The organism is Rhodococcus erythropolis NBRC 15567 (genome assembly GCF_001552595.1).
Taxonomy (GTDB): Bacteria; Actinomycetota; Actinomycetes; order Mycobacteriales; family Mycobacteriaceae; genus Rhodococcus_F; species Rhodococcus_F erythropolis.
The window spans coordinates 1-112474 of record NZ_BCRM01000009.1; the positions used below are offsets into that span (position 1 = coordinate 1).

Genomic DNA, 112474 nt, shown 5'->3' on the forward strand with positions numbered 1-112474 from the left:
TTGCGGTGTTCCGAGCTCCCTCTACCGAAGCTGAACTACTTGTCGCAAGCGTCTTTTCGGAGATTCTCGGTGTCGAGGAAATCGGGGCGGACGATAGCTTCTTCGAGTTGGGTGGCAACTCATTGGTCGCAGCGAGGGTTGCAGCTCGGCTGAGCGCAGCAGTTTCCGTGGAGGTCCCACTGCGACTCATCTTCGCGACTTCGACGGTCAGCGAACTTGCAGAACGGATTGCGCTCGGAATTCGGGTGGGCTTCGATGCGAAAACCGATGATGCACTACGAACGCTTCTGCCGCTGAGAACGACAGGGAGCGATGTGCCGTTGTTCTGTGTTCATCCACTCGTTGGACTGGCGTGGCCTTTTGCACCGTTGGCGGCAGTTGTGGACCGTTCGATTCCGCTCTATGGGTTGCAGAGCCCAGTTCTGACTGATGAGGCATTCCAGGGACGATCCCTTGACGATTACGCAGATCGCTACGTGGACGAGATCACCCGGGTTCAGCAGTCAGGCCCGTACCGAATTCTCGGTTGGTCGCTCGGCGCGATCATCGCTCAAGCGGTTGCGGCGAAGATGGAGGAGCGAGGCGAGATCGTTGAGGCGTTGATCTTGCTGGACGGTTCGCCGGAGACACGCGACGAATCAGAGCATGCTGTCCAGGTGCGCGCTGAGTTGGCTGCAATAGGGATTGTCTTCGGCGAGAACGAAAGTCTCGATGAATTGTCGGTCGAGAGGTCAGCAGAGATCTTGGCGGCTGTCGACGGAGAGAGAATCGGACTCGATGCGTCTGCGATCAAACGGTTGCTCACAAGCATTGCGATTTCGGCGAAGCTGATCAACGCCCATCGGCCGCAGTCGTTCAGGGGGCCGATCACTTTCGTGAGTTCGTTGGATCGTTCGGGCGCAAAGCAAGCCGACAAGGTTTGGGGTCCGTACGCGCACGGAGGACTGACGGATGAATTGGTCGACGTTCACCACCTGGAAATGATGTCTCCTGAAGGCGTTCGCGCTATCGGGCTGATTATTGAGCGTGTGTTGCGCGGTGGCGCCGCTGATTGATCAGCCGGCGCATACGAGCCTGGTCGGGCGATGGCCAGGCTCGTATGTTTCGCTCTTCCCGACTGGCCGTGTAGGAGGTCATGTTCGCCCGTGACAGCACACGCTTGTCGATCGGAGGTTGTCGAGTGTGCGATTTCAACTTCTGCGGCGACCTTCGCGACGTCTGAGTCAGCTATGCGCAGGGGATCGGCGTGAATTCCGGATCGAGCGCGGATTTTACGAGGTCCAACGAATGCGCATCACGGACCAGACCCGCATGCGAGGCAGTGTTGCCTGGGCAGCCATCCTGGACCCAGATGTTGTTGACAACAGAATTGGGGCCTGCGGTAAGGAACGAAGCTTCCGGAGGGGTTGAAATCTGGTCGTGAGCGGTCGCGATCACGGTATACGTAACTCCCGGTTGGGTTTCCGAGCCCGCATTGAGCTCAGCCAACAGTGGTGTCCCTTGAAGTTGTTGAACACCAGCTGGTCCCCAGATCGCCTGAACCAAGAGGTCTCCGGGAAGTCCCATATCTGACAGTTGTTTAGCGTTCGCTTGCAAGCCGCCGAAGGTCGTGCCGTGGTTGGTAGCGCCGAGGGTGACCAGAGAATGGACGGCGTTTTTCGACGGATCTTCCGGAGTCGAACCACCGTCGAACTTCAGGTACTGGCGAGCGACGACTCCCCCTTGGGAGTGGCCTACGAGATCCACCTGGCTTGCACCCGTAGAACGGCGAACTGAATCAACGAAGGTTGCAAGCTCTTTCGCTGAAGTCGCAATGTCCCTGATACCCCATTGGAGAGCATTGGGATTGAAGATTTCCCGTGCGCCTCCATAATTGAGTGCAAATACGCAATAGCCGAGATCAGCAAGTTGCGGGGAAAGTTCAGCCCATGTATCAACCATGTTCGCGGTTGTTCCGTGGATGAGAACTACCGGACGAGGATGCTCGGCGCTCGGAACGCAATTCCAGTTGTTCGAACCGGCCGGCGATGGACCCATAGTGGCGAAACCGGGGCTGGGCTCATGATCATCCGCTAGGGCGCTGACGGAGGTGCCTGACAGCAGGAAGCAAGTTCCCAGTACGACCAGCATGATCCGAATGAACCGCACCGCTACATTCCTCCCATGATGCTAAACGGTGCCTCGCGCTGGAGTTGAAGCCAGCACGAGGCACTTGAATCAGACGCCCAGAGACTGTGCGATGAATGGCCAGGACTTGTGTAGATCGTCCTGCCAGTAGCCCCATGAATGGGTACCTGTTGGACGGAAATCCACTACTGCCGGAATATTCAGTTCGAAGAGCCGCTTCGCCATGTTGGAGGTACACAGATTGGTTGCAAGCTCGATCGGGCTGCCGACAACGATCTGGTCGAACATCGCAGCGCGACCGTCCTGGATGCGCGGATTTGCAGGGGTGTCATTGGGGAAACCGGGGAGCCCGCTGCCGGTGCTCATGTAAATCTGTGTGCCACGCAGCTTCTCAGCGTTCACAAGCGGGTCGTGTTCCCGCCAACCGGGGCCGTCGAACGGACCCCACATGTTCTGTACGTCGTCAACGCCGCCGATCCACTCCGTGGTGGTCTTGACGAACTGCTGGCCAAGCGGATCGCTGGTCTGGGCACATCCGCTGAATGCGGCAACGGAGTTGTAAAAGCCTGGGTACTCAATCGCCAGGTTGAGCACAGAAGTGCCCGACATCGAGATTGCGGCAATGGACTGTTCGCCATTGCTGCCAAGTTGCTTGTTCAGCAACGGAGGGAGCTCCTTACCCAGAAAAGTGCTCCACATGTTCTTACCAAGTTTCGGGTCTTCCTTCTCCCAGTCGGTGTAGTACGACAGGCGGCCACCAACTGGCGTCGCGACGTTGACGTTCTTGTCCTGGAAGAAGTCGACGACGTCGGTCTGGTACTCCCAAGTAGCCGAATCTTGTCCACCACCGGCGCCGTTGAGCAGGTACAGGATGGGACGGGGTGCGGAGTCATCGGCAGGAGTGATGACCTGAATTGGAACAACGCGGTCCATCGACGCCGCGTATACATTCACGATCTTTTGGCGATCGTTCACTTGCTCGACTGAGACGACGTAAGAACCACTCGTGACGGACTCCACCGAATCTCCGCCGCCCTGGTGAGCGACAGGTGACGCAGTTGCGATACCGGCCGGAACCAGAGCGCACACCATCGTCACCGCGGCGACACCGGTAGCGCGCCTCCACATGGACTGCCTTGTACGCGTCAAGTTAGATACCTCTCGTTGCGTGGCACGGGTACATCGATGCTCATCCCTGGTGCCACTTGTTTCTCGAATTGTGAAGTCGGTTTGCGGTCTGTATTCGTTACGACATCGCCGCGGCGCGTCGGTATCCCCGAATCGCTGGGTAGACGAAGACGAGAATCATGCCGAAGGACCAGAGCAGCGTCTTGACGAGGGGTTCCGCCACAGGACCCCCTAGCGACAGCCCTCTCATCGTGTCGATCGCGACGGACATCGGTTGCTCTGCCACCACCGGTTGAAGCCACTTCGGGTAGGCCATCACAGGGACGAAGCCGGAATTGAAGAACATCAACAGTGTGCACGAGATGGATACGATTTCGACGAGCGGCAAGTTGTCGGAAACCGTGGCCAGGGCCGTCACCATCATGGCAAAACCGACGCCGAAAATGACGGGCAACGCCAAGATCGCAAAGGCCGCGAGCGGGCCCTGATTGAATCGGAACCCCAACAGGTAGCCGACGCCGAGAATCACGATTGACGTGAGGAGAACTCGGACTGCTTCTGCGATCATGCGTCCGACGAGGCCAGAGGCGCGGTGCGCAGGCAACGTCCAGAATCGACTCAGTAGTCCGGACGCGCGTTCACCTTTGAGACCGACCGCACTTGCAATCGACCCGAACATTGCGCCGACGAGGATGATCAGTGGAACGGTCCCGAAAATACTCGACTGGCCGGTTGCTGCCGTAATCGAATTGCCCAATACGACCCGGAACATCAGCAGCATGAATGCTGGGTAAATGAGGGCCTGAATAGCGGTCGATGGATCGCGCAGCCAGGTGAGCAACAGGCGTTTGGCCTGAATTCCACTGTGAACGACCAGCGCCTTGAACGAGTTCTCGGGGAGCGCATTGTCTGGGTAAGGGAAGTTGAACCCCTCGACCGGGCGGACTACAGCCATGAATCGATCTGTCGGCTCGCTCATGACCGCCTCATACTTGCCCAGAACGCGAGTGGCGCGAACACGACGATCAAGCCGATAGTCCAGGCAACGACGGGAAAGAGGACGCTCCAGGTGACCCCGCCTTGCGCAAGATCACGCATGGCGAATGAAAACTGCGATACCGGTTGATTGCGTACAAACGGCCGAATCCATTCGGGAAAGCCAGTCTCGGGCGCAAAACCGCAGGACAACATCCCCAGAATCAACTGTGGCAATGTCAGCGCTTGACTGGTGGCCTGCGGGCTCTTCGACAGTGAGCCGATCGCATCACCGGCGAAGGACAAGCAGGTGCTGAACGCCAAGGCGACCGCGCAAAACAGGATGGCCTGTCCGATTCCTGCTGAGAATCGAAAACCGATCAAGTGGCCGAACGCCAATGCGGCAGCAAGCGAGACTGTTGATCTGACGAACCCACTGGATTGACGGGACAGCAGCGGAATCGGGCCGACGACGGGCATGGTTTTCATCCGGTTGCTGAATCCGGTGATTGATTCGGTTGACGACATCTGAGCAGCCGAGATCGATGTGAATGCCATGGCTTGCAGCACGATGATCGGCATCAAGAACTGCGCGTAGTTGATCCCTTGAAGTTGCATGACGAACTTCAGAGGAAGGTAGAACCCGATCGTGAAAATCAGCGGTGCGATGACTGCAACGAGCAGTTCATAGCGCTTCACCATCGATTTGACGGTGCGTGCCGTCAACACCCACCACTGATTGATCGCTGACGGATGTGGTCGGCGGTGCTTGCCAACGCTCAAGGCGTCAGGGACTGCAATCTTGCTGCGCGTGTCTCCACGGACAGCCACCTGATCGACCCCGAATTTGGTTGTTGTCGTCACTTTGTCCCACTTACATGCTGCTCGCCAGTGAGTGCGAGGAAGACATCATCGAGTGACGGGCGGCGAAGTGCGATGTCGGCAAGCGGTATCCGAGCATGATCGAGACGGCGCAGTGCTTCAGAGAGCGTTCCGGCGCCGACGGGCGCGGGGATAGCGATTCGGCCGCTCTCTTGTGCCAGGTCGAAGCGGAAGTCTCGGGGCACCAGATTTCCTAGAGCGTGGACCGCGTGGGCCAACTGCTTGAGGTCTGAAGGCACGATCTCGCAAAAGCTCGCGCCAGTCCGAGCCTTCAGTTGATCAGCAGTCCCCTCAGCGATCACCGCGCCTTTGTCGATGACGATGATGTTGTCGCTCAGGAGATCCGCTTCCTCGAGATACTGGGTGGTCAGGAGCACCGTGATGCCCTGCTCCTTCAAAGATTGAACCAGTGACCAGACACTCTGACGGCTTCGCGGATCGAGGCCGGTCGTCGGTTCATCGAGGAAAACCACCTCGGGGCGAACGACGAGCCCACAGGCGATGTCGATTCGTCGACGCATACCTCCCGAATAGTTCCGGACAACGCGAGATCCTGCCTCGACGAGGTCGAACTGCGAGAGTAAATCGGCGGCGCGTACCTTGGCCGACATCCTGTCGAGTCCCATCAAGCGGCCGAACAGTTCGATGTTCTCGCGGCCGGTGAGAGAATCGTCCAGGGCGGCGAACTGCCCGGTCATCATGATGGAGCGTCGAACCTCTGGAGCGTTGCGCACGACGTCGTAGCCGGCCACCATCGCGCGTCCACTGGTGGGACGAATGAGCGTGGAGAGGACCTTCACCGTCGTTGTCTTGCCTGCGCCGTTGGGACCTAAGATGCCGAGCACTGTCCCACGTGGGGCGGTGAAGTTGATCCCTCGCAGCGCGTGCACGTTCTTGAAGGACTTGTGTACGTCCTCCACTAGTACCGCTGCGTCCGTGGAAAAGGGCATCAACACTCCGCTGTCTGCATTGTCGGAACGGGCACGCGCTCCCGACGGGCGCACAGATGCCTTCTGTCTTCTATCCGTGATCTCCGCTCAGATGTTACCGGAGGGTCAAACCGACACTCGGGCAATCGGACGCGTGAGAGGGGGTATTTGGCTCCTGCCAGCAACTCTCACCTTCGATTTCACCTTGTGGCAAGAATCACAAATATTCTTTGTAACGTAAAGATCTCCTCTAATTGAACGAATGACCAAATGGATTTTCAACGCATCTGCGCAGGTGGGTATTCGGTTGCGCGGACCGGAGGTCTTTGATTTGACCGGTGACGAAAGTCCCCCGATTCCTTCCGGTTGGTCCTCTGGGCCCGCTGCTCAATGTCTTGTGGGGAGATTCGCGATACCGTTGGGAAATGGCGAACGCGACGTTGTCGGTGGTTGTTCCGGCTTTTAATGAATCTGAATACATCGAAACGTGCATCGAAGCGCTCATTGCTCAAGGTGAATATGTCGACGAAATCATCGTCGTTGACAATAATTCCTCGGACAACACTTCCGAGTTGATCAAGAAGTATCAAAGTAGTTGTCCCAAGGTTCGGCTTCTCAAAGAATCCCGACCCGGGGTGGTGCATGCGAGAAACAAAGGGTTTGACGCGGCTAGTGGAGAAATTATCGGACGTATCGACGCGGATACGATCGTGGGGGAAAACTGGGCCGTTGCGGTTCACGAATTCTTCGAGCGTCGCGACGATTTCTCGGGCGTAACTGGCCTGACTTACCTTTATGAATCTCCGATCGCCGGCCTTCAGCGCCGATGGACGAATTGGCGACTCGGTCGCGGGGCCCAGGGGGCGGTTCGGCCCGTTGTTGCAGTTCCAGGCAGTAACATGGCGATGCGTCGGTCGGCTTGGTTGGCCGTTAGGGATGCGGTCAGCGATCGAACCGACATTCACGAGGATATCGATCTATCCCTCTGCATGGCGCATGTTCGTTGCGCAGTGGGGCAGATCTCGAGCATGGCCGCAAAGGTTTCGGGTAGGCGTGGAGTTAGTTCGCCGCGCGTGTATGCACGATATAATCGAGCATCGAAGAAAACCCTCGAGCATCATGGTGTATCGAATTGGAAGTTAACATTCTTGATCGCAGCGGACAGTATTCTGCATGCAATCTTGTGGCCTCTTTATCGAATGTATGACAAGAATTCCGGACAACTCTCTTCTCGGGTCTTGGGTCGGAGGCAGCGGGCGCGGGATCTTCCCGTCTTTTCTTGATAAATCCGTCCGGTATTTATTCGAGAATGCTCGTGTTTAGCTGAATAATCGGGAGTGCCCGATAATTGCGGACAATTACTGGTTCGGGTTCGTTGCGAACTATTTCTTTTATTGCACGGGATTAACTGGCAGAATATTTTTCTGCTGCGATTGTTACTTCCGGTGCAACTTGTAGCTTTTGGAGCAGGGACGTTATTCCACTGTAGTCCTGCACGAACAGTTCGTTGCGCGGTTCCAATGCGACATCATCGAGCATCTTCCGTCCTCCAGGTATGGCTTCAATTTCCATGATTGCTCGCCACGCGCCGAAGTCGGTCCCGCTGAACGCACGCATCGCGTCCTCGAAACCTTCCAATAAATAGCTGCGATCTCCACGATCCAGGGAATCCCAGACCAACACGGCTAGTTCCCCGGCAATCGAGGCATGGCAGTACTCGTCGCGAGCGTGCAACCGAATCGTCGCGCGGTTGATCGACTGCACGCCCGGGTCATCCGAGATCAGGTCGAGGTATGCGGTGATCGACACCTCGGCGACGGTCATGAACGCCAACTGTGTCAGGGCGATCTTGCGAGACCCCTCGGCTGCGTCGAGGGCTTGCGCCCGCGTGTGGACCGTCAGGACGTCTGGCAGTGCCTTGGCCGGAAGCGCCCAGCCCCTGCCTCGACGGGTCGCTGAACTGGCATTGAAGTGCATGAGCGTGTGATATTGCTCGTCGACCATCGCCTGATTGACGGCCACTGCAGCCCAATCTCCGAGTCCGACGCCGAGTCGGTCTTCGGCGAGAACGTCGAAGCCGGGATTGACGACGTACTTCTCGATGTCCATGACGTTCTTGTTGAACGCGATCCATGCCCAGGCTTGCAGGCGTTGCTTCTGCTCGGGACTCAATGCCAGGTAGGTCGGATGCTCCGCGAATGGGAGAAGTGCTTCGGGGTAGTCGGACAACGACGAATCGAAGAGATCGTCCAGTTCCGGCTCCGCCTTCTTCACGGTTGCCCGGCGCGCCCAATTGCTCGCAAGCCGACTGACGATTGCACTCTCGACCGGATCCGAGGCGTCGTACTCGGGGAGGCTGGGCGGACTCACTCCAGGTCTCATCGTTCCCTACTCTCTGTGCCCTTCGGCAATGCGATCGAACAAGCTCTGGCACTCCGCGTTCAATTCGCCGGAGTGATCGTCGAGCGCTGCCTCGGCGGTTTTCATCAGCGTCGTGAAGTCGCCGAGCGTCTCGGCCGCCGTGTCCACCTGTGAGGTGGCATCGAACAGTGCTTTTCGTGTCGCACCTGCATACGGATTGCCCGCTTGTACGTCCCAGTACACCTCCGGTTCGCCGCCGGCTATCCGCGCCAGGAGCGCGAGCAAGGTCCGATGCGGGGGAGGGGCTACCGCGAGGAGTTCGTCCGCGGAAACTCCGAGTTCGGCCAGGGCAACGCCGAAAGCCAGCACCGACGCGTGTGTCAGAACCTGGGTAGCCGCGGCCAACCGGTCGTGACGATCGGCGTCCATCACCGCGACCGACGCTCCCCACGAGCGCACGACGTCGAGGAATCTGACGGACTGCGGACCGTCGACGTACGGCACTGCGATGACGGCCCGACCGCGTGGGCCGAGCGACGGACGGAACATGGGGTTGAGTCCGAGGAACTCCCCTTCTCGGCCGGCGTCGGCGATTGCCGCGTCCATCCGCGATTTGACCGACAGCGTGTCCACAACGAGAGCGCCGGATGTTCGAAGGCTCGGTAGTGCGGCTAGAGCGACCTGTTCGGGAACGGCGAGCACGATGACGCTCGAGGACTCCACGTGTGCGAGGACCCGGTCACTGGGTTTCGTTATGTCTCCGACGACTACATCTCCGTCAGGATCGCTGCCTGCTGGGTCGACGACGGTGACCGTCGACCCCCCGCCGCGAAGCAGTTCGACGAACATGGATCCGACGGCACCCAGCCCGCCGACAACCGTCGCTGTGCCTGATGCCGCCGTCATGGCTGGATCTACCCGCCGTACTCGAGGACCCGCGAGGACACCGCATCGAGTGCACGGAGCAGAGTGGACGCCTTGACCGTGGTCTCGTCGAATTCTTCTTCCGGGTCGGACAACGCTGTGATGGCACCGCCGATTCCGAAGGTCACGCCGCTCTCGGTGCAGACCAGCGACCGGATCACGATCGAGAGGTCCGCGGCGCCACCGAGGGCGAAGTACCCGATCGATCCCGAGTAGACCCCGCGTGGGCCGGATTCGAGGCGGTCGATGATCTCCATCGTCCGTACTTTCGGGGCGCCGGTCATCGATCCGCCGGGGAACGCGGCACGGACGCAGTCCACCGCGGACGACCCCGGACTCAGATGTCCACGCACCGTCGACACCATTTGGTGAACGGACGAGTACGACTCGATCGCGAACAGCCTCGGAACGTGGACACTTCCCGGAACGCAGACCTTGGTGAGGTCGTTGCGAGTGAGGTCCACGATCATCAGGTTCTCGGCGCGGTCCTTCTCGCTGTCGAGCAGGTCCTGCCGTAGGGCAGCGTCACGCGCTCGGGTGACGCCGCGCGGGCGGGTCCCTTTGATCGGCTTGGACTCGACGTTGCCGTCCGAGTCGACACGAAGGAACCGCTCAGGCGAGGCCGAGACCACCGAGATTCCGGTGAAGTCGAGAAGTGCGCTGTACGGCGTCGGATTGATCGAGCGCAGATACTCGAACGCCTGCTGTGCATCGATCGTCTCGTCGACGCTCGCCATGTTGGTCAGACACACCTCGTAGGACTCACCTGCCCGGATCTCCGAGAGGGCCGTTCCGATCAACGACAGGTACTGATCGCGATCATGCCGAAGGCGAGCCTGCGTCCAGACGGTGTCGCTGATCAGCGGAACCGGGGTGCGTTCCGGAAGGTCCGCGCCGATCCGCGCCAAGGTGTCGACGGTCGATTCGAGCCAATCGTCATAGCCGGCGTCCCGGACTTTCTCGCGCAACCTCAAAACGTGAGTGCGGCCGACGGTGTGATCGATGACGACGGCGCGATCGGCAAACACCAGAGCGGCATCAGGAGTGGGTGCCGGATGGACTGCCCTTCCTCCGGTCTGTGCTTTCAGTTCGTAGCCGAGGTAGCCCACGTAGCCGAGGTTGAAGTCGAGTTCCGGATGCGAGGGCACGAAGCGCGTCGCGAGTTGTGCGTCCAAGTAATCGAAGAACGGAACTCGAATGTGCTCGTCGGACAAGCCTTTTCGGCTGACAGTCAGTACCTCGGCTTGCACGTCGTACGTGATGAACTCGGCCAGCGGCCCCGACGAATCGCCGAGAATCGAAAAGCGCGCACTCGGCTCTGCGGTTGCCGCGCGGTCCAGCCAGAACGCGTTCGGGCCGTCGGCGAACAGTGCTGCATAGGCCGCAGACGGGTCCACTGCAAAATCGAGAGTCACGTCGTCGACGTCGTAGTTGATCGCCGGCCGCAGGTCGGGTGTTTGCGAAGTCGGTTCGGGTCGGATCACCGAATCCAGAGTGCGTCCGACGGACAGATCGCGGAAGTTCGCGAGCAAATCTATGCCGAACTCGGTACTGATGGACTCCGGATGGAACTGAACGCCCCACATCGGCTTGGTCCGGTGCCGGACACCCATGAGCAGTCCGTCGGACGTCCACGCGGTACGAACGAAGGCGTTCGGCAGATTCTCGACGGTCAACGAGTGGTAGCGAACAGCTCGGAACGGCGACGGAAGTCCGGCAAAGATGCCCGAGCCGTCGTGATCGATCAGCGAAATTCGGCCGTGCATCGGTACGGGCGCAACCACCACGTCCGCGCCGAACAACTCGCACAGGCCCTGGTGGCCGAGACAGACACCGAGAAGTGGGAGAGGCGCTTCTTCGATGAAACGGCGGCTGATTCCGAAATCACGGTCGCGATCCGGCCGGCCGGGACCTGGGGAGATGACCACGTTGTCGTATGACGCGAGATCGATGGAATCCCAATCCGCGTCGTTGCGGACCACGGTCGGCACAACCCCGTTGACCTCGGTCAACAGGGTGAACAGGTTGTAGGTGAACGAGTCGTAATTGTCCACCAGAAGGGTGCGGGAACTCATGTCGATGATCCTGATCTCGGTCCGACGGATTCCCGAACAGTGTCCTCCTCCTCAACAGGTGCGTTGATCACCAGGTCTTCGAGTCGACAGGTCTCGGCAATCATCAGCTCGTACAGGGCGTTGAAGAAGTCGGGGGAGAGGTCGTGTCTACGGGCGAATTCACGCGCCCGCTCCTGCACGAGGCGGACGCGGCCGGGTTGCATCATCGGAACCTCGCGGGAGCGCTTCCACTCGCCGATGCGTAGGCAGAGTTCCAGCCGCTGCCGCACCGTCTCGAGAAGTAGAGCGTCGATGGCGTCGAGGTCGCGCCGGAAGCTGTCCAATCCCTCGGCCTCGTCCGGATACGACGAGGTCTGCGTGCCTGCTTCGGAACTCGTTGTGGTCAAGAACTCTTCCACGAGGCCTCCCGGTGCTCGGCGTGACGCGAGGTCGACAATGTGGTGCCCGGAACGCAACCCACCTCCGGACACCGGCACCCCGACCGACCATCGCCGTTCGGGGAGGTGTTCCACGATCGTCATTCGCCGAAACCTGCGGTGGTGCCTAATTCTGCGAAACCTGTTTGGCGGGCGAATCAGGTTGCGATGCAGGCGGGTTCGTGAGTGCCTACTTGGGGGAGACCCAGGTGGTGATTTCGGCGTGGACTACTTCCTTGCCGCCACGGTCGAAGATCGAGATGGGAACGAGAAGTTCCGTGCCACTCTCGATCGCCGCGAAGTCCGGCAAAGTCTCGAGTCGGGCGACCGCCCGCAGGCCGGTCTCGGCCTTGGCGAGGTAGTCGACCTTCATGGACTTGGGGATCCAGCGGTGCGAGTTCGGAACCGTCGCTTCGCTCAGCATGCCCATTGCGACCTCCGCGAGATTGCATGCTGCGATCGCGTGAAAAGTGCCGAGATGGTTGTGGACGCCCCACCATTTGGGGGAGCGGACCTCGCACAGGCCCGGTTCCAACTTGGTCACCCGGGGGAGAACGGAGGCGAAGTAGGGCACGCGAATGGACATCGCCGCCGAGAAAACTGCATGTCCGAGGGCGTTGTCCGGCAATTTCTGCCATCCGCGATAGGTGGGGCTGGAAGTAGTCATCGGACTATCTTACTTCTGAGTAAGGTTGTTGTCGCGCAGCTCACTCGGAAAGGCTGGTTCGGGGGAGTTGAGGAATCGGGCCAGGTACGGCATACTGGTCGGGTTGCCTTGTCCGGGACGCGGTCGTTTGCGGCCGTGATCGGGTAAGGGTAAGACGTCACAGACGATCGATCGCAGATCCCGTCAGGGTAATCGGGTCAACGACTGTGACCATGCAAGACATGCAAGACGAGAAGTAATGCAGGACGGAAGCAGTACCTACTTTGTGTTCGACATCGAACACGTCCGGTACGCATCACGCGCCAGATGATCGAAAGATTGTCCGGCGCAGGATGAGTGAGAAGGCGACACGCCCGACCGCGTGTACCGGAGAACAATGACAAACGAACAGCGGCAGCAGATCCTGATCTGATCCGATGCTCGGTTTACCGCTAACACGGTCTTCCGAACTTTCGGACTTGGTCCCGATCGCTTCAGTGTTCGTCGTGTCATCGTCCAGGCAAGGACTGTGCAGACGAGGTAGCTCGAGCCTGACCAGGCGGGCTACGAAACGCGGCAAGAAAAGGACACTAAGCGTGGCGGGACAAAAGATCCGCATCAGGCTCAAGGCCTACGACCACGAGGCGATCGACGCGTCAGCGCGCAAGATCGTCGAGACGGTAACCCGTACGGGTGCCCGCGTCGTTGGACCTGTGCCGTTGCCGACCGAGAAGAACGTATATTGCGTCATCCGCTCGCCGCACAAGTACAAGGACTCGCGCGAGCACTTCGAGATGCGTACTCACAAGCGGCTGATCGACATTCTCGACCCGACGCCGAAGACGGTTGACGCGCTCATGCGCATCGACCTTCCGGCCAGTGTCGACGTGAACATTCAGTGACGGCGGAGACAAAAACAATGACTGATACCAAGATCAAGGGAATCCTGGGCACCAAGCTCGGCATGACCCAGGTCTTCGACGAGAACAACCGGGTTGTCCCGGTCACCGTCGTGAAGGCTGGGCCGAACGTCGTAACCCAGATCCGTACCGAAGAGCGTGACGGCTACAGCGCCGTTCAGCTCGCGTTCGGCGCCATCGACCCGCGCAAGGTGAACAAGCCGACTTCCGGCCAGTTCACCAAGGCTGGTGTGACCCCGCGTCGCCACGTAGTGGAGCTCCGCGTTGCGGACACCTCCGACTACGAGGTCGGCCAGGAACTCACCGCCGAGGTCTTCGAGGACGGCGCATACGTCGACGTCACCGGAACCAGCAAGGGCAAGGGCTTCGCCGGAACCATGAAGCGTCACGGCTTCAAGGGACAGGGCGCGTCGCACGGTACCCAGGCTGTTCACCGCCGCCCGGGCTCCATCGGTGGCTGTGCAACTCCCGGCCGCGTGTTCAAGGGCATGCGCATGTCCGGACGCATGGGTAGCGACCGCATCACGACGCAGAACCTCTCGGTCCACAAGGTGGATGCCGAGAACGGCCTGCTGCTGATCAAGGGTGCGATCCCCGGCCGCAAGGGCGGCCTCGTGATCGTCAAGAGTGCAGTGAAGGGTGGTGCACGGGCATGACCAGCACCGAGACCAAGTTGACCCTGGACGTCAAGGTCGCCGGCGGCAAGACCAACGGCACCGTCGATCTCCCCGCTGAGATCTTCGACGCTCCGGCCAACATCGCGCTTCTCCATCAGGTTGTCGTCGCGCAGCTCGCAGCTGCTCGTCAGGGAACCCACTCCACCAAGACCCGCGGCGACGTCCGCGGCGGTGGCAAGAAGCCGTACCGCCAGAAGGGCACCGGCCGCGCACGCCAGGGCTCGACTCGCGCACCGCAGTTCGTCGGCGGCGGAACCGTTCACGGCCCGCAGCCGCGTGACTACAGCCAGCGCACCCCCAAGAAGATGAAGGCAGCCGCTCTTCGCGGAGCCCTCTCTGACCGCGCACGCAACGAGCGCATCCACGTCATCACGGAACTGGTTGCAGGGCAGACGCCTTCGACCAAGGGCGCAATCGCGTTCCTCGGTGAGATTTCGGATCGCAAGAAGCTGCTGCTCGTCGTGGGTCGCCAGGATGTAGCCGCTTGGAAGAGCGTGCAGAACCTGGAAGGCGTGCATCCCATTGCACCCGACCAGCTCAACACCTACGACGTGCTCAATGCAGACGATGTCGTGTTCAGCGTCGAGGCACTCAACGCGTTCATCCACGGGCCCGCAGAGAGCGCTCAGAACAAGGAGGACGCCAAGTGAGCACCATCGCTGACCCCCGCGACATCCTGCTCGCTCCGGTCATCTCCGAGAAGTCCTACGGACTGATCGAGGAAGGCACCTACACCTTCCTGGTGCACCCGGACTCGAACAAGACGCAGATCAAGATTGCCGTCGAGAAGGTCTTCGGCGTCAAGGTGACCAGCGTCAACACCGCCAACCGTCAGGGCAAGCGTAAGCGGACCCGATTCGGTTACGGCAAGCGCAAGGACACCAAGCGCGCGCTCGTGACCCTGTCCGCTGACAGCAAGCCCATCGAGATCTTCGGAGGACCGGTCGCGTAAGCGCCGGGACTTGACGAGACATAGAGGACGAGAAGACTCATGGCAATCCGTAAGTACAAGCCGACAACACCGGGCCGTCGTGGCTCGAGCGTCTCGGACTTCGCCGAGATCACTCGGTCAACCCCCGAGAAGTCGCTGGTTCGCCCGCTGCACGGTCGCGGTGGACGTAACGCACACGGTCGTATCACCACCCGTCACAAGGGTGGCGGACACAAGCGTGCATACCGACTGATCGATTTCCGTCGCAACGACAAGGACGGCATCCCGGCAAAGGTCGCTCACATCGAGTACGACCCCAACCGCACAGCAAACATCGCACTCCTGCATTACGCAGACGGTGAGAAGCGCTACATCATCGCCCCCAAGGGCCTGGTGCAGGGTTCACCGGTCGAGTCCGGTGCAGGCGCCGACATCAAGCCGGGCAACAACCTGCCGCTGCGCAACATCCCGACTGGTACCACCATCCACGGTGTGGAACTGCGTCCCGGCGGCGGAGCCAAGATGGCTCGTTCCGCAGGCGCCAGCATCCAGCTCCTCGGTAAGGAAGGCAGCTACGCCACGCTGCGTATGCCTTCCGGTGAAATCCGTCGCGTCGACGTGCGCTGCCGCGCATCCGTCGGCGAGGTCGGCAACGCCGAGCAGTCGAACATCAACTGGGGCAAGGCCGGCCGTATGCGTTGGAAGGGCAAGCGCCCGACCGTTCGTGGTGTCGTGATGAACCCGGTCGACCACCCGCACGGTGGCGGCGAGGGCAAGACCTCAGGTGGACGCCACCCGGTCAGCCCGTGGGGTAAGCCTGAAGGCCGTACCCGCAAGAACAAGGCAAGCGACAAGATGATCGTCCGTCGCCGCCGCACCGGCAAGAACAAGCGCTAGGAGGGAGTGAAGGATGCCACGCAGCCTTAAGAAGGGCCCGTTCGTCGATGACCACCTCCTCGCGAAGGTGGATGTACAGAACGAAAAGGGAACCAAGCAGGTCATCAAGACCTGGTCCCGTCGTTCGACAATCATCCCGGACTTCATCGGCCACACGTTTGCAGTTCACGACGGCCGCAAGCACGTCCCCGTGTTCGTTTCCGACTCCATGGTCGGACACAAGCTCGGAGAGTTTGCACCGACCCGCACGTTCAAGGGTCACATCAAGGATGATCGGAAGGCGAAGAGGCGATGAGCAACACCGAAACCGCCAACCCGACTGCCAAGGCTGTAGCGAAGCACGTTCGCGTTACGCCGATGAAGGCACGTCGAGTTGTGGACCTGGTCCGCGGGCGCTCGGTTGAAGACGCCCTGAACATCCTGAAGTTCGCGCCGCAGGCAGCGAGCGAGCCGGTCGCCAAGGTGATCGCCTCCGCAGCAGCCAACGCCGAGAACAACCTCGACCTCGACCCCAGCACGCTTGTCGTTGCTACGGCGTTCGTGGACGAGGGCGCGACCCTCAAGCGGTTCCAGCCGCGTGCACAGGGACGTGCGTTCCGTATTCGCAAGCGCACCAGTCACATCACCGTGATCGTGGAGAGCCTGCCGAAGACCGGAACATCGACCCGTAATCGCCGGAAGGGAAGTGCTCAGTAGTGGGCCAGAAAATCAACCCGCACGGCTTCCGTCTCGGCATCACCACCGACTGGAAGTCTCGCTGGTACGCAGACAAGCAGTACGCGGAGTACGTCAAGGAAGACGTCGCGATCCGTAAGCTCCTCGCCACCGGCATGGAGCGCGCAGGAATCGCGAAGGTCGAAATCGAGCGCACCCGTGACCGTGTTCGCGTGGACATCCACACTGCACGTCCGGGCATCGTCATCGGCCGCCGCGGCGCCGAAGCCGATCGCATCCGCTCCGAGCTCGAGAAGCTGACCGGCAAGCAGGTTCAGCTGAACATCCTCGAGGTCAAGAACGCAGAAGCTGAAGCACAGCTCGTCGCACAGGGTGTGGCCGAGCAGCTCTCGAACCGCGTTGCCTTCCGTCGTGCAATGCGCAAGGCCATCCAGTCGGCCATGCGTCAGCCCAACGTCAAGGGAATCCGCGTTCAGTGCTCCGGTCGTCTCGGCGGCGCCGAGATGTCCCGGTCGGAGTTCTACCGCGAAGGCCGTGTGCCGCTGCACACGCTTCGTGCGGACATCGACTACGGCCTCTACGAGGCCAAGACCACCTTCGGTCGCATCGGCGTCAAGGTCTGGATCTACAAGGGCGACATCGTCGGTGGCAAGCGTGAGCTCGCCGCCAACACGGCCGCACCGGCCGGGGATCGCCCGCGTCGTGAGCGTCCGAGCCGTCCGCGTCGTTCCGGTGCCACCGGTACCACTGCGACCAGCACCGAGGCCGGCCGCGCAGCGACCGCAACCGCCGATGCTCCCGCAACTGAACAGAATCAGGAGGGCTGACGCATGTTGATCCCACGGCGGGTCAAGCACCGCAAGCAGCACCACCCGAGCCGTTCGGGTGCCGCCAAGGGCGGTACCCAGGTGACCTTCGGTGACTACGGCATCCAGGCTCTCGAGCCTGCCTACATCACCAACCGGCAGATCGAGTCCGCTCGTATCGCCATGACTCGGCACATCAAGCGTGGCGGCAAGATCTGGATCAACATCTTCCCGGATCGCCCCCTCACGAAGAAGCCGGCCGAAACCCGAATGGGTTCCGGTAAGGGTTCGCCCGAGTGGTGGATTGCCAACGTAAAGCCCGGACGCGTTCTGTTCGAGATGACATACCCCAACGAGGAGATTGCTCGTGAGGCCCTGCGCCGCGCGATGCACAAGCTCCCGTGCAAGTGCCGGATCGTGACCAGAGAGGAGCAGTTCTGATGGCTACTGGAACCCCAGCAGCAGAGCTCCGCGAGCTCAGTGAAGACGAGCTGGTCACCCGGCTCCGTGAGTCGAAGGAAGAGCTTTTCAACCTTCGTTTCCAGATGGCTACCGGCCAGATGGACAACAACCGACGACTGCGCACCGTTCGTCACGAGATCGCGCGCATCTACACCGTCCTGCGTGAGCGTGAGCTCGGACTCGCTGTGGGTCCGGATGCAGGTGACGCGGCATGAGTGAGGAAAAAGCAGTGAGCACAGAAGAGCGCGCGAGCCGTAAGGTCCGTGTCGGATACGTCGTGTCCGACAAGATGGAAAAGACGATCGTGGTCGAGCTCGAAGACCGCGTCAAGCACAAGCTCTACGGCAAGATCATCCGCCGTACGACCAAGGTGAAGGCGCACGACGAGAACGGCGTTGCCGGCGTCGGCGACCGCGTTCAGCTGATGGAAACCCGTCCGCTGTCCGCGACGAAGCACTGGCGTCTGGTCGAGGTCCTCGAAAAGGCCAAGTAAGCCTGATCGAATCCTCGAGCTGATCGAGTATCACCGAATGGCCCGCTTCCCCTTGGGGGAGTGGGCCATTCGGCTTTCCGGGGGCTTTCCGGGGGCTTTCCGGGCGAAGGGTTCGAGTTGCGTCGAGTACGGCTGATTTGGTATTCGGTGAACCCTTCCCTACAATAGAACGGTTGCCTGTGGCAGAGGTGTGTCTTCACGTGCGCAGCTCGAACGGTGCTTGCAGTGATCGTCTCCCGACGTCAGTCGGTGGGACTGCAGCTCAGACACGACGCAGGTGGCAACAATGACCGCGCGCACCGGGTCGGTAATCCGTTGCGCACGAAATTCCAGGTCTAGGGAGATCAAGTGATTCAGCAGGAGTCGCGAGTTCGCGTCGCTGATAACACGGGTGCCAAGGAAATCCTTTGCATCCGCGTTCTCGGCGGTTCGTCACGTCGCTACGCCGGGATCGGTGACGTCATCGTCGCCACCGTCAAGGACGCAATCCCCGGTGGAAACATCAAGAAGGGTGAGGTCGTCAAGGCCGTCATCGTTCGCACGACCAAGGAGCGCCGTCGTCCGGACGGTTCCTACATCAAGTTCGACGAGAACGCTGCAGTGCTCATCAAGGCTGACAGTGATCCCCGTGGAACCCGCATCTTCGGACCCGTCGGCCGTGAGCTGCGCGAGAAGAAGTTCATGAAGATCGTTTCGCTTGCCCCGGAGGTGCTGTGATGAAGGTGCACAAGGGTGACACCGTTCTGGTCATCGCCGGCAAGGACAAGGGCGCGAAGGGCAAGGTCATTCAGGCCTACCCCGCGACCGACAAGGTCCTCGTCGAAGGCGTGAACCGAATCAAGAAGCACACCGCGGTTTCCGCGAACGAGCGCGGAGCATCCTCCGGCGGCATCGTCACGCAGGAAGCCCCGATCCACGTTTCCAACGTTGCAGTCGTCGACTCGGACGGAAACCCCACCCGCGTGGGCTACCGCACCGACGAAGAGTCCGGCAAGCGCGTTCGGATTTCCCGGAAGAACGGGAAGGACATCTGACATGACCTCCACCGAAAACAAGGTCCAGCCGCGCCTCAAGGCACGCTACCGCGCTGAGATCAAGGACGCGCTCAACAGCGAGTTCGACTACTCGAACGTCATGCAGATCCCCGGCGTCGTCAAGGTTGTCGTCAACATGGGCGTCGGCGACGCTGCCCGTGACGCCAAGCTGATCAACGGCGCTGTCCATGACCTGTCGCTGATCACGGGCCAGAAGCCCGAGATCCGCAAGGCACGTAAGTCCATCGCGCAGTTCAAGCTCCGCGAAGGTATGCCCATCGGCGCACGCGTCACCCTCCGTGGCGACCGCATGTGGGAGTTCCTGGACCGCCTCGTGTCTGTCGCTCTGCCCCGTATCCGCGACTTCCGCGGTCTCTCGGGCAACCAGTTCGACGGCAACGGCAACTACACGTTCGGCCTCAACGAGCAGTCGATGTTCCACGAGATCGACGTGGACAAGATCGATCGCCCCCGCGGTATGGACATCACCGTCGTGACCACCGCAACCAACAACGAAGAAGGCCGTGCACTGCTCAAGCACCTCGGCTTCCCGTTCAAGGAGAACTGAGCGCATGGCTAAGAAGGCATTGGTCAACAAGGCCAACAAGAAGCCCAAGTTCGCGGTTCGCGCCTACACCCGCTGCCAGCGGTGCGGTCGCCCGCACTCGGTGTTCCGCAAGTTCGGCTTGTGCCGTATCTGCGTTCGCGAGATGGCTCACGCCGGCGAGCTTCCCGGAGTTCGCAAGAGCTCTTGGTGATCTGAGGCCCTCGGGCTTCGTCACACCACGCATGTGAATGGACGTGGGTTCCTTTGGAACCCACGTCCATTCGTGGTTTCCATCGAGTTGTGTATCGCGCCGATCCTGAAAAGAACTGTCGCGCTGCGACTCTGGTTGAAAGCGATCATCGTTCGTCGATGTCGTTCTTCGGTGCCGAACGAGCAGTTCAGATTTCGGGGTGCGTCGATACCTTCTCGATCAGCGACCTTCGGGTGGCGGTGGGGGAGCCGACGTGGCATCCCGGTGGACACCTGCGCCAAAGTTCCCTACACTAGAGCGGTTGCCGTGGCTGACGCATGCGTTCAGCTCGGTGCGGTAACTTACGCCGTCTGACACAAGTCGGACGGCCCAGCCGAATTGCTGGAGGCCCACGATCGGATTCGTCCGGTGTTGCATGGGAACCACAGCGAGAAAGGTGTCGAGGTCGACCTATGACCATGACTGACCCCATCGCAGACTTCTTGACGCGTCTGCGCAACGCCAACACGGCGTACCACGATGAGGTGAAGCTTCCCCACTCGAAGATCAAGGCGAACATCGCCGAGATCCTCAAGCGCGAGGGCTACATCTCCGATTTCCGTACCGAAGACGCAGAGGTCGGCAAGACCCTCATCGTCGATCTGAAGTACGGTCCCAGCCGCGAGCGTAGCCTCGCCGGCGTGCGTCGCGTTTCCAAGCCCGGTCTCCGGGTTTACGCGAAGTCCACCAACCTGCCCAAGGTCCTCGGAGGCCTCGGCGTGGCCATCATCTCCACGTCGTCCGGTCTGCTCACCGATCGCCAGGCGGCCAATCAAGGAGTAGGCGGGGAAGTCCTCGCCTACGTCTGGTAAGGGAGGCCACCACAATGTCGCGTATTGGAAAGATTCCGGTCACCGTCCCCGCGGGCGTTGACGTCACGATCAGCGGCCAGGATGTCACCGTCAAGGGTCCCAAGGGCACCCTCGCGCTGACCATCTCCGAGCCCATCGCAATCGAAAAGGCAGAGGACGGCTCGCTGAGCGTCACGCGCCCCGACGACGAGCGTCGTAGCCGCGCGCTGCACGGTCTGTCGCGGACCCTGGTTGCGAACATCATCACCGGTGTCACCGAGGGTTACACGAAGAAGATGGAGATCCACGGTGTTGGTTACCGTGTGGCACTGAAGGGCAAGGACCTCGAGTTCGCGCTCGGCTTCAGCCACCCGGTGCCGATCGAGGCTCCTGAAGGCATCACCTTCGTCGTCGAGTCGCCCACCCGGTTCTCGGTGTCCGGCATCGACAAGCAGAAGGTCGGGCAGATCTCGGCCAACATCCGTCGTCTCCGTCGTCCGGACCCGTACAAGGGTAAGGGCGTGCGTTACGAGGGTGAGCAGATCCGCCGCAAGGTCGGAAAGACGGGTAAGTGATATGAGCCAGACTGCAAACCAGAAAGCCAAGCGGATTCCGCTGGGCAAGGATGCGTCCACCAAGCGTCGTCTCTCGAAGACGCGTCGTCACTTCCGTCTCCGCAAGAAGGTCTCCGGCACGCCCGAGCGTCCCCGCTTGGTCGTCAACCGGTCCTCGCGCCACATCCACGTCCAGCTCGTGGACGACCTGGCCGGCCACACCCTGGCCTCCGCGTCGACCATCGAAGCAGACGTGCGCGTGGCAGAAGGCGACAAGAAGGCTGCGAGCGCGAAGGTCGGTCAGCTGATCGCCGAGCGCGCCAAGGCTGCCGGCGTGGAAGCAGTTGTCTTCGACCACGGCGGACACGGCTACCACGGTCGCATCGCGGCCCTGGCAGACGCGGCTCGCGAAGGCGGGTTGAAGTTCTGATGACCAACATTTTCAACGGAAGGACAGCCTGATGCCGGGACGTCAAAGGCGTGACGGCGGAAGCGGACCCGCCGGACAGAATGGCCCCAACAGCGGTGACAACAGCAACGCTCGTGGGGACAACCGTGGTGGCGGCCGTGACCGTCGCGACGGTGGCCGTGGCGGAAACGCTGCGGAGAAGTCACAGTTCATCGAGCGCGTTGTCACGATCAACCGCGTTTCCAAGGTCGTCAAGGGTGGTCGTCGCTTCAGCTTCACCGCTCTGGTGATCGTCGGAGACGGCAACGGACTGGTCGGCGTCGGCTACGGAAAGGCCAAGGAAGTTCCCGCGGCCATCCAGAAGGGTGTCGAGGAGGCTCGCAAGAGCTTCTTCCGCGTCCCGATGATCGCCAACACCATCACTCACCCCGTTCAGGGTGAGGCTGCTGCCGGCATCGTCATGCTTCGCCCGGCAAGCCCCGGTACCGGTGTTATCGCCGGTGGCGCTGTGCGCGCCGTGCTGGAGTGCGCTGGTATCGCGGACATCCTGTCGAAGTCGCTCGGTAGCGACAACGCCATCAACGTCGTGCATGCGACCGTTGCTGCGCTCAAGGGTCTGCAGCGTCCCGAGGAAGTTGCGGCTCGCCGCGGCCTCACCCTCGAAGAGGTTGCACCCGCCGGCATGCTTCGCGCTCGCGCACAGGCTGCTGGGAGTGTGAAGTAATGGCAGATCTCAAGGTCACTCAGATCAAGAGCATCATCGGGACCAAGCAGAACCAGAAGGATTCTCTGCGCACGCTCGGTCTCAAGGGCATCCGTCAGACCGTTGTTCGTGAGGACAACGCACAGAACCGCGGTCTGATCAACGTGGTGCGCCACCTCGTAACAGTTGAGGAGGTCTAACCATGACCATCAAACTGCACCACCTGCGCCCCGCTCCGGGATCCAAGTCCAACAAGATTCGTGTTGGACGCGGTGAGGGCGGCAAGCGTGGTAAGACCGCAGGTCGCGGTACCAAGGGCACCAAGGCACGTAACACCGTGCGCGTGGGCTTCGAGGGTGGACAGATGCCGCTTCACATGCGTCTGCCCAAGCTCAAGGGCTTCACGAACCCGTTCCGCACCGAGTACCAGGTCGTCAATGTCGGCGACATCGCCCGTCTGTTCCCCGAAGGTGGAGCAATCACGGTCGAGGATCTCGTTGCCAAGGGCGCAGTCCGCAAGAACCAGCTCGTCAAGGTTCTGGGCGACGGCGAACTGACAGTTGCCGTTCAGGTGACCGTCGACAAGTTCACCGGTTCCGCCAAGGAAAAGATTGCTGCTGCCGGTGGTTCCGCCACCGAGCTGTGAGTAATCACGCGTAGCTAGTCCGATGGCCGCAGCGCAGCGTTTGCTGCGCTGCGGCCATCGGCGTCTACCAGGTCTTGTCACAGATTGGTCGTGCATGCCTCGGATGGGCCAGTATTCTGGTCACCGAGTGGCAAATGTATCTTCGGCTTACCCGGTTTTCGTGGTCTGCCCGCTTAGTTCCCAAATGCTCACTGTTAGAGTTCAAAAGTTCGACAGGTCAAACGATCTGTCTCCCTACCGTCGTGCCAGGAGGATCTTTGCTTTCCGCCTTCGTCTCGGCCCTCAGGACCCCAGACCTGAGGCGGAAGATCCTCTTCACCCTCGGCTTGGTGGCTCTGTATCGGGTCGGCGCTCTCATTCCGTCCCCAGGTGTCGACTACGGCCGCGTGCGTCAGTGCATCGATATCGCCAACTCCGGTGACTCAGCAGGTATCTACTCGCTGATCAACCTGTTCTCCGGTGGCGCTCTGCTGCAGATGTCGATCTTTGCGATCGGCATCATGCCGTACATCACGGCAAGCATCATCGTGCAGCTGCTGACCGTGGTGATCCCGAAGTTCGAGGAACTTCGAAAAGAAGGCCAGTCCGGTCAGGCCAAGATGACGCAGTACACGCGTTACCTGTCCATCGCTCTGGCAATCCTGCAGTCGACCGGCATCGTCGCTCTTGCGGCACGCGGACAGTTGCTCCAGGGCTGTGACGACATCATCGCCGACAAGTCGATCTTCGGTCTTGCCATCATCGTGCTGGTCATGACTGCCGGTGCTGCCATGGTGATGTGGTTCGGCGAGGTCATCACCGAACGCGGCGTCGGCAACGGTATGTCGCTCCTCATCTTCGCCGGTATCGCATCGCGTATCCCGAGCGAGGGCAAGTCGATTCTCGACAGCCGCGGTCCACTGGTCTTCGCCTTCGTCTGCCTCGCAGCGCTGTTGATCATCGCCGGTGTCGTCTTCGTCGAGCAGGGTCAGCGCCGGATCCCGGTTCAGTACGCAAAGCGGATGGTCGGACGCAAGATGTACGGCGGATCCTCGACGTACCTGCCTCTGAAGGTGAACCAGGCCGGCGTCATCCCGGTGATCTTCGCGTCTTCACTGCTGTACCTCCCGAACTTGATCGCACAGCTGACTTCGGCCAGTACAGCGGTCGACCCGAGTTGGTGGCAGCGCCTCATCAACACCTACCTGGTGAACCCGGCCAACCCGGTGTACATCGCGATCTACTTCGGCCTGATCGTCTTCTTCACGTACTTCTACGTCGCCATCACCTTCAATCCCGAAGAGCGCGCCGACGAGATGAAGAAGTTCGGCGGCTTCATCCCCGGTATCCGACCAGGTCAGCCGACCGCGGACTACCTCAACTACGTGCTGAGTCGCATCACCCTTCCGGGTGCGATTTACCTCGGCACCATTGCTGTTCTGCCCAACCTGTTCCTCGACATCGGGAATGGCGGCGGCGCGCAGAACCTGCCGTTCGGTGGCACCGCGGTGCTGATCATGGTCAGCGTCGGCCTGGACACCGTGAAGCAGATCGAGAGTCAGCTAATGCAGCGTAACTATGAAGGGTTCCTCAAGTGAGACTTGTCCTCCTTGGTCCTCCCGGTGCCGGCAAGGGCACCCAGGCCGCTATCTTGTCCGAGAAGTTCGGCGTTCCCCATATCTCCACGGGTGATCTCTTCCGCGCGAACATCGGTCAGGCCACCGCTCTCGGTGTGGAAGCAAAGAAGTACATCGACGCCGGCGAACTCGTACCGAGTTCGATCACCAACGACATGGTGAAGGCTCGCGTCGCAGAACCGGACGCAGCAAACGGTTTCCTTCTCGACGGATTTCCGCGCTCGGTCGAACAGGCTCAGGCACTCGAGGGAATCTTGAAGGATCTCGACACCAAGCTCGACGGTGTCCTCTCTTTTGTTGTCGACGAGGACATCGTGGTCGAGCGCATGCTCGCCCGCGGTCGTGCAGACGACACCGAGGACGTCATTCGCAACCGACTCCGGGTCTACCGCGACGAGACGTCACCGCTGTTCGATTACTACAAGGACAGCATCGTCTCCGTCGACGCGATCGGCGAGGTCGAAGAGGTCAACGCACGCGCACTGGCAGCGTTGGGTAAGTAATGGTCTTCGGGCGTAAACGCAAGGTTGTTCCGTTCCGCTCCGCGGGCGAACTCGACGCGATGGCTGCCGCCGGTGCGATCGTGGGTTCGGCCCTGGTGGCGGTGCGCGCTGCGGCAAAGCCCGGTGTCAGCACTTTGGAATTGAACGCGGTCGCAGAATCGGTCATTCGTGACGCCGGCGCCGTGCCCTCGTTCCTCGGGTACCACGGCTTCACCGGTTCGATCTGCTCTTCGGTCAACGATCGCGTCGTTCACGGGATCCCCTCAGCTCAGGACATCCTGGCTGAAGGCGACCTCGTTTCCATCGACTGTGGCGCGATCCTCGACGGTTGGCACGGTGACTCTGCCTGGACGTTCGGTGTCGGTGAGATCAGCGTCGCCGATCAGGAACTCAGCGAAGCTACTCGGCTTTCGATGGAAGCCGGGATCGCGGCGATGATCGCCGGTAACCGTCTGACGGATGTTTCGCACGCGATCGAGGTCGGTACTCATGCCGCCGAGAAGTTGCACGGTCGTTCCTACGGCATCGTCGACGGATACGGTGGACACGGAATCGGTCGGGAAATGCACATGGATCCGTTCCTCGCCAATGAAGGTGCCCCGGGTAAGGGTCCTGAACTGGTTGTCGGATCGTGCCTCGCGATCGAGCCGATGCTCACGCTCGGCACCACCGACACGGTGATTCTCGACGATGACTGGACCGTTGTGACGACCGACGGGTCCCGGGCGGCGCACTGGGAACACACTGTCGCTGTGACCGAGGAAGGTCCGCGGATTCTGACACTCCGGCCGGAGTAGTTGACGCCGTCGCTGACAAGTGTTGGCAGCGAGCATGATTCACGTTCGAGAAGTCCCAGCCTCATGTCGAGGCTGGGACTTTTTCGATGGGGGAGCGGTGTGCGTCGTCACCCTGACCGGAGGCGCATTTGGCCTGGTCGTTTACATCGCGTAACATGGCTAGGCGGTGCGCTATGCGCGTCGATAGTTCGTGTGCCTACGCCCGGATCGCTCCGGGATCGGGCCCCCGAAGTGCCGACGATCTTTCCATTGCGTGCCAATGTAACGGAAGCCGATGCACGAAGCATGCCAAACCAAACGGATCGCGGAGGATATGGCTAAGAAAGACGGGGCCATCGAGGTCGAAGGACGAGTAGTCGAGCCGCTGCCCAATGCGATGTTCCGCATTGAGCTCGAGAATGGCCACAAGGTCCTCGCCCACATCAGCGGAAAGATGCGTCAGCACTACATTCGCATCCTCCCGGAAGATCGCGTTGTCGTGGAGCTCTCGCCCTACGATTTGTCGCGCGGACGCATCGTTTACCGCTACAAGTAACGAACTTCCCGGACCTGACCTGGGTCAGGGAGAAGTATGTCTGCCGCGGTTCATCGCGGCGGGCTGCGACAAAACAGGAGATCAGAAGACGTGAAGGTTCAGCCGAGCGTCAAGAAGATCTGCGAGAAGTGCAAAGTGATTCGCCGTAACGGTCGAGTCATGGTGATCTGCGAGAACCTGCGTCACAAGCAGCGTCAGGGCTAGATCTAGCTTTTCGAAGATCTGCTTGGCAACAAGCAAAGAAGACCTCCCAGTACCAGCCATTGTCGACGAGACCCCACGCGATCGTTCACCGATCGCCAAGGTCGGACAATGGTTCACCCCCGGCACGGAGGCCGGGGCCCCACTGAGTTAGTTGATGAGATCATCTGCGCCTTCGGGCGTCGGTACTCGGCAAGAGGCACAGGGGAAGGGCTGGGAGCAGACCTCCGCACACCGATAAGGAAATGCCACCATGGCACGTCTCTCTGGTGTTGATCTTCCTCGCGAAAAGCGTATGGAGATCGCACTGACATACATCTACGGCATCGGCCGTACCCGCTCCAAGGAAATCCTTGACGCCACCGGCGTCAGCCCGGATCTCCGGAGCAAGGACCTCTCGGACGAGGACCTGGCAAAGCTCCGCGAGTACATCGAGGAGTCGCTCAAGGTCGAGGGTGACCTTCGCCGCGAGGTTCAGGCCGACATCCGTCGCAAGATCGAGATCGGCTGCTACCAGGGCCTGCGCCACCGTCGTGGTCTGCCCGTGCGTGGTCAGCGCACCAAGACCAACGCCCGTACCCGTAAGGGTCCGAAGCGCACCATTGCCGGCAAGAAGAAGGCGAAGTAATGCCCCCGAAGTCACGTAGCACCGGTCCGAAGAAGACCCAGAAGACGCGTCGCAGGGATAAGAAGAACATCCCGCACGGCGCCGCTCACATCAAGAGCACCTTCAACAACACCATCGTGTCCATCACGGACCCCGCCGGAAATGTCATTTCCTGGGCGTCTTCGGGACACGTCGGCTTCAAGGGATCGCGTAAGTCGACTCCCTTCGCCGCTCAGCTTGCTGCTGAGAGCGCTGCCCGTAAGGCGCAGGAGCACGGTGTCAAGAAGGTTGACGTCTTCGTCAAGGGACCGGGATCCGGTCGCGAGACCGCAATCCGTTCCCTCCAGGCTGCTGGCCTCGAGGTCGGCACCATTTCCGATGTAACCCCCCAGCCGCACAACGGCTGCCGTCCGCCCAAGCGGCGTCGGGTATAGCGGGAAGGATAGGTAGAAGAAAATGGCACGTTATACCGGACCCATCACCCGCAAGTCGCGTCGTCTGCGCGTCGACCTCGTTGGAGGCGACCAGGCATTCGAGCGTCGCCCGTACCCGCCCGGACAGCACGGCCGCGCGCGTATCAAGGAGAGCGAGTACCTGCTCCAGCTGCAGGAGAAGCAGAAGGCTCGCTTCACCTACGGCGTCATGGAGAAGCAGTTCCGCCTGTACTACAAGGAGGCGAACAACCGCCCCGGCAAGACCGGCGAGAACCTGCTTCGCATCCTCGAGTCGCGTCTCGACAACGTCGTGTACCGCGCAGGCCTCGCTCGCACGCGCCGTCAGGCACGTCAGCTGGTCACGCACGGTCACCTTCTCGTGAACAACAAGAAGGTCGACATCCCGAGCTACCGCGTCTCGCAGTACGACATCATCGATGTCAAGGAGAAGTCGCTCTCCACGCTTCCGTTCCAGGTTGCGCGTGAGACCGTCGGCGATCGCCCGGTTCCCGGGTGGCTGCAGGTTGTCGGCTCGCGTCTGCGGATCCTGGTTCACCAGCTTCCCGAGCGCGCGCAGATCGACATCGCTCTGCAGGAACAGCTCATCGTCGAGTACTACTCGAAGTAAGGCGCTTCGCACCCCGTGAGTGGTTGAGGAGTCTCCGGACTCCTCAACCACTCACAGGGCCGCAGGCCCTTTCCCATCGTGGGCGTCAAATAGTGGACGTCCGTACAGGAGGAAATACCAATGCTCATTTCTCAGCGACCCACGCTGACCGAAGAGGTCATCGCTGATAACCGCTCGAAGTTCGTCATCGAGCCCCTGGAGCCAGGTTTCGGGTACACGCTCGGCAATTCGCTGCGCCGCACGCTGCTCTCGTCGATCCCCGGCGCTGCTGTCACCAGCATCCGTATCGACGGCGTTCTCCACGAGTTCACCACCGTCCCGGGAGTGAAGGAAGATGTCACCGACATCATCCTGAACCTCAAGGGCCTCGTCGTGAACTCCGAAGAGGACGAGCCGGTCACCATGTACGTCCGCAAGCAGGGCCCCGGCGCTGTTACTGCAGGCGACATCGTGCCCCCGGCAGGCGTCACCGTGAACAACCCTGATCTGCACATCGCCACCCTGAACGACAAGGGAAAGCTGGAGATCGAGCTCGTTGTCGAGCGCGGTCGTGGCTACGTCCCCGCCGTCCAGAACAAGGCGTCCGGCGCAGAGATCGGCCGTATCCCGGTCGACTCGATCTACTCGCCGGTGCTCAAGGTCACCTACAAGGTGGAGGCCACTCGCGTCGAACAGCGCACCGACTTCGATCGGCTCGTTCTCGACGTGGAAACGAAGAACTCCATCACCGCACGGGACGCGCTCGCTTCGGCGGGCAAGACCCTGGTTGAGCTCTTCGGCCTGGCCCGTGAGCTGAACGTCGAAGCAGAAGGAATCGAGATCGGACCCTCGCCCGCCGAGGCCGATCACATCGCTTCCTTCGGACTCCCCATCGAGGATCTGGACCTCACGGTCCGCTCCTACAACTGCCTCAAGCGCGAAGGTGTTCACACCGTCGGTGAGCTTGTCGGCCGTACCGAGTCCGATCTGCTCGACATCCGCAACTTCGGACAGAAGTCCATCGACGAGGTCAAGGTCAAGCTGCATTCGCTCGGCCTGTCCCTCAAGGACAGCCCCGCATCCTTCGATCCCACCACCGTTGCCGGCTACGACGCCGCCACCGGAACGTGGAGTGACACTGATGCCGGTTCCTTCGGCGATGCCGAAGGTACCGAGGACTACGCCGAGACCGAACAGCTGTAGCAGCTCAGGTCCTTTACTAGGAGATCATCATGCCCAAGCCCAAGAAGGGTGCCCGCTTCGGCGGGTCGGCTTCCCACCAGAAGGCGATTTTCGCCAATCTGGCTACCGCGCTCTTCGAGCACGGTCGCATCACCACCACCGAGTCCAAGGCCAAGGCACTGCGCCCCTACGCCGAGAAGCTCGTCACGCACGCGAAGGCCGGCACGCTGGCTCACCGTCGTGAGGTGCTGAAGGTCATCCGCAACAAGGATGTCGTTCACACCCTGTTCGCCGAGATCGGCCCGTTCTACGCGGACCGTAACGGTGGATACACCCGCATCATCAAGACGATCCCCCGCAAGGGCGACAACGCTCCGATGGCAATCATCGAGCTCGTCAAGGAAAAGACCGTCACCTCCGAGGCTGACCGCGCTCGTCGCGTCAAGTCCTCGCAGGAAGCTCCCGCCGCAGAGAACGTCGTCGAGGCCGTAGAGGCCGACGCGACCGAGGCTGAGGTCGAGAACGCTGACGCAGTCGTCGAGGCCATCGAGGACGAGACCGCAACTGCGGCCGACGCTCCCGAGGCCGAAGAGGCCAAGAAGGACTAGTCTCCCTTGGTTTCGGCACACGCTGAATCGAACGAGCCCGCCGCCCCCATCGGGGACGGCGGGCTCGTTCGATTGCGGCTGGACATCTCCTACGACGGCACCGACTTCTCGGGCTGGGCCCGTCAAACCGATCTGCGCACCGTGTGCGGTGAGATCGAAGGCAAGTTGGGAACGGTACTACGGCAACCGGTTCAGCTGACTGTTGCCGGTCGCACGGACGCCGGCGTTCACGCCACGGGGCAGGTAGCGCACGTCGACGTCCCGAGCGAGTTGCTCCCCGACGATCCGTCGCGACTCGTGCGCAGACTTGCACGCTTCCTGCCCAAGGACGTTCGGGTCAAACAGATCTCGGTGGTTCCGGGTGACTTCGATGCGCGCTTCTCGGCGATGCGACGCTACTACGAGTACCGGGTGACCAACGCGGCATTCGGAGTGGAACCCCTACGCGCACGCGATACGGTGTCGTACCCCAAACCACTCGATCTCGCAGCGATGCAAGAAGCGTCGAATCGGCTTCTGGGCCTGCACAACTTCGCGGCATTCTGCAAGCGTCGAGAAGGCGCTACGACGGTGCGGGAGCTGCAACGCTTCGACTGGGCGCAGGAGGGCACGGTGTTCACGGCGTACGTGAATGCCGATGCGTTCTGCTGGTCGATGGTCCGGAGTCTTGTCGGGGCAGTCCTCTCGGTCGGTGAGGGACGCCGCACCGCCGACTGGGTGGCAGGTTTGCTCGACGAAACGTCGCGGTCGAGTTCGATCCTCGTTGCGCCGGCGCACGGACTTTCGTTGGTTCGCGTGGACTACCCCGACTACTCGGAACTGGCTGCCCGCAACGCGATTACCCGTGAAACCCGCGAGATTCCGTCTTCGGGCGGGTGCTGCGGCGACTGACCGCCTCGATACAAAATGCCCTCCCACTCTGCGTGGGAGGGCATTTCATGTAGACGACTATCCCGCCAATTGGCGCGCGATGACCAGACGCTGAATCTGATTGGTGCCCTCGAAGATCTGCGTGATCTTGGCCTCGCGCATGTAGCGCTCGACGGGGAAGTCCTGGGTGTAGCCGTACCCGCCGAACACTTGAACGGCGTCGGTGGTGACCTTCATTGCTGCGTCGGTGGCAACGAGTTTGGCGACGCTGGCGTTGCGCGAGTACGGAACTCCGGCGTCGCGGCGGCGGGCTGCATCGAGGTAAGTGGCGCGAGCGGAGTCAACTGCGGCCGCCATGTCCGCGAGCACGAATCCGAGTCCCTGGTGATCGATGATCCGCTTGCCGAATGCCTTGCGCTCCTTCGCGTAGGCGACCGCGTCGTCGAGTGCGCCCTGAGCGATTCCGACGGCAACAGCAGCGATTCCGAGTCGGCCGGAGTCGAGCGCGCTGAAGGCGATCGGCAATCCCTGGCCGCGCTGACCGATCAACCGCTCGTCAGGGACGAAGGCGTCGTCGTAATTCGCGGATGCAGTGGGGACCGCGCGCAGTCCCATCTTCTCCTCGGGCTTGCCGAAGCTGAGGCCTTCGGTGTCCTTGTCCACCAGGAGGCAGGAGATGCCGCGAGAGCCGTCGTCACTGGTGCGGGCGAAGAGGTTGTAGAAGTCTGCCTTGCCGCCGTTGGTGATCCAGGCCTTCGAGCCGTTGATGCGGTAGCCACCGTCGGTGGCCGTCGCCTTGCACGACAATGCGGCGGCGTCGGATCCGGCCTGCGCTTCGGAAAGGCTGTATGCGCCGATGGTGTTGCCGCCCAGCATGTCCGGCAGCCAGCGGGCCTTCTGTTCGTCGGTGCCGAAGGTGAACAGTGGGAAGCACGAGAGGCTGTGCACGCTCACCGCCACTGCAACCGCTGCCCAGCGCGAGGCGATCTCTTCGAGGACTTGGAGGTACACCTCGTACGGCTGATCGCCGCCACCGAATTCCTCGGGATACGGAAGGCTCAGCAGGCCTGCCTGTCCGAGTGCGGGGAACACGCCTTCGGGATACTTCTCGGCCTTCTCGTATTCGTTGACCTTGGGCGCGAGTACCTTGTCCGCGACATCACGCGTCAGTTCGATGAGATCGCGAGCTTCTTGGCTGGGCATCAGGCGTTCGACGGGCACGGTCGGCTCCTAGCTAGGTAGTAGTACTGGGAACGATACTGCAGTACTGTCTTGCGTATGGCAAGGCTGGTTCACAAGACGACTGCGCGCAGGGCAGAGTTGTTCGATCAATTGGTCGAACTGTTCTTGAGCGAGGGTTTCGCCCACCTCACGCTCGACGAGATCTCAGCTCGTCTGCACTGCTCCAAGAGCACCTTGTACACCGTGGCGGCCGGCAAAGAGGATCTGGTGCGGGCTGTGACGGTGCACTTCTTCCGTGCGGCGACCGATGCGGTGGAGAGTGCCGTCGCTGCCGAGTCGACACCCACTCGTCGAGTTGCGGTGTATCTCGAAGCAGTCGGTGATCAACTGACCGCGGCGTCCCGTCAATTCATGGAAGACCTGGCTGAATCGGTGTCGGCGAGTCAGGTTTACGAGAAGAACACGTCGATCGCCGCGGATCGTGTGCGAGCGCTCATCGTCGAGGGAGTGGATTCGGGCGCATTCCGGCGGGTACACGCGTCATTTGTCGCTGATGCGGCCGCAGCGACAATGGTTCGGATCCAGCAACGCGCGGTCTATCGGGCTACCGGGTTGGACGATGCCAGCGCGTATCGGGAACTGGCCGCACTCATCACGGACGGGATCACTGCGTGACGAGTCGCTAGCATCGACGTTCATGGCACCTTTGAAGGTCGAAGTCATCGTAGGTTCGGTCCGCGAGGGGCGAATAGGACGAGCAGTGGCGGATTGGTTTGTCGAGCGCGCAACCGCGAACCCGTCGTGGAACGTATCGGTGATCGATCTCAGAGAGCTGTCGTTGCCCCAGGATTTCTCGGATTCACCTGCCACGGAGGTTTTCCGCCAGCGAATCGGACGAGCCGATGCTGTTGTTGCTGTGACCTCCGAATACAACCACGGGTACCCGGCTGCCCTCAAGACCGCATTCGATTCCGTGAAACACGAGTGGCGTGCCAAGCCGATCGGATTCGTGTCCTACGGCGGGATTTCAGGTGGTGTTCGGGCCGTCGAACAACTGAGGCAAGTAGTGGCGGAGCTGCACATGGTCTCGGTGCGTCAAAGCGTGACCATTCACCGGGTACGCAAGCAATTCGGACACGAGCCGTACGGCGTCGATTCGATTGCGATCGATGCCAGCGAGAAGATGATTCGTGAATTGCATTGGTGGGGGAGTGGATTGCGGATGCAGCGTGCGAGTGATCCCTATCCTGGCTGATCTTGGACATCCGCGATCACGCCATCTGGTGAGCGTCGCCGGCTCGAGGACGGCCGATGAACGAGGTCTCGGAAGCAATGGTTACCAGAGTCAGTTCGACGCGCGTGCGGCCGGTTTCGACTGTGATCTTGTCACCGAGTGCGAATGGCTGGACTATCGATATTTCAGGGTCGATCCGAGGCCATTGGCGTGGATGTCCGTACACGTAGATCGCGGTCACGCCGGCACGCGGCGGTAACCCCTCGACTCCGTCGAACACGACCGTGTTGAAAGCGCCCTCGAGCCCACCACCCTGCCCGGACACGCGGAGTCGGTCAGGCACTCCCATGGAGTCGGTGAGCGCGGTCCATGCTTCCGGTCGATCGGTGTGGATGAGTACCAGTGCGCCGGTCGCGATGGCTCGAAAGATCAATTGCTGAGCCAGATAGAGTTCGCCGGCGACAAGAACGGTGTTGACGCCCGACCCCGAAATTCTGGCCGCGACACCGTGCCCGTTTCGGTCCGAGCCGATGAGCTGGCCGCACCCGGCAAGAGGTAGAGCGAGTGAGTCGAGTGTGCCCCCGTCCATGCGAATGTGCGGCGTGATGCGGTCCAGCGCGGCCAATGCGGTTGGCAGGTTGGTCAGCAATCCGTCGCGCTGGCGCCCACGTAGCGAGACCAAACCGGCCAGCGGTGCGTTCTCAGGTGGATTGCGCGTGGTGAAGCGACATGTCGCACTGACCCTCGCCTCTCCGCGTTCGCCCGTGGGGCGCAACCGAATTGTCACGGACGTCCCGACCGTTGCCACTGCCCATACTCGGGTCAGGGTCGAGTTGGTGATGAAACGGGGTTCGATTCCGTATCCGACGTTGGACACACCAGGCAAGGGGGTACTTCGCCACGTTTCGGTGACCTCGTGGCTGGCGACTCCTCTTGTGACCTGGGCAGTGGACGACGCGATCTCCGGTGCGGTGAGGATCCGCGCCTTGCATCCCGCTGAATCGAGCACCCGGATGACACGATTGGCGGCAACAGCGATCGCGCGGCCCGCGCCCTGTTCGCCCCCGCCTCGGCGTTCGACTGCTGCACGACCCTCCAAAGCGTCGAAACGTAGTGCAAGCCAAACACTTCTGGTGGCGGTGGCTGGTAGTGGCCCGATGAGACGTTCGTAGACTTCGGTGGCCGGCGTTCCTGATGCGGCGCGGTATCCATGACTGACAATGTCGATGCCGGTGAGTGAGATGTCGTGCTGATACAGACAATTGACCAGGGCTGCCGTGGGCAGAAGGTGGGAAGCGTCGAATGAATGGCGCCCGATCCTGGTCAGGTAGTCGCGTGGGGGAGCGATCTCGACGACAGCGACGAGTGAAGATCCGTCCACTCGGAGCCCGATCGACTGTTCGGAGGGAGTGTGAAAACTGACGATCGTGCTGCCGTCGGCGTCCTTGCGGCGCAAATAGCGAAAGTACTTGACAATCCAGGACATTACCGACCAACCGCCCACATGGAGGAGCATTGATCCGGCAACCACACAACCGATTGCCAGCGCCCAGAGCCAATCCAGCCCACTGGCCATCGCGATTCCGCCTGCACTGATTCCGAGAATCTGTGCCGACACGAATTCGTGCGTCGAAATCCTGTGTGACGACGGCCAATGCTTCAACCGCGATCGGTCCACGGTTCCTCCCCGATACCTGACCTGCGAACTACCCGAAAATTTCCGCCCCAGCCAAACTGTACTGTGTCTTCGCAAGGGGATGTAAGGCACGGGGGGAATGATGGCTGCAACACCTACCACGCGCTGGCAGGTCAATGGGTACCGATTCTTGGTCAGGCGGATGGAACATGCGCTGGTCAGACGAGACGTGCGGATGCTTCACGATCCGATGCGGTCACAGTCCCGCGCCTTCACCGTCGGAATAGTCCTCGCTGCACTGGGATTGGCGGGTTGCGCGGTACTTGCTCTGTTTCGGCCACAGGACAAGATCGGCGATGCAGAAATCGTTGTTGCAAAGGAATCTGGCGCAATGTTCGTCGCCATGGAGGGTACTTTTCGCCCTGTGCTGAACTTGGCCTCCGCCCGACTGATTCTGGGTTCGCCAGTAAAACCGGCAATAGTCAAGGCGTCTGAGGTCGAGGCGAAACCGAGGGGCGCGCTCGTCGGCATTCCCGGCGCACCGTCCGCGCTGCCGGAATCAGCCGACCCGAGCAACGCCTTGTGGACGGTATGCGATTCCGTCGGATCCGACGGGAGAAAATCGTTGACGACTTCGGTCCTGGTCGGCTCGTCCAATGTCGGTGAAAACACGACATATCTGACGAGGGACCGTGCATTCCTGGTGAAGTCGGGTTCCGATCACTTTCTCGTATACGACGGGAAGCGAGCGGAAATCGATGTGGACAATCCGGCGATCATGCGGGCTTTGGGGCTGGAGGGAGCACAGGCGCGACCGATCAGTGCCGGATTTCTCAATTCGATCCCCGAAGTTCCGCGCATCGAGGCTCCGCGAATCCGCGAACTGGGATCAGCGCCCCGGTTCCCGCTACAGAACAAGACTGTCGGCTCCGTCGTTCAGGTTTCGGTGGGCGCGGACCTGCAGTACTACGTGGTGCTCGAGAACGGTATCCAGAAGGTCGGTGCGGCGCTCGCCCAACTGATCTACTTCTCGGATTCGCAGGGCGCCACCGGGATCGCGAGCGTCACCCCTGATGCCATCAGTCGTATTCCTTCGGTGAGGGAACTGACCGTCGACTCGTTGCCGCAGGTGGTTCCGGAGATCGTCGATGATCATGGCGCACCTGTCGGCTGTCTGGAATGGGCTCCCTCACCTGCAGTCGAGGGCGGCGAAAGTAGTTCTGCAACATTGAAACTCGTCGCTGGATTGCAGGTTCCGATCCCGGAGGGTGGCAAGTTGGTGTCGTTGGCGCAGGCGGACGGATCGGGCGACAATCTCGACAGCGTCCACGTCGAACAGGGCTTCGGTGGGTTTGTTCAAGCGACCGGAATCGAGACGAACAGCACCAGGCACGACGGAGTGTTCTACGTAGCGGATACCGGTGTGAAATACGGAGTGCCGGACGAAACCTCTGCTCGCGCGCTCGGATTGACGCGAACGCCTGATCGTGCGCCTTGGCAGATGCTCGATCTACTTGCATCAGGTCCGGCGCTCGAGAAGAGCAATGCACTGATAGCTCACGACGGAGTCGCCCCCGATTCAACGCCGGCCGCTCCGGTGAACTGAACACCGTTGACGATTCAGAGATCGACGTCCCGTCGTTCGGGAAGTCTCCGACGAATTTCTCGACGAATGGGCATCGACGCCAATAGCGTCAGTAGGGCTAGGGTGCCGACCGTTCCGGCTCCGACGAGTGCCGCGTCGCGAGATCGGTTGTCGGGGGTCGGCGGCGTGGGTAGGGGATCGATCGTTACCGACTGATGATTGACCTTGACGCGTTCCCCCGGTGCCAATTCGCCCGTTACCGCGGCGAGTGGATCGATGACGCCGTGACCGACGTAGGGATTCCAACCCTGCGCCGGAGCGTGGGCGGTGGCTTCGATACGTTGCATGACCTGAAGTGCAGTCAGTTCCGGGTGAACCGACCGGACCAGCGCGGCGGTTGCCGCGACATAGGGCGCAGCGAAACTGGTCCCGTTGAACGACTGTACGGCGCCGTCGGAGCCGTAGACTCCGTTGGTCAGACCAGGCGACGTCGGGTGAAGTGAGATGATTCCGGTGCCGGGCGCCGCAACGTCGACCCATGGACCGCCGAGGCTGAAGGAGCTGGCGGTGCCATTGGGGTCGACCGACCCGACGGTGAGGACATAGTCGTCGTACCAGGCAGGACTGGCAATCGTCGTAACCGAGTTCCATGGATCGGCTTGTGGATCGAGGGGATCCGGCGGTGGATTCTGGTTCTTGCAACCTCCGGATCCGACGTTCCCTGCAGCAGCGACGACTACGGCGTTCTTCGCGATCGTGGCGTATTCGATTGCAGCGCCCAGTCGTTGGTCGTTGATCCCGTCCCCGGCAGGCTTGCAAGCGACCTCGGAGATGTTGATAACGCTTGCACCCAAGTCAGCAGCGTGACGTACGGCCAGTGCCATGGTGTCGACGTTTCCGTAGCCAGACGAATTCTCGGCTACGGCAGGGTCTTCGCGTTGGCCGGCCACCGAGAAAGCTGCACTGGACTGCCTGATCGAGATGATCTGTGCGTCCGGCGCAGCTCCGGAAAATCCGGAACCGTCGACCTGCTCGGCGGCGATGAGACCGGCGACGACTGTTCCGTGTGAGTCACAATCGTCGGTGCCGTCGGAGGTCCCGACATAGTCACCGCCGCCTTCGAGGGCCGGTAGCCGGGGATGTCTGCTGACGCCGGTGTCGATGACAGCAATTCGCTGCCCTGCCCCTCGGGTGATCGACCACACCGAATCGAATCCCAGATCCTGTTGAGAACGTGGAATATCCGCGCCGTCACCACCCGCTACGGCGGGGACGCACAGGGTTCGTTGTTCGGTGGGTTGGGGAGGCGCGGGTGGACCGTCCTCCGGCAGCATTGCAGGATCGATGGGGGAAGGAACCGCACTCGATGCGCCACCCGCCCCGGCGAGGACTGTTAAGACAACGATCACGAGTGCGGCACAGATGTTCGTCGCGCGTCGAATCACCATCGAGATCCGATCGCTCAGAGACCGCGCATGAGCGCGAAGAGCCCACTGACCCAGCAGATCAGCGGAACGATTGCTGCAATCGCAGCGAGGTCCAACAGTTCGGCCGCGCGTCGCATCACGGGGCTGAATGTGTTCTGGGGGGCGAGGATTCCCAGAATCAGTGACAGGAGGAGAACAGTCATCGTGATGGCGAAGACGACCAATGCATGGTCGCGATGGGTCCATGCCATGCCGCCCAGGAGAACGAGAATCACCGAGATGCCTGCCGCGATGAGTGGGACCGCCTGATGTGCGCCCGCGTAGGTGCGCCCGCGAAACATCAGCACGACGGCCGTCGCGAATGCGAGAGCAAGGTTCGGCCAGACGATTCCCTGACCGGGCCAGGACCACGCGAGCGCGACTGCGGCAGTGAGCGCGACCACTGACGTGGCCACGATCAGTCCGGTCAGGTAGCTACGAGCCCGCCCTGCCCTTTCAGTCAACTCGGTCAGCCCGGGCAGTTCGGGCTCGGGCAGTCCGTCGCGATCGTCGTCGAGGGGATTACTCGGCGTCGGAACCGGGGGAAGCGGTAATCGCGCGAACAGCATCGACAGTCGAGCGGTGAACGTGAGAACGATCAATGCTGCGGCAATCACCGCGCTGCTGACGGTTGCGGTGCGCGCCTCGGGAAGCGTCGTCGCGACGGCGAAGGTGCCCACCGCAGCAAGGAGGACGACGAGAAGTGCGGTGAAGACGGCTAATCCGGCACCGCACAAACGGAGGCAGATCAGACTCACCGCGGCTGCGAATGCCGAACCGAGAAGGAGATGAGCAGAAAGAACAGTGCCGGGTACGCAGAGTGCGCCGGAGACGAACGCCAGTGGCACCGCTGTGCATCCGAGCGTGATGGAGCTTGCAGTGTCTCCGTACACCCGCGCTGCCACGACGGCGGCGACGGTGAGCACCAAAGACGTCACTCCACCGCAGACAGCGCCGATCAGACCTGCATCGCCGAGGACCAGGGCGAGGGCCGCGACGAGCGCAGCGACGAGGGCGGCGGACGAGCCGACAATGCGCGCGGTGATCGGAGTCCATCGTCGGTAGATGTCTGCATCCGTCGCCGCGACGGTGTACATGATGTCGTCGAAGAGTGGGGGCGGGGCAGCGGTGTCCGCGGCCTCGAGTACGAGCAATTCCCCATCGCGGATTCCATGCTCGTGCAGCGACAGCGTCGGTGCCAGCGGTGCCCTGCCGACTTTCGACAGAGTCCAGTCGACGGGCTCGAATTGTTCGGCGCTGTGGTCGAACTCGTTGAAATTGCTGTGGTTGACAATTGTGTCCACAATGCCCGGAATGACCACCGCGAGTGGAACACGAAGCGGCACCGCAAGATCCACCTGCGAATGGGCTGAAAGTACCGTCAACCTGCACAGTTCGGCAGAATGGGTCGCGCGTCGTCCGTTTGCGGTGTGCGCAGCGCTGGTTTCAGTGGTGCTGGTCAAGATCTGTCCCCTCCCATGACGCGATTCCCCTGTCACGTCACCCCAGTTCACCCGAACAATACGACATGAACTGTGCGCCTGTGTCGGCGACAGCGCAGACAACAGGTGGCACCGACCCGAGTGTCGGTGTTGTGATCTACTCTCTTGCAATTGCGTGACTACGCCTTGGGGGGCGGGCCGGCGGTAGTCGGACGAGGCGCGTGGCGGCAACAGCTGCAGCACCGATGGGGGTGGGTGAATTGAGCACTGTCAGATTTGCGCGTCGAGCGCGCCGTGAATCGCCGCGTACACCGGGCGGCGAGGTGACGCTTCAGGCCCCACCGGAGATTCCTCGCGTCACGCCGGGAAACCTACTGACCAAACTACTTCCGGTGATCATGGTGGTTGCCATGATCGGCATGGTGGCGCTGATGTTCTCTTCCGGCATGGCGCGCAATCGGATGTCTCTGCTGTTTCCGGTCATGATGATGGTGTCGATGCTCGGGATGCTCGCCGGGGGCGGTCGTAGCGGTGGGGCACGAGCGTCCGAAGCGAACGAGGACCGCAAGGACTACCTGCGGTACCTGGATCAGATGCGCAGCGATGTTGCTGCGACGTCTGGTGCGCAGCGTGCTGCTCTCGAGTGGAGCAATCCCGAGCCGTCGCAGCTTTGGACACTGGCCGGGACTGTGCGGATGTGGGAACGTCAGATCACCGACTCGGACTACTGCCACGTTCGGGTCGGTCTGGGTACACAGCGATTGGCCACCAGGCTTGTATCTCCGGAGACGGGGCCGGTCGAGGATCTCGAACCCGTCGCTGCTGTCTCACTTCGGCGATTCGTCCGTGCGCATTCGGTTGTAAAAGACCTGCCGACCGCCGTCTCGCTTCGCGGATTTGCTGCGATGTCCATTGAGGGGCAGAGGGATTCCGCTCGAGCGCTCGTCCGCTCGATGTTGATGCAGCTGTGCACTTTTCACGGTCCGGACACCGTCCAAGTTGCAGTGGTGTGCGGTCCCGATACCGAAGCCGAGTGGGAGTGGGTCAAGTGGCTCCCACACGTACAACACCCGGAGTCTCAGGACGGCGCCGGCACTTCACGCATGGTGTTCGGTTCGTATCTCGAGTTCGAAAGTTCCCTCGGGGAAACGCTTTCGATGCGTGCTCGATTTGCTCGCAACACTCCAGCGAGTGCGGGCGTTCCGCATCTCGTGTTGGTCGTGGACGGTGGCTTGCTCGAAGGTGACACCGGCCTGTTGTCCGAATCCGGGCTCGACTCGGTGACCGTCCTCGACCTGTGCGGGTTCTGCCCGCGGCTGGCGGCGGCACGCGGTTTGCGACTGGTCGTCGGTAGCGATCAGATCGGCGCGGTGAGCAGCGCAGGAGTCGAGAACTTTGCGACGCCTGACGCCGCGACGACGAGCCTGGCGCAGTCGTTCGGACGTCGCATCGCACCGTTCCGTGCGGCATCGCAGAACGGCGTGGACGCAACTGACGACGACCGATCCCTTCGGACCTGGAGCCAGATGTTGGGGATAGGAAATGTTGCGAGGTTCAATCCTGAGCATGGCTGGCTGCCACGTCAGGGGCGCGACCGACTCCGCGTGCCGATCGGTGTCGGACAAGATGGAAACCCTGTCGAACTGGATCTGAAGGAGTCGGCCGAGAACGGTATGGGTCCGCACGGGCTGTGTATCGGAGCCACCGGTTCTGGTAAGTCGGAGTTCCTGCGAACCTTGGTGCTCGGCCTGATCGCGACGCACTCACCCGACGCACTGAACCTCGTCCTGATCGACTTCAAAGGTGGTGCAACCTTTCTCGGCCTGGAGGAGGCGCCGCACGTTGCTGCGATCATCACCAACCTTGCCGAGGAATTGGCGATGGTCGATCGTATGAAGGACGCGCTCGCCGGCGAAATGAATCGTCGACAGGAACTGCTGCGTGCGGCAGGAAACTTCGCAAACGTGTCTGACTATGAGAAGGCGAGGCTGGCCGGCGCTGCACTCGATCCGTTGCCTGCACTCTTCGTGGTTGTCGACGAGTTTTCCGAACTGCTCAGTCAACAGCCGGAATTTGCCGAATTGTTCGTGGCCATCGGGCGATTGGGCAGGTCACTTCATATTCACCTGCTGCTGGCCAGTCAGCGGCTCGACGAAGGAAAGCTTCGGGGTCTCGACAGCCATCTTTCGTATCGTGTCGGTTTGAAAACGTTCTCGGCGAACGAGTCTCGTTCCGTTCTCGGCGTTCCCGATGCTTATCACCTGCCGGGCACACCCGGTGCGGGATACCTGAAGTCCGATTCTGCTGAGATCGTTCGCTTCCAAGGTGCATACGTGTCAGGCCCGTACGAGGGTGAGCGGATAGTGCCCACTCGATTCTCGGTAGATTCCCCCGTCGAACTCGCGCCGCTGCCGTTTACCGCGACGCCCGTGGTCGGGCCAGAGGCTGTTGTCGTTCCCGTCGAGCCCGATGTCATCGACATGGGTGAAATCGGTGACGATGCACGTACTCTCATGGGAGTCCTCGTCGACCGCATGCGCTCTCACGGCCCACGAGCGCACGAGGTGTGGTTACCGCCGCTCGAGGCATCCCCGACGCTTGACCAGTTGTTACCGCGGTGGGCGGCCGGTGATCAACCTCGCGGAAATCTGAGCGCACCCTTCGGCGTAGTCGACAGGCCGTTCGATCAGCGCCGCGATCTTCTCGTCGCCGATCTGAACGGATCAACGGGCAACCTCGCGATCGTCGGCGGCCCGCAGTCGGGAAAGTCGACGGCCTTGCGCACGTTGATCTTGTCTCTGAGCATGACGCACACGCCGGAACAGATTCAGTTCTACTGCCTCGACTTCGGCGGTGGAACGCTCCTCGGATTGAAAGATCTGCCGCACGTCGGATCGGTGGCAAACCGCTTGGATTCCGACCGTGTCCGCCGCACGGTTGCCGAGGTGCTCGGTGTGGTCGCGAAACGGGAGCGGCTGTTTCGTGACCTCGGCATCGACTCCATGGCCGATTTCCGAAGATTGCGAACAGCTGATCCCGCCGGGGAAGGCGTGGCGGCGGGACTCCGAGATGACCCGTACGGTGACGTCTTCCTCGTCGTCGATGGTTGGCCCAGCGTTCGTTCGGATTTCGAATCACTCGAGCCTCAGATCAGCATGCTCGCCGGTCAAGGTTTGTCCTTCGGTGTGCACGTGATCGTCACGACGTCGAGGTGGGCCGAGATCCGGCCGGCACTCAAGGATCAACTGGGTACTCGCATCGAACTTCGATTGGGTGATCCGGGAGATTCGGATGCGGGTCGCCAGAAAGCCAGCCTGGTGCCGGAAGGTCGACCGGGTCGTGGCATCACGCGCGACGGGCTTCACCTTCTCACCGGACTACCTCGAATCGGCGGTTCGCCAGGTAATGAGAATTCCGGTGGTTCTGTGGCGTCGACGGTCGAACATATTGCAGCCATGTCGAATTCGCGCCCGGCGCCCACCGTGCGGATGCTTCCGGATTCGTACTCGCGGGCAGAACTTCTCGAAGCTGTCGGAACCCGGTGGCCCTCACCGAGTGCGGCCGACGGTCGGTGCCTCACCGTGCCGATCGGGCTCGGTGAGACCGACCTCGCCCCGGTGTACATGGACTTCCGGGAACACCCGCACCTCTTGATATTCGGCGACACCGCGTGTGGCAAGACATCTCTTTTGCGCGGAATAGCGGAAGGGATCATCGCGTCGAACACACCGGCGCAGGCCAAGCTGATTATCGGTGACTATCGGCATTCCCTACTCGGAGTGGTCGAAGGGAATCACCTCGGCGGTTACTCGGCGTCGTCGACGACCTTCGGTGAGTTGATGGTCGACTTGGCTCGGATCGTCGCCGCCAGAATGCCGAACGCCGAAACAACACAGCAGCAATTGCGGGAAAGGTCGTGGTGGAGTGGGCCGGAGATTTATGTACTGATCGACGACTACGACCTTGTGGCCACACCGAGTGGTAATCCGGTGGCGCCGTTGCTCGAATACATTCCGCATTCCAAGGACATCGGTTTGCACCTGGTGATTGCCCGCCGTTCCGGTGGCGCGGCCAGAGCACTCTACGAGCCGGTCATTGCGAGACTTCGCGACATGGCACCGGCCGGATTGATCATGAGCGGAAGTCGCGACGAGGGAAATCTCGTCGGCACCGTCCGCGCGTCGGCATTGCCGGAAGGTCGTGGGGTCTACGTTTCTCGGTCGCAAACCCAACTTGTCCAAGTTCCGTGGATGCCACCGCTGTGACCGTTCCGTCCTTGGTGTCGGTCTCGCTACATTGGGGTGCATCCAATATCTGGGTCGTCTCGGGTCAACGCGAATTCTGTTGCAGTGCAGACCTCAGACGCGAACCTGCGTCGGGTCCCGGTACGACCGGTGAAAATGCGATCGATTACGTCGACGACGATTATGTCGACGTAGATGGTCGGATTGTCCCCACCGTCTTGGAGCTGGCCAGGCTGATCTCCAATGCGATGGACGGGTGTGGAATCGTCGATGCAGACATCCTCTATCTCAGTCATCCCTCGGACTGGGGTGCCCCACGTAGGCGGCGATTGCTCGATGCCGCACGGCGAGTGGCGCACGACGTCGTCCTCGTTCCGACGTCGGTCGCGGCGGCGAGGTCGGCTCGTACTGCCTGGCGATCGCGGTGTGTCGTCCTCGAACTGCGTGGCGGAATGGTGGTCGCTTCTGTTGTCAGTGAGGTCGACGGTGAACTCCGACTCGACGGGGCACAAAGTTCGGCGATCGCAGACGTTGCGGGGTTGTTTTCCGGAATCGGGGACTTGTCGGTTCGGGACGCTGTGGTGTTGGTCGGGCCGCGCTCCCATGCCGTTGCGGCTTCGCTCGAACGTGGGTCGACGAATGCCCACGGCCATGCGAGCATTCGAATTCTGGACGAGAGTCGGGTGGCGTCGTCTCTGGTGGATCCTCGGACGCTCGTTCGCCAGACAACTGCGCGGGACAGTTCCGGTCGAATCGTCGACAATTCAGCTTTTGGCGCCGGGTGGGTAGGCGATCCGGATGGCGCGATGTCGATTCCTTCCGTGGACTCGACTGCCACCTCGCCCCGTCGAGTCGGCGGGTGGCACGGAGGCCGTCGACGGTTCGCGGCGGCGCTTGCGGTGCTCGCCGTCGTCGCTGCTGTCGCGGCAACGGTCGTGGTGTCGACTCGCGACCGAGGCGATTCTCGGTTGGCGGACTCGGTCGCAGCTGCGGCGGAAGACAAAGTCGAGATCGTGGAGGCGTCGAAAGAGCAGGAAAAGCCTGCGCCGAAGACTTCGATTCCGTCGATCGAGTCCGGTGTCACGCCGGAACTCACGCGTGTGGAGGTGGGGAGCGTTGCAGCAGAGCTGCCTTCCGATTGGAAGCTTCTGTCACGAGGGACATCGAGCGGGCGCACCGATTTGATACCCAGTTCCGGCGCTGATCGCAAGATCGTGGTCATCGAGAAACGTCTTGCGGAAGGTGCTGGATTCGATTCCGTCGAAGCCGCTTTGCGTCAGCAGTTTTCGGCGTTCGAGGACCCATTGCGGTTCGGAGAGTTTTCTGTGATCGACGATGCCGCAGGAAAACAGGCAGTGGTGTACGTCGAGTTTCCGGACGATTTCTCCGAGGTGCGTTGGCGCGTGTACGTCGACAACGGTCGGCAAGTGAGTATCGGCTGCCAGTATCTGGTCGGTGAGTGGGACAGTCTCGAAGCGGACTGCCTGCGGATGTGGCAGTCACTCGAATTCACGCCCTGACCGGATCGGTCGGTTCTGCAAACATTCTTCGATCGGGCCGGAACCGTTGGCACGGAGGTCGCGTCAAAGTATGTGTAGCGCACATCAGGGAGTTCCGCTCGACCCCGGTGCACATCCGACGGACAAGCCGTCGTGGGTGGTCGCCGATACCGAACGGTACTCACCGAATCCAGGGGGACGACATGGGCTTTACCGCAACTACCGCTGAATTGATCGATTCGGCGGGGACCATCGACGGACATCTCGGTGACATCAGGGGACTGGTCAACGCTGTTCGGTCGGAGGCCGACGCTTCGCACAATTCGTGGAACGGTGCGGCGCAGGTCGAATACGCAGGAATCATGGAGCGATACAACAGCGCGGCCCTGAAGTTGGACACTGCTCTAACCGACATCTGCGAGCAGATCAAACAGGCTGCGGGAACCTTCGACTCGACCGAAGACGACAACGTCAGCTCGCTTCGCGGCGCGACGGTGAACATGTCCTGACCGTCAGCTCTTCGCCGTTCGATCAAGCAGTCCTCAGCCAGTAGTTCTCACAAAGTTCTCTCCAGTCACACCGAACCGGGAGCAGTTATGTCCGACAGGATCAAGTACGACTTCGGCGGCCTCGCAATGCTGTCCGATCAGATGAAACAGCAGGCCAAAGCGATCAACGACAAGCAGGGCGACATCAAGGTTGTCGTCGACAAGCTGCAAGCAGGCTGGGAAGGGGCAGGTTCCGAAGCCTGGAACGACGCACAGCGCCGCTGGGCCCAGGCGTCCGAAGAACTGAACATGGTTCTCGCGCAGATCGCCGGAGCGACGGCGAGCGGCTCGGAGAAGATGCAGGAAGCTGACCGGATCGCCGCAAACGGGTTCGGTCGCTGACAACATTCATGTCGTGACGACACCCCGACTGCCCCGGTACCGTCAGGTTGCCGGGGCAGTCGCATGTCGATCGCTTACCCGCTGGTTCCCGACGAGGGCATTGTCGGCGGAGATGGCTGCGCTTTGACCTGGCAGCGGGTAGACCGGTATCGTCTATCGGTGGCGTGCCGTAGGGCTCCGGCAGAAATGCGTGGAGACCGGCGGTTCTCGGGTCTCAACTGGCCGCCGAGGATCGTTTACGCGATACGCACATGGTCAGCAGTGGAATGAATTAAGACGAGGAAGATCTGTGTCTACGTACACCCCGAAGGCCGGAGATGTGACCCACTCGTGGCACGTCATCGACGCCACTGACGTGGTGCTCGGCCGTCTTGCCGTTCAGGCAGCGAACTTGCTGCGTGGCAAGCACAAGCCCACCTACGCGCCGCACATCGACGGTGGTGACTTCGTTGTCATCATCAACGCTGAGAAGGTTGCCATCAGCGGCAACAAGCTGCAGGGCAAGAACGTTTACCACCACTCCGGATTCCCGGGTGGCCTGAAGTCCCGCACTGTCGGTGAGGTCCTCGACAGGACCCCCGATCGTCTCGTCGAGAAGGCCATTGTCGGCATGCTCCCCAAGACGAAGCTCGGCCGCGCAATGAGCAGCAAGCTCAAGGTCTACGCGGGCCCGAATCACCCCCACACCGCGCAGCAGCCGGTGCCGTTCGAGATCAAGCAGGTCGCACAGTGACATCGCCGGAAGAGCAGAACGTGTCCGAAGAGAACATCGAAGCAGTGGAAGAGCTTGTCGCCGCTGACGCAGTCGAGGTCATCGAAGAGGTTGCTGCAGCTACGCTCGCACCGATCGTCCTCGATCGCCCGGTCCAGACCGTCGGTCGCCGCAAGGAGGCTGTCGTTCGCGTTCGGATGACTCCCGGTACCGGTCAGTTCAAGCTCAACGGCCGCACGTTGGAGGATTACTTCCCCAACAAGGTTCACCAGCAGCTGATCAAGGCTCCGCTGGTGCTCGTCGAGCGTCCCGAGTCTTTCGACATCATTGCACTGCTGCACGGTGGCGGCCCGTCCGGTCAGGCAGGCGCACTGCGTCTGGCTATCGCGCGCGCACTCATCGAGGTAACCCCTGATGATCGTCCGGCCCTCAAGCGTGCAGGCTTCCTGACGCGTGACGCCCGCGCGGTCGAGCGTAAGAAGTACGGCCTGAAGAAGGCTCGTAAGGCATCGCAGTACTCCAAGCGCTGATGCTTTGCCGAGGTTGACCCGACGGGTCTGCTTCGGCACCTGTTCACCACAAGAGCGGGCGTCCATCGTTACCGGACGCTCGCTCTTGTGTTTCTCGGAGAAATTCCATTCTCGAGTTTCATTCTCGAGGTTCACAGGATTCAGGAGTCGTTCTATGGGTCGGTTGTTCGGTACTGACGGTGTTCGTGGACTTGCCAATTCGGATCTGACTGCAGATCTTGCATTGAGATTGGCAGTTGCCGCGGCGAGCGTACTGACAGCCGGCACCTCGGATGCCCGTCCGACCGCCGTGATCGGCCGCGATCCTCGCGCCAGCGGTGAGATGCTTCAAGCCGCGGTGACGGCCGGGTTGAGTTCCGCAGGCGTCGACGTGCTCGACGTGGGTATCCTCCCGACTCCGGCAGTTGCATACTTGACGGCAAAGCTCGACGCCAGTCTCGGTGTCATGATTTCTGCATCGCATAATCCCATGCCGGACAACGGAATCAAGATTTTCGCGGCCGGTGGGCACAAGCTGGATGACGCTGTCGAGGTGGCGATCGAGGACGCACTCGACGGCACTGCACCGCCAGTCCTTCCGACAGGTGCCGGGATAGGCCGAGTCCGTGCGGTCGACGATGCCGCTCAGCTGTACCTTGCACATCTGGCGAGCGCGGCGAGCGAGCCGCTCGCTGGACTTACCGTTGTCGTCGACTGCGCCAACGGCGCTGCTTCCGCGCTCGCACCGGTTGCCTACGCAGCAGCGGGCGCCGGCGTCATCGCGATCAGCGCCGATCCCGACGGCCTCAACATCAACGACGGCTGTGGATCGACGCACCTGGAGAATCTTCAGAAAGCCGTAGTCGATCACGGGGCGGACCTAGGCCTCGCGCACGACGGCGACGCCGACCGTTGCTTGGCCGTCGACGAGACCGGCGCGGTGGTCGACGGTGACGCGATCATGGCTGTTCTGGCGATCGCGATGAACGAGGCCGGGGAGTTGGTCGAGAACACTCTCGTCGCGACTGTCATGAGCAATCTCGGTTTGCACATCGCGATGCGCGAGGCAGGCATCAACATCGTGACTGCTGCCGTAGGCGACCGCTACGTCTTGGAGGAACTGCGCGCGGGCGGATACAGCCTCGGTGGCGAGCAGTCAGGCCATGTTGTGTTGCCGGCGTTCGGCACCACGGGCGACGGAATTCTCACCGGTCTCAGGCTGCTCGGACGCATGGCTCGTACGCGTAAGTCGGCATCGGTACTGGCTGCAACGATGACCACCCTCCCGCAAGTGCTGATCAACGTGAAGGTCGGGGACAAGGCGGCAGTCGCAGCGTCGCCGTCGGTACTTGCAGCAGTCGCGGACGCCGAGCGCGTTCTCGGTGACGGTGGTCGAGTGCTCCTGCGCCCGTCCGGGACAGAGCAACTGGTCCGCGTCATGGTCGAGGCCACCGAACTTCCGCTCGCGCAGAAGCTGGCTGACGAGTTGGCCGAGATCGTCGGTTCGGTGTAGCCCCTCATTACGCCTTCGCGTTTTGAGGGAACGTAATTGCGCTCTGCTGCGTCCAAGGAGTCAAAGGCCGCTCGACGTGCGAGTGGTTCCGTTGAAACTTGGGGGCGCTCGTGGATGTCGACCGCGCTGGAACAGATGAATTGGCACGCCATGCGGTGTCGGTGGCCCAGGGTCTGCGCGATTCTGCCGAGCCGATCAAGCATTTGCGATGGGGCGGCGCCGCTTCGGGCCGTGACTACGCCGAGCACGGAGCCGCGTTGGCGTCGGCATTGGCGGTCCTGAATTCTCGCTTGACTGGCCGTGCGGATCTTCTCGATACGTTGGCGCGCCGGCTTTCCTCTTCGGCTGAGGCAATCACTGAGGTGGATCGTGAGGGCGCGCGGCGGGTGCGGGACTCCGGCGGGTCGGCCTCGTGATACCGAACAGCCTTACAGCCCAGGCAGTACCGAACGGCCCATGTTCTTTCGAAGATATTCTTGCACTGCGTGATTCACATGCTCATCCCGACGAAATTCTGGAAGCGGGCGCCAGCGGACTGCAGTTCTTCGGCCGATTTCACGACCTGGCCACTCGGTTGGGTTTCGAAGAACGGACGCTTACCTCCTACGAGGATGCATATCGCGCAGAGGCGGGCATCGATATCGGGGCACTGAAGCGAGACATGTCGGACATGGCTGCGGCGGTGGATAGTTCGGTCGCGGAGATCGCGATGCTGACGGTCCTGGCCGAGAATCTTCCTGCAGTGTGGAATGTTTCCGGCGTGGATGCGGTCGTCGATCAGGTCTTCGCCGCGCGGCGCGAAGCTCGGTCCGATGCGGATTCGGCGCCACTGTTGATCACGCTAGCCGGCGAACTCGCGCGGACTGTTCGAACGGCTTTGGCAGACAAAGCTTTCAAGGTGGCCAGCCTCGACCGGGCGACCATCGGCGGTCTGGGTGCGGGGGAGATCGATCAGCTGGCTCACGTCGCTTCCAGCGGTCGTGGCGCGGCGCCATGGTTGGACACTGTTTTTCGGTCGGCGTATCTGGATGCCCGCGACGAATTCGACAGGGCGTGCGCGCAGTGTGCGAGCGCGGTAGGCGATGCTTTTGATGCCGCGACTCAGTGGGTGACAGACGCCTTCCCGTCGACCTTGCCGGTCGCCGAGACGATCGAATCCGCTGCCGCGGCTGCGCCGATCTCTTTCTCGATCGGTGGCAACACGTGGGGCTTCTCGATTGCGCCCGACGGTCGTGGGGTGAGTCTCGATGTCGCCGGTGCTGACGGGAACTCTGTTTCTGTCACCGTGGAGTTGGACGAAAATGGTTGGCCGAGAATAGTTTTTGATGCCGGTCAGGAGGCGGTCATGCAGGAGACATACCCGCAAGAAGCGTCCCAGCCCGCGACACTTCAACCCGAAATTCCCCAGCCCGATAATCCCCAGCGCGATATTCCCCAGCCCGAGGTGCCGGTTGAAACCACCGCCGAAGTCTCGCCCGCGCCGGACCCGGAGCCGCCTGTCACAATCCCGGACGAGTCGATCGCCGGCCCCGACGGAGAGACGGGCGCTGAGCTGGCCGGAGCTGGTCCGCTGTGAAGTCCGTTCACGCTCCCTTCGAAGAGATCCGTCGAACTCTCGATTCTCAACTCGAGGACTTCCGTGAGCGCAGAGCGCTCGAGGACTTCCGTGAGCGCAGAGCGGCAGCGGCGAGCGAGGAATCGCGCCAGGAGCCGCCGTCCGAAACGACATCTGCCGATAACGACACGGAAGGGTCGGTCAGATCCGGCCCGTATCTGCGATCCGCGTCAGAGCCGACGCCGACGCCCACGAAGCCGAGCCCGCCGGCGGAGGCGAGCATGAACCTCTACTTACGCAACAGCTGGCTGGCCCGCGCGTCGGAGTGAGGTTCGGCCGGGAGCAACGGCGCCGTGTGTGGAATCTCGACGTCAGGATCAGCAAAGTCCTGGTACTTCTTGTCGCCGGTCAGATGGAACAACAGGAAGCCGGTGAGCAGGCACCGTGTGGCGGACTGTGTCTTGCGCTCGGATCCACCGAGGCCCAGGGCGCCGAGGAGTCGGCGGCCTTCGATCAGTCCGGCGTCTTGGCCGTCGTTCACGGTGCGTGCGACGACGGGACCGCCCCACTCCACGCTCAGCGGGCGGGCATTGCTGGTCAAGGAATCGACGTCGTCTTCGCCGGCAAGGATCAATCCGGGCGCTGTGATCTTCGACGCGTAGTTCTCCGCCTTGGGTGCTGTCGGGGCCGGGAACAGCGCGGCTACCGCACCGACATCCCCGCGCTGCGCTGCGGCCAGCACCGCCGCGCCCGCGCCCATGCCGTGACCGGCAAAGGCGACCCGATCGGGGTGGACGCTGATCTGGCCGGGGCCGAGTCGTACGCCGACGCAGATGTCGAGCGTCGCTCGAAGATCTGCAGCCAAGCCGAGATGGGACGGGACCGGACCGCGTTCGCTGTCGGGCGCCGCTGCGACAATTCCCCAGGAAGCGAGGTGCTGGAGTGTCTGCTCGTACTTGTGGGACCCGACCATCCACCCGTGCGCGAAGGCAACGGCGGGGAGATTGAAACCGGTTTCCGGCGTGTACACGACACCCGGCTGTCCGGCCAGGGCGAGGTTGCCGCGGAGAACTCGGTGCGGGCCGTGCTTGGACAGCTCACGGGTCAGTGTCTTCAGTTTCGGTGCCACGGTTGAAGACGTTATCCGATGAGCCGTCTCGTGTATGCGGAGCCGACGCTGCAACCGGCTGGGGGATGTCTGTGGAACCGCAAAATGCGCCCACCGCCGATGTCCAAGTACCCTGAGTCACCATGTGCGGAATCGTGGGATACGTCGGCCACCGCCCAGCTCTGGGCGTTGTGGTGGAGGCTTTACGGCGAATGGAGTATCGCGGGTACGACTCGTCGGGAATCGCGATTCTCGACGGAACCGGTGGGGTCGAGATCGAGCGTAAGGCCGGTAAGTTGGCCAACCTCGAGGCGGAGCTCGGCGAGTACGGCGCGGATCACTTTGTCGGTACGTCGGGTATGGGTCATACCCGGTGGGCGACGCATGGGCGACCGACCGACCGTAATGCGCATCCGCATCGTGATGCGTCGGGCAAGCTGGCTGTCGTTCACAACGGAATCATCGAGAATTTCGCCCCGCTGCGTGCGGAGCTCGAGGCTGCAGGCGTCGAGCTTCAGAGCGACACGGATTCCGAGGTGGCAGTTCACCTGGTAGCCCGGGCGTACTCCCACGGACCGACGGCAGGTGATTTCATCGAGAGTGCGCTGTCGGTGGTTCGTCGGTTGGAAGGTGCGTTCACGCTCGTCTTCACGCACGCCGACCACGCGGACACGATTGTCGCCGCCCGCCGCTCGACGCCGCTCGTCGTCGGTGTCGGTGAGGGCGAGATGTTCCTCGGCTCCGACGTCGCTGCGTTCATCGAGCACACACGCGATGCGGTTGAACTCGGACAGGATCAGGCAGTGGTGATCACTGCCGACAGCTATCGGATCTCCGACTTCGCGGGCAACGAGGCAGAGGGGCGCCCGTTCCGCATCGACTGGGATCTCGCGGCCGCCGAAAAGGGTGGTCACGACTACTTCATGCTCAAGGAGATCGAAGAGCAGCCGACCGCTGTCGCCGACACGCTCCTCGGCCACTTCGAGAACGGGAAGATCGTCCTCGACGAGCAGCGGTTGTCCGATCAGGAACTGCGCGACGTCGACAAGGTGTTTGTCGTCGCCTGCGGTAGTGCCTACCACTCCGGACTGTTGGCGAAGTACGCGATCGAGCATTGGACGCGTCTACCTGTCGAGGTCGAACTCGCCAGCGAATTCCGTTACCGCGACCCGGTTCTGGATCGCTCGACGCTTGTTGTCGCGATCTCCCAGTCGGGGGAGACGGCGGACACACTCGAAGCGGTCAAGCACGCCAAGGACCAGAAGGCACGCGTCCTGGCGATCTGCAACACCAACGGTGCACAGATCCCGCGCGAAGCCGACGCCGTTCTCTACACGCGGGCAGGACCGGAAATCGCGGTTGCGTCGACCAAGGCCTTCCTGGCGCAGGTGACCGCGAACTACCTCGTCGGTTTGGCTTTGGCGCAGGCTCGCGGCACCAAGTATCCGGACGAGGTTGCGCGCGAGTACGCCGACCTCGAAGCTATGCCCGCATTGGTCAGCAAGGTGCTCGAGACGGCAGAACCGGTGCGCGCGTTGGCACGCCAGTTCGCGCACGCGTCGACCGTGCTGTTCCTGGGGCGCCACGTCGGCTACCCGGTGGCGCTCGAGGGTGCGCTCAAGCTCAAGGAGCTTGCGTACATGCACGCCGAGGGCTTTGCCGCCGGTGAGCTCAAGCACGGCCCGATCGCGCTGATCGAGGAGGACCTTCCGGTCATCATCGTCATGCCGTCGCCGCAGGGTCGCGCTGTCCTGCACTCGAAGTTGGTGTCCAACATTCAGGAGATCAAGGCGCGCGGGGCAACGACTATCGTCATCGCGGAGGAAGGCGATACCGTCGCCGCGGCGCACGCGGATCACCTGATCGAGATTCCCGCGTCACCGACTCTGCTGCAGCCGTTGCTGTCCACGGTTCCGTTGCAGATCTTTGCGGCCGAGGTTGCCGCGGCACGCGGATACGACGTCGACAAGCCGCGTAACCTGGCGAAATCGGTTACGGTCGAATAGTTTTCGTAGGGAATTTCGGGCCCCGCAGTCGAAAGACTGTGGGGCCCGAGTGCGTTACGGCGTCTCGACGACGACGGTTCCGCGCATCTCGGGATGCGGTGTACAGGTGTAGTCGTAGGTTCCGGGTTCGGTGAACGTGTAGGTGTAAGTTCCCGATTTCTTGAGTGGGCTGCGGAGTTTGCCCTTGGCGTCTCCGAGGCCGTTGACGTCGTGGGCCATTCCGTTGTCGTCGAATACCCACGTGACGGTGTCGCCGACGTTCACGGTGATGGAAGCGGGGGAGTACGCCATCCCGGAGATGGTCACCACGGGTCCGCTCGCCGTCGTTTCGGCCGCAGATGGTGTGGAGTCGGTGCCGGAACTGCACCCGACCAGACCGAGAACGAGGACGAGCCCCGCGATTGCCGGGCGAAGACGTGATTTCATGGTTTCGAGGGTAGCGACGGCAACTGAAGGGTTCCGACATGCGTGGGTACTACACAGCCGATCAGGTGCGAGCAGCGGAGGCGCCACTGCTCGACAAGCTGCCCGACGGAGTGCTGATGCGTCGAGCGGCGTACGGTCTCGCGCGAGTCGTCGCGGACGAATTACGTTCCCGTACAGGATCGGTCGCGCATCGGTCGGTGACGCTTCTGGTCGGTACCGGCGACAACGGCGGTGATGCCCTGTGGGCGGGTGCGTTGCTCCGCAAACGAGGTGTGAGTGTTCGGGCCGTGTTGCTCGATCCGGCGCGCGCTCATCGGTCGGGCCTCGACGCTCTCCTGAAGGCCGGTGGCCGAGTCGCTGCCGAAGTCGGGTCGCCGGATCTAGTGATCGACGGCATCGTCGGGATTTCCGGGCACGGCGGTCTGAGGCCTGACGCAGCTGAGCTCGTCGGCCAGGTGGAGGCACCGATCGTGGCGGTCGATCTTCCGAGTGGCGTCGACGCGAACACCGGCGCAGTGGACGGCCCGTCGATTACCGCTGATGTGACGGTCACATTCGGTGCGCTCAAGCCGGTACACGTACTCGCGGCTCCGCTGTGTGGTCGTGTCGAACTCGTGGATATCGGATTGAGCGTCGGCGAACCGGCGTTCGGTTCGCTCGATCCGGCCGAGGTCGGTGCGCTGTGGCCGGTGCCAGGCGCGGAGGACGACAAGTACTCGCAGGGTGTGGTGGGCATCGTTGCGGGAAGTGAGCAGTATCCCGGCGCGGGCGTGCTCTGCACCGGCGCCGCGGTGACCGCGACCTCCGGACTGGTTCGCTACGCCGGGCACGGCGCCGCCGAGGTGCTCGCCCGGTTCCCGGAGGTGATTGCGAGTGAGACGTTCCAAGCCGCCGGGCGGGTTCAGGCCTGGGTGGTCGGACCCGGTATGGGTACCGACGACGACGCCGCGCGGCTTCTGGCGTCGGTACTGGCTACCGATGTACCCGTTGTCGTCGATGCGGACGGACTTACCCTCCTCGCTCAACGTCCCGAACTTGTCGCAGCCCGGACCGCGCCGACTCTTCTGACGCCCCACGCCGGCGAGTTCGCACGATTCACACCACTCGGCGACGACAGAATCGCGGCCACGCGTGCTCTCGCCGAACGCCTCGGAGTCACGATTCTGCTGAAAGGCCATACGACGGTGATCTCGGATCCCGGCGGTGAGGTCCTGGTCAACGACGCCGGCGGCTCCTGGGCGTCGACCGCAGGCTCGGGTGACATCCTCTCCGGTGTGATCGGCGCGTTGCTGGCGGCGGGTCTGAGCCCTCTCGAAGCCGGGGCCGTCGGGGCGCGGGCTCACGCGTTGGCTGCGAACATCGCCGCTGCCGGCGGTCAGAGCGATGTCGCCGGAGCACCGATTTCGGCTTCGCCGCTGCTGGGAGGTCTGCGCGAGTCGGTGCGTGTGCTTCGCTCTTTTGCCCTTGATTGAGGGTGTTCAAACCCGAACACGTGTCCGATTCTGCGCGGGTGGCAGGATTGTCGCCATGACGCTTGCCCAGGGAAGAGCACCGAAGGAGCCTGCGGAGGGGAAGGCGAGCCGACTCGACGACGCAGTAGGGCCGCAGACGGAGGCAGTCGTCGATCTGGACGCGATCGCGCACAACGTGCGTGTCCTGCGTGAATTTGCCGGGGATGCAGCGCTGATGGCGGTCATCAAGGCGGATGGATACAACCACGGCGCAGTTGCGGTGGCGCGGACGGCACTGTCGGCCGGAGCGCGGGAACTCGGCGTCACCACCATCGCGGAGGCACTGGTCCTTCGCGAGGCAGGCATCACCGCTCCCGTCCTGGCCTGGCTGCACGGCCTCGACGCCGATTTCTCCTCGGCGATCCGATCCGACGTCGAGATCGGCGTGTCCTCGCCGCGGCACCTGGCTGCTGTCGTCGACGCGGCACGGGTTCTGGGACAACAGGCGACTTTGACGCTCAAGGTGGACACCGGTCTCAATCGCAACGGCGTCTCGAGAACCGAGTGGCCGCAGATGCTCGACGACCTCGCCACTGCCCGGGACGAGGGCACGATAAGGCTGCGCGGAGTGTTCTCCCATCTTGCGCACTCGGACGAACCGCATCACGACGTCATCGACATGCAGAAGCAGCGTTTGATCGAAGCGGTTGCCGACGTCCGCGCTCGCGGATTCGACCCCGAAGTCGTTCATCTTTCCAACTCCGCCGCTACAGTCACCCGTCCTGACCTGCAATTTGACATGGTTCGACCCGGGATTGCGATATATGGATTGTCTCCGGTGCCCGAACTCGGAGATTTCGGTTTACGACCGGCGATGACGCTGCGAGCGAAGGTGATTCTGGTGAAGAAGGTGGCCGCCGGAGAGGGCGTCTCCTACGGGCATCAGTGGGTCGCACCGCACGACACCACTCTTGCGCTGCTTCCCGTCGGCTACGCCGACGGTCTGACTCGTTCACTGAGCGGCAAGTTCGAAGTGCAGTTGGGCGGCAAGCGTCGCCAGGCCGTCGGGCGGATCTGCATGGACCAGGTGTTGGTGGACCTGGGGCCGGACGGCGACGGAGTTCGCGAAGGCGACACCGCGATCTTCTTCGGCAACGGCGATCACGGCGAACCCAACGCGCAGGCCTGGGCCGACGTACTCGACACCATTCACTACGAGGTCGTGACCGGAATACGTGGACGCACTGTGCGTACGTACATCGGGGGAGAGACGTCATGAAGACTGCAGGAAAGATGAGCATTCTCGGTGGCCTGCTCAGCGCTGTGGCGCTCGGCTCGATGGCCGGCGTGAATGCATTCAAGACCGCGACGCGTCCGGGCCGGGAAATCTACGCGGACGAGGACTTCGACCTCATGACGCGCGACCGCAAGAGCACGGTGCGCACCGAGGACGGCGTCGAGCTGGCAGTTCGCGAAGTGGGACCGGATGACGCTCCGCTGACAGTCGTTTTCGTGCACGGGTACTGCCTGAGTGCGCTGTCCTGGCATTTCCAGCGCCGCCAGCTCGAAGAGCGATGGGGCAACAAGGTTCGCATGGTGTTCTACGACCAGCGCGGACACGGAGATTCAGGTATGCCGCGTTCGAAGAGTTGCACGGTCTCGCAGCTGGGCCGCGACCTCGCGACTGTCGTCGAGGCCAAAGTGCCCAAGGGACCGATAGTTCTCGTCGGCCACTCGATGGGCGGCATGACGGTGCTCGCGCTTGCCGGTCAGCGACCCGAATGGTTCGAGGGCCGAGTCATCGGCGTCGGGCTGGTCGCGACGACGGCGGCAGGGCTGGCCGAGACCGGTCTGACCCGCAATCTGCAGAATCCGATCATCGACGGGTTCCGGTTGGCAGTGCGCACCTCGCCAGGAGTGGTCCAGCACGCCCGGGGCGCTGCGCGAGTACTGATCACGCCGATCCTGCGTGCAGCGTCGTACGGCACCGATGTCAGCCCACGACTGCATGAGCTGTCGGACGGCATGCTCGACCGGACCTCGGTCGTGACCATCGTCAATTTCTTGCGGACGTTGGAACTGCACGACGAGTCCGCGTCCCTCGAGGTGCTCGCGCACACACCGGCAGTCGTGATCTGCGGCGATCAAGACATGATGATTCCGTTCATCAGCTCCAAGCGTCTCGCTGCCGATCTCCCCGAGTCTGAACTCGTGAGAGTTCACGGGGCCGGCCATCTGGTGCAGCTCGAGTTCCCGGCGATCGTGACGGACGCAATCGACAAGCTGGTGCAGCGTGCACAGGTAGAAGAGCGGTCCGATGTCGGCTGAGAACGCCACGGGACTTCCCGAATCCGGACAGATCAGGTTGGAAACGGCCGAGGATACCGAGGCTTTCGGCCGACGGTTGGCGGAGGGACTTGTTGCCGGCGACCTGGTGGTGCTGGACGGGCCACTCGGGGCGGGCAAGACCGCGTTGACGCGCGGAATCGGCGCCGGGCTCGGAGTGCAGGGCCGGGTGACGTCCCCGACGTTTGTCATCGCTCGTGAGCATCGTCCGGGCACCCGCCCCGGCGGCGGAGTTCCCGTCGGCATGATCCACGTCGACGCATACCGGCTGGGAGACAGCGGACCGCATGCGCTCGACGAACTCGATGCCCTCGACCTCGACACCGACCTCACCGATGCAGTGGTGGTGGTCGAATGGGGTGGTGACGTCGTGGAAAGGCTCGTCGAACGACACTTGCGAGTGCAGCTTCATCGGGAACCTGAATCGGATGTGCGGACTGCGAGTTGGTCCTGGACGTCGTGAAACGGCGTTTTGTGTCGCAGACGTCGTGAAACGGCGTTTTGTGTCGCAGACGTCGTGAAACGGCGTTTGGTGTTACGGACGTAGTGACCCTCCCGGGCCGGAAGTAGTTCTTCACGTGCGGGTACCCTGAGAAATCGTGCTTGTTCTCGCAATTGACACCTCCACTCCGGCAGTCACTGCCGGTGTCGTCTCCCTGTCTGCTCCGTCACCGGACACAGAGTCACCGGGCACCGAGTCACCGGGCACAGTGGAGACGCTTGCCGTGCGTGTCACGGTCAATCCTCGTGCGCACGCCGAGGTCTTGACCCCTCACGTCCTCGAATGCCTCGCCGAGGCCGGGCTCACGCCGGCAGAGTTGAACGCCGTCGTCGTGGGTGTCGGGCCGGGGCCGTACACCGGACTGCGTGTCGGCATGGCGACAGGCGCTGCCTTCGGTGATGCACTCGGTGTTCCCGTGTACGGCGTGTGCAGCCTCGACGCCATCGCGGCTGCGGTACCGACCACACAGAGCCTGCTCGTCGTGACTGACGCGAGGCGTCGCGAGATCTACTGGGCGCGCTACGACGGCGGAGTGCGCGTTGAAGGTCCGGCTGTGAATTCCGCCGGCGACGTTGATCCTTCGCCTTCGACGCTGATTGCCGGATCTGCTTCGCACGTGGACTTCTTCGATCTGCCCGTCGACCCGGCGGAGACACCCTCACCGGCCGGCTTGGTCACAGTCGCTGCTCGCGAGATTCTGGCCGGATCGGTTCCGGCCCCGCTCGAGCCGCTGTACCTCCGACGCCCGGATGCGAAGACCCTCGCAGAACGTGGCAAGTGAGACCGAGCAGATGAAGTACAGCATCGAGCCGATGAACGTCGATGACGCCGAACGGTGCGGGGAGTTGGAGCGCGCGTTGTTCGCGGGCGACGGACCCTGGAGCGCGCAAGCGTTTGTCTCGGAACTTGCGGGCGCACATAATCATTACTTCGTTGCCAGGGAACCCGACGGTCACATCCTCGGCTACGCCGGAGTCGCGTTGTTGGGCGCGTCGCCGAACATGGAGGCCGAGGTTCACACCATCGGTACCGATCCCTCGGCTCAGCGACTGGGAATCGGCGGCGCGTTGCTCGATGCGCTTCTGACCCTGGCGGATTCACGGCAGTGTCCGGTGTTCCTGGAAGTGCGCACCGACAACGACCCTGCCATCGCGCTGTACCGGCGCGAAGGATTCGAGATCGTCGGAACACGAAAGAAGTACTACCAGCCCAGTGGGGCAGATGCGTACACGATGAGACGGCCCGCCGTGCTCGGTGTCCGCGAAATTGAGGAGCAGCAAGCATGATCGTCATGGGTGTCGAAAGCTCTTGCGACGAAACAGGTGTCGGTATCGTTCGCTGGAACGGTGACGGAACCTGCGACCTGTTGGCCGACGAGGTGGCATCGAGCGTGGATCAGCACGCCAGGTACGGGGGAGTGGTTCCCGAAGTAGCCTCGCGGGCTCACCTCGAGGCGATAGTGCCGACGATGCGCCGTGCCCTTGCTGCCGCCGGTATCGAGAAGCCCGACGCACTCGCCGTCACCATCGGACCCGGCCTGGCCGGCGCGCTACTGGTCGGTGTCGCCGCCGCGAAAGCCTATGCCGCAGCGTGGAACATCCCGTTCTATGCGGTCAATCATCTCGGCGGTCACGTCTCGGTTGACACTCTCGAGCACGGTCCGTTGCCCTCGTGCGTCGCATTGCTGGTCTCCGGCGGTCACACGCACCTGCTTCACGTCGAAGATCTGGGCAAGCCCATTGTCGAACTGGGCACGACTGTCGACGACGCCGCCGGTGAGGCCTTCGACAAGGTGGCCAGACTGCTCGGGCTCGGCTTTCCCGGCGGACCGGCACTCGATGCTGCTGCGCAAGAGGGAGATCGGAATGCAATCGCCTTCCCTCGCGGCATGACCGGCCCGCGCGATTCGCGGCACGACTTCTCGTTCTCGGGACTCAAGACGTCCGTCGCCCGCTATGTCGAATCGAAAGAGCGCGCAGGCGAGGCCTTTTCGATCCCGGACATCGCTGCCTCGTTCCAGGAAGCGGTTGCCGACGTCCTGACGATGAAGGCAGTGCGTGCAGCCAAGGACGTCGGGGTCGACACGTTGGTTCTCGGCGGCGGCGCCACGGCCAATTCACGTATCCGTTCACTCGCCGAGCAGCGCTGCGCCGAAGCCGGCATCACGTTGCGCATTCCGAAACCTCGACTGTGCACGGACAACGGCGTGATGATCGCTTCGTTGGCTGCCCACCTGATCGGAAACGGTGCAGGCCCTTCGGAATTGAGTGTTGCCACGGACCCGGGGCTGTCGGTCTCGGTCAGCCAGTTGATGCGCTGAGAATCAACCGACTGGGACCGGTTCCCGATCCGGTGTGGTCGCGGGGCCGGGTTCGGGCGTCGAGGTATTCGGTTCACCGGGTTTTGTCGTCGGATCACCACCGGGGGTGGTGAGTTCGGTTTCGGTAGAACCGGATCCAGGATTTTCCGGCGTCGTCGGGTTTTCGCCGCCGCTCTCACCCGGGCCGAGACCGCCGCCGGGGTTTGCCTCGGTCGGATCGACCGGGGGCGTCGCCTCGGTGTCCGGAAGCGTCGGCCACCACGCCGGTGGATCGGGCAGCGTGATTCCGGGGATGGTCGGCCAATTCGGGGTGGTCGTGGTCGTCGTCGGCGGTGTGGTTGTCGTCGACGTGTCCGGTATCGGCGCCGGCGGAAGCGTGTACTGATGCGTTGTGTACGAGTGCGTGTCGAACGGCTGTGAGTCGAACGGCGTTGTGGGATAGCCGTACTGCGGGAAAGTGCTGCCCACTACCGAAGGCAGAGGATCATGCGAGGGGATGATCGTCGATCCGGTGCTCGGCGTCGCTTCGGGGCTCACCGTCGTCGTGGTCGAACCGGTTCCGACAGGAGAGACCGCGGTGTCGTCGGTCGGCACCAATTCCTTTGCGCCGTAGCCGAGTACCAGTCCGCCGACCACGAGCGCACCGATCAAAGCTCCCGAGACCTTGGCGGTGGATCCCGAGCGCTGTTCACTTCCGGAGCCCAGCAAGGGGAAACGAATTGCGGTGATCGAATCTGCCAGGAGTGCAGCACCTTTGGTTGCCGCAGTCTCGGGCTCGACGATCTCGACCAAGGGGAGGTCGACGGCAGCGGCGACGGCGGACCGCACGGCCGGAATGTGTGCGCCACCGCCGATGAGCACAACGGCACCGACCGGCCGCGGTGAGCTGTTCACGACTTCACGGATGAAGGTGACGGCGCGCTCGATATCCGGGGCGATGATGGCTTCGAACTCGTCGCGCGTGATCGCCATTGCGTCGACGGGAAGGTCGATGGTCACCTTGGCGGCGGTGGACAGTTGCTCTTTCGCGACGTGGCACCGGGCAGCAAGAAGCTCCGCGTCGGTGTACCGGCGCAGGTGCCCTGGCGCCTTCTCCGTCACGAAGTCGACCAATGCCCGGTCGATTCCGGCCCCCGCGAGGGCGTCGATACGGTCGGAATGCAGAACTTCACCGGTGTGATCGACGACGGACACCGTCAGACCCTGATCGCCGACGTCCACCTGAGCTGTCGTGTCGTACCGCTCGGTTTTCCCGGTCTCGGCGAGATACGCGTGTACTGCGGCAGGTTCGGGGATGGCACGGACCTGCTTCGGCGAGCGCGAGAGAGATGACCTGATGCTCGCGAGCTGGTCGTCCGTGCGATAGCTGACACCGATCGAGCGCGGCGCTTCAGATCCGTCCGTTACCTGCGTCGTCATCAGCTTGATGGACGCCCGGACGAGGTCACCGACGTTGGAATTGGCCTGATCCGCCGAGACGAAGCGAGTCTCGGCAGGCACCGCTCCTGGCGCGTTTGTGCTGGTATCGGTGTCGACGAGTGCTGAATAGACACCGGAAGATCCAGTGGAAATTCCCAGTGAACAACTCATCGCGCACCTCCTCACAGTCAATACCGGTCAATGTTCAATCGACCGCCGTTATATGAACGTTACAGAAGGTTCGTGAGGATTGCTCAGTGCTTTTTGTCTCCATGACACCCTTTTCGGACCGAAAGGGTGGTTTTACCTGCGAAATTGTCGATCATTGATTCATGCGGAAAAAAGGCGATTCTCCCCACATCGACCGGGATCGACGACGCGCGCTGATCCGGGGTGCGGTGCTTCGACCCACGCTGACGATGATCGCCTTCGGATGTGCGTACTTCTTCCTGCCGTGGATCGATGTCCACACAGTGGGTGCGATTTTCCTCTTGATCGGTGGAGGGGCAGCGGTGCTTGCCGTGACGACCTGGCAGGTGCGTCGAATTCTGCGTTCCGATGTGCCTTCTCTACAGGCGGTCGAAGCAGTGGCGGTCGTGATGCCGACCTACTTGCTGTTGGTGTCCATCACCTATTTTTCGGTCGAGCATGCGAGTGCCGGCAGTTTCACCGAACCGCTGTCGCGTATGGCGGCCCTGTACTTTTCGCTGTCGGTGTTCTCGACCGTCGGCTTCGGCGACATCGCTGCACAGACGGACCTTGCCAGGGGACTCGTGAGCCTTCAGATCGTCTGCAATCTGGTGTTGATCGGATTCGGCGTTCGATTCGTGGTTGCCGCAGTGTCGTGGGCGAAAGCGCACCGCTCGCCTTCGAGCGGACCTGAAATCACCTAGGACACTGCGGCAATCGGAGTCATCGTCCGGTGTGGACCAACAATTCGACGTTCTGGTCGACGCCGGTACCCGTCAACTTCGGGTCGCGGTGGATGTCGTTGAACGACAGTTCGCGGTACAGCGAGGCGAGCCCGGCTGCCGACTTGTCGCTGTACTCGACTGAATTGGGACTTTCCGCTTCGAAGAGCGTCGCAAGCAACGACACCGTTCCGTCGTGATTGTCCGCGATCTCGATGATGCGCCCGAGCTGCGGGTAGTCGATGTGAGAGGCGGTGTTGATCTCCCAGAAGCCCTGCTCGGGGGTCGCGCCGGGCCACGGGGTGATCTTGTTCTCGTGGGTGTGTCCGTTCACCCAGGCAAGTACGTTCGGGAAACGATGCAGCAAGTCCAGAAGCTGTGAACCGCGCAGGCGCGGCTCGAGGACGTTCTCGGGGTCGGGAATGAGATTGTCCATCGTGTCGCTCGTGTGGTGACTGAACAGCACGAAATAGGTGTCACTGCGCGACTCGGTGACGCGAGAGCCCGCGGCGTCGTAGTAGGTGCTGCTGCCGGCGCGCAGGGTGTTCTCGATCCACTGGAACTGAGCGGCGCCCAGCGAACCGTCGACAAGGCCTGCGCGGTTGGTGGAGTCCATGCTGATGCCGACGACGCCCGGTGCGATCTGGAACGAGTAGTAGCCGATACCGGTTTCGCCGGCGTCGGGGGCGAAACCGTGCCCGACAGGGCCGGGGCCGGTGTGCGCGGGATCAAGGTGTGCGGCGATGAACTGCCGGGGTGTGAACGGTGCGCGCGACGGGTCGGGGGTGACCTGGCGCGGCGGCGTCGTGAAGGCGGACAGGATTCCGGGAATCGCACTGGGATCGAACTTGGTGGCGATGTCGATCTGCTTGGCCTGCTCCGGTGAACCGGGCACCTCGAATTTGAGAGATCCCGTGTACATCGCTTCGAGCGGTGGGATGCCGCTTGGCACCGTGCCGGACACCGAATCGTCGTGGTTGCCGAACACGCAGTACCAAGGGGTGTTCAGGCCGGGGCTCGACACGGGAGTGAACGCGGCCCCGAAGAAGTCCGGAATCTCCGGGAAGCCGGCCTTCTTGTACATGTCGAGCATCGGCGATTCAGGGTTCCAGTACAGATCGGCACCCGAGTTCTGCACACCCTCGTAGCGGTCCTTGGCGCCGGTGTTGGCGACGACGGTTCCGCCGTTGAGTGAGGTGAGGAACCAGTCGAGTTCGGCGAATTCCTTGTTGTCCGTGTTGTCGCCGGTGGTGACCACGGCATCGAAGGGGCGCGAGGTGTGCGGGCCGCTCCCGATCGAATTGACGCGTCGGACAAGCGAAATCAACCCGTGCGCCGTCAAGGTCTCCTGGGGGCGGAACGCCGAACCGGTGATCTGATGGACGTATTCGAAACGCATGGGGGACTGGGCGTCGACGATGTGGACGTCGGTCAACTGCACGAGTGAGGCGAGCGCGGTGCGTCGGTCCTCGCGTCCTGACTTCGGCTCGGCCAACTCGCTGCGCACGATGTTCGCCCAACCGGGACCGGCAGTGAGCCTGGTGTAGCCGCTGCTGCTGACGGGCGTGGACACGGACTCGAGAGTGGTGCCGGGACCTGACGTCGGAATGGTCGACGCGCCTGCGTATTGCAGGCCCCACGGCTTGCCAAGGCTGACCGCGCCGACGGCGCCGAGTCCGGCGAAGGTCAGAAAACTACGGCGATTGATGTTCGTCACGAAGTGAACAATAGGTGAACGTGGTGGACGGCTGTCCTGTTTCGCTCTGGACGAAGAGAAAAATGCGCCCAGTCCTTGAGGGTTGGCACTCTCACGTATAGAGTGCCAATTGGCGCTGATCGAGTTCCGGCACCCGCGACGACGGGACTGCAGTGACGCGCCGTAAACGGCATACCCAAACAGCTGTCCGAGGATCGCCTCGGACGCACATACCCCAAAGTGGAGGGCTCATCGTGGCGAGCGTCAACATCAAGCCGCTCGAGGACAAGATCCTCGTCCAGGCCAACGAGGCTGAAACGACGACGGCTTCCGGCCTGGTCATTCCTGACACAGCCAAGGAAAAGCCCCAGGAGGGCACCGTCGTTGCAGTCGGCGAAGGCCGCGTCAACGAGCAGGGCAACCGCATCCCGGTCGACGTCAAGGAGGGTGACACGGTCATCTACTCCAAGTACGGCGGAACCGAGATCAAGTACGCCGGCCAGGAATACCTGATCCTGTCGGCACGCGACGTGCTGGCTGTCGTCTCCAAGTAAGACACACGTGATCCGCCCCGGAGTCCACACAGGATCCCGGGGCGGAATGCGTTCACGCCCCGAAGATTCAGGAGCTGACAGAACAGATGTCCAAGCAAATTGCGTTCAACGAGACCGCACGCCGCGCTCTCGAAGCCGGAGTCGACAAGCTTGCCGACGCCGTCAAGGTGACCTTGGGCCCGCGTGGACGCCACGTCGTGCTCGCCAAGGCATTCGGCGGCCCCACCGTCACCAACGACGGTGTGAGCATCGCCCGTGAGATCGAGCTCGAAGATCCCTTCGAGAACCTCGGCGCGCAGCTCGTCAAGAGCGTCGCCACCAAGACCAACGATGTTGCCGGCGACGGCACCACGACCGCGACCGTTCTGGCCCAGGCCATCGTCCGCGGCGGACTCAAGAACATCGCAGCGGGCGCGAACCCGATGGCGCTCGGCGTCGGCATCAACGCCGCAGCCGACAAGGTCGTCGAGGAACTGCTCGCCGCGGCCACCCCGGTCGAGGGCGAGAAGTCGATCGCCCAGGTCGCCACCGTCTCCTCGCGTGACGAAGAGATCGGCAAGCTCGTCGGCGAGGCACTCACCCGTGTCGGAACCGACGGCGTCGTGACGGTCGAGGAATCCTCCACCGTTGCAACCGAACTCGTTGTCACCGAAGGCGTTCAGTTCGACAAGGGCTACCTCTCGCCCTACTTCGTCACCGACATCGATGCGCAGAAGGCCGTCTACGAAGACGCGTTGATCCTGCTCTTCCGCGAGAAGATCAGCTCACTTCCCGACTTCCTGCCGCTGCTCGAGAAGGTTGCCGAATCCGGCAAGCCGCTCTTGATCATCGCCGAGGACGTCGAGGGTGAAGTTCTCTCCACCCTGGTGGTCAACTCCATCCGCAAGACCATCAAGGCCGTCGCCGTCAAGGCGCCGTTCTTCGGTGATCGTCGCAAGGCATTCCTCGACGACCTCGCAGTCGTCACGGCAGGCACCGTCATCAACACCGACGTCGGCCTCTCCCTGAAGGAAGCCGGCCTCGACCTGCTCGGCAGCGCTCGCCGCGTTGTCGTCACCAAGGACGAGACGGTCATCGTCGACGGTGCCGGCACCGCTGACGACATCGCGACCCGCGTCGCGCAGTTGCGTCGCGAGATCGAGAACACCGATTCGGATTGGGACCGCGAGAAGCTCGAAGAGCGTCTGGCGAAGCTGTCCGGCGGCGTGGCCGTCATCAAGGTCGGCGCAGCCACCGAAACCGATCTCAAGGAACGCAAGTTCCGCGTCGAGGATGCGGTCAACGCAGCCAAGGCAGCAGTTGCCGAGGGCATCGTCCCCGGTGGCGGATCGGCTCTCGTTCAGGCCGGTACGGCTCTGATCGGGAACCTCGGCCTGTCGGGTGACGAGGCCACCGGCGTTGCCGTGGTCCGTGAAGCCCTCAACGCTCCGTTGTTCTGGATCTCCAGCAACGCAGGCATCGACGGATCCGTCGTTGTCAGCAAGGTCGCCGAGATGACCAAGGGCGAAGGCTTCAACGCTGCCACCCTCACCTACGGCAACCTGCTTGCCGACGGCGTCGTCGACCCGGTCAAGGTCACTCGCTCGGCAGTGGTCAACGCCGCTTCCGTCGCGCGCATGATCCTCACGACCGAGAGCGCTGTCGTCGAGAAGCCGACCGAGGCAGTTGCCGACACCGGACACGGTCACAGCCACTAGCTCGCTGCTCGTAGTTTCGACAAAGAAGAGATCCCCCACCGGATTCCGGTGGGGGATCTCTTCTTTCGTCTGGCGATCAGATGAGCGGGATCGTTGCGAACGGCTCGCTGGTGGGCTGCTGCGATCCGCCGGGCGGTTCGACCGTGAACGCCAACTTCGTGTTCGGGCCGATGCCGTCGAGCACCACCTGGGTAGTGGGTTTGACGTCGCTCGGAGCCATCGTCCCCATCGGGATCATCGTGGTGTCGTCGGTGTCGCCCGGCACCAGCCACATCTGGTAGACGGTATCCGGACTCGGGGGAGTCACATCGTTCATCACGAGGACTGCGGCGTCTTCGGAGGGCGAGAACAGCGTCGTGGCACTACCGCCGCCCGGAATGTCACGCGTCGTGGCATGAACGTCGGGTGCTGCCATGATTTCGGATGCGGGGTTCTGCGGCGGCGTGTTGTCGGACAGCGTGCGTCCGATTCCGATGCCGCCGACCAGGATTGCGACTGCGGCGGCCGCCGCAAGTGCCATGGTCCACGGGCGTCGACGGTTACGACGCTCGGCCAGCGAAACCGGGGCGTTGGGAGCCGCGGTCTGTTCTGCGATCGAGGCGAGGACGCTGCTGCGCAGCGACGGCGGGGGCTCGACGGCGTCGACGACGGTCATCGCGGCCATGGTTTCGGAGGTGAGTCGGACCTGGGCGTCGAATTCGGCGCGGGTCGCGGAGTCCGAAGCGGCAAGTCGTCTGTCGACCTCACGGCGCTCGTCGAGGTCCAACGCATCGATCGCGTAGGCGTACGCGTAGTCGATCAGCTCTTCGTCCATCTCACATCACCCCCAAACATCCACGTAGGCGCAGTAGTCCGTCGCGAATTCGCGACTTGATCGTGGGAATCGCCACGCCGAGATCTTCGGCCACCTCGCGGTACGTTCGGCCGCCGTAATAGGCGAGAGTCACCGATTGGCGCTGAGTGTCCGTCAGCGTTTCGAGACAGTCGGTGACAGCACGATGCTCGTCTCTTCGTGTCACTTCGTCGCTGACGACGTCGAACTCGGGAGTGGCATTGGTGGTGTCGTAGAGAGCCTGTCGATCCGAACTCGACTGTTCGGAGCGCACGCGATCCACCGCGCGGCGGTGGGCAAGTGTCAGAAGCCAGGAGAGTGCGGACCCCTTGGCAGGATCGAAGCTGTCGGCCGATTTCCAGGCTTGGAGGTAGACCTCTTGGACCGCTTCCTCGGAGAAGCCTGGATCACGGAGTACACGGAGAACCATGCCGTAGACGCGGGAGCTGGTTCGGTCGTAGAACTCGGCAAAGGCGCTCTGGTCGCCACCGGCCACGTTCGCGAGGATCACTGCCAGCTCGCGTGATTCCACGATTCGCGCGGTGCGGGCCGCAGAATTGTCCGTCGGGCATGCGTCGGCCGCATCCGACGCATGGTCTGGCTCGCTCACGAAGAGTTGTCTCGCTTCATCGCGTACAACCGTAGCGTGCATGTCCGGTTCTTTTCTCTCGGCCCGCCGTTGGCCGCCGTGCGCCTTTATTAACCGCGGGGGGTTAATAAAGGCGCACAGCAGGTGGGGACTACTGCGGCATCAGCACCGAATCGATGAGGTAGACGGTGGCGTTTGCGGTCTTGACTCCACCGCAGACGACAGTTGCGTCGTTGACCTTGATGTTGTCACCGGATCCGGTGACGGTGACCGTTCCGCCCTCGGCGGTGGGGTGCGTTCCGTCGATCGCGTCAGGAGCGATCTGGCCGGGAACCACGTGGTAGGTGAGGATCTTGGTGAGCGTGGCGCTGTCCGTCTTGAGGCTGTCGATCGTCGCGGGGTCGATCTTGGCGAATGCCGAGTCGATCGGCGCGAAGACGGTGAACTCGCCGCCGTTGAGAGTGTCGACCAGGTTGACGTCCGGGTTGAGCTGTCCGGAGACTGCCGCGGTCAAGGTGGTGAGCAACGGATTGTTGGATGCCGCTGTGGCAACCGGATCCTGGGCCATTCCGCTGACCGATCCGGCGCCGCTCGGCACTGCGGCTGCATAGTCGGCACAACCGGCACCGACCAGATCAGAAGCAGGCTCCGCCATCGCGCTGCTGGGAGACATGCTCGATCCCATGGCAGAAGACGTCATGGCGGCGCTGGACGTGTCGGTCGACGAATCGTTGTCGTCGGAGGAGCAACCGACGACGCCGAAGACGGCGAAAGAGGCTGCTGCGGTGACTGCCAGAACTCGAGTAGAGGTGTTCATGGGTCTGCCTTCCTGAAGGGATGTGCTGAGGTGCACTGTCAGAAGGCATTCGGAGTCGGTTGTCGACAGGATGGGTCGGAGTCGGAAATTCTTTTCAGGAGCTGGTGTACACAAGCAAAAGCCCCCGAAAACTCTCGGGGGCCTTGTGCACTCGACCTACGTGTATCAGGAAGCTATGCGGGTGGTGCGACGGTGGCGCGCATGTAGTTCACGTTCGGTTTCCGACATTCCTCCCCAGATGCCGTACGGCTCGGCGACGGTCAGCGCGTGGCTGCGGCACTGCATCAGTACCGGGCACTGACGGCACATCTCTTTTGCGCGGGTTTCGCGCTGGGCACGTGCTCTACCGCGTTCGCCATCAGGATGGAAGAACATGGAGGAGTCGACTCCGCGGCACAGACCGTGCATCTGCCAGTCCCAGATGTCTGCGTTGGGGCCTGGAAGGTGATTCGGTGCAGGCATGTTGACTCCTTACTGCAAGCTCGCGTTGATCAACGAGCGGACCAAGTTGCCCGGAGGTTATCCGGGCCTTCTGAATCGTTCACGCTTGCTAACCGTAAGGGTGCTGAGTAAATCGCGTCAATAGGCTCGTTCAGTGGCGATCGGCATATATCGAAATGCGAGAGTTAACGAAGTATATATTTACATTTCGGGTCTCTCATGCGTTGTGCTTCGCCGATGTTGAAATCGGGTCGATCGAGGTGGTGGCAGGCAAGCCTGGCTGCTCGAGATGCGAAACCCACAGATCAGGGATATGTTTGCTGCTGATCGCCCGGCGAAAACACTCAATCCTTCGGCTCGGTTTGCGTCATTTGTCCGATATTGCGCGGGCAGGGGCGTACTCCATTTCGGGACTTAGTGCCCAAGTTTCAACTAGGACATCTGTCCAATAAGTAATGCGCAGTTAACGTCACGGATATATGCCCGTTAAATATCATTACGAGTACATTCGGCAAATCTCAGTTGAATATCTGATTAACTCCGACAAACTTGCCTTTTCGTCTTCCCGTGCGGCAAACGGCATCGGTCAGGCGCTTGTCTGTTGGCGCTGCTGCGATGATCTACCTGTGTCGACACCTGAGCCCCCTGAATCGCCTTCGTTCATTGAGTCACCTGGCCTTCCCGGGACTCTCGAATCCGCCGCATTCGGTGCGGATCCGGACCTTGACCGTCTCCCGGCGCCTTGCTCAACCCGGGATTGGTGGACAACGGCAGTAATTCTGGGTGGTCAGGGGCACTACGCCAGGGCGCGGGCAGCATTGGATGTCCTCGATCGGCTCACGACGGGGTCCTCGACGCACTCGGATCGAATTCTTGCCTCTCTCTCTGCCAGCACGAGGGCGTCGTTTCTTCGCCAGAGTGGACGTCACGCACTCGCGTCGACGTGGGACGGGCGCGCACTGGCGATCGTCGGCGGTCTGCCAGTCGATCCAGAGGCTGCCTGTGACGCTCTGACCGGTCTGGCCGCGGACGCCCTCGGTTGTGGCCGGCTCCAGCTCGGCTGGCGCCTGCTGGGGGAGTGTCGGACCCGTCTGGGCGGCGAGGGCGGGCTGTGGCGGCAGGAAATTCGGATCGAATGGGTCTCGGCGGAACTGGCGCTGGCGGGAGGTGACTTCGCGCGCGCCCGCAGACACGCAGAACGCGCCGTCGAATTGTCGGGGAAATCGGAGTCCGTCCGGCACCGCGTGAAGTCGGATCTACTGCGCAGCGCCGCGCTGACCGGAACAGACCCAAGCGCTGCCGTGGAGTCGGCAGCGGAAGTGCTTGCGCGGTGTCAGCAATACGGCCTGCTGCCCCTGGCCTGGGCGTCGTCGCTGCTGATCGAGGGCGTGAGCGGCGGGAGGACCTCGCCGAGTGCCCGTGAGATCGGCGATCTGATTGCGATGCGCGGTGGATCACTCCTACCTTTGTCGTAATCGATCCACCCGAAGTCTCTCGCGAACGATTCCCACAGGGCCGTTTTGATATCGCGACTGCTGGGCGGGCATGCGGAGACCAGCCGGTCCGGATGGTTACTCTTAGAGGGTTCCGCTGAGAGCGGGAGCACACCCGCTCGGGAGGTGCCACTGTAACGCCAGGATTTTCGCTGGCGATGACAAATACGAGCGATGAGTTGGACACCGCGGTCGCCGCTGCTGCGCAGGGCGACCGTACAGCTCTAGCTTTGGTTCTGGAGAACATCCGACCGATGGTGGTGCGCTACTGCCGCGGTCGAGTTGGTGCGGCCGAGCGGGGACACCTGTCCGCTGACGACGTCGCGCAGGAAGTGTGTCTGGCCGTGATGACCGCGCTGCCGCGTTATCAAGACCAGGGACGCCCGTTCATGGCCTTTGTGTACGGAATTGCCGCGCACAAGGTTGCGGACGCGCATAGAAGTTCCGCCCGTAACAAGTCGGAGCCCGTTTCCGAAGTACCGGATGTAATAGCACTGGATGATGGTCCCGAACAGCGAGCACTCGATTCGGAGTCCAGCAGACAGATGCATGAACTTCTCGGCACACTTCCGGAGAAGCATCGAGAAATCTTGATACTTCGCCTGGTGGTCGGGATGTCGGCCGAGGAAACGGCCGTCGCCGTCGGTAGTACCGCCGGAGCTGTACGAGTCGCTCAGCACAGGGCGATCGCGAAACTGAAAAAAGAAGTAACGAAAGCAGGTGAGAGCTTTGGCTAGAGACGAGGGGCGTGACGCTTCGAATCTCGGTGATCTCGCCGACGACGGTACGCCAGTGGACTTGGCTGCGGTTCGGCGTGACGATGCGCTGATCGAGTCCATTTCGAGTGGCGGGCCGGTAGCAACCGATAGCACCGAACAGTACGAACTTGCGTTGATTCTCTCGCAATGGCGTGACGATGTCGTTGCGACTCCGATGCCCGAGGGTCCGTTGTTGGACGATGTCATCGCTGCAATCACAGCGACGCCGTCCGGCTTCTCCGATCGTCAGCGTTCCCGTTCCCGTTCCCGATTGCGTGTGGTCCGCCCGATCGCCGCCGCAGCAGCTGTTGCAGCAGTGGTCTTCGGTGGTGCCACAGCGATGGCGTACGACGCCCGGCCCGGCGATGCCCTCTGGGGCGTCAAGCAGGTCGTCTTCGCCGACGAGGCCAACTCGACGGTCGCGAAGATCGACACAACATCCGAGCTGGAAAAGGCCGAGCGTCTGTTGGCCGCCGGGGACATTCCCGCGGCAAAGATGGTGCTGGACAACGCAGCTCACCGTGCCGATGCGGTCAAGGACTCGCAGGACAAGACGGATCTCGTCGAGCGTTGGGGCAAGTTGATGACGCAGGTCCAGGAGACCACGTCACCCGCAGCGCCGCCGCCGACGAGTGGTCAGCCGGCCGGCCCGACGACTTCGATCACGGCAATTCCGGGCTCCTCGGTCAAACCGCTCAATCCTCAGGGACCTGGCGAACCGACGAGTTCGACCAAACCGGATCCGGGAGTACAGCTGCAATTGCCGCCGACGTCGGCTTCCTCGACACCTCCGACCTCGTTGCCGACGACAACCACGACGACAACGACCACCACCACAACAACGACGTCTCTGGCGCCTGCCTCGTCGCCGTCCGGTGATTTCTCGTCACCCCCACCCTGATCGGCATCGTTCCGATCTGAATTCATACGAAAGTGGCCGACAGCAATTGCTTGTCGGCCACTTTCGTATGAACTTGGTGGGGTTTCGCTCAGCTGTCGAAACCGTCGCCGTGCATCGCCTCGTTCATCGACGCGTCGGCGTATCCACGGCAGTAGTCCCACGTGACATATGCCTCAGGCATCGGGTCGTAGGCAGGCTCGTGGGGGCGGACGGTTCCGTCCACGAGGAGCTGCAGCAGGTTTGCGCGCAGCATGTCCCAGTCGTGGTAGTGATCTTGTTGGCAGTCTTCGCAGCACACTACGAGACCGCGGATGCCGCGGTGAGCGAGGAGCGCCTCGTAGACGGCGAGGTCAGCGAGATCCTCCTCGACCGCTTGGCGTTCGTGGGGGTCGAGTGGTTGACCCGGCTCGATGGCATCGAGAGCCGCGGAGGGGTCAGCTGGGTCGCCGGCGAAGGGATCTGGCGGCAGACCGGGGGGCAGTTGATCACGCACAGCACCACGGTACGCAGGTCAGGGGGGTCAGCGCCACTTGTTACGCGTACCCGCAGCGTGGGTGGGATGGTTCGGACCTTTGAGTGAGCCGATACCATGGTGTGCAACGCCGGGAAAAGGTGCCAGGAATTTCTTTCCGTGCAGGCGCCTTCTATCCGATATCCAGCTTTCGTAATCCGTTTCGAGGCGGCTGCTACAGCGGTCGCCCTGGGCGAATCTAGGTCCATGGAGGGTCCTGACCGCATGAGTAGTTCTGCAGGACATGTACACACCGGAGGAGACGACCCCAACAAGGTCGCGATGCTGGGACTGACTTACGACGACGTGCTGCTGTTGCCTGCTGCGTCCGACGTCATCCCGAGCCAGGTCGACACGTCCAGTCAACTGACCCGCGACATCCGTCTGCGGATTCCGTTGGTCAGTTCTGCGATGGACACCGTCACCGAGTCGCGCATGGCAATTGCGATGGCACGCGCCGGCGGCATGGGTGTTCTGCATCGCAACTCGTCCGTCGAGGTTCAGGCAGGACAGGTCGAGACCGTCAAGCGCTCCGAGGCCGGCATGGTGACCGATCCCGTCACGTGTAAGCCGACCGACACGATGGGGGAGGTCGACGCGAAGTGCGCTCGCTTCCGCATCTCGGGTCTGCCGGTCACCGACGACGCCGGCCAGCTGGTCGGCATCGTCACGAACCGTGACATGCGTTTCGAGGTCGACCAGAATCGTCCGGTCGTCGAGATCATGACCAAGATGCCGCTGATCACCGCTCAGGAAGGCGTCACCGCAGACGTGGCACTGGGCCTTCTTCGTCGGCACAAGATCGAGAAGCTGCCGATCGTCGACGGCAACGGCAAGCTCACCGGCCTGATCACGGTCAAGGACTTCGTCAAGACCGAGCAGCATCCGGACGCTACCAAGGACCGTGACGGTCGACTGCTCGTCGGCGCTGCGGTCGGTGCAGGCGACGACGCCTTCCAGCGTGCGATGGCGCTCACCGATGCCGGTGTGGACGTACTCGTGGTGGACAGTGCGCACGGTCATTCGTCCAACGTTCTCGACATGATCGCCAAGCTCAAGCGTGAACTGGGTGAGCGGGTTCAGATCATCGGTGGCAACGTCGCTACGCGCGCGGGTGCTCTGGCACTGGTCGAAGCCGGCGTCGATGCCGTCAAGGTCGGAGTCGGCCCTGGTTCCATCTGCACCACCCGCGTCATCGCCGGTGTCGGTGCCCCTCAGGTCACGGCCATCCTGGAAGCGGTTGCCGCGTGCAAGCCTCTGGGTGTGCCCGTCATCGCTGACGGTGGACTCCAGTTCTCCGGTGACATCGCGAAGGCTCTTGCCGCGGGTGCGTCGACGGCCATGCTGGGTTCGCTCCTGGCCGGTACCGCTGAATCGCCCGGCGAACTGATCCTGGTCGGCGGCAAGCAGTTCAAGAGCTACCGCGGTATGGGTTCGCTCGGCGCGATGCAATCGCGTGGCGAGGCCAAGTCGTACTCCAAGGACCGGTACTTCCAGGACGACGTACTTTCCGAGGACAAGTTGGTTCCGGAAGGCATCGAAGGACGTGTTCCGTTCCGTGGCCCGCTTTCCCAGGTGACGCACCAGCTCACCGGTGGTCTGCGCGCTGCCATGGGTTACACGGGGTCGGCGACGATCGAGCACCTGCAGAACGCTCAGTTCGTCCAGATCACGGCGGCCGGTTTGAAGGAAAGCCATCCGCACGACATCACGATGACTGTCGAAGCACCCAACTACACCGCTCGTTAGCAACCAGTACACGAGAAAGGGGCGCGCGTGCGCGACCTCGTTGAGATCGGCATGGGTCGAACGGCCCGACGTACCTACGAGTTGGACGATGTGAACATCGTTCCCTCCCGGCGAACCCGTTCGTCGAAGGAGGTGTCGACTGCTTGGCAGCTCGACGCTTACAGGTTCGACATCCCAGTCCTCGCACATCCCACCGACGCGTTGGTCTCGCCGACCTTCGCGATCGAGCTGGGTAAGCGCGGCGGCCTCGGTGTCATCAACGGTGAAGGCCTGTGGGGCCGTCACCCCGATGTCGAGGAGAAGCTCCGGCGTCTCGTCGAGATCGCCGAGAAGGACGGTGGCGTCGACGCAGCCATCCGCTACTTGCAGGAGCTGCACGCGGCACCGCTGCAGGCGGGTCTTCTGGCTGCTGCGGTGGCGCAGGTCCGTGATTCGGGGGTCACCACTGCCGTTCGGGTCAGTCCGCAGAATGCGCGCGCACTGACGCCCGAGCTGATCAAGGCCGGAATCGACCTGCTGGTCGTCCACGGCACCATCATCTCGGCCGAGCACGTCGTGCACACCGAGCAGGAACCGCTGAACCTCAAGACGTTCATCTCGGAACTCGACGTTCCGGTTGTCGCTGGTGGGGTCAGTGACCACCGCACCGCGCTGCACCTGATGCGTACCGGCGCTGCCGGTGTCATCGTCGGGTACGGCTCCACCGAGGGTGCAACCACCACCGGTGAGGTCCTGGGTATCGGCGTTCCGATGGCCACGGCCATTGCCGACGCTGCAGCAGCCAGGCGCGACTACCTCGACGAGACGGGTGGACGCTACGTCCACGTTATCGCCGACGGTGACATCGCAACTTCGGGTGATCTGGCGAAGGCCATCGCCTGCGGTGCCGACGCTGCCGTTCTGGGCACGCCGCTGGCCGTGTCCGCCGAGGCGCCGGGTGGCGGCTGGTACTGGCCGTCCGCTGCGGCTCATCCTTCGGTTCCGCGTGGAGCGCTTCTTCCGGTTTCCTACGGCGAGCGTCCGAGCTTGGATCAGGTCCTGAGCGGTCCTTCGGATGATCCGTACGGTTCTCTGAACTTCGTCGGCGGTCTTCGTCGGTCGATGGCCAAGGCCGGGTACTCCGACCTCAAGGAGTTCCAGAAGGTCGGACTGACGGTCCGCGCGTAGTTTGTACCTTTCTGTGGCCCCGGTTCTTCGTGAACCGGGGCCACAGTTCGTTGTGCAGGACTTTCTTCCGTTCCTGATACTTGCGGTTACGCTTATGGGGCCCCTTGTGGTGGTAGTCACAAGGGATAGGTGCATACTGGCGGGTAACTACGGTTCACGGTGGAGGTGTCCTGATGGGCAAGCAACGGGCAACGGACTACGACGTACTGATCGTCGGATCCGGGTTCGGCGGAAGCGTGAGCGCGCTTCGTCTCGTGGAGAAGGGCTACAAGGTCGGCGTCATCGAAGCCGGCCGACGGTATGCCGACGAAGATTTCGCGAAGACCAGCTGGGATCTCAAGAAGTTCCTCTGGGCTCCGAAGCTGGGTTGCTTCGGCATTCAGCGCGTGCATCTGCTGCGCGACTGCCTCATCCTCGCGGGCGCAGGCGTCGGCGGCGGGTCGTTGAACTACGCCAATACGCTCTACCAGCCACCGGAGCCGTTCTTCCAAGACAAGCAGTGGGCGCACATCACCGACTGGCGAAGTGAGCTCACCCCGTACTACGAGCAGGCTCAGAAGATGCTCGGCGTCGTGCAGAATCCGCACATGACGCCCGCTGACGAGATCATGAAGTCGGTCGCCGACGACATGGGCGTCGGCGACACGTTCATCCAGACCCCTGTCGGCGTCTACTTCGGTGAGCCGGGCAAGAAAGCGAAGGACCCGTACTTCGGCGGCGTCGGACCCGAGCGCACCGGTTGCATCGAGTGTGGCGAGTGCATGACGGGTTGCCGTCACGGAGCGAAGAACACTCTCCTCAAGAACTACCTGGGCCTTGCCGAGACAGCCGGCGCCGAGATCATTCCGATGACCACCGTGTCCGGACTTCGTGAGGCTCGCGACGGTTCGTGGGATGTGTTCACCGAGCGAACCGGTGCATTCGGGCGAAAGAACCGCCGCACCTACACGGCTGCGAACGTGATTCTCGCGGCCGGAACGTGGGGCACTCAGCATCTGCTCTTCGACATGAAGGACACCGGCGCTCTGCCCAAGCTCTCCGACAAGCTCGGCGAGCTGACTCGAACGAACTCCGAATCCATCGTCGGCGCAGGCAAGTACAAGGTCGATCCTGCACTCGACCTGACCCGCGGAGTGGCGATCACGTCGTCGTTCCACCCGAGTAGTGACACCCACATCGAGCCGGTCCGCTACGGCAAGGGTTCCAACGCGATGGGTCTGCTGCAGACCTTGATGACGGACGGCGGTGGCTCGACACCACGGTGGATCAAGTTCCTCGGTGTGGTCGCGAAGAACCCGTACCAGATGCTGCGGATGCTGACCGTCAAGGACTGGAGCGAGCGCACGATCATCGCGTTGGTCATGCAGAACCTCGACAACTCGATCACCACGTACACGAAGAAGGGCCTGTTCGGTCGACGGAAGGTCACCAGCAAGCAGGGCCACGGTCAGCCGAACCCGACGTGGATTCCCGAGGGCAACGAGGCGACGCGTCGAGTTGCCGCGAAGATCGACGGCGTCGCAGGCGGAACGTGGGGCGAGATCTTCAACGTTCCTTTGACCGCGCACTTCCTGGGCGGTTGCGCTATCGCGTCGGATTCCGATCACGGCGTCATCGATCCGTACCACCGCGTGTACGGCTACCCGACGCTCAGCGTCGTCGACGGCGCAGCGGTCTCGGCCAATCTCGGCGTGAATCCGTCGCTGACCATTGCCGCTCAGGCTGAGCGCTCGGCCTCGCTGTGGCCGAACAAGGGAGAGACCGACCTGCGTCCCGCCCAGGGCAGCGGCTACGAACGCTTGGCTCCGATTGCACCCAAGTCGCCCGTGGTGCCGGCGTCGGCTCCGGCCGCGCTGGTTCTGCCGATCGTGAAGATCACCGGTGGCAAGACGGCTACAGCTGTTCCGGTGGAGCCTGCTGCCGGATAGTTCACCGAGAACCGAAAAGGGGCGTGTCGTCGAGGATTCGACGGCACGCCCCTTTTGCAGTTTCAGATCGTCAGCCCACCTTGTCAGCCGCCCAGCGACCCGAAGAGGGTGCCGAGGTCGAGGCTGCCGGTTCCGCCACCGGGTCCGCCGTCGGTATCACCGGGGACGGTCAGGGTCTGCGGCGCAGAGGCCGAGGACGTGTAGCCCCAACCACCCACGAATTCGGCAGTGACACTGTAGGTCCCGGAGTTGTAGAACGTGGCCGGTACCGTTGCGACACCGTTGACCACGTCAACCGGTCCACCGATGAGGGTGTCACCGACCTTGAACTGGACCTTGCCCGTGGCGCCGGCCGGATCGACCGTTGCCTTGAGTGTCACCGGGGTGTTCTTCTGAACAGTTCCGACGGCGTCGAGAACCGTGGACGTCTCGACGTCAGCGGGAGCCGGAGTCGTGACACTGACCGGGAATGCCGGGGCAGCGGACGGCGCGAATCCTGGTGAACCCGTGAACTTCGCGACAACCTTGTGCGTTCCTGTCGAGGTGAAGGTGTACGGAGCGATGGCAACTCCGTCTGTTCCGACCGTGGCAGTCAGCGTTTCGGTGCCGTCGACGATGAAGTCGACGGTGCCGCCGGTGCCCTGCGGATCGACCTTGGCGGTGAGGTTGACGTCCTGACCGACCTTCGCGGTAGACGGCGAAACCGTTGCGGTAGTGGTCACGGCGTCAGGCGGCGCATCGGTCGTGACGGTCACGATCTTGGCCGACGCCGACGTCGACGCCAGGAATCCGGGTGCACCGCTGTAGCTCGCGGTGATGGAGTGCGGTCCGTCCTCGGTGAAGGTCGGGGAGATGCTTGCCGACCCTCCGGTGACCGGCACCGCGTCCCCGAGGGAGTTGTCGCCGTCGAAGAACTGGACGGTTCCACCGTTTGCGCCGCCGCTCACGTTGGCCGACAGAGTGACAGGAGTTCCGTTCTTGGCGTTGGCCGGTCCGACGACAGTGGTGGTGGTTGCCTTGTCCGCCTCGATGATCCGTGTCGTGGCGAGGGGGCCTGCGCCGCTGTTGAGAGGACCGTTCTCAGCGTCACGAGGGGTGCACCGCGTAGGCGCCCAAGCGGTGATGACCAGGGTGGCCTTGGGGAGGAATGTGAGGAAGTTGCGATCGTTGTTCCATGCTCCTGCGCTGCCGCCGGTGCGTACCTTCATCGCGACGTCCCCTGAATCGCCGGCCTTGAGAACTGCCTTGACCTGGGGGAGTTGGAACTGGGTGTAGCCGTCGGCATTGTTGGAGCCGTCGACGTTCTTGCCGGTCGCCTTGACGACTATCCCGCCCTCGGAGTTGATGCTCGAGCTGGGGCTGTTGCCGATGACCTGGTTGTTTCCGGAGAGACGCAGAATCGTTCCGTTGGGATCGACGTTGCCGTTCTCGTTGACACGCAGGATGTTCGGCGCGACACCGCTGAGCCCTGCCGAAGTTCCGGGAACGATGGTGGCTTCCACCAGGGTGGCGTTCGCGGGAACGTCGACGTCGACCTTGATGCGGGAGACGTTCTGGACGGTCGCACCCGAAGCCGATCCGGGGAAGGCGATGGGACCGGGTTGGATGGTGACCTCGAAGGTCTCACCCGCTCCGACGCTCTCCGGTGCGTCGACGATGACCGAACCGGACTGGGACTGCGTGGTCGGACCGGCGACGGCGGACGGGGTTGCGAGGCAACTCGTTCCGAAAGTTGTTGTCACCGGGGCCGCTGATGCGGGGATTCCCGCGAGGATGACGCCACTGGCGAGTGCCGTGGCGGCGATCGGCGCCGCGATGCGACGTCTGGAGTACACGAACATGGATTCTCCTGAGCTGGGTACGGGAGTGGTGTCCAAAGCTGATGTGGGGGACTAGCTTCCGAAGAGCGGGATGAGGCCGCTGAGTGAACCGGTGTCCACGCTTCCGGTGCCGCCGCCGTCTGTCGGTGCGGTGCCGACCTGCACGACCGTCGGGCCGGAGACGGAGTTCTTCCAGCCGGCGTCGCCGACGAAGTTGCCAGTGAGGCCGAACGTTCCCTCGTCGTCGAAGGTGTGCGTGAGCGTCGCGACGCCGTTGACGACGGCAACGGGTGCGCCGATGGGCGTCGTGCCGGACTTGAACTGGACCATTCCGTTTGCTGTTCCGGGTGCAACGGTGGCCTTGAGTTGCAATGCCTTTCCGACCTGAGCGGAGCCGCTGACAGTCAGAACTGTCGTGGTGTCCGCGCGGGCGGGCTCGGGATCGGTCACGTTCACCGTGAACGATGTGGACGTGGAGCCGATGAATCCGGTTCCGCCGGAGAACTCGGCAACCACGGCTGCGGCACCGGCTGATGCGAAGGTGTGCGGGAGGATCGCGACGCCGTCACCCGTGCCGACGGGTGCGGTACCGACCTCGGCGCCGTCGACCTTGAACGTCACGGTTCCGCTGCTCGGGATGGGGGAGACGGTGGCCGAGAGGTTGGTCGGTTCACCGACGACTGCTGTGAGCGGTTCGACAACGGTGGTGGTGGTTCCCCAGTCGGGATCGCTGACGTCGAGTTGGGTTGCGGTGGACACTGAATCGCCGTAGCCGGCCTCGCCGGTGAACACTGCGGTGAAGCTGTGCGTGCCGGAGGCGTCGTAGCTGCGGGTCAGGGAAGCCGTTCCGTCGACCACGGCCACCGGTGCGCCGAGGTTGGTGTCGCCGTCCTTGAACTGCACCGTGCCCACGGCGTTGGCCGGAGTGACGACGGCGCTCACGGTGATGCTGTCACCGACCAATGCTGCGTTCGGAGCCGAGATCGTGGTGGTGGTGTCCGCGGAGACGTCGACGGTCTGGACTCCGGAGGTCGAGCTGTGGAATCCCGGACCGGCGTTGTACGCGGCGGTGATGTCGTGGGCGCCGACGCTGTCGAAGGTGTGGGAGAGGGTGGCGCTACCGCCCGAGACCGGGACGGGTGCGCCGATGTCGTTGCCGCCGTCCTTGAACTGGACGGTGCCGCTCGCGTCGGACGGCGCAACCGTCGCGGTCAGGTCGACCGGCGTGCCGACCTTCGCCGTTGCCGGTGCAACCAGAGTGGTTCCGGTGGCGACAGACGGGTCGACGACCTGGACGTTGACGTTGATCGGGTTGAGGCCCTGCTGCGTGCTGAAGGCGTTGACGTCGAAGAGCATGCCGCTGTCGTACGTCCCGAACGCTGTGCCGACAGGGACCGTGTAGGTCGCTTCGAGCGTGACGGGTTGGTTCTTCTTGACGACGAATCCACCGACGAGGAAGGTGCAGCCGCTCGAGCACTTCGCTGAGACTCCGCCATCTGATTCGTTGCTGATCGTCGCCCGGTTGGTCACACCCAGGTAGGTGGCCTTGGCGCTGCCCGGCACGAGGACGAATCCTGCGGGCGGGATGTCACGGATCTTTGCGATCGACCGTTCGATGCCGCTTTCGTTGTGCTTGATCTCGGTCTTGTACGTGACGGTGTCACCCGGGTGAACTGCCGCGTTCCCGATGACACTCTTCGTGAAGATCAGATTGTCGGTCGTGCCGGTGAAGGTGGTCGGCGGGGCTTCGTCAGCAGTGGCCGGCGTGCCGAGGGCTAGAAGTCCGGCGGCAGCCGTCACAGCCGCGACAGGTATGGCGAGTCGTCGTATGAATCGACGCACAGGTCCTCCTCGAGGTGAGCGCCGTTCGGCGGCGCCGGCCGTTTGCGATCGTGATCCTGATCACTTGACGGGCGAGATTACCTTTACTGGACGTTTGGTTCAGGCGAATCGGTCAAACGTCCAGAAAATTCACCCTCCGTCCATTTCGGGCTCTGGCCTGCGATGATGTCGCCGATTTGATTGCCGAAGCTAAAGTGCGGGTGATTGGGGCATCGTTGACCTGGACGGTGGTCTAGTTCGCCCCGAGGTCGCCGCGCAGTCCGGAGGGTCGGCCTTTGTAGTGACGTACCTCGCGCTCACTCGGCCGAGGAGCGGGCTGAGTCCATGCATGCGCAGAAGCGCTGGCTGCGGCGATTAGACTGCACCTGTGGCAGATATCGAGCAGCAGAGACCAGTTCTTGTCGTCGACTTCGGAGCGCAGTACGCGCAGTTGATCGCACGGCGAGTTCGCGAAGCCAAGGTCTACTCGGAGGTGATTCCGCACACCACGACCGTCGAGGAGATCGTGGCCAAGAACCCCTTGGCTGTTGTGCTCTCGGGTGGGCCCTCGAGTGTCTACGCAGACGGTGCTCCCAAGCTCGATCCCGCACTTTTTGATCACGACATCCCGGTTTTCGGAATCTGCTACGGATTCCAGGCAATGGCAGGCGCCCTCGGCGGCACCGTTGCCGAGACCGGTACCCGCGAATACGGCCGTACCGACATCGCGGTATCCGGTGGGTTGCTGCACGACGGACTTCCCGCGACGCAGCCGGTGTGGATGAGCCACGGTGACGCCGTCACCGAAGCGCCGTCCGGCTTCGAGGTGACTGCGACCAGCGATGGCGCTCCCGTCGCAGCGTTCGAAGATCGCGCCCGCAAGCTCGCCGGCGTGCAATACCACCCCGAGGTTCTGCATTCCCCACACGGTCAGCAGGTCCTGAGCCGCTTCCTGCACGAGATCGCCGGTATTCCGGCAGCGTGGACGGCGTCCAACATCGCCGATGCGCTGATCGAGCAGGTTCGCGAGCAGGTCGGCGACGGACACGCCATCTGCGGTCTGTCCGGTGGTGTCGACTCGGCTGTCGCTGCGGCTTTGGTTCAGCGGGCAATCGGCGACCGGTTGACGTGTGTCTTCGTCGATCACGGTTTGATGCGAGCCGGTGAGCGCACGCAGGTCGAGCAGGACTTCGTCGCGGCAACCGGTGCGCGTCTGATCACCGTGGATGCTGCGGACACCTTCATCGGTGAGCTGGCTGGGGTCACCGATCCCGAGACCAAGCGCAAGATCATCGGCCGCGAGTTCATCCGCAGCTTCGAAGGCGCAGTCAGTGATGTTCTGGGCGAGAACGCATCTCACGGTGCGACCGTCGACTTCCTCGTGCAGGGCACCCTGTACCCGGATGTCGTGGAGTCCGGCGGCGGCACGGGAACTGCAAACATCAAGAGCCATCACAATGTCGGCGGGCTGCCGGAAGACCTGCAGTTCAAGTTGGTCGAACCGCTGCGTCTGCTGTTCAAGGACGAGGTCCGTGCAGTGGGCCGCGAACTCGGCCTGCCGGAAGAGATCGTCGGTCGCCAGCCGTTCCCCGGTCCCGGACTCGGTATCCGCATCATCGGTGAGGTCACCCGTGATCGCCTCGAGATCCTGCGTCAGGCAGATTCCATTGCGCGCGAAGAGCTTACGTCTGCAGGTTTGGACGGAACGATTTGGCAGTGCCCGGTGGTTCTCCTTGCCGACGTCCGCAGCGTGGGCGTACAGGGTGACGGCCGGACGTACGGTCATCCGATCGTGCTGCGTCCGGTCTCGAGTGAAGACGCGATGACCGCGGACTGGACGCGTCTGCCGTACGAGACCCTCGAGCGCATCTCGACTCGAATCACCAACGAGGTGGCGGACGTGAACCGCGTAGTCCTCGACGTGACGAGCAAGCCGCCGGGAACTATTGAGTGGGAGTAAAAAACAACTGTGCGCCTTTATTAACCCCCCGCGGTTAATAAAGGCGCACAGTAGTTTTACTTGCGGTTGCGCCGATTCGGCAGAATCACCAGCAGTAGTCCTGCCACGACGGCGGCACCGACGAACAGCCAACGGAATTGAATGTTCGCTGCCGGCGCCAGAGAGAACGGCCCGACCAACGCCCACACGCTGACCAGTAGTGCGGCCAGTCCTGCGATCAGCAGAAGTGCCGAGGGGCGCTTGGATTCTCGGGTCTCGTCCTGGTCTGTCGTCTCGTCGTACTCGCTCATGATTGCGTCACCTTCAGGCTGCCGAACGTGGCTTTGGCGTTGATGGTCAGGGTGGGAGAGTCCGGTGTCGCATCGCGGCCCGGGTGTATTCCGCCGTCGAGGCAACCTGATCCGTCACCCATGACGACGGTGCAGCTGTTCTTGACGTTGACGGTTGGTGGCACCATGACGGTGAACTCGCCGAACGACGCCGCGACGTCGATGGTCTCGTCCTCGGTGAACTTGACCCCGTTGAGGTCGAGAGTAAAGCTTCCGAAGGCTCCCGAATACGACGGATCCAACTCGGAAGCTGTTGCCGGAGTCCATCTTTGCTCACCCGAGGCGTCGAACTCTATCGGGTAGACCAACGAGGCGAGAAGCACGAAACCCACGAGTGGTCCGGTGACGACCAGCAGGCCGTACCCCTTGCGGAAGAATGCCCCGAGGATCAGGCCGAGTGCGATGACGGCGAGTCCGACTGCACCGACTCGGCCGGGAGTGAACCACTCGTTGCCGGTTGCGGCGCCCGCTGCCCCTGTGACGGCGGCGACGATGATTGCGAGTCCGAGGACCGTCAGCGTCCAACGCGAGCGACGCTTACGTGGCGGCAACGGGAGCAGCGGTGTGGCCTTGGCTGCCGGATCCGGAAGATCCCAGGCGAACGGAGCGACACCGAGCGGATCCCAGGACGGCGGCGTGATGGCGGCCTCACCGATCACCTCGGTCGGATTGGTGCTGACCGAAGCGCTCGGGTCCTTCGACAGGTTTATCGTCGGATGAGCGGCCTGAGATTGTGGTGACTGCTGCGGCTGGTCGGCCGGTCGTTCCTCGGGCACATAGCTGTCGGGGAGTTTGGTGTACGGCGTGTACACGGGAGGCTGATTGGGCGCGAAGTATCCGGGGGTGAACGGCCCAGGCGTGAATCCGGTGCCTGGATACGCGGTGCCTGCGCCGACATAAGGCGACGTGTTCTGCGGCAGTGCGGGCGGGATGGGCGCTCGTTGGTAGAGCAGCCACAGGCCACCGACCATCAGGATCAGCCCGATCAGTCCGGAACCACCCAGACCGACGCCGACGGGGCCGACAGTCGTAGCCGCGATGGCGAGGGCCACCAGCAAGACGATGGTCTTGGTACTGGAATCGGAACTGTGTCCGCGGCCCATCAACGACTGCGCGGGGGACGATCCGTCACCGGCACGGGCAAGTACCAACCAGCCGGCGAGGTAGAGAAGGATGCCTGAGCCACCGAAAATGGTGGACGCGACAAACGCCACGCGTACGAGAACGGGGTCGATGCCGTACCGGTATCCGATTCCGGCGCATACCCCAGCCACGTGACCTTGTGCCGGCAGACGCACGGGGCGGGTCCGCCACAGATCCTGGATCTGTTCTTGGAAAGTCGGATTGTTCATGAATCAATCCTGGCTTCCGAGGCAGCCTCCGCGCATCAGGGCCAACCCTGATCTTTGTGGTGATCGCGGGTGAGGGTGGCGGCCTGATTCAGGGTTGGACCCTGATGTGTGTCCGCGTGGTTCGTGCCAGTATCGACTATGTGCAATATCTGTCAGATCCGCCGTTCGTGAGCGGTCCCGCTCCCGGGTTTGCGGGAGGCCCGCCCGTCGACGGGGTACCGGTGCATCCCGTACCCATGAAGAAGGGCGTGCCCATTCCGGGTGCCGTGCCACTGCGAAAGCTGGAGCGGCGCTCCGGCGGTCGCATCGTCGCCGGAGTTGCGGGCGGTATCGCCGATCATCTCGGTATCGACGTCCTGAAAGTGCGCGTCGCCTTCACGATTCTTGCTGCGATGGCCGGATCCGGCATCGTCATTTACGGCGCCTTGTGGATCTTCACCTCTGCCGGCACGGACACGCAGAAGCCGTCCGCGGCCGAGCGGCAGCGGGCGTACGGCTTGATCGCACTCGGATTGGGCGGCGCAGCCGCGTTGTCCTGGTTGTTCAGCGGCACGGCGGGTTCGGTGCTCGCGCCGTTCTTCGTCGTCGCGATCGGTGCCGCCTTGGTGTGGCGCGAGTTCGACTCCGACGGTCCCCGTACTGTCATCGGCTTGCCGCAGCGGCCTACCGTTCTGACGTGGGCGCGGGTGGTCGGGGGGGCCACCTTGATCATCTTGGGTCTTGGCGTTGTCGTCCTTGCTCAGGTCGACCTCGAAGCACTGCGCTCGTCTCTCTTGGCGGTGGTCGTGACGCTGATCGGTGTCGGTTTGTTGACGGTGCCGCTGTGGCTGCGGATGTGGCGTGCTCTCGGCGCCGAGCGTGCGGCCCGAATTCGCAACGACGAACGTGAAGAGATTGCGTCGCATCTACACGACTCCGTCCTTCAGACGTTGGCGCTGATTCAGAAGCAGTCCGACAACCCACAAGAGGTGGCGCGCCTGGCCCGCGGTCAGGAACGCGAGCTGCGCAAGTGGTTGTTCAGCGGCGGCGACATCGACCACACGAGCCTGACGGAAGGCCTGAAGATCATCGCCGGTGAAGTGGAAGACCAGCACGGTGTCACGGTCCGTCCCGTCACTGTCGGCGACGTACAACTCGAAGGCGGAGGCGTCGAGAACGGCCTGCCCAAGGAAGCGTTCACCGCGCTCCTCGGTGCGACGCGTGAAGCTCTCGTGAACTCGGCAAAGCACTCGGGGGAGAAGGAAATCAATCTGTTCGCCGAGGTCGAGGGTGATCAGGTCAGTGTGTTCGTTCGTGATCGCGGCGTCGGATTCGACGTCGACGCGGTGCCGGAGGATCGCCAGGGGCTGGCCAAGTCGATTCGTGGTCGAATCGAGCGTCGCGGTGGCCGCGTCGTGGTTCGATCCGACATCGGAAAGGGCACCGAAATCCGCGTGCACATGCCGCTCGGTGACTCTGCTCTAAAGTGGGACCAGACTGCTGACCGTGTCGACAACCCCGAGGAACAGCCCCAGTGACTTCGCTTGCGCCGCCCCCGTACCGCGTATTTCTTGTCGACGATCATGCAGTGTTCCGCTCCGGGGTGAGGGCCGAACTCTCGCGCGAGACGGATATGGATGTCGTCGGTGAGGCCGGCGGCGTGGCGGAGGCAATCGCCGGTATCAACTCGACGAAGCCGCATGTCGTTCTGCTCGATGTCCACATGCCCGACGGTGGTGGAGTGGCAGTTCTGCGCGGAATCGATTCCGGCCCGGTGTGCCTGGCGCTCAGCGTTTCCGATGCCGCCGAAGACGTGATCGCGGTGATCCGCGGCGGTGCGCGCGGGTATGTGACCAAGACGATCTCGGGATCCGAACTTGCCGAGGGCGTACGACGCGTTGCCGGTGGTGACGCGGTGTTCGGGCCGCGCCTGGCAGGTTTCGTGTTGGACTCCTTCACCGGACGCTCCAATGCACCCGAGCCACAACTCGATCCGGAACTCGATTCTCTTACTCCGCGGGAACTCGAAGTGCTCAGATTGCTGGCACGTGGGTACACCTACCGTGAAATTGCCGAGGACCTGGTGATTTCCGTGAAGACGGTCGAGACTCACGCATCGAACGTTCTGCGAAAGACTCAGCAGTCCAATCGCAATGCGCTGACTCGTTGGGCACATCGCCGCCAGATCGACTGAATTTCCGCGCACCCTTTCGCGATTGCGAGTGAAGGCGCACCATGGACCGATGACGGAACCACTGGCGCTCGCGTCGAAACGTGGGCGTTGGGTTGTCGCCGCCACCGTTCTCGGCTCGAGCATGGCTCTCCTCGACGGCACCGTAGTCAACATTGCTCTGCCGCACATCGGCGAGGACTTGAATTCCGGTGTCGCCGGGCTGCAGTGGACTCTGAGTGGATACACCTTGGCATTGGCGTCGCTGATACTGCTCGGGGGAGCCCTCGGCGATCGTTGGGGTCGGCGGCGGGTATTCGTGTGGGGGACGGTCTGGTTCGCGGTCGCGTCGTTGCTGTGCGGAATTGCACCTGACATCACGTTTCTGGTGATTGCGCGGATCCTGCAGGGAGTGGGAGCTGCGCTCTTGACGCCTGGCAGCCTTGCCATCATTTCCGCGTCACTTCGCGAGGAGGACCGCGGTGCGGCGATCGGCTTGTGGTCGGGCTTGGGTGGTGTCGCTGGCGCTATCGGTCCGCTGTTCGGTGGTTGGCTGGTGGAAGTGGCGGGATGGCGATCGGTGTTCCTGCTCAACATTCCGTTGGCGATCGTCGTGGTGTGGGCAGCGGTGCGCCACGTGCCCGAGAGCCGCGATCCGCATCCGCCCGAGCACCTGGATGTGGTCGGATCTGCCTGCGCAGTAGTCGGTCTCGGGGCGCTGACGTACGGGCTGATCGAAGTCAACCCGATAGTCGGGCTGGTCGGGGTGCTCGCGCTGTGCCTGTTCGTTGTGGTGGAACGTCGATCGCCGAGTGCGTTGGTGCCGCCGTCCCTGTTTCGTTCGCGGATGTTCGTCGCGGCCAATCTGGTGACTCTCGCGGTCTATGCGGCGCTTGGCGGTGTGTTCTTCCTGCTCGTGCTGCAATTGCAGTTGGTCGCGGGGTACTCGCCGGTGGCTGCCGGCGTCGCAACGGTACCGATCACCTTGGCATTGTTGCTGTTGTCTTCGCGCGCGGGCAGTTACGCGCAGACGCACGGACCGCGATTGCCGATGACGGTCGGGCCCGCCGTTGCCGCGGTGGGGTTGGTGTTGATGACGCGGATCGGCCCGGATGCGTCGTACCTGACCGTCGTGCTGCCGGGAGTTCTGGTCTTCGGGCTCGGCCTGGCGGTGATGGTGGCGCCGTTGACCGCCGCCGTGCTCGGCTCGGTGCCGGTGGAGCAGTCCGGAATCGCGTCGGGTGTGAACAATGCCGTTGCTCGCACGAGCCAGCTTCTTGCGGTTGCGGCCTTGCCTGCCCTGGTGGGTATCGATGCCGAGAGCCTGGTCGATCCGTCGAGTTTCTCCGACGGTTTCCGGTACGCGATGTACATCTGTGTGGCGCTGCTGTTGATCGGTGCGGCGATCGCCGCGACGCTGATTCGTACTCCGGCAGTCGAGCCTGTTCAGGAAGCGGATTCGGTTGCCTGCAAGCCGCATTGTGATCTGACGGGACCTGCAGTGCAACCGAATCCGATGAGGGACTAGACGCTGATGTCGCGATCTCGGCTGGGCACCAAGGGGATTGCCGCGGCTGGAAATGCCGCGACTATCGCGAAAGCGAGCGGGTAGCCGACCGCGCCGATCAGCGCACCGACCACCGGGCCCACTGCTGACGCGGCAATGAACTGGCCGGTGTTCTGTGCGCCCAACGCTTTTCCTTGCCATTTCGGCCCGGCAGCTTCGGCGACGGATGTGAACGCCAAACCGTTGTCGGCGACGCTGACGGTGGTTGCCAGCAGCAGGATCAGGGCCGGCACGCCCCAAGGCGCTGCGCCGGCTGCTGCCATGGCCAACATGACCGCGGACGCGGAGACGGCAACCAACCTCAGCGGGCCTACTCTGCTTCCGGCACGATCACTCCAGATGCCGACGACGATGCGGCCGAGCGCACCCACGAACTGGGAGATCCCGATCAGGAGTCCAGCGGGCGCCGCATCCCAGCCTTGCTCGCTGATCAGCCAGACCAGACCGAACGTCGAGAGGGTGAACTGCGGAAATACCAGCAGTGCCGAGACGACGTGAATGCGCCAGAGGAACCAGTTCGAGCGATAAGGGTTGATCGTCTCGACCGGGATATCTGTGGACCGTGCCGCCGGGCGCGGGGGATTGACCAATGCGACGGCACAGATCAGGGCGAGGACGCCGTTGAGCGCCACCGACAGTCCGACGGCCGAGCCGATTCCTACGTTCGCGGCGAGAGTCGGGATGGTCAACGACGCAATGGTCACGCCCAGTGGCTGTGACATCTGCCTGATGCCCATCGCAAGGCCGCGCCGATCCTTGGGAAACCAGCCGACCACAACACGCCCACTGGCGGCGTTGGTGCTCGCCGCAGCCATTCCGCCCAGTAGAAATGCGATCCCGAGGAGGGCGTAGTTGTCGGTGGTGGTCGCGGCGAGCGCGGCGATCGTCGTCAGCGCGAGCCCGATGGAGATGACCCATTTCTCACCGAATCTGTCAGCCATCGCTCCCCACGCCACCAAGGTGAGAACCATGCCGAAAGTGGGTGCAGCGGCCAGGGTTCCGGCTTGCGTCAACGAGAGACCGTGCTCGGAATGCAGCAGGGGGATCAAAAAGGCGGGGGTGCTGACGAAGACGGTGCCTGCGGCCTGGGCTGCGACGCCGATTCCGAGCATCGTCCACGCCTTCGGGGAGACGGCCGTCTTTTCCAACCGCGACGCCTGCGTCATGGTGCCCTCCGATTTCTACGCTGTTCGACGATGCCGACGCTACTCGCGTAGTTTCACATGTTGAAACCAGAATCCCATTATTTGGTCAAACTTGGGCGGCCCAGGGTGCGAAGTGCCCACCCCTTTTCGAGCGAACGGTACGACGATCGCCTTGGGTGCGCCGAAAGGTACGTTCGCTCGGGAATGGGTCAGCGATGGGGCAGGCGAACCGTGAAGATCGTGCGCCCGTCCACCTGGTCGACGCCGATGGTGCCGCCGTGCAAGTGCACGTTCTCGACGGCGAGGGAGAGCCCGAGTCCGCTGCCTTCGCTGCGTCCGCGCGCGGTGTCGACCTTGTAGAACCGCCGAAAAATCGCCTGCCGGTCTTCGGGTGAGATGCCGGGGCCGTGGTCGACGACGGTGATGACGGAGAAACCGGGTTCTGCGCTCAACTCGACGCGAACCGGAGGCGCTCCGTGGCGCAGTGCGTTGCCGACGAGGTTGGCGACGACTATGTCGATTCGACGCGAATCCACTCTGGTGCTGACGCTTTCGGGTGCACGGAGTTCGACGGTTTCTGTCCAACCTCGGCTCTCGAGTGTGCGCTCGGTCAATTCGACGAGGTCGACGTCGTCGAGGACGAGACGCGCCTGTTGTGAGTCGTGGCGCGACATTTCGATCAGATCTTCGACAAGTCGAGTGAGCTTGCCGATCTCACTGCTCACGATGCGCGCTGCAGCGGCGGCGTCTGGCGGAAGATTGGGGATCTCTTCGCGGAGGATTTCGCTGACCGGAACCAATGCCGCCAGCGGCGTTCGAAGCTCGTGGGAGACGTCGGCGACAAATCTTCTCGACTGCTCTTCCGATTCTTCCAGACCTCGGATGACCGCTTCGTTGCGAGCGACCATGTTGTTGAAAGTTGTTGTGACCTGGGCAAGTTCGGCTACTCCGTCTTCGGGGAGCCGGACGCTCAGGTCGCCGTCGGCGGCGCGGGCGGCGGCCTCGTCCAGGCGTTTGAGCGGACGGACCAGCGTCGACGCGATCCAGAGTCCGAGCAGACCGCTCACCAGCACACCCGCCGCGAGGGTGAGACCGACAGCTCGAAGCAGGTCGTCGAACTTGTCCTGCACCCCTACCAGCGGCCGGATGGTGACGGCTTTGACCAGTGTCTCGTTGTCGTAGCCGTCGTCTGCAGTCATGTCCACGACATTGACCGACATTCCCAACATGATGCGCTGGGAGTCGAGTCTCTCGAAGCGGATCAGTTTGGGACTGTCCAAACCCTCTTCGAAGCTGGGTGGGATCGTTGCCGCATCCACTGATCCTTGACGGATGACTTCGCCGTCGACGATCAGAGTCATGTCGGACTGGAAGATCTGTCCGAGGGTGTCAGGTGTCAGCCCGTCTACCGGCGGTCCGTTGCTGTACTGCAGTTCGTCGCGAAATTGTGCCGTTGCCACGTCCTGAGCGTTGGAATAGATCCACGACCGCGCCATGAACGAGACGACGCCTGCGGTTGCTCCGGCGATGATCACGACGATTGCGATGAACACGAGCACGAGCCTGGTCCGCAGACCGTCGACCCGAAGCCAGGTCGGTCTCATCGGGCCGGGCTGGTGTTGAAGCGATACCCGAACCCGCGCACCGTTTCGATCACGGTCGGTGCGGCTGGGTCGTCCTCGATCTTTCCGCGCAGCCGCTGCACTGCTGCATCGACGATTCGTGAGTCGCCCAGGTATTCCTGGTCCCAGGCTGCGGACAACAACTGCCTGCGGCTGAGAACCTGTCCGGGGTTTTCGGTCAGCGCCAGTATCAGTCGGAGTTCGGTCGGAGTCAGGGTCAGCAGCATCCCGGCCTTGCGTACCTGCAAGGACGACCGATCCAATTCCAGGTCGCCGAACTTCTCTGCGCCCGGCGCCACATCTGAACGCGTCGTTGCGGGTGCCGAGCGCCGCACGACGGCTTTGATCCGAGCATCGAGGACACGCGGACTGGCCGGTTTGACGACGTAGTCGTCGGCACCGGCCTCGAGGCCCGCAACAGTGTCGATGTCGTCGGATCTGGCGGTCAAGATGATGATCGGGATCGAACTGCGCGTACGGATGCGTCGACAGATCTCGTAACCGTCGGCTCCTGGCAGTCCGAGGTCGAGTAGGACGAGGTCGGTGGAGCCGAGGACGTCGTCGAAATCGCCGTTACCGTCGGGTCGATGGCTGACGTTGTGCCCGAGTCGGTTCAGTCCCAACGTGATTGCCTCGGCTACCGCTGGATCGTCTTCTATGAAAAGAATGCTCACCATGCGCTCACCTTGGACTCGCCATGATCAGGGGCCTTCTGCGGTCGGAGGAATCTCGGTCAGCCAAGGGTACAGGGGTCACACTTTCGAGAGCCGTTCGTTGCCTGAGTCCGCCAGTACTGCGTGCCGTGCGACGCTGGTGTTCAACGGAAATGCCGACACGGCGAGGGTGTAACAGCCGACGAGCAGTAGCGCACCGATCACGTCACTCGGCCGGTGCCATTGCAACGCGACTACCGAGATCGCGGTCCCGATGGTGATCAGCGCACCGTTGACTGCAACGACTGCCCGCCACCTCGAGGGTGTGACGAGCACGATCGCGCAGACCAGAGCAGCGATGGCCGTCAGCGTGCCGCTGGGGAAGGAATTGTGCATCACCAGGCCGTTCAGGTCCGGTCGATCCAACGATTGTTTGAGAACCCAGGCCGTCGTGATGGGACCGAGGGTCACGACGACGACGCGTAGGGCCAGCGCAATCGGGTTGTTGCGCAATGTGATCATGAGTGCCACGAGCACTCCTCCCACTATCAGTATCGGAGTGACGAGGCCGATGAACTCGGTGGAGAACACACTGAGTCCTTCGGAGGTGGCCGCGCCCACCATGAGTTGTTGGTCGACGATCTGACCACCAGTAGTGTTGACTGCCAGTTCGAATTCGACGACTCCGAGGATCAGGAGTGCCAGTGCGGCAATCAGTCTCGCGGGTTTGACTCGTGTCATGATCAGCCTTCCGCTCTCTCGTCCGAAGGGTTGCTCAGTTGGGGCGGGCATTCCCCGCCGGGAGTGGTTGCCAATTCGAAATGCCACATCTCGTTGGCATAGGTCTGACAGAGGCCGTAATCATTGCCGTGCTGGATGAGCCAGTCGTCGGCGTCGGTCGGTCCGATGTCGACGGCTTGTCCGCTGACATGCTTCGACAGACTCGGGGAGTGCACCCATTTGGACGCTTCGTTCATGCTGCCGTACTTGACGACGGCTTCGTCGAACAGTCGCTGTTGGTATGCGGCGGACCGCCAACCCGAGGTGACGTGCATGTTCACTCCGGAGGCCTGTGCGTCGGCCGCTGCCGACTGCAGCGCCGCGAGAAGGGCGGAATCGAGACGGGCCAGTGCAGGTACATGGGTATCCTGCACGCTGATGCCGTCCTCGATCTCGCCGCCTGCGGGTCCTGAATCAGGCTGAGTGGCAAGGTAATTACCACTCTTGGGCTTTGCTTCTTCTGTGTACGAGCATGCGCTGAGCGTGAGCGCACCCAGTGCGACTGCACCGAGTGCGGCGAGGCGGATTATTCCGCGGTGGCTGGGCATACAACAGAGACTGCTCGGTCAGTGTCACCGTCAGGTGGTCGCCGTTCGTCGACGGTGTCACGGTCTGAAACAGCTCTGTAACAGGACGGAACGGGGCTGGTGAGCGCGCTTTACACGGGGCGCGGGATCGATGCGAAAGTCGACAGTTCGAACCACGAAGGCAAGCTACGACGCAACGCCGTAGGCCCCGAAATGGTGACGTCACCTGACCGTATGGCGTCCGACCAGGTCAGGTTACCGCGCCAGATCTCGGTCATCGGTCGCAAGCCCGCAGAGACCGACACCGCAACGTCGAAACCCGGATCGATATCGCACATGTCCACCTCCCCGGAATTGATGACGAGCCACCAGTTTCGCGAATGTTCACGCACTCCGGAGAAAACGAAGTGCACCACGGTCTTTCCGTCGGGAACCACGGAGTGATCCACGCGTCGATGCATGTCCCACAGCAGCAGTTTCGGATCCAGGTCTTCATCGCCCAGCTCGCCGATCCACCTGGTACCCCAGATTCCGAGAGCTTCGACCACAGGGCGCAGTTCTCGGCCCGCGTCGGTCAATCGGTAACTGACGACGCAGTCGGTTTCTTCTCGCTCCACGATGCCGGCGATCGCGAGTTGGTGCAGCCGCGTGGAGAGCAGAGTCGGTGACATTCGCGGAAGTCCGCGTCGGAGATCGTTGAAATGGTCGCTTCCCATCATCAGTTCGCGCAGGAGAAGCAGCGTCCACCGCTCGTCGAGTAGCTCCATCGCCTTGGCGACGGGGCAGAACTGGTGGTACGAGGACCCCATCACTCGATCGTAGGCCTCTGGAGTGCTCCGGTACAGATTTCGTACTGGAGAGGAGTGAACCGTCGTCGTAGCGTCGAAGTAACGGCATGAATGTTGTCGGGCTCCGAGGTTGTTGGGCTCCGAGTACCAAAAATATTGAAGGAGAACGGTAATGAGTGAATCGACGGAAACGCTCGGGCTGGATCGTGAGCTGAAGGCCAAGCATCGGGCCATGTGGGGTCTCGGTAACTATCCGGCGGTGGCCACGCAGGTCATTGCGGAACTCGGGCCGGTACTGGTCGGCGAGTGCGGTGTGCAGAAGGGTGACCGCGTGCTGGACGTCGCGGCGGGGTCCGGCAATGCCGCCATTCCGGCGGCCGCGCTGGGTGCGCAGGTGATCGCCACTGACCTGGCTCCCGAATTGTTCGTAGCGGGTAAGGAGGCCGCTTCCCTCGCCGGAGTCGAATTGGACTGGCAGGAGGCCGATGCCGAGGCTCTTCCTTTCGGCGACAACGAGTTCGACGTGGTGCTTTCGTGCGTCGGTGTGATGTTCGCACCGCATCATCAGCGCGCCGCGGACGAACTTGTGCGAGTATGCCGACCCGGCGGAAAGATCGGAGTGCTGAGTTGGACTCCGACGGGATTCATCGGCGAGATGTTCAAAACGATGAAGCCGTACGCACCGCCGCCGCCTCCTGGTTCGCAGCCGGCGCCTTTGTGGGGCGATGAGAACCATGTTCGTGATCTGCTCGGCGATGTGGCCTCGAGGAAAGACGTACTTCGTGTGGACACATTCAGCGGGCCGGAAGAGTTCCGTGATTTCTTCAAGAAGAATTACGGGCCGACCATCGCGGTGTACCGGAACATCGCCGGCGATCCCGACCGAACGCAGGCGCTGGACCGCGATCTGCTCGAGTTGGCGGAAAGGTACGGCAGCGGAAGCGAACCGTTCACGATGGAGTGGGAGTACCTGCTGGTCACCGCGACGCCCGATGGGGGAGGTGCGTGATGACGACGGTCGAGTTCGCGCCACTGAAATCGGCGATCACAGGTTCTGTGTTCGGCCCCCGAGATCCGGAGTACGACGACGCCAGATCGATCTGGAACGGGCAGATCGATCATCGTCCGGCGGTGATCGCCAGGTGCCGGTCGGCGTCGGATGTGGCTGTGGCACTTGCATTTGCCAGAGCCCATTCGTTGGAGGTTTCGGTCAGAGGTGGCGGGCATTCCTACCGAGGCACATCGGTGTGTGAAGGCGGAGTGATGATCGATCTCAGTGCGATCAACGTAGTCAGCGTCGCCCCGTCAGCGAAGCGAGCCAGGGTCGGTGGTGGTGCGACGATCGCCGACCTCGACAAGGCGACGCAGGAACACGGGTTGGCGGTGACCGGCGGAGTGATCAGTGATACCGGCGTCGGTGGCCTGACACTCGGTGGTGGCATGGGGTGGTTGACCCGCACGCTCGGCCTGGCGATCGACAATCTGGTGTCGGCAGAGGTGGTGCTCGCCGACGGTTCGATCGTTCGAGCCTCCGAGAACGATCACAGCGACTTGTTCTGGGCACTGCGCGGTGGCGGCGGAAATTTCGGAGTGGTCACCGAGTTCGAGTACCGTCTGAGCGAGATCGGTCCGGAAGTGCATCTGGGACTGTTCTTCTGGGGGATGGAGGACGGACCCGCAGCGCTTCGTCTGTGCCGCGAGGTAGTGCCTGCCCTGCCGAGAAATGCGGGTGCGATGGTTGCCGTCAGTTTGTCCGCGCCGCCGGCGCCGTTTGTCCCGGATCAATTTCACCTACTGCCCGGATACGCGTTGCTGGTAGCCGGTTTCGGATCGGAAGTAGAACACTCGAACGCGATTGCGCCGATTCGAGAGGGCTTGCCGACGCTTTTCGAGTTCGTCACTCCGATCCCGTACGTCGGCTTGCAGTCGATGCTCGACGAATCGGAACCGTGGGGTGCGTACGCCTATGAGAAGGCTTTGGACCTGGTGGATTTCTCCGACGACGTGATCGATGTTCTGACCGAACAAGCGGGCAAGAAATCGTCGCCGATGTCCTTCATGCCGATCTTTCCGCTGCAGGGAGCTTTCACTTCCGTCGGCGAGGACGACACAGCGTTCGGTGGTTCTCGCACACCGCATTACGTGTGCAATATGACGGCGACGGCCACCGATGCCGGGACGCTGGAATTGGATCGATCGTGGGTGCGTGAGACCTGGGAAGCCTTGCGTCCGTTCTCATCCAACCAAGGCGGGTACGTCAACTTCATGACCGACGTCGACGAGGACCGAGTGCGAGCTTCCTACGGCGCGGGGAAGTACGCGCGGTTGTCCGCAGTCAAGGCGAAGTACGACCCGGACAACGTGTTTCACCTCAATGCAAACATTCTGCCTGCGTGAAGCTTGTGCTCAGACCGTGAACACCAGTCAGGCGGTGAACACCAGGATGACGACGATCAGTGCGGCCAAGACGATGACGGCGACCATGCCGGTCATGGCGAGGGGAGCCCACGCGACTACCTTGTCGCGGGTGCTGGCATCGGCGGGTCCGGTCGGCATCCGCGGCGGCCAGGAGAACATGTCCATCGGACTGGGAACGTTTCGCAGTGGCGTGTTCTGTTGCACTGCAGGAAGTCCGGTGACCGTGGAGCCGGTCAGGCGATTGCGGCGGTGTGGGTCGGCGAGTTGTGTGGTGCGGTGAGCCCAGGCCGGCACGGCGCCCTCGGACGAGTAGACGGGAGCGTCGATCAACTGATCGATCGTGCCGCCGCCGGTCGCGGCTGCGGCGAGCGCGTCGCGTGCCTGAGCCATCGTCGGCCGACGGGTCGGGTCCGGCTCGAGGAGCTGAAGGAGAACATCGGTGAGCGGTCCAGACTTGGTGGGTCGGTAGATCTCGGCCTTGGCGACACGATGCAGTAGGGCGATGGCGTCCGAGTCGATGCCGAAGGGCGGTTGGCCCTCGATCACCGTGTAGAGCGTCGACCCGAGTGAGAAGACGTCGCTGGCCTCGGTGGGGTCGTCGCCGCGGGCAACTTCGGGTGCGAAGTACGCGGGAGTGCCGGTGATGACCTCGTCCTGGGTGTCGGACACGTCGCTCTTTGCGCGGGCGATGCCGAAGTCGCTGATCTTGACGGTGCCGAGGGACTTGCCTCGGTCGGCGATCAGGATGTTGCCGGGTTTGATGTCGCGGTGGACGATGCCGGCGGCGTGCGCTTCGGTGAGTGCCGCAGCGATCTGCGCGCCGATCTGCGCGACTTCGAGTGGTGGCAACGTGTCCGCCAGGTTCATGGCCTGGGCGAGGCTGCGAGCCGGGAAGTACTCCATGACCAGCCAGGGTTCGCCGGACTCGATCGCGACGTCGTACATGGCGATGGAGTGGGGATGGGTGAGCTTTGCGGCGTTCCTGCCCTCGCGCAATGTACGTTCGCGGACCTCTTCGGCCGTTTCGGTGTCGAGGCCTTCCGTACTTGTGACCTGTTTCACCGCGACGTCGCGGCTGAGGAGGGTGTCGCGGGCCAGCCAGACGGCGCCCATCCCTCCGTCGCCGATCTTGGAGCGGAGTCGGTACCGCCCCGCCAGCAGGTATTCGGGCCCGATGCCCCTCCCGGTCTGCTCTTGAGCTGTCACATCTCAAGGTTAATGGATTGATGCCACTGTGACGCTCGAGGCTCCTGTGAACTGGGTTTTTGGCTCTGCTTGACGTGTCGGGGGTGACACGGTTTACTGAAAACAGTTCGAAAATATGTTCGAAATTGCTGTTCGTTGGATGCATGTCAGACCCGACTTCCCCGCGGTTTGCCGGCTGGTTATGGATTGCTGCCGAGTGAGTTTTTCCGGTGTTCCGGAGGATGGGGATGACCGAGGTGACCGAGTTGGTAGAGCTGTCGGCAGATGCGGCGGGGTTGTCCCGTCAGGATCGGCTGGCACAGCTCCGCCGACAGATCGCGTCCATTCCCTCGCGAGGCGATACGTCGTTTTCGGGACCGAGTGTTTCCGGACCTGGTGTTTCTGTGGCCGGTGTTCCTGTGGCTGGTGTTTCCGGGACAAGTGCAGCGGCCTCCGAGAGTGTTGCCGACCGGGACAGGCCGGTTGTGGACCGTGCGCACAAAGCCGGTGTCCTCCCGGTCCCGGAGGGTATCGCCGCATTGTTACCGCAGGGCGGTTTGGTGCGGGGAACCGTGGTGTCCGTCGAGGGTGCAGCGTCCTTGCTTTTGGGATTGGTCGCATCGGTGACGGCGTCCGGAGGACATGTTGCAGTCATCGGGCAGCCTCGATTGGGATTGCTGGCAGCGTACGAGATGGGTGCGCAACTGGAACGTCTGGCACTCATTCCGGCGCCTGGGCCGGATCCGGTCGAGATCGCCGCCGTGCTGCTCGACGGTATGGATCTGGTGATTCTGGGATTGGCGGGTGCGTCGGTATCCCCGTCGCGTGCTCGGGCGGTGGTCGCACGTGCTCGGAGCAAGGGCTCGACTCTTGTTGTCACCGAAGGTCACTGGGACGGAGCCGAGGTTCGGTTGGACGCTCGGGTTCATGGCTATGGTGGGTTCGGTCAGGGTCGGGAGTTGGGGCGTGGACGGCTCAGTTCCCTGAGCCTCGCGGTTCGTGCTCGGGGGCGCTCGTTCCAGCCCCGGACCACGCGTCTGGACATCTGCAGTGCAGCCGGGCGGGTCGAGTGGGTACCTTCTCGGCCGGTCGAGGATGTGTCGTCGCAGGTGATGCCGGAGCAGGTGGTGTCGTCGCAGGTGGTGTCACTGTGAGCAGAGTTCTGGCGTTGTGGTGCCCGGACTGGCCGGCGGTGGCAGCGGCAGCGCTTGCCGATCTTCCGGCCACACATCCCGTCGCGGTCACCTCGGGTAATCGGGTGATCGCATGTTCGGCGACGGCTCGTGCGGAGGGAGTGCGACGAGGCCTGCGCCGACGCGAGTCGCAGGCTCGCTGCCCGGAACTGTATGTGGCGATGGCAGATCCGGAACGCGATGCAAGATTGTTCGAGCCGGTGGCCGCGGCCATCGACGCGGTGGCACCGGGCGTCGAGGTACTCCGTCCTGGTTTGTTGGTGCTCAGCGCGCGTGGTGTCAGTCGGTACTTCGGTTCTGAGGAAGCTGCGGCGGAACGATTGGTGGATCAGGCATCTGCTGCGGGTGTCGAGAGTCAGGTGGGGGTGGCAGATCAGCTGTCCACGGCGGTCATTGCCGCGCGCCGGGCAGCGCTGGTGCCGCCGGGGGAGGGAGCACGGTTTCTGGCGCCGCTACCCATGCCGGAGTTGGCTGCCGAGCCCAGCCTGTCTGCACCGCATCGCGGGGAGTTGGTGGATCTGCTGCGTAGGCTCGGGATCAGAACCATCGGTGCTTTTGCGGATCTACCGGCAGTGGACGTCGCTTCGCGTTTCGGTGCCGATGCGGTGCTCGCGCATCGTGCGGCGCGCGGTGAACCCGAACGGCCACCGTCGGCGCGGACACTTCCGCCGGACCTGGAGGTGGAGCAGCATTACGATCCGTCGATCGAGCGGGTGGATGCCGCAGCGTTTGCCGGGCGCGCCTTGGCGAGTCTCCTGCACGACAAGTTGTCTGCTGCCGCGGTGGCGTGCACCCGTCTGTCGATTTCGGCCAGCACGGGTAACGGTGAAAATCTTTCTCGGACTTGGCGTTGCGCCGAACCTCTGACGCCGGAGGGAACGGCCGATCGAGTGCGATGGCAACTGGATGGCTGGCTCACCGGGCGCAGTGAGACCCGGCCAACCGCAGGCATAGCCGTGTTGCGTCTGGAACCGGTGGAGGTAGTCAGTGCCGGCGCTTTGCAGTTGGGGCTGTGGGGCGGTGTCGGCGACGAGGAGGAGCGAGCCAGGCGAGCATTGGTGCGCGTGCAGGGTCTTCTGGGTGGCGAATCGGTTCAGGTCGGTGTCCTGAGCGGAGGTCGAGGGCCCTTGGAGCGAATTACCTTGTTGCCCTTGGGTGACGAGCGGGTAGCTACCCATGATCCGACAGCCCCGTGGCCGGGCCGTCTGCCACAGCCGTCTCCGGGGTCGATCTTCGTCGACAATCCCAAGGTGTGGCTGGGGGATGTGGCCGGTAACGCCGTGTACGTCACTGAGCGCGGTGTCTTCAGTTCGCAGCCGGGAAGGCTGAAGTGGGGGAGCAAGGAATGGGCAGTGCAGGGGTGGGCCGGGCCCTGGCCGGTTGACGAGCGATGGTGGGACGCTGCCTCGGCACGCACGGCGGCGCGGGCTCAGGTTCTGTTGGAGGAATCGCGTGCGCTGCTGATGATCTGTGAAGGCGGTGGATGGTCGGTGGAGGGTGTGTACGAATGAGCTCGCAGGTATAGCCAGCTGTACCCGCCTGGTCGAGTCGACTGTACGAACAGTAGGGGCGTTGGCACCATCGTCATGCCGTCGCTCGGCTCCTAGCGTTGATGACATTCAAAAAGTAACCGTTGCAATGATTCTCACCGTTGCAACTCTTTACGAGGAGTGTCATGGCAACGGCGGGTCGACCTGAAGTTTCCGGAACCGATCGACTTCACTACGAGCAGACGGAGCTGCACGACGCACAACTTCTGGCGTACGACGAGTCTGGCGAAGGCCGGATCGTGGAGGTGTTCGGCGATGTCGCCACAGCCGAGCACATCGTCATCTTCGTGCCTGGCAACGACAACGGATTGGGAAACTACTTCGACGAGAACCGTCCGACCGGACCACGAGCGAGCGGATGGACACTGGGAAGAATGCTCCGAACGCTCGGACCGGACGATCAAGTCGCGGTGATCGTGTGGGTCGGCTATAGGACGCCGTGGGGATTTCTCGAGTCGTTCTCGCGGACACTCGCAGAACGCGGTGCGATCGATCTGGCGCGATTGACACACATCCTGCCGCGTTCGGCGCATGTCACGCTCATCGGACACAGCTACGGGGCCGTGGTGTGCGGACTCGCCCTCCCGTCGGCGCGAGTAGACGATTGTGTGGTGCTTGGTAGCCCGGGGATGGGGACCAGTTCTCGCGAAGACCTGTGCTTTGCCGGAAATCTCTGGGCCGCGCTGGGGCCGTCGGACTGGATTCGGTATTTCCCACGCGTGAAGATCGGTCGCCTCGGGCACGGCCCGTCTCCAGTTCGGGCGCAGCACGGAGCTGTTGTTTTCGACACCGGTGCCATTCGAGGGCATTGTGGATACTTCGCCGATGCAAGCGAGTCGCTGCGCAACATCGCGAGGATCGGGCTCGGTCGCTACGACGAGGTCACGCGGCCAGGGCAGTTGCCGCCTCGGCTGACAGCTTCAGCAATCCACGAGGACAGGTCTATCCTGGGAACTCGTGAGTGTCGCTAACGTACGAAGTGCCGGCGGGGTCCAGATCAGCTACCGCGATTCCGGCTCGCATCCCAGTGTTGCCGATCTGCCTCCGGTAGTCCTCGTGCACGGAATGGGTGGCGACAGCGGTACCTGGGACAAGTTCGCGCGGACCTTGCGATCACGCAACCGGCGAGTTGTCTCGGTCGATCTTCGCGGCCACGGCCGGAGCGCTCGGGCGTCGTCGTATCTGTTCGACGAGTTCGCCGACGACGTCATGGACGTGTGTGATCATCTCGAACTCGATCAGGTGGACCTCGTCGGCCATTCGCTCGGCGGGCACGCGGCGTCGTTGATCGCGCAGAAACGACCCACCGTGGTGCGGAAGTTGGTCATCGAGGAAGCACCGTTGCCGCTACGCGCAGGTGACGCAGAACAGGTATTCGCGAGGAAATTGCCGAGTGTGCCAGAACTGTGGCATGCAACAACAAGTTTGGTGCGGCATCCGCGAGCTGCGCTGACGTTCGATCGCTCGATGACGCGGTCCGCGCTCGAGCAGTTCCGCCGACCGGATCCGCAGTGGTGGGATCGGTTGCCGCTCATCGAGGCTGACATGTTGTTCCTGCGTGGAGGTCTGGGCGGGATGGTGGATCCCGATCGCCTCGACGCTGTTGCCGCCACCGTCGCGCGCTGCGAATTGGTCTCGTTCCGTACCGGCCACAGTGTCCATCGCGACGGCCATCGCCAATTCGAATCCGTTGTGTTGCCGTTCATTTCCTGAAAGCGCAATACTCGATCAGTTCCAGCAGGAACCCATCCGCTACGCGTGCGGCACCGAATGTACTTCCATGCATACCAACGGCAACGACTGGTCCGCACACGAATACGTCGACGCGGTAGCACGATCCGTTCACGGTGAGACCGTCCGATGGCCGCAGGGACCGAGTATGGATGCGGTGATCGTTCTGCCAGTTCATGCCCGAAACCATCCGGGGAAGAATGCGGTTCTGCTCTGGAATCACGACTTCGGTTGGTCGTGGGGTGTCGAGGAGGCTGACGTGCGAAGGACGATTTCGATTGTCGACCCTCTCGGTATCGGCCGGACACCGGATCCGCTGCGCTGCGCGGATCGAGTCATCGAACTGATCAGCGCCGAGGCAGTTTGCTCGCGCATGTGTAGCGAACACTGATTCGGTCAACTCTGGGGCCACAACGCCTCCGAGAGGACGACGCCCGTGAACCCAGAGAACGTTCTTGCCTCGCACTGTCATTCATTGCCGCGCCGGACGTTCCTCGGTGGCGTCGGTGCTCTTGTCCTCGCCGGAGTGGCAGACGTGGCAACCGGCGCGGCGAGCGCGGCGCCGGCGAAAGCATCGCCCGCCGATCGGTTTCCGCAGAAACCCAACATCGTTGTCATCATCACCGATCAGGAGCGCCGGCCGATGTATTGGCCGCAGGGCTGGGCTGATCAGAATCTGCCCAACCGCAAGAGGATTGCCGATCACGGGCTGACGTTCGACCAGGCAGTGTGCAATACCGCGATGTGCTCGCCCAGTCGTAGTACGTTCTTCACCGGCCTCTTTCCCGCGCAGCACGGGGTCACCAGAACCCTCACCGAAGGCGGCACTGTCTCACCCACCGAGCCACAGTTGCAAGTCTCCGAGCAGAACATGGCAAAGCTGCTGGCGTCGGCCGGCTACAACGTTCAGTACCGGGGGAAGTGGCATCTGAGCAAAGGCGTCGAGGGTGGAGATCCGACAAGTGACGATGTAGCGGGATTCGGCTTCGAAGGGTGGATTCCCCCCGACGCGGGTCAGGACACCAATCCGGACCACTTCGGTGGCGGGTGCGCCGACCATGATCGCCGTGTTGCCGAGGAGGCAGTCGATTTCCTCTCCGGATCTGCGGTCACATCCGGGCAGCCTTGGGCGCTCATCGTCTCGTTCGTGAACCCACACGACGTCCTCGCGTACCCCCAGACCTGGAATGCGATGAACGGAACGTGCGACAACTATGGATCGGACGCGCCAGGTGCCTTCGAGCAGGGGATCGACTTGCCGCCCACTTTCGACGAGATCCTGGCACTCAATCACAAACCGACAGCGCAGGTTCAGTCGGAATTGCTACTCGCAGCCGGGCTCGGGCCGCTGCTCGGGCCTGATCAGGCACGCAACTACATCAACTTCTACGCCTACATGCACAAGGTGGTCGACGAACACATCGGCAGCGTGCTCGACGCGATCGAAGCCACCCCGCAGATGCTCGACGACACGGTGATCGTACGGATGTCCGATCACGGAGAGATGGGGATGAGCCACGGAGGTTTGCGGCAGAAGGTGTTCAACGCCTACGAGGAAACGCTGCGCGTTCCACTGGTCATCAGCAACCCCCTGCTGTTTCCCGAACCCGTTCGCACAGACGCCTTGGCGTCGTTGATCGACGTGATGCCCACTCTCGCCACTCTCGCCCAAGCGCCAGCGCGTGAATCGTGGAACTTCTCGGGTACCGATCTGACACCGGTCATCATCGACGCTGCCGCCTACCCCCACGGTCCCAGCGCGCAGGTTCAGGACACGATTCTGTTCACCTACGACGATCAGAATTGTGCGACGCCCGACGGTCAGAACATCGTCACGCAGCCCAATCACATCCGCTGCATCCGGGAGAGCCGGTGGAAGTACACGATGTACTTCGATCCTGCGGGAGTTGCTGCGCCGCAATACGAACTCTACGACTTACAAGCCGACCCCTTGGAACTGAACAATCTAGCCAATCCGCTCAATATCGGCTCGTATCGGCCGGATCTGGCGGCTCAGATGAACGCCAAGCTCTTCGCAGTGATGGAGACCAAGGGCGTTTCTCTGAAGGAATAGATCGAATTTCGCCAAAACTGATTCACGTTTCAGTTCTGCGGGCATGCTGATGGGGCATCTGTCTTCGGTTCGGGAAGAAGGAATGTCATGACTGTCACCTCGCCGGGGCGAGAAGGTTTCAGTACTCTTCGGTCGGGAGGGTTGAACTGGGATTCGTTCCCACTCCGATTGTTCACCAAGGGAAATGCCAAATTCTGGAACCCAACCGACCTCGATTTTTCCCAGGACGCTCGTGACTGGCAGGAGCTGACCAGCGAGCAGCAGCGCAGCGCCACCTTCCTGTGCGCGCAGTTCATTGCCGGTGAAGAAGCCGTCACCGAAGACATTCAACCGTTCATGAAAGCGATGTCGGCTGAGGGGCGATTCGGCGACGAGATGTACTTGACGCAGTTCTGTTTCGAGGAAGCCAAGCACACCCAGGTCTTTCGGCTGTGGATGGACGAAGTGGGATTGACCAGCGATCTGCATTCCTACGTCGCTGACAATCCGTACTACCGGCAACTGTTCTACGAGGAGTTGCCTTCGTCGCTACGCATTCTCGAGACGGATCCGAGTCCGGTCAACCAGGTGCGTGCCAGCGTCACGTACAACCACGTCATCGAGGGCAGTTTGGCTTTGACGGGCTACTACGCCTGGCAGAAAGTCTGTGCGACGCGCGGAATCCTGCCTGGCATGCAGCAATTGGTGCGAAAGATCGGTGACGACGAGCGACGGCACATGGCTTGGGGGACGTTCACCTGCCGAAGGCACGTAGCCGCCGACGATCACAACTGGGACGTCGTCCAGCAGCGGATGGGTGAACTCATGCCCATGGCACTCGGAATGATCAACTGGGTCAACGATCAATTCGAGGTGCAGCCGTTCGGTTTGGACAATCAGGAGTTCCTCGAGTACGCCGCAGACCGTGCGCAGCGCCGACTTTCGGCGATCGAGTCCGCGCGCGGGCGCGACGTCGCCGAGATCGACCTCGACTATTCGCCGGAGACCCTCGAGGAAAAGTTCGGGGCGGAAGATGCCGCTGCGATGAGTGAGGCGGCCAAATGACAGCGAATTCTATTGGGGCCAAGCCGAGTTCTGGATGACCTCGACAAAATCGATGTGCCGAAATCCCGGCACAAAATGTTCGAGTACGTCAGCGTTGACCGTCCCGAATGTACTTTCGGGACGGTGCTTGAAGCCTTCGGTGAAAGCCTTCAAGATCTGATTCTTGAAATCCGGGCGCGGGTGAGCCGCGGTGACGGCGTCAATGTCGGCCTGGTCGAGTTCGCTGTATCCGATTCCGAGTACGTCGGTCTCCACACCCGCTGTCACCAAGGCGATTTCGGGTTCCAATCGGGAGGGGATCTCGGGCGTCGTGTGCAGAGCGATGCCTTCCCACACTGTGCGGATGTCGGTTTCGTCGACTCCGTAGCCGGTGAGGAATCGCCGCGCTTCGTCGGCGCTGTCCAATTCGAAACGTGACGTACTGTCCCGGAATTTCGCGGTGAGCCCCAGGTCGTGGAACATGGCGCCGACGTAGAGCAATTCGGGGTCGGCCTGCAGACCCAGACGCGCTCCTTGAAGCGATCCGAAGAGGAAGACACGTCGCGAGTGGTGAAACAGTAACTCGGACGCCGTATCTCGTACCAGCTCGGTGGCGTCGGCAGCCATCTTCGAATCGGGGATTTTCACACCGGCAATGATCGTGGTCATCGGTACCTGCTCTGCTCGTCGTTGCTGCGAATTTCTCGGTCTATCCCAGTGTCGGTCGAGCACGCCCGCGGGCGCACCCTGATCTCGGCCATACTGTCCACAGATCAGGACGAAGGAGAGCGCATCGTGACCGCAGTGCATCGAGTGGCCGTCCTGGTGTTCGACGGCGTCAAACTGCTCGACGTCGCAGGTCCGAGTGAGGTGTTCGCGGAAGCCAATCGCGGCGGGGCGAACTACGAGTTGGTGATCTGCTCGGTAGGTGGACACGATGTCGACTCGTCGACCGGGATGCGCATTCCGGTCGACCGTGACGTTGTAGATTCCGGTTCTTTCGACACATTGCTGGTCATGGGTGGAGACGTGTTCCCGTCGACGCCGGTGAGTCCGGAACTGCGCGAGGCAGCAAGCGATCTGGCGGAGCGTTCGGGCCGGGTTGCCTCGATCTGTACCGGGACATTCATTCTTGCGGCGAGTGGATTGCTCGACGGACGCCGCGCTACGACACATTGGCAACACACGGCAACGCTGGCGCGCGCCTATCCACAGATCACGGTGGTTCCTGACGCCATCTTCATTCAGGATGGCGCGGTGTTCTCGTCTGCGGGTGTGACCGCGGGCATCGACCTCGCGCTCGCATTGCTCGAGCGTGATCATGGTGCAGAAATGGCTCGACGCGTCGCACAACTTCTGGTGGTATTTCTCCAGCGTCCAGGCGGACAGTCACAGTTTTCGCCCTCGCTCAGTGGGCCGAGGCCTCGGGTCCCTGCGCTGCGAGAAGTGGTCGACGCAGTCGCGGCCGATCCGGCGGGGGAGTATTCGGTCGAGCAACTGGCTGCCCTGGCGCACCTGAGCCCGCGTCATCTGACGAGGCTCTTTCGCGAAGAATTAGGGACGACGCCGGCCAAATACGTCGAGTTGATCCGTTTCGACTCTGCGAAGGCGCTCCTCGATGCCGGCCACTCGGTGACCGAAGCCGCGCAGTTGGCGGGATTCGGCAGTTCGGAATCCCTACGACGAGCATTTTCGACTCATCTCGGAATCTCGCCCCAGGTGTACCGTCGTCGGTTTCAAGCGTTCGGCTAGGACTGACTTTCGTGCTTGCCTTGTGGCGGGCTCATGCCCTGCTTGTCGAGCCAGGCAAGGCTGTAATCGGCGATCTCACGCCAACCGTGGTCGATGGTCAGCGAGTGACCTCGGTCGCCGAATACCTTGTATTCGTTGATCGTCGGGGCCTTGGCGTACTTCTTGAACGAGCTGTCCGAACTGGCCTTCGGTACTGTGCGATCCTTACCGCCGCCGATCATCAGGAGGGGGCCGCGGCGGGCGTTGAAATCCACTGCAGCGGGGCTGTGGGGCGCGAAGTTGGCGAGTGCTGCCTCGAACAACGGCCGTCCGGGGGCGGGAATTGCGTACTGCTCGAACAGGGCGTCGGACTCGTCCTGGGACACGGCGCTGGCGAAGGACTTGTGGAACGATTTTCTGTTGTGTGAGTAGGCCTTCCGGTAGTTGCCGGGGTTGGACAGGACAGGGAACACGCTTCCAAGCTGAACGAGAGGAAGTTTCAACACACCTTTGGGCTGAGCGGGGTCGATGGCAATTGCCGCGGTCGCCAACTTCTGGCCCAGCAGTTTCTGCGCGATCAAACCTCCGAACGAATGCCCGACCACGATCGGTGGTTCGTCGAGATCAGCGATCACCTTGGCGTAGTGGTCCGTCACGTCGTCGATGCCGTGTCCCGCGATGTCCTCCGGGTGTTCGCGCGTCTCACCCACCGTGGACGCATCCCCTGGCCATCCGGGTGCCATCGTGGAGTACCCCTGCGCGTTGAAAACCTGCGCCCAGGGATCCCACGTGGTCGGGTGCATCCAGAGTCCGTGGATGAACAGAACAGTCGGGTTGGACTTGGGCGACATGCGCGCTCCCCGCTATCGGACCGATGATCGATACGGGATGCCCGCTTTTTGCGGACTCATTCACCAGTGACCAGATCCTCGACAGAGGTCATTGTCACTCGTCCGTGATCAGGCGGTAAATGACGTATATGGCAAACCATCCCATCGCGACCGATGCGAGAACAAATAGCACTTCGAAGAACATGACCATGTAAATCGCTGCCTCACTGGTTGAAGGAATCGTTCTAGTATCGAACATATCGCAAGTAGTTGTTGCGATATGACGGGGTGTCGCGGTTGGCACAATGAGGCCATGAAGCAAAGGGGTCGAGCGGTCCGAACGGCCGTGATCGAAGCGACTGTGCGAAAGGTTGCTGAACTAGGACCGCAGTCGGTGACGATCGCCGCGATAGCGGTCGAAGCGGACGTTCATCCAACGTCGATCTACCGCCGATGGGCGACGGTCGACTTGCTGGTCGTGGATGCTCTCCGCGAGTTCACGGATGCAGGTTTGGCGATACCTGACACCGGGACACTCTTCGGCGATCTTCGGACTTTTGCTCGGAGTCTCCAAGATTGGCTCGCGACAGACACCGGATTGGCACTGGCCCGTACGGGTGTGATGCCTACCGACGACGCGGAAATCTTGGCTGCGCGCGCACAGTTCTGGCGCGCCCGATTCGATGCGGCAGCCGTCATGATTCACCGTGGAATCGAACGCGGCGAGGTCCCGGACGGTACTGATCCAGATACTGTTCTCGCGGCACTAGCTTCGCCGATCCGGCTGGCAGCGATTTCCCAGAACACCGAGCCTCGTATCGACCTCGACAAACTGGTTGCACTTGTCGTCGGCGTTGATCCAATAGTGAAATGATCGACGGCATGGCACCAACCGGCTCTGCGAATGCGATGGCACTGTGGACCACCGCTTTTGTTGTCTCACAAGCAAACATTGCGCGTTTACTCGGGCCGGTGGCTCCTAAAGTATTGGAAGTGCAGACGGCGTTTTCCGCTCGTCGGTACCTCGAGATCATGGACTCCATGGATGCGGAGGCTACGGCGCGATTTCGTAGTCACTACTACCCGGACTTCGTACATCCCGCGATCTACGCGATGGCTTTGCGGTCCGCAGGCAAGCGGCTCGGAGAGAGGGTTCCCCTTTCGGCCGCAACTCGGCGCGCGCTTGCCGTAGCGCCGGTGCTGTCGGCGGCGGGCGACTATGTCGAGAACGTGGTCGGCCTTCATTTCCTCGATCATCGCGACAGCATCACCGACTCGAGGGTTCGCGCCGCCTCGACGGTCAGTATTGCCAAATGGGTACTCGCACTCGGAACTTTCGGATATTTGTCGCAGGGTTTTGTCAGAGTATGGGTATCGCGAAAATGAGGAGCACTGATGGCAGTCGAACTCGGTACCGAATACTTCGCTGACGGAGAAGAGTTCCGTCGATGGCTGTGCGAGAACCACGAGGCGGTCCCCGGGCTTTGGCTGAGAATGGCCAAGAAGAACTCGTCACACAGTTCGATCGACTACGACCAAGCGTTGGACGTTGCCTTGTGCTTCGGCTGGATCGACAGCCTCTCCCGGCGAATCGACGACGATTTTTTCGTGCAGAAGTTTTCGCGTCGCACTGCGCGGAGTCCGTGGTCCAAACGCAACGTCGAGATAGTCGCCCGCCTCGACGCTGCGGGACTCCTCGAGCCGTCCGGCATCGCTGAGATAGAGAAGGCCAAGGCCGACGGCCGCTGGGATCGCGCGTACGAGGGAGCAGCCAAGGCCGAGGTCCCGAAGGACTTTCTCGATGCGCTTGCGGAAAACCCGAAGGCTCGCGAGTTCTACGCGACGCTCAATTCCACCAATCGATTCACCATCGCGTACCGACTGCAGGAGGCAAAGCGTCCGGAGACACGCGCCAGGCGGATCGAGAAGTTCGTGAACCAACTCGCGGAGGGCAAGAAGTTCTACTGAGCTGACTGGGACGGCTGATCGACTTTCAACGTGGCTGACACAATAGGGCTCGTGATCGAAGCCGAGACCTGTTCCGCGCTGTCTGCTGTTGACGAACCGTTGGCAGGCAGCGCTGCCGTCGTGCGGGGTTGGGTATGCCTCGAATTCAATGCCGCTTGGGGTCGTGACGTGCTGGACGGTACGGCCTTGGGGGAGGAGCTTGCCGCCGAGCTGAGTCGGCGAGCTGACGCTGCCGACGTACGAATCATGTTCATTCGGCGACCAGGCCGCACCGATCTGTTGACTGATGGACACACGGTCTTGCTCGCGCGCTCCGATCCGAGCGACTCGTGGTGCGAACGGTTGCGCATCGATTCACCGGCTGATCTGCTCGACATGGATTTCGCGCTACTCGACGGCCCTCCACCAGGATTGGGCGAATCGGTGGACGAGCCAGTCGTCTTGGTTTGTGCGCACGGTAAGCGTGACCAATGCTGCGCTGTGTTCGGTAGGCCGATTGCCGCAGCGCTGATGTCGTCCTTCGGACCCCAGGTGTGGGAGTGTTCGCATACTGGCGGGCACCGATTTGCGCCGTCGATGATCCTGCTGCCGAGCGGCAATACGTACGGCCGTCTGTCCTCTGGTGAGAGTGTCACGGCCGTGGAGGTGGCTTCCCGAGATCAGGTCCATTTGCCAGGCCTGCGTGGACGGAGTTGCTGGTCTCCTGCGGGGCAGGCTTCGGAAATTGCCGTACGACAACAAATAAGCTGCGGAATCGACGATTTGGCAATCATCAAGCAGACCAGTGACGGGACATGCGTCGTCGCACATGTGGACGGCCGGCGATGGGCCGTGGAGACGGCAGTCTCCGAACTCGCGCCGCGTCCACCGAGTTGCGGCGCGGCACCCAAACCGGTCAGGCCAGTTGTCGTCACGTCGATTCGAGAACTGTGATTCCCTCGTCGGTTCCATACGATCAGTCTCGATGAATGCGATCACATGGGCCGGCAGGTGGCGCAGAGGATACGGACTCCATCAGATCCACAGTCTGCTGGCGTGACAAGCGGATTCGGGACTTAGGCAGCGGCGGTTCGGGGGAATAGCGGCACCGTTGCAGGTGCGAAGTAGCATCGCAGCTATGACTGTCGATCTGGTTGCACCTGACGAGGCCTTGTGGGCGTCCTGGTTGGAGTCGCGTGACGAGTGGGGCGGACCGCAGGCGGATCAGCCCGGCTCGGCACTGGGAGTTACGCAACGTCTAGATCTCGATCTTGCCTCCCGGGATGGATTCGGGCAGTGGGTGCAGGAGTTGTTGGCGCAGCCAGAGGCAGTGCCGGGGCCCGACATTGTCCCGGCAACCAACTGGTGGATCGTTCGAGACGGCAGGTACCTCGGCGCTATCCAGTTGCGGCACAGCTTGAATGAGTTCTTGGCCGATGTCGGTGGTCACATCGGCTATGGGGTCAGGCCGTCGGAACGCCGGAAAGGTTTAGCGTCGGCTGCTCTGCGGGAGGTGCTCACGTATGCAGGCGACCCGGTGGGGCTCAGTCGCGTCCTGATTACCTGCGACGAAACGAACGCGGGTTCACGTAAGGCAATCGAAGGGTGTGGTGGTCTACTCGACAGCGTGCGCCCAGCTGATCAGTTGTCGCGCAACCTCGGTCACACGGGGGATACGCTTCGCTACTGGGCAGTCACGGGCCGGTCAAGCGTCAGTTGACCGATGTCCGACCGTCAACGGGAAGCCACGGTCGCAGGGTAGGCGACACGGGCAGCGATGCTTTCGCTGAGGTCTTGGATTTCTGCGGCGAGGGTATCGCGGCGCTTCGTGTCCGACTCGTGAACGAATGTTGTCGATCCCAGTGTGGCACCGCAGTATTCGATGATGCCGCGCTCGATCTGTGTCTGGAAGGCCTCGTACACACCGTGGCGTTCGAAACTCTCCGCGTCGTCACCCGCGACCGGGATCAAG

General features: G+C 62.4%; 120 protein-coding genes (1 of these 120 cut by a window edge). 82 read left to right on the forward strand and 38 right to left on the reverse strand.

Going from position 1 to position 112474, the window contains the following annotated elements; all coding sequences use genetic code 11:
• Positions 1-1055, forward strand: a 1055-nt coding sequence (locus tag RE4_RS14165; RefSeq protein ID WP_255246881.1) for a thioesterase domain-containing protein, incomplete at its 5' end; no start/stop codon positions are given.
• Between the two features lie 172 nt (positions 1056-1227).
• Here RE4_RS14165 and RE4_RS14170 read toward each other — a convergent pair.
• The 5 genes from RE4_RS14170 to RE4_RS14190 form a co-directional block, all read right to left on the reverse strand.
• Complete coding sequence (locus tag RE4_RS14170; RefSeq protein WP_046378249.1) at positions 1228-2130, reverse strand: esterase/lipase family protein; 903 nt, start codon at positions 2128-2130, stop codon at positions 1228-1230.
• 87 nt (positions 2131-2217) lie between these two features.
• The gene (locus RE4_RS14175; protein WP_020906886.1) at positions 2218-3255 is read right to left on the reverse strand and encodes an alpha/beta hydrolase; all 1038 of its coding nucleotides are present in this window, start codon (positions 3253-3255) and stop codon (positions 2218-2220) included.
• A 118-nt stretch (positions 3256-3373) separates the two neighbouring features.
• Positions 3374-4234 carry an ABC transporter permease gene (locus RE4_RS14180; protein WP_029254908.1) on the reverse strand — a complete coding sequence of 287 codons (861 nt, stop codon included), beginning with the start codon at positions 4232-4234 and terminating at the stop codon, positions 3374-3376.
• Positions 4231-5094 carry an ABC transporter permease gene (locus tag RE4_RS14185; RefSeq protein ID WP_020906888.1) on the reverse strand — a complete coding sequence of 288 codons (864 nt, stop codon included), beginning with the start codon at positions 5092-5094 and terminating at the stop codon, positions 4231-4233. Before RE4_RS14185 ends, RE4_RS14180 begins: the two co-directional genes overlap by 4 nt.
• Positions 5091-6062, reverse strand: coding sequence for an ATP-binding cassette domain-containing protein (locus RE4_RS14190; protein ID WP_029254910.1), 972 nt, complete (start codon positions 6060-6062; stop codon positions 5091-5093). Before RE4_RS14190 ends, RE4_RS14185 begins: the two co-directional genes overlap by 4 nt.
• Positions 6063-6466: 404 nt before the next feature.
• Between RE4_RS14190 and RE4_RS14195 the strand changes: the two genes are divergently transcribed.
• Positions 6467-7324 (forward strand): glycosyltransferase family 2 protein, encoded by an 858-nt coding sequence (locus tag RE4_RS14195; protein ID WP_020906890.1) that lies wholly within the window; start codon positions 6467-6469, stop codon positions 7322-7324.
• 121 nt (positions 7325-7445) lie between these two features.
• On the opposite strand, the gene RE4_RS14200 is transcribed toward RE4_RS14195, so the two are convergent.
• The 5 genes from RE4_RS14200 to RE4_RS14220 all read right to left on the reverse strand — a co-directional run bounded on the left by RE4_RS14200 (position 7446) and on the right by RE4_RS14220 (position 12484).
• Positions 7446-8423, reverse strand: a complete 978-nt coding sequence (locus tag RE4_RS14200; RefSeq protein ID WP_029254911.1) for a diiron oxygenase — start codon at positions 8421-8423, stop codon at positions 7446-7448.
• A 6-nt stretch (positions 8424-8429) separates the two neighbouring features.
• On the reverse strand, positions 8430-9308 hold the full coding sequence (locus tag RE4_RS14205) for a prephenate dehydrogenase dimerization domain-containing protein (protein WP_021343554.1): 879 nt from the start codon (positions 9306-9308) through the stop codon (positions 8430-8432).
• 8 nt (positions 9309-9316) lie between these two features.
• Entirely contained in the window at positions 9317-11401 is a 2085-nt protein-coding gene (gene pabB / locus RE4_RS14210; RefSeq protein ID WP_019747550.1) for an aminodeoxychorismate synthase component I, read from the reverse strand.
• Positions 11398-11922: a chorismate mutase family protein gene (locus tag RE4_RS14215; protein ID WP_019747551.1), complete on the reverse strand. Its 525-nt coding sequence runs from the start codon at positions 11920-11922 to the stop codon at positions 11398-11400. The genes pabB and RE4_RS14215 overlap by 4 nt, the downstream gene beginning before the upstream one ends.
• An 85-nt stretch (positions 11923-12007) precedes the next feature.
• On the reverse strand, positions 12008-12484 hold the full coding sequence (locus tag RE4_RS14220) for a hotdog fold domain-containing protein (RefSeq protein WP_003940943.1): 477 nt from the start codon (positions 12482-12484) through the stop codon (positions 12008-12010).
• A 575-nt stretch (positions 12485-13059) separates the two neighbouring features.
• On the opposite strand from RE4_RS14220, the gene rpsJ reads away from it, so the two are divergent.
• The 32 genes from rpsJ (at position 13060) to truA (ending at position 31239) form a co-directional block, all read left to right on the forward strand.
• Positions 13060-13365, forward strand: a complete 306-nt coding sequence (gene rpsJ / locus RE4_RS14225; RefSeq protein ID WP_003938093.1) for a 30S ribosomal protein S10 — start codon at positions 13060-13062, stop codon at positions 13363-13365.
• A 17-nt stretch (positions 13366-13382) separates the two neighbouring features.
• Positions 13383-14039: a 50S ribosomal protein L3 gene (gene rplC / locus RE4_RS14230; RefSeq protein WP_003940826.1), complete on the forward strand. Its 657-nt coding sequence runs from the start codon at positions 13383-13385 to the stop codon at positions 14037-14039.
• Entirely contained in the window at positions 14036-14710 is a 675-nt protein-coding gene (gene rplD, locus RE4_RS14235) for a 50S ribosomal protein L4 (protein ID WP_003940723.1), read from the forward strand. Before rplC ends, rplD begins: the two co-directional genes overlap by 4 nt.
• Entirely contained in the window at positions 14707-15012 is a 306-nt protein-coding gene (gene rplW / locus RE4_RS14240) for a 50S ribosomal protein L23 (protein WP_003940990.1), read from the forward strand. The genes rplD and rplW overlap by 4 nt, the downstream gene beginning before the upstream one ends.
• Positions 15013-15051: 39 nt before the next feature.
• Entirely contained in the window at positions 15052-15888 is an 837-nt protein-coding gene (gene rplB, locus RE4_RS14245; RefSeq protein ID WP_003940895.1) for a 50S ribosomal protein L2, read from the forward strand.
• Between the two features lie 13 nt (positions 15889-15901).
• Positions 15902-16183, forward strand: coding sequence for a 30S ribosomal protein S19 (rpsS, locus tag RE4_RS14250; protein ID WP_003940820.1), 282 nt, complete (start codon positions 15902-15904; stop codon positions 16181-16183).
• Positions 16180-16584, forward strand: coding sequence for a 50S ribosomal protein L22 (gene rplV, locus RE4_RS14255; RefSeq protein WP_003940717.1), 405 nt, complete (start codon positions 16180-16182; stop codon positions 16582-16584). Before rpsS ends, rplV begins: the two co-directional genes overlap by 4 nt.
• A complete protein-coding gene (rpsC, locus tag RE4_RS14260) occupies positions 16584-17390 on the forward strand; it encodes a 30S ribosomal protein S3 (RefSeq protein ID WP_003941003.1) in 807 nt (268 codons plus the stop codon). Before rplV ends, rpsC begins: the two co-directional genes overlap by 1 nt.
• Positions 17391-17393: 3 nt before the next feature.
• Positions 17394-17810 carry a 50S ribosomal protein L16 gene (gene rplP, locus RE4_RS14265; protein WP_003940899.1) on the forward strand — a complete coding sequence of 139 codons (417 nt, stop codon included), beginning with the start codon at positions 17394-17396 and terminating at the stop codon, positions 17808-17810.
• Positions 17810-18046, forward strand: a complete 237-nt coding sequence (gene rpmC, locus RE4_RS14270; RefSeq protein WP_003940734.1) for a 50S ribosomal protein L29 — start codon at positions 17810-17812, stop codon at positions 18044-18046. Before rplP ends, rpmC begins: the two co-directional genes overlap by 1 nt.
• Positions 18043-18324: a 30S ribosomal protein S17 gene (rpsQ, locus tag RE4_RS14275; protein WP_003941020.1), complete on the forward strand. Its 282-nt coding sequence runs from the start codon at positions 18043-18045 to the stop codon at positions 18322-18324. Before rpmC ends, rpsQ begins: the two co-directional genes overlap by 4 nt.
• A 348-nt stretch (positions 18325-18672) precedes the next feature.
• A complete protein-coding gene (gene rplN, locus RE4_RS14280; protein WP_003940951.1) occupies positions 18673-19041 on the forward strand; it encodes a 50S ribosomal protein L14 in 369 nt (122 codons plus the stop codon).
• Positions 19041-19358, forward strand: a complete 318-nt coding sequence (rplX, locus tag RE4_RS14285; protein ID WP_003941019.1) for a 50S ribosomal protein L24 — start codon at positions 19041-19043, stop codon at positions 19356-19358. Before rplN ends, rplX begins: the two co-directional genes overlap by 1 nt.
• A 1-nt stretch (position 19359) precedes the next feature.
• Positions 19360-19926: a 50S ribosomal protein L5 gene (gene rplE, locus RE4_RS14290; RefSeq protein WP_003940924.1), complete on the forward strand. Its 567-nt coding sequence runs from the start codon at positions 19360-19362 to the stop codon at positions 19924-19926.
• A 4-nt stretch (positions 19927-19930) separates the two neighbouring features.
• On the forward strand, positions 19931-20116 hold the full coding sequence (locus tag RE4_RS14295; RefSeq protein WP_003940698.1) for a type Z 30S ribosomal protein S14: 186 nt from the start codon (positions 19931-19933) through the stop codon (positions 20114-20116).
• A gap of 452 nt (positions 20117-20568) precedes the next feature.
• Positions 20569-20967, forward strand: a complete 399-nt coding sequence (gene rpsH / locus RE4_RS14305) for a 30S ribosomal protein S8 (protein WP_003940873.1) — start codon at positions 20569-20571, stop codon at positions 20965-20967.
• A 14-nt stretch (positions 20968-20981) separates the two neighbouring features.
• Positions 20982-21521 (forward strand): 50S ribosomal protein L6, encoded by a 540-nt coding sequence (gene rplF, locus RE4_RS14310; protein ID WP_003940970.1) that lies wholly within the window; start codon positions 20982-20984, stop codon positions 21519-21521.
• A 1-nt stretch (position 21522) separates the two neighbouring features.
• Positions 21523-21930 carry a 50S ribosomal protein L18 gene (gene rplR / locus RE4_RS14315; protein WP_003940996.1) on the forward strand — a complete coding sequence of 136 codons (408 nt, stop codon included), beginning with the start codon at positions 21523-21525 and terminating at the stop codon, positions 21928-21930.
• Between the two features lie 31 nt (positions 21931-21961).
• Positions 21962-22633: a 30S ribosomal protein S5 gene (rpsE, locus tag RE4_RS14320; RefSeq protein WP_003940718.1), complete on the forward strand. Its 672-nt coding sequence runs from the start codon at positions 21962-21964 to the stop codon at positions 22631-22633.
• A complete protein-coding gene (rpmD, locus tag RE4_RS14325; RefSeq protein WP_003940751.1) occupies positions 22633-22812 on the forward strand; it encodes a 50S ribosomal protein L30 in 180 nt (59 codons plus the stop codon). Before rpsE ends, rpmD begins: the two co-directional genes overlap by 1 nt.
• A gap of 2 nt (positions 22813-22814) precedes the next feature.
• Positions 22815-23258, forward strand: a complete 444-nt coding sequence (gene rplO / locus RE4_RS14330; protein ID WP_019747555.1) for a 50S ribosomal protein L15 — start codon at positions 22815-22817, stop codon at positions 23256-23258.
• Between the two features lie 257 nt (positions 23259-23515).
• On the forward strand, positions 23516-24835 hold the full coding sequence (secY, locus tag RE4_RS14335) for a preprotein translocase subunit SecY (protein WP_020906895.1): 1320 nt from the start codon (positions 23516-23518) through the stop codon (positions 24833-24835).
• Complete coding sequence (locus tag RE4_RS14340) at positions 24832-25377, forward strand: adenylate kinase (protein ID WP_003940868.1); 546 nt, start codon at positions 24832-24834, stop codon at positions 25375-25377. The genes secY and RE4_RS14340 overlap by 4 nt, the downstream gene beginning before the upstream one ends.
• Complete coding sequence (gene map / locus RE4_RS14345; protein ID WP_060938794.1) at positions 25377-26174, forward strand: type I methionyl aminopeptidase; 798 nt, start codon at positions 25377-25379, stop codon at positions 26172-26174. The genes RE4_RS14340 and map overlap by 1 nt, the downstream gene beginning before the upstream one ends.
• 313 nt (positions 26175-26487) lie before the next feature.
• Positions 26488-26709 (forward strand): translation initiation factor IF-1, encoded by a 222-nt coding sequence (infA, locus tag RE4_RS14350; protein ID WP_003418601.1) that lies wholly within the window; start codon positions 26488-26490, stop codon positions 26707-26709.
• A gap of 90 nt (positions 26710-26799) precedes the next feature.
• Positions 26800-26913, forward strand: a complete 114-nt coding sequence (gene rpmJ / locus RE4_RS30720; protein ID WP_003938068.1) for a 50S ribosomal protein L36 — start codon at positions 26800-26802, stop codon at positions 26911-26913.
• A gap of 250 nt (positions 26914-27163) precedes the next feature.
• Positions 27164-27538: a 30S ribosomal protein S13 gene (gene rpsM, locus RE4_RS14360; protein ID WP_003940834.1), complete on the forward strand. Its 375-nt coding sequence runs from the start codon at positions 27164-27166 to the stop codon at positions 27536-27538.
• On the forward strand, positions 27538-27951 hold the full coding sequence (rpsK, locus tag RE4_RS14365) for a 30S ribosomal protein S11 (protein WP_003940683.1): 414 nt from the start codon (positions 27538-27540) through the stop codon (positions 27949-27951). Before rpsM ends, rpsK begins: the two co-directional genes overlap by 1 nt.
• A 22-nt stretch (positions 27952-27973) precedes the next feature.
• Positions 27974-28579: a 30S ribosomal protein S4 gene (rpsD, locus tag RE4_RS14370; RefSeq protein ID WP_003940769.1), complete on the forward strand. Its 606-nt coding sequence runs from the start codon at positions 27974-27976 to the stop codon at positions 28577-28579.
• A 120-nt stretch (positions 28580-28699) separates the two neighbouring features.
• Positions 28700-29761: a DNA-directed RNA polymerase subunit alpha gene (locus RE4_RS14375; RefSeq protein ID WP_003941016.1), complete on the forward strand. Its 1062-nt coding sequence runs from the start codon at positions 28700-28702 to the stop codon at positions 29759-29761.
• A gap of 29 nt (positions 29762-29790) precedes the next feature.
• A complete protein-coding gene (gene rplQ, locus RE4_RS14380) occupies positions 29791-30348 on the forward strand; it encodes a 50S ribosomal protein L17 (RefSeq protein WP_020906897.1) in 558 nt (185 codons plus the stop codon).
• A 6-nt stretch (positions 30349-30354) separates the two neighbouring features.
• The gene (truA, locus tag RE4_RS14385) at positions 30355-31239 is read left to right on the forward strand and encodes a tRNA pseudouridine(38-40) synthase TruA (protein ID WP_060938795.1); all 885 of its coding nucleotides are present in this window, start codon (positions 30355-30357) and stop codon (positions 31237-31239) included.
• A gap of 57 nt (positions 31240-31296) precedes the next feature.
• On the opposite strand, the gene RE4_RS14390 is transcribed toward truA, so the two are convergent.
• Entirely contained in the window at positions 31297-32439 is a 1143-nt protein-coding gene (locus tag RE4_RS14390; RefSeq protein WP_020906899.1) for an acyl-CoA dehydrogenase family protein, read from the reverse strand.
• A gap of 57 nt (positions 32440-32496) precedes the next feature.
• Here RE4_RS14390 and RE4_RS14395 point away from each other — a divergent pair, with 57 nt between their 5' ends.
• Together RE4_RS14395 and RE4_RS14400 are read left to right on the forward strand one after the other, a co-directional pair.
• Entirely contained in the window at positions 32497-33075 is a 579-nt protein-coding gene (locus tag RE4_RS14395) for a TetR/AcrR family transcriptional regulator (protein ID WP_020969046.1), read from the forward strand.
• 22 nt (positions 33076-33097) lie between these two features.
• Positions 33098-33655 (forward strand): NADPH-dependent FMN reductase, encoded by a 558-nt coding sequence (locus RE4_RS14400; protein WP_020906901.1) that lies wholly within the window; start codon positions 33098-33100, stop codon positions 33653-33655.
• A 16-nt stretch (positions 33656-33671) separates the two neighbouring features.
• Here RE4_RS14400 and eccE read toward each other — a convergent pair whose 3' ends face one another.
• A complete protein-coding gene (gene eccE, locus RE4_RS14405) occupies positions 33672-35312 on the reverse strand; it encodes a type VII secretion protein EccE (RefSeq protein ID WP_060938796.1) in 1641 nt (546 codons plus the stop codon).
• Between the two features lie 97 nt (positions 35313-35409).
• On the opposite strand from eccE, the gene eccB reads away from it, so the two are divergent.
• Positions 35410-36876, forward strand: coding sequence for a type VII secretion protein EccB (gene eccB / locus RE4_RS14410; RefSeq protein WP_081098361.1), 1467 nt, complete (start codon positions 35410-35412; stop codon positions 36874-36876).
• A gap of 14 nt (positions 36877-36890) precedes the next feature.
• Here the strand turns inward: eccB and mycP are convergent, their stop codons facing one another.
• Together mycP and eccD are read right to left on the reverse strand one after the other, a co-directional pair.
• Positions 36891-38303, reverse strand: a complete 1413-nt coding sequence (gene mycP / locus RE4_RS14415; protein ID WP_081098362.1) for a type VII secretion-associated serine protease mycosin — start codon at positions 38301-38303, stop codon at positions 36891-36893.
• Between the two features lie 14 nt (positions 38304-38317).
• Complete coding sequence (gene eccD / locus RE4_RS14420; RefSeq protein ID WP_060938797.1) at positions 38318-39784, reverse strand: type VII secretion integral membrane protein EccD; 1467 nt, start codon at positions 39782-39784, stop codon at positions 38318-38320.
• A 224-nt stretch (positions 39785-40008) separates the two neighbouring features.
• On the opposite strand from eccD, the gene eccCa reads away from it, so the two are divergent.
• The 9 genes from eccCa (at position 40009) to RE4_RS14465 (ending at position 50706) form a co-directional block, all read left to right on the forward strand.
• Entirely contained in the window at positions 40009-44028 is a 4020-nt protein-coding gene (eccCa, locus tag RE4_RS14425; RefSeq protein WP_238076706.1) for a type VII secretion protein EccCa, read from the forward strand.
• On the forward strand, positions 44025-45527 hold the full coding sequence (locus tag RE4_RS14430; protein WP_060938860.1) for a type VII secretion-associated protein: 1503 nt from the start codon (positions 44025-44027) through the stop codon (positions 45525-45527). Before eccCa ends, RE4_RS14430 begins: the two co-directional genes overlap by 4 nt.
• 182 nt (positions 45528-45709) lie before the next feature.
• A complete protein-coding gene (locus RE4_RS14435; RefSeq protein ID WP_003940986.1) occupies positions 45710-46015 on the forward strand; it encodes a WXG100 family type VII secretion target in 306 nt (101 codons plus the stop codon).
• 87 nt (positions 46016-46102) lie between these two features.
• Positions 46103-46396: a WXG100 family type VII secretion target gene (locus RE4_RS14440; protein ID WP_003940975.1), complete on the forward strand. Its 294-nt coding sequence runs from the start codon at positions 46103-46105 to the stop codon at positions 46394-46396.
• A 289-nt stretch (positions 46397-46685) separates the two neighbouring features.
• Entirely contained in the window at positions 46686-47129 is a 444-nt protein-coding gene (gene rplM / locus RE4_RS14445; RefSeq protein WP_019747566.1) for a 50S ribosomal protein L13, read from the forward strand.
• Positions 47126-47638 (forward strand): 30S ribosomal protein S9, encoded by a 513-nt coding sequence (gene rpsI, locus RE4_RS14450; RefSeq protein ID WP_060938798.1) that lies wholly within the window; start codon positions 47126-47128, stop codon positions 47636-47638. Before rplM ends, rpsI begins: the two co-directional genes overlap by 4 nt.
• 154 nt (positions 47639-47792) lie before the next feature.
• A complete protein-coding gene (gene glmM / locus RE4_RS14455) occupies positions 47793-49130 on the forward strand; it encodes a phosphoglucosamine mutase (protein ID WP_060938799.1) in 1338 nt (445 codons plus the stop codon).
• Positions 49131-49240: 110 nt separating this feature from the next.
• The gene (locus RE4_RS14460; protein WP_020906919.1) at positions 49241-49546 is read left to right on the forward strand and encodes a hypothetical protein; all 306 of its coding nucleotides are present in this window, start codon (positions 49241-49243) and stop codon (positions 49544-49546) included.
• A complete protein-coding gene (locus tag RE4_RS14465; protein WP_060938800.1) occupies positions 49543-50706 on the forward strand; it encodes a hypothetical protein in 1164 nt (387 codons plus the stop codon). The genes RE4_RS14460 and RE4_RS14465 overlap by 4 nt, the downstream gene beginning before the upstream one ends.
• A gap of 46 nt (positions 50707-50752) precedes the next feature.
• On the opposite strand, the gene RE4_RS31025 is transcribed toward RE4_RS14465, so the two are convergent.
• Entirely contained in the window at positions 50753-50968 is a 216-nt protein-coding gene (locus RE4_RS31025) for a hypothetical protein (RefSeq protein ID WP_060938801.1), read from the reverse strand.
• Positions 50969-50974: 6 nt separating this feature from the next.
• Positions 50975-51814 carry a poly(ethylene terephthalate) hydrolase family protein gene (locus RE4_RS14475; RefSeq protein WP_060938802.1) on the reverse strand — a complete coding sequence of 280 codons (840 nt, stop codon included), beginning with the start codon at positions 51812-51814 and terminating at the stop codon, positions 50975-50977.
• A gap of 122 nt (positions 51815-51936) precedes the next feature.
• Between RE4_RS14475 and glmS the strand changes: the two genes are divergently transcribed.
• Positions 51937-53799, forward strand: a complete 1863-nt coding sequence (gene glmS / locus RE4_RS14480) for a glutamine--fructose-6-phosphate transaminase (isomerizing) (RefSeq protein WP_020906923.1) — start codon at positions 51937-51939, stop codon at positions 53797-53799.
• 54 nt (positions 53800-53853) lie between these two features.
• Here the strand turns inward: glmS and RE4_RS14485 are convergent, their stop codons facing one another.
• Positions 53854-54225 (reverse strand): plastocyanin/azurin family copper-binding protein, encoded by a 372-nt coding sequence (locus RE4_RS14485; RefSeq protein WP_060938803.1) that lies wholly within the window; start codon positions 54223-54225, stop codon positions 53854-53856.
• A 38-nt stretch (positions 54226-54263) separates the two neighbouring features.
• On the opposite strand from RE4_RS14485, the gene RE4_RS14490 reads away from it, so the two are divergent.
• The 7 genes from RE4_RS14490 to tsaD all read left to right on the forward strand — a co-directional run bounded on the left by RE4_RS14490 (position 54264) and on the right by tsaD (position 60844).
• A complete protein-coding gene (locus tag RE4_RS14490) occupies positions 54264-55697 on the forward strand; it encodes an NAD(P)H-hydrate dehydratase (RefSeq protein ID WP_060938804.1) in 1434 nt (477 codons plus the stop codon).
• Between the two features lie 55 nt (positions 55698-55752).
• On the forward strand, positions 55753-56955 hold the full coding sequence (gene alr, locus RE4_RS14495; RefSeq protein WP_060938805.1) for an alanine racemase: 1203 nt from the start codon (positions 55753-55755) through the stop codon (positions 56953-56955).
• The gene (locus tag RE4_RS14500) at positions 56952-58004 is read left to right on the forward strand and encodes an alpha/beta fold hydrolase (RefSeq protein WP_003940782.1); all 1053 of its coding nucleotides are present in this window, start codon (positions 56952-56954) and stop codon (positions 58002-58004) included. The genes alr and RE4_RS14500 overlap by 4 nt, the downstream gene beginning before the upstream one ends.
• Positions 57994-58485 carry a tRNA (adenosine(37)-N6)-threonylcarbamoyltransferase complex ATPase subunit type 1 TsaE gene (gene tsaE / locus RE4_RS14505; RefSeq protein ID WP_060938806.1) on the forward strand — a complete coding sequence of 164 codons (492 nt, stop codon included), beginning with the start codon at positions 57994-57996 and terminating at the stop codon, positions 58483-58485. Before RE4_RS14500 ends, tsaE begins: the two co-directional genes overlap by 11 nt.
• Positions 58486-58621: 136 nt before the next feature.
• Positions 58622-59305, forward strand: a complete 684-nt coding sequence (gene tsaB / locus RE4_RS14510) for a tRNA (adenosine(37)-N6)-threonylcarbamoyltransferase complex dimerization subunit type 1 TsaB (RefSeq protein ID WP_060938807.1) — start codon at positions 58622-58624, stop codon at positions 59303-59305.
• Positions 59306-59315: 10 nt separating this feature from the next.
• On the forward strand, positions 59316-59810 hold the full coding sequence (rimI, locus tag RE4_RS14515; RefSeq protein WP_060938861.1) for a ribosomal protein S18-alanine N-acetyltransferase: 495 nt from the start codon (positions 59316-59318) through the stop codon (positions 59808-59810).
• A complete protein-coding gene (gene tsaD / locus RE4_RS14520) occupies positions 59807-60844 on the forward strand; it encodes a tRNA (adenosine(37)-N6)-threonylcarbamoyltransferase complex transferase subunit TsaD (RefSeq protein WP_029254929.1) in 1038 nt (345 codons plus the stop codon). Before rimI ends, tsaD begins: the two co-directional genes overlap by 4 nt.
• 3 nt (positions 60845-60847) lie before the next feature.
• On the opposite strand, the gene RE4_RS14525 is transcribed toward tsaD, so the two are convergent.
• A complete protein-coding gene (locus RE4_RS14525; RefSeq protein ID WP_060938808.1) occupies positions 60848-62434 on the reverse strand; it encodes an Hsp70 family protein in 1587 nt (528 codons plus the stop codon).
• 161 nt (positions 62435-62595) lie between these two features.
• On the opposite strand from RE4_RS14525, the gene RE4_RS14530 reads away from it, so the two are divergent.
• Positions 62596-63156, forward strand: a complete 561-nt coding sequence (locus tag RE4_RS14530; RefSeq protein ID WP_020906930.1) for a potassium channel family protein — start codon at positions 62596-62598, stop codon at positions 63154-63156.
• Positions 63157-63175: 19 nt separating this feature from the next.
• On the opposite strand, the gene RE4_RS14535 is transcribed toward RE4_RS14530, so the two are convergent.
• Entirely contained in the window at positions 63176-64891 is a 1716-nt protein-coding gene (locus RE4_RS14535) for a TIGR03767 family metallophosphoesterase (protein WP_019747582.1), read from the reverse strand.
• A gap of 233 nt (positions 64892-65124) precedes the next feature.
• On the opposite strand from RE4_RS14535, the gene groES reads away from it, so the two are divergent.
• Together groES and groL are read left to right on the forward strand one after the other, a co-directional pair.
• Positions 65125-65424, forward strand: coding sequence for a co-chaperone GroES (gene groES / locus RE4_RS14540; RefSeq protein ID WP_003940763.1), 300 nt, complete (start codon positions 65125-65127; stop codon positions 65422-65424).
• Positions 65425-65510: 86 nt separating this feature from the next.
• Positions 65511-67121: a chaperonin GroEL gene (groL, locus tag RE4_RS14545; RefSeq protein WP_019747583.1), complete on the forward strand. Its 1611-nt coding sequence runs from the start codon at positions 65511-65513 to the stop codon at positions 67119-67121.
• A 76-nt stretch (positions 67122-67197) separates the two neighbouring features.
• Here groL and RE4_RS14550 read toward each other — a convergent pair whose 3' ends face one another.
• The 4 genes from RE4_RS14550 to RE4_RS14565 form a co-directional block, all read right to left on the reverse strand.
• Complete coding sequence (locus tag RE4_RS14550; RefSeq protein ID WP_019747584.1) at positions 67198-67935, reverse strand: anti-sigma factor; 738 nt, start codon at positions 67933-67935, stop codon at positions 67198-67200.
• Position 67936: 1 nt separating this feature from the next.
• Positions 67937-68605, reverse strand: a complete 669-nt coding sequence (locus RE4_RS14555; RefSeq protein ID WP_019747585.1) for a sigma-70 family RNA polymerase sigma factor — start codon at positions 68603-68605, stop codon at positions 67937-67939.
• An 88-nt stretch (positions 68606-68693) separates the two neighbouring features.
• Positions 68694-69359, reverse strand: coding sequence for a fasciclin domain-containing protein (locus RE4_RS14560; protein WP_007728616.1), 666 nt, complete (start codon positions 69357-69359; stop codon positions 68694-68696).
• 165 nt (positions 69360-69524) lie between these two features.
• Positions 69525-69821 (reverse strand): WhiB family transcriptional regulator, encoded by a 297-nt coding sequence (locus RE4_RS14565; protein WP_003940939.1) that lies wholly within the window; start codon positions 69819-69821, stop codon positions 69525-69527.
• A 755-nt stretch (positions 69822-70576) separates the two neighbouring features.
• On the opposite strand from RE4_RS14565, the gene RE4_RS14570 reads away from it, so the two are divergent.
• From RE4_RS14570 to RE4_RS14580, 3 genes are all read left to right on the forward strand, one after another.
• The gene (locus tag RE4_RS14570) at positions 70577-71275 is read left to right on the forward strand and encodes a hypothetical protein (protein WP_081098369.1); all 699 of its coding nucleotides are present in this window, start codon (positions 70577-70579) and stop codon (positions 71273-71275) included.
• 176 nt (positions 71276-71451) lie between these two features.
• Positions 71452-72030, forward strand: coding sequence for a sigma-70 family RNA polymerase sigma factor (locus RE4_RS14575; RefSeq protein WP_003940953.1), 579 nt, complete (start codon positions 71452-71454; stop codon positions 72028-72030).
• Entirely contained in the window at positions 72014-72952 is a 939-nt protein-coding gene (locus tag RE4_RS14580; RefSeq protein ID WP_245206731.1) for an anti-sigma-D factor RsdA, read from the forward strand. Before RE4_RS14575 ends, RE4_RS14580 begins: the two co-directional genes overlap by 17 nt.
• A gap of 88 nt (positions 72953-73040) precedes the next feature.
• Here RE4_RS14580 and RE4_RS14585 read toward each other — a convergent pair whose 3' ends face one another.
• Positions 73041-73445: a DUF5319 domain-containing protein gene (locus RE4_RS14585; RefSeq protein WP_003940777.1), complete on the reverse strand. Its 405-nt coding sequence runs from the start codon at positions 73443-73445 to the stop codon at positions 73041-73043.
• A gap of 243 nt (positions 73446-73688) precedes the next feature.
• On the opposite strand from RE4_RS14585, the gene guaB reads away from it, so the two are divergent.
• From guaB to RE4_RS14600, 3 genes are all read left to right on the forward strand, one after another.
• On the forward strand, positions 73689-75212 hold the full coding sequence (guaB, locus tag RE4_RS14590; protein ID WP_020723641.1) for an IMP dehydrogenase: 1524 nt from the start codon (positions 73689-73691) through the stop codon (positions 75210-75212).
• A 27-nt stretch (positions 75213-75239) separates the two neighbouring features.
• Positions 75240-76379: a GuaB3 family IMP dehydrogenase-related protein gene (locus tag RE4_RS14595; RefSeq protein WP_003940976.1), complete on the forward strand. Its 1140-nt coding sequence runs from the start codon at positions 75240-75242 to the stop codon at positions 76377-76379.
• Between the two features lie 173 nt (positions 76380-76552).
• Positions 76553-78307 (forward strand): GMC oxidoreductase, encoded by a 1755-nt coding sequence (locus RE4_RS14600; protein WP_060938810.1) that lies wholly within the window; start codon positions 76553-76555, stop codon positions 78305-78307.
• Between the two features lie 83 nt (positions 78308-78390).
• Here RE4_RS14600 and RE4_RS14605 read toward each other — a convergent pair whose 3' ends face one another.
• Positions 78391-80148 carry an Ig-like domain-containing protein gene (locus RE4_RS14605; protein ID WP_060938811.1) on the reverse strand — a complete coding sequence of 586 codons (1758 nt, stop codon included), beginning with the start codon at positions 80146-80148 and terminating at the stop codon, positions 78391-78393.
• 51 nt (positions 80149-80199) lie between these two features.
• A complete protein-coding gene (locus tag RE4_RS14610; protein ID WP_060938812.1) occupies positions 80200-81969 on the reverse strand; it encodes an Ig-like domain-containing protein in 1770 nt (589 codons plus the stop codon).
• A 367-nt stretch (positions 81970-82336) separates the two neighbouring features.
• Between RE4_RS14610 and guaA the strand changes: the two genes are divergently transcribed.
• Complete coding sequence (gene guaA, locus RE4_RS14615) at positions 82337-83908, forward strand: glutamine-hydrolyzing GMP synthase (RefSeq protein WP_020969072.1); 1572 nt, start codon at positions 82337-82339, stop codon at positions 83906-83908.
• A gap of 56 nt (positions 83909-83964) precedes the next feature.
• Here the strand turns inward: guaA and RE4_RS14620 are convergent, their stop codons facing one another.
• Together RE4_RS14620 and RE4_RS14625 are read right to left on the reverse strand one after the other, a co-directional pair.
• Positions 83965-84198, reverse strand: coding sequence for a hypothetical protein (locus RE4_RS14620; protein ID WP_020906937.1), 234 nt, complete (start codon positions 84196-84198; stop codon positions 83965-83967).
• The gene (locus RE4_RS14625; RefSeq protein WP_060938813.1) at positions 84195-85589 is read right to left on the reverse strand and encodes a PspC domain-containing protein; all 1395 of its coding nucleotides are present in this window, start codon (positions 85587-85589) and stop codon (positions 84195-84197) included. Before RE4_RS14625 ends, RE4_RS14620 begins: the two co-directional genes overlap by 4 nt.
• A 236-nt stretch (positions 85590-85825) precedes the next feature.
• Between RE4_RS14625 and RE4_RS14630 the strand changes: the two genes are divergently transcribed.
• The 3 genes from RE4_RS14630 to RE4_RS14640 are packed head-to-tail and all read left to right on the forward strand — an operon-like array spanning position 85826 to position 89266.
• Positions 85826-87106: an ATP-binding protein gene (locus RE4_RS14630; protein WP_060938863.1), complete on the forward strand. Its 1281-nt coding sequence runs from the start codon at positions 85826-85828 to the stop codon at positions 87104-87106.
• Entirely contained in the window at positions 87103-87762 is a 660-nt protein-coding gene (locus RE4_RS14635; protein WP_020969075.1) for a response regulator, read from the forward strand. The genes RE4_RS14630 and RE4_RS14635 overlap by 4 nt, the downstream gene beginning before the upstream one ends.
• A 49-nt stretch (positions 87763-87811) precedes the next feature.
• Positions 87812-89266, forward strand: coding sequence for an MFS transporter (locus RE4_RS14640; protein WP_060938864.1), 1455 nt, complete (start codon positions 87812-87814; stop codon positions 89264-89266).
• On the opposite strand, the gene RE4_RS14645 is transcribed toward RE4_RS14640, so the two are convergent.
• The 6 genes from RE4_RS14645 to RE4_RS14670 all read right to left on the reverse strand — a co-directional run bounded on the left by RE4_RS14645 (position 89263) and on the right by RE4_RS14670 (position 94841).
• A complete protein-coding gene (locus RE4_RS14645) occupies positions 89263-90471 on the reverse strand; it encodes an MFS transporter (protein ID WP_060938814.1) in 1209 nt (402 codons plus the stop codon). The two genes, RE4_RS14640 and RE4_RS14645, sit on opposite strands and share 4 nt — an antisense overlap.
• Before the next feature lie 188 nt (positions 90472-90659).
• Positions 90660-92054 (reverse strand): sensor histidine kinase, encoded by a 1395-nt coding sequence (locus tag RE4_RS14650; protein WP_060938815.1) that lies wholly within the window; start codon positions 92052-92054, stop codon positions 90660-90662.
• The gene (locus RE4_RS14655) at positions 92051-92749 is read right to left on the reverse strand and encodes a response regulator transcription factor (protein WP_060938816.1); all 699 of its coding nucleotides are present in this window, start codon (positions 92747-92749) and stop codon (positions 92051-92053) included. The genes RE4_RS14650 and RE4_RS14655 overlap by 4 nt, the downstream gene beginning before the upstream one ends.
• A gap of 75 nt (positions 92750-92824) precedes the next feature.
• Positions 92825-93466 carry a phosphatase PAP2 family protein gene (locus RE4_RS14660; RefSeq protein ID WP_060938817.1) on the reverse strand — a complete coding sequence of 214 codons (642 nt, stop codon included), beginning with the start codon at positions 93464-93466 and terminating at the stop codon, positions 92825-92827.
• A gap of 2 nt (positions 93467-93468) precedes the next feature.
• The gene (locus tag RE4_RS14665) at positions 93469-94053 is read right to left on the reverse strand and encodes a M15 family metallopeptidase (protein WP_020969077.1); all 585 of its coding nucleotides are present in this window, start codon (positions 94051-94053) and stop codon (positions 93469-93471) included.
• A 110-nt stretch (positions 94054-94163) separates the two neighbouring features.
• Entirely contained in the window at positions 94164-94841 is a 678-nt protein-coding gene (locus tag RE4_RS14670) for a winged helix-turn-helix transcriptional regulator (protein ID WP_029254940.1), read from the reverse strand.
• 151 nt (positions 94842-94992) lie between these two features.
• Here RE4_RS14670 and RE4_RS14675 point away from each other — a divergent pair, with 151 nt between their 5' ends.
• On the forward strand, positions 94993-95829 hold the full coding sequence (locus RE4_RS14675; protein WP_019747605.1) for a class I SAM-dependent methyltransferase: 837 nt from the start codon (positions 94993-94995) through the stop codon (positions 95827-95829).
• Positions 95829-97217, forward strand: coding sequence for an FAD-binding oxidoreductase (locus RE4_RS14680; protein WP_019747606.1), 1389 nt, complete (start codon positions 95829-95831; stop codon positions 97215-97217). Before RE4_RS14675 ends, RE4_RS14680 begins: the two co-directional genes overlap by 1 nt.
• Before the next feature lie 27 nt (positions 97218-97244).
• Here RE4_RS14680 and RE4_RS14685 read toward each other — a convergent pair whose 3' ends face one another.
• Entirely contained in the window at positions 97245-98444 is a 1200-nt protein-coding gene (locus RE4_RS14685; RefSeq protein ID WP_020906948.1) for a serine/threonine-protein kinase, read from the reverse strand.
• Between the two features lie 227 nt (positions 98445-98671).
• Here RE4_RS14685 and imuA' point away from each other — a divergent pair, with 227 nt between their 5' ends.
• The 7 genes from imuA' to RE4_RS14720 all read left to right on the forward strand — a co-directional run bounded on the left by imuA' (position 98672) and on the right by RE4_RS14720 (position 106015).
• Entirely contained in the window at positions 98672-99577 is a 906-nt protein-coding gene (imuA', locus tag RE4_RS14690; protein ID WP_060938818.1) for a DnaE2-dependent mutagenesis accessory factor ImuA', read from the forward strand.
• Positions 99574-101127, forward strand: coding sequence for a DNA polymerase Y family protein (locus tag RE4_RS14695; RefSeq protein WP_029254945.1), 1554 nt, complete (start codon positions 99574-99576; stop codon positions 101125-101127). Before imuA' ends, RE4_RS14695 begins: the two co-directional genes overlap by 4 nt.
• Before the next feature lie 164 nt (positions 101128-101291).
• Positions 101292-102137, forward strand: coding sequence for an alpha/beta hydrolase (locus tag RE4_RS14700; protein ID WP_060938819.1), 846 nt, complete (start codon positions 101292-101294; stop codon positions 102135-102137).
• A complete protein-coding gene (locus RE4_RS14705) occupies positions 102124-102879 on the forward strand; it encodes an alpha/beta fold hydrolase (RefSeq protein WP_019747611.1) in 756 nt (251 codons plus the stop codon). Before RE4_RS14700 ends, RE4_RS14705 begins: the two co-directional genes overlap by 14 nt.
• A 67-nt stretch (positions 102880-102946) precedes the next feature.
• Positions 102947-103288, forward strand: a complete 342-nt coding sequence (locus tag RE4_RS14710; RefSeq protein ID WP_020906953.1) for a DUF6292 family protein — start codon at positions 102947-102949, stop codon at positions 103286-103288.
• Positions 103289-103333: 45 nt separating this feature from the next.
• Positions 103334-104971 carry a sulfatase family protein gene (locus RE4_RS14715; RefSeq protein ID WP_060938820.1) on the forward strand — a complete coding sequence of 546 codons (1638 nt, stop codon included), beginning with the start codon at positions 103334-103336 and terminating at the stop codon, positions 104969-104971.
• An 87-nt stretch (positions 104972-105058) separates the two neighbouring features.
• Positions 105059-106015, forward strand: a complete 957-nt coding sequence (locus tag RE4_RS14720) for a R2-like ligand-binding oxidase (RefSeq protein ID WP_060938821.1) — start codon at positions 105059-105061, stop codon at positions 106013-106015.
• Positions 106016-106024: 9 nt separating this feature from the next.
• On the opposite strand, the gene RE4_RS14725 is transcribed toward RE4_RS14720, so the two are convergent.
• Complete coding sequence (locus tag RE4_RS14725; RefSeq protein ID WP_019747615.1) at positions 106025-106663, reverse strand: HD domain-containing protein; 639 nt, start codon at positions 106661-106663, stop codon at positions 106025-106027.
• Between the two features lie 126 nt (positions 106664-106789).
• Between RE4_RS14725 and RE4_RS14730 the strand changes: the two genes are divergently transcribed.
• On the forward strand, positions 106790-107746 hold the full coding sequence (locus RE4_RS14730; RefSeq protein ID WP_060938865.1) for a GlxA family transcriptional regulator: 957 nt from the start codon (positions 106790-106792) through the stop codon (positions 107744-107746).
• Here RE4_RS14730 and RE4_RS14735 read toward each other — a convergent pair.
• Entirely contained in the window at positions 107743-108576 is an 834-nt protein-coding gene (locus tag RE4_RS14735; protein ID WP_019747617.1) for an alpha/beta hydrolase, read from the reverse strand. The genes RE4_RS14730 and RE4_RS14735 overlap by 4 nt on opposite strands.
• Before the next feature lie 292 nt (positions 108577-108868).
• On the opposite strand from RE4_RS14735, the gene RE4_RS14740 reads away from it, so the two are divergent.
• From RE4_RS14740 to RE4_RS14760, 5 genes are all read left to right on the forward strand, one after another.
• Entirely contained in the window at positions 108869-109429 is a 561-nt protein-coding gene (locus tag RE4_RS14740) for a TetR-like C-terminal domain-containing protein (protein ID WP_158630212.1), read from the forward strand.
• 8 nt (positions 109430-109437) lie between these two features.
• Complete coding sequence (locus RE4_RS14745) at positions 109438-109941, forward strand: hypothetical protein (RefSeq protein ID WP_060938866.1); 504 nt, start codon at positions 109438-109440, stop codon at positions 109939-109941.
• Positions 109942-109950: 9 nt separating this feature from the next.
• Complete coding sequence (locus tag RE4_RS14750; RefSeq protein ID WP_020969090.1) at positions 109951-110523, forward strand: YdeI/OmpD-associated family protein; 573 nt, start codon at positions 109951-109953, stop codon at positions 110521-110523.
• 30 nt (positions 110524-110553) lie between these two features.
• Positions 110554-111456, forward strand: coding sequence for a ferredoxin family protein (locus tag RE4_RS14755; protein ID WP_370671297.1), 903 nt, complete (start codon positions 110554-110556; stop codon positions 111454-111456).
• Between the two features lie 184 nt (positions 111457-111640).
• Positions 111641-112222 carry a GNAT family N-acetyltransferase gene (locus RE4_RS14760; RefSeq protein ID WP_060938823.1) on the forward strand — a complete coding sequence of 194 codons (582 nt, stop codon included), beginning with the start codon at positions 111641-111643 and terminating at the stop codon, positions 112220-112222.
• A 14-nt stretch (positions 112223-112236) separates the two neighbouring features.
• Here RE4_RS14760 and RE4_RS14765 read toward each other — a convergent pair whose 3' ends face one another.
• Positions 112237-112474: the final stretch of an NAD(P)H-dependent oxidoreductase gene (locus RE4_RS14765; protein ID WP_042951329.1), read on the reverse strand. The gene runs 377 nt beyond the window's last position; only the last 238 of its 615 coding nucleotides appear in the window; its start codon lies off the right edge, out of view — the gene reads right to left on this strand; its stop codon occupies positions 112237-112239.

What these genes read in the sequence shown, in the direction of transcription:
- RE4_RS14620 (WP_020906937.1), bottom strand. Translation starts at nt 84,198, where the DNA reads ATGAGCGAGTACGACGAGACGACAGACCAGGACGAGACCCGAGAATCC.
- RE4_RS14760 (WP_060938823.1), top strand. Translation starts at nt 111,641, where the DNA reads ATGACTGTCGATCTGGTTGCACCTGACGAGGCCTTGTGGGCGTCCTGG.
- RE4_RS14640 (WP_060938864.1), top strand. Translation starts at nt 87,812, where the DNA reads ATGACGGAACCACTGGCGCTCGCGTCGAAACGTGGGCGTTGGGTTGTC.
- rplB (WP_003940895.1), top strand. Translation starts at nt 15,052, where the DNA reads ATGGCAATCCGTAAGTACAAGCCGACAACACCGGGCCGTCGTGGCTCG.
- rplF (WP_003940970.1), top strand. Translation starts at nt 20,982, where the DNA reads ATGTCGCGTATTGGAAAGATTCCGGTCACCGTCCCCGCGGGCGTTGAC.
- RE4_RS14720 (WP_060938821.1), top strand. Translation starts at nt 105,059, where the DNA reads ATGACTGTCACCTCGCCGGGGCGAGAAGGTTTCAGTACTCTTCGGTCG.
- RE4_RS14530 (WP_020906930.1), top strand. Translation starts at nt 62,596, where the DNA reads ATGCGGAAAAAAGGCGATTCTCCCCACATCGACCGGGATCGACGACGC.
- rpmD (WP_003940751.1), top strand. Translation starts at nt 22,633, where the DNA reads ATGGCAGATCTCAAGGTCACTCAGATCAAGAGCATCATCGGGACCAAG.
- RE4_RS14550 (WP_019747584.1), bottom strand. Translation starts at nt 67,935, where the DNA reads ATGGACGAAGAGCTGATCGACTACGCGTACGCCTACGCGATCGATGCG.
- rplE (WP_003940924.1), top strand. Translation starts at nt 19,360, where the DNA reads ATGACCTCCACCGAAAACAAGGTCCAGCCGCGCCTCAAGGCACGCTAC.
- RE4_RS14565 (WP_003940939.1), bottom strand. Translation starts at nt 69,821, where the DNA reads ATGCCTGCACCGAATCACCTTCCAGGCCCCAACGCAGACATCTGGGAC.
- imuA' (WP_060938818.1), top strand. Translation starts at nt 98,672, where the DNA reads ATGACCGAGGTGACCGAGTTGGTAGAGCTGTCGGCAGATGCGGCGGGG.
- glmM (WP_060938799.1), top strand. Translation starts at nt 47,793, where the DNA reads ATGGGTCGGTTGTTCGGTACTGACGGTGTTCGTGGACTTGCCAATTCG.
- rpsS (WP_003940820.1), top strand. Translation starts at nt 15,902, where the DNA reads ATGCCACGCAGCCTTAAGAAGGGCCCGTTCGTCGATGACCACCTCCTC.
- rplD (WP_003940723.1), top strand. Translation starts at nt 14,036, where the DNA reads ATGACCAGCACCGAGACCAAGTTGACCCTGGACGTCAAGGTCGCCGGC.
- rplV (WP_003940717.1), top strand. Translation starts at nt 16,180, where the DNA reads ATGAGCAACACCGAAACCGCCAACCCGACTGCCAAGGCTGTAGCGAAG.
- RE4_RS14490 (WP_060938804.1), top strand. Translation starts at nt 54,264, where the DNA reads ATGCGTGGGTACTACACAGCCGATCAGGTGCGAGCAGCGGAGGCGCCA.
- rplO (WP_019747555.1), top strand. Translation starts at nt 22,815, where the DNA reads ATGACCATCAAACTGCACCACCTGCGCCCCGCTCCGGGATCCAAGTCC.
- RE4_RS14295 (WP_003940698.1), top strand. Translation starts at nt 19,931, where the DNA reads ATGGCTAAGAAGGCATTGGTCAACAAGGCCAACAAGAAGCCCAAGTTC.
- eccB (WP_081098361.1), top strand. Translation starts at nt 35,410, where the DNA reads ATGATGGCTGCAACACCTACCACGCGCTGGCAGGTCAATGGGTACCGA.
- RE4_RS14500 (WP_003940782.1), top strand. Translation starts at nt 56,952, where the DNA reads ATGAAGACTGCAGGAAAGATGAGCATTCTCGGTGGCCTGCTCAGCGCT.
- RE4_RS14655 (WP_060938816.1), bottom strand. Translation starts at nt 92,749, where the DNA reads ATGGTGAGCATTCTTTTCATAGAAGACGATCCAGCGGTAGCCGAGGCA.
- RE4_RS14205 (WP_021343554.1), bottom strand. Translation starts at nt 9,308, where the DNA reads ATGACGGCGGCATCAGGCACAGCGACGGTTGTCGGCGGGCTGGGTGCC.
- RE4_RS14435 (WP_003940986.1), top strand. Translation starts at nt 45,710, where the DNA reads ATGGGCTTTACCGCAACTACCGCTGAATTGATCGATTCGGCGGGGACC.
- RE4_RS14180 (WP_029254908.1), bottom strand. Translation starts at nt 4,234, where the DNA reads ATGAGCGAGCCGACAGATCGATTCATGGCTGTAGTCCGCCCGGTCGAG.
- guaB (WP_020723641.1), top strand. Translation starts at nt 73,689, where the DNA reads ATGAGTAGTTCTGCAGGACATGTACACACCGGAGGAGACGACCCCAAC.
- RE4_RS14700 (WP_060938819.1), top strand. Translation starts at nt 101,292, where the DNA reads ATGGCAACGGCGGGTCGACCTGAAGTTTCCGGAACCGATCGACTTCAC.
- rpsD (WP_003940769.1), top strand. Translation starts at nt 27,974, where the DNA reads ATGGCACGTTATACCGGACCCATCACCCGCAAGTCGCGTCGTCTGCGC.
- RE4_RS14710 (WP_020906953.1), top strand. Translation starts at nt 102,947, where the DNA reads ATGCATACCAACGGCAACGACTGGTCCGCACACGAATACGTCGACGCG.
- RE4_RS14555 (WP_019747585.1), bottom strand. Translation starts at nt 68,605, where the DNA reads ATGCACGCTACGGTTGTACGCGATGAAGCGAGACAACTCTTCGTGAGC.
- rimI (WP_060938861.1), top strand. Translation starts at nt 59,316, where the DNA reads ATGAAGTACAGCATCGAGCCGATGAACGTCGATGACGCCGAACGGTGC.
- eccCa (WP_238076706.1), top strand. Translation starts at nt 40,009, where the DNA reads ATGGGGGTGGGTGAATTGAGCACTGTCAGATTTGCGCGTCGAGCGCGC.
- groL (WP_019747583.1), top strand. Translation starts at nt 65,511, where the DNA reads ATGTCCAAGCAAATTGCGTTCAACGAGACCGCACGCCGCGCTCTCGAA.
- mycP (WP_081098362.1), bottom strand. Translation starts at nt 38,303, where the DNA reads ATGGTGATTCGACGCGCGACGAACATCTGTGCCGCACTCGTGATCGTT.
- alr (WP_060938805.1), top strand. Translation starts at nt 55,753, where the DNA reads ATGACGCTTGCCCAGGGAAGAGCACCGAAGGAGCCTGCGGAGGGGAAG.
- RE4_RS14645 (WP_060938814.1), bottom strand. Translation starts at nt 90,471, where the DNA reads ATGACGCAGGCGTCGCGGTTGGAAAAGACGGCCGTCTCCCCGAAGGCG.
- rplQ (WP_020906897.1), top strand. Translation starts at nt 29,791, where the DNA reads ATGCCCAAGCCCAAGAAGGGTGCCCGCTTCGGCGGGTCGGCTTCCCAC.
- RE4_RS14660 (WP_060938817.1), bottom strand. Translation starts at nt 93,466, where the DNA reads ATGACACGAGTCAAACCCGCGAGACTGATTGCCGCACTGGCACTCCTG.
- RE4_RS14750 (WP_020969090.1), top strand. Translation starts at nt 109,951, where the DNA reads ATGGCAGTCGAACTCGGTACCGAATACTTCGCTGACGGAGAAGAGTTC.
- RE4_RS14665 (WP_020969077.1), bottom strand. Translation starts at nt 94,053, where the DNA reads ATGCCCAGCCACCGCGGAATAATCCGCCTCGCCGCACTCGGTGCAGTC.
- rpsQ (WP_003941020.1), top strand. Translation starts at nt 18,043, where the DNA reads ATGAGTGAGGAAAAAGCAGTGAGCACAGAAGAGCGCGCGAGCCGTAAG.
- pabB (WP_019747550.1), bottom strand. Translation starts at nt 11,401, where the DNA reads ATGAGTTCCCGCACCCTTCTGGTGGACAATTACGACTCGTTCACCTAC.
- RE4_RS14195 (WP_020906890.1), top strand. Translation starts at nt 6,467, where the DNA reads ATGGCGAACGCGACGTTGTCGGTGGTTGTTCCGGCTTTTAATGAATCT.
- rplP (WP_003940899.1), top strand. Translation starts at nt 17,394, where the DNA reads ATGTTGATCCCACGGCGGGTCAAGCACCGCAAGCAGCACCACCCGAGC.
- RE4_RS14740 (WP_158630212.1), top strand. Translation starts at nt 108,869, where the DNA reads ATGAAGCAAAGGGGTCGAGCGGTCCGAACGGCCGTGATCGAAGCGACT.
- rplR (WP_003940996.1), top strand. Translation starts at nt 21,523, where the DNA reads ATGAGCCAGACTGCAAACCAGAAAGCCAAGCGGATTCCGCTGGGCAAG.
- RE4_RS14400 (WP_020906901.1), top strand. Translation starts at nt 33,098, where the DNA reads ATGGCACCTTTGAAGGTCGAAGTCATCGTAGGTTCGGTCCGCGAGGGG.
- RE4_RS14375 (WP_003941016.1), top strand. Translation starts at nt 28,700, where the DNA reads ATGCTCATTTCTCAGCGACCCACGCTGACCGAAGAGGTCATCGCTGAT.
- glmS (WP_020906923.1), top strand. Translation starts at nt 51,937, where the DNA reads ATGTGCGGAATCGTGGGATACGTCGGCCACCGCCCAGCTCTGGGCGTT.
- rpsE (WP_003940718.1), top strand. Translation starts at nt 21,962, where the DNA reads ATGCCGGGACGTCAAAGGCGTGACGGCGGAAGCGGACCCGCCGGACAG.
- rpsK (WP_003940683.1), top strand. Translation starts at nt 27,538, where the DNA reads ATGCCCCCGAAGTCACGTAGCACCGGTCCGAAGAAGACCCAGAAGACG.
- rpmC (WP_003940734.1), top strand. Translation starts at nt 17,810, where the DNA reads ATGGCTACTGGAACCCCAGCAGCAGAGCTCCGCGAGCTCAGTGAAGAC.
- map (WP_060938794.1), top strand. Translation starts at nt 25,377, where the DNA reads ATGGTCTTCGGGCGTAAACGCAAGGTTGTTCCGTTCCGCTCCGCGGGC.
- RE4_RS14190 (WP_029254910.1), bottom strand. Translation starts at nt 6,062, where the DNA reads ATGCCCTTTTCCACGGACGCAGCGGTACTAGTGGAGGACGTACACAAG.
- infA (WP_003418601.1), top strand. Translation starts at nt 26,488, where the DNA reads ATGGCTAAGAAAGACGGGGCCATCGAGGTCGAAGGACGAGTAGTCGAG.
- rpsM (WP_003940834.1), top strand. Translation starts at nt 27,164, where the DNA reads ATGGCACGTCTCTCTGGTGTTGATCTTCCTCGCGAAAAGCGTATGGAG.
- RE4_RS14625 (WP_060938813.1), bottom strand. Translation starts at nt 85,589, where the DNA reads ATGAACAATCCGACTTTCCAAGAACAGATCCAGGATCTGTGGCGGACC.
- RE4_RS14575 (WP_003940953.1), top strand. Translation starts at nt 71,452, where the DNA reads ATGACAAATACGAGCGATGAGTTGGACACCGCGGTCGCCGCTGCTGCG.
- tsaE (WP_060938806.1), top strand. Translation starts at nt 57,994, where the DNA reads ATGTCGGCTGAGAACGCCACGGGACTTCCCGAATCCGGACAGATCAGG.
- RE4_RS14605 (WP_060938811.1), bottom strand. Translation starts at nt 80,148, where the DNA reads ATGTTCGTGTACTCCAGACGTCGCATCGCGGCGCCGATCGCCGCCACG.
- rplC (WP_003940826.1), top strand. Translation starts at nt 13,383, where the DNA reads ATGACTGATACCAAGATCAAGGGAATCCTGGGCACCAAGCTCGGCATG.
- RE4_RS14735 (WP_019747617.1), bottom strand. Translation starts at nt 108,576, where the DNA reads ATGTCGCCCAAGTCCAACCCGACTGTTCTGTTCATCCACGGACTCTGG.
- RE4_RS14680 (WP_019747606.1), top strand. Translation starts at nt 95,829, where the DNA reads ATGACGACGGTCGAGTTCGCGCCACTGAAATCGGCGATCACAGGTTCT.
- tsaD (WP_029254929.1), top strand. Translation starts at nt 59,807, where the DNA reads ATGATCGTCATGGGTGTCGAAAGCTCTTGCGACGAAACAGGTGTCGGT.
- RE4_RS14215 (WP_019747551.1), bottom strand. Translation starts at nt 11,922, where the DNA reads ATGACGATCGTGGAACACCTCCCCGAACGGCGATGGTCGGTCGGGGTG.
- RE4_RS14600 (WP_060938810.1), top strand. Translation starts at nt 76,553, where the DNA reads ATGGGCAAGCAACGGGCAACGGACTACGACGTACTGATCGTCGGATCC.
- RE4_RS14200 (WP_029254911.1), bottom strand. Translation starts at nt 8,423, where the DNA reads ATGAGACCTGGAGTGAGTCCGCCCAGCCTCCCCGAGTACGACGCCTCG.
- RE4_RS14170 (WP_046378249.1), bottom strand. Translation starts at nt 2,130, where the DNA reads ATGCTGGTCGTACTGGGAACTTGCTTCCTGCTGTCAGGCACCTCCGTC.
- RE4_RS14745 (WP_060938866.1), top strand. Translation starts at nt 109,438, where the DNA reads ATGGCACCAACCGGCTCTGCGAATGCGATGGCACTGTGGACCACCGCT.
- RE4_RS14560 (WP_007728616.1), bottom strand. Translation starts at nt 69,359, where the DNA reads ATGAACACCTCTACTCGAGTTCTGGCAGTCACCGCAGCAGCCTCTTTC.
- RE4_RS14525 (WP_060938808.1), bottom strand. Translation starts at nt 62,434, where the DNA reads ATGAGTTGTTCACTGGGAATTTCCACTGGATCTTCCGGTGTCTATTCA.
- RE4_RS14175 (WP_020906886.1), bottom strand. Translation starts at nt 3,255, where the DNA reads ATGTGGAGGCGCGCTACCGGTGTCGCCGCGGTGACGATGGTGTGCGCT.
- RE4_RS14395 (WP_020969046.1), top strand. Translation starts at nt 32,497, where the DNA reads ATGGCAAGGCTGGTTCACAAGACGACTGCGCGCAGGGCAGAGTTGTTC.
- RE4_RS14440 (WP_003940975.1), top strand. Translation starts at nt 46,103, where the DNA reads ATGTCCGACAGGATCAAGTACGACTTCGGCGGCCTCGCAATGCTGTCC.
- RE4_RS14670 (WP_029254940.1), bottom strand. Translation starts at nt 94,841, where the DNA reads ATGGGGTCCTCGTACCACCAGTTCTGCCCCGTCGCCAAGGCGATGGAG.
- RE4_RS14220 (WP_003940943.1), bottom strand. Translation starts at nt 12,484, where the DNA reads ATGACTACTTCCAGCCCCACCTATCGCGGATGGCAGAAATTGCCGGAC.
- RE4_RS14650 (WP_060938815.1), bottom strand. Translation starts at nt 92,054, where the DNA reads ATGAGACCGACCTGGCTTCGGGTCGACGGTCTGCGGACCAGGCTCGTG.
- RE4_RS14485 (WP_060938803.1), bottom strand. Translation starts at nt 54,225, where the DNA reads ATGAAATCACGTCTTCGCCCGGCAATCGCGGGGCTCGTCCTCGTTCTC.
- RE4_RS14725 (WP_019747615.1), bottom strand. Translation starts at nt 106,663, where the DNA reads ATGACCACGATCATTGCCGGTGTGAAAATCCCCGATTCGAAGATGGCT.
- rpsH (WP_003940873.1), top strand. Translation starts at nt 20,569, where the DNA reads ATGACCATGACTGACCCCATCGCAGACTTCTTGACGCGTCTGCGCAAC.
- rplX (WP_003941019.1), top strand. Translation starts at nt 19,041, where the DNA reads ATGAAGGTGCACAAGGGTGACACCGTTCTGGTCATCGCCGGCAAGGAC.
- RE4_RS14630 (WP_060938863.1), top strand. Translation starts at nt 85,826, where the DNA reads ATGAAGAAGGGCGTGCCCATTCCGGGTGCCGTGCCACTGCGAAAGCTG.
- RE4_RS14675 (WP_019747605.1), top strand. Translation starts at nt 94,993, where the DNA reads ATGAGTGAATCGACGGAAACGCTCGGGCTGGATCGTGAGCTGAAGGCC.
- RE4_RS31025 (WP_060938801.1), bottom strand. Translation starts at nt 50,968, where the DNA reads ATGCTCGCCTCCGCCGGCGGGCTCGGCTTCGTGGGCGTCGGCGTCGGC.